This window comes from Actinoplanes sp. NPDC049599, assembly GCF_044465625.1.
GTDB lineage: Bacteria > Actinomycetota > Actinomycetes > Mycobacteriales > Micromonosporaceae > Actinoplanes.
The window spans coordinates 57,672-172,146 of the sequence record NZ_JBITLX010000018.1; the positions used below are offsets into that span (position 1 = coordinate 57,672).

General features: G+C 71.2%; 97 protein-coding genes and 1 pseudogene (2 of these 98 only partly in view). 38 read left to right on the plus strand and 60 right to left on the minus strand.

What is annotated here, in order from left to right; genetic code table 11:
* The 6 genes and pseudogenes from ACIBQZ_RS27670 to ACIBQZ_RS27695 form a co-directional block, all read left to right on the plus strand.
* Positions 1–412, plus strand: partial view of a VIT family protein gene (locus ACIBQZ_RS27670; RefSeq protein ID WP_396091711.1) — the 3' portion only. The gene continues 293 nt to the left of window position 1, outside the view; 412 of the gene's 705 nt are visible here — the last part of the coding sequence; its start codon lies beyond the left edge, outside the window; the stop codon is at positions 410–412.
* A gap of 91 nt (positions 413–503) precedes the next feature.
* A pseudogene (locus ACIBQZ_RS27675) lies at positions 504–986 on the plus strand (phosphoribosyltransferase family protein); the annotation flags it as partial.
* Positions 987–1,187: 201 nt separating this feature from the next.
* Positions 1,188–1,847 carry a dienelactone hydrolase family protein gene (locus ACIBQZ_RS27680; RefSeq protein ID WP_396091823.1) on the plus strand — a complete coding sequence of 220 codons (660 nt, stop codon included), beginning with the start codon at positions 1,188–1,190 and terminating at the stop codon, positions 1,845–1,847.
* A 94-nt stretch (positions 1,848–1,941) separates the two neighbouring features.
* A complete protein-coding gene (locus ACIBQZ_RS27685) occupies positions 1,942–3,084 on the plus strand; it encodes a glutamate--cysteine ligase (RefSeq protein WP_396091712.1) in 1,143 nt (380 codons plus the stop codon).
* A 145-nt stretch (positions 3,085–3,229) separates the two neighbouring features.
* The gene (locus ACIBQZ_RS27690; protein WP_396091713.1) at positions 3,230–4,393 is read left to right on the plus strand and encodes a site-2 protease family protein; all 1,164 of its coding nucleotides are present in this window, start codon (positions 3,230–3,232) and stop codon (positions 4,391–4,393) included.
* 53 nt (positions 4,394–4,446) lie between these two features.
* Positions 4,447–4,914 carry a nitroreductase family deazaflavin-dependent oxidoreductase gene (locus ACIBQZ_RS27695; protein WP_396091714.1) on the plus strand — a complete coding sequence of 156 codons (468 nt, stop codon included), beginning with the start codon at positions 4,447–4,449 and terminating at the stop codon, positions 4,912–4,914.
* Here ACIBQZ_RS27695 and ACIBQZ_RS27700 read toward each other — a convergent pair.
* The gene (locus tag ACIBQZ_RS27700; protein ID WP_396091715.1) at positions 4,892–5,164 is read right to left on the minus strand and encodes a DUF2399 domain-containing protein; all 273 of its coding nucleotides are present in this window, start codon (positions 5,162–5,164) and stop codon (positions 4,892–4,894) included. The genes ACIBQZ_RS27695 and ACIBQZ_RS27700 overlap by 23 nt on opposite strands.
* Before the next feature lie 461 nt (positions 5,165–5,625).
* Here ACIBQZ_RS27700 and ACIBQZ_RS27705 point away from each other — a divergent pair, with 461 nt between their 5' ends.
* The gene (locus ACIBQZ_RS27705) at positions 5,626–7,029 is read left to right on the plus strand and encodes a NucA/NucB deoxyribonuclease domain-containing protein (protein WP_396091716.1); all 1,404 of its coding nucleotides are present in this window, start codon (positions 5,626–5,628) and stop codon (positions 7,027–7,029) included.
* A gap of 50 nt (positions 7,030–7,079) precedes the next feature.
* On the opposite strand, the gene ACIBQZ_RS27710 is transcribed toward ACIBQZ_RS27705, so the two are convergent.
* Positions 7,080–7,526 (minus strand): hypothetical protein, encoded by a 447-nt coding sequence (locus ACIBQZ_RS27710; protein ID WP_396091717.1) that lies wholly within the window; start codon positions 7,524–7,526, stop codon positions 7,080–7,082.
* Between the two features lie 29 nt (positions 7,527–7,555).
* Here ACIBQZ_RS27710 and ACIBQZ_RS27715 point away from each other — a divergent pair, with 29 nt between their 5' ends.
* A complete protein-coding gene (locus tag ACIBQZ_RS27715; protein ID WP_396091718.1) occupies positions 7,556–8,440 on the plus strand; it encodes a hypothetical protein in 885 nt (294 codons plus the stop codon).
* Between the two features lie 77 nt (positions 8,441–8,517).
* On the opposite strand, the gene ACIBQZ_RS27720 is transcribed toward ACIBQZ_RS27715, so the two are convergent.
* A complete protein-coding gene (locus tag ACIBQZ_RS27720; RefSeq protein ID WP_396091719.1) occupies positions 8,518–9,432 on the minus strand; it encodes a LysR family transcriptional regulator in 915 nt (304 codons plus the stop codon).
* 80 nt (positions 9,433–9,512) lie between these two features.
* Here ACIBQZ_RS27720 and ACIBQZ_RS27725 point away from each other — a divergent pair, with 80 nt between their 5' ends.
* Genes ACIBQZ_RS27725 through ACIBQZ_RS27740 form a run of 4 tightly spaced genes read left to right on the plus strand, consistent with a single transcriptional unit; the run spans position 9,513 to position 13,189 of the window.
* Positions 9,513–10,511 carry a hypothetical protein gene (locus ACIBQZ_RS27725; RefSeq protein WP_396091720.1) on the plus strand — a complete coding sequence of 333 codons (999 nt, stop codon included), beginning with the start codon at positions 9,513–9,515 and terminating at the stop codon, positions 10,509–10,511.
* 18 nt (positions 10,512–10,529) lie between these two features.
* Positions 10,530–11,402, plus strand: coding sequence for a phosphoribulokinase (locus ACIBQZ_RS27730; RefSeq protein WP_396091721.1), 873 nt, complete (start codon positions 10,530–10,532; stop codon positions 11,400–11,402).
* 22 nt (positions 11,403–11,424) lie between these two features.
* A complete protein-coding gene (locus ACIBQZ_RS27735; protein WP_396091722.1) occupies positions 11,425–12,852 on the plus strand; it encodes a form I ribulose bisphosphate carboxylase large subunit in 1,428 nt (475 codons plus the stop codon).
* Between the two features lie 10 nt (positions 12,853–12,862).
* Complete coding sequence (locus ACIBQZ_RS27740; protein WP_396091723.1) at positions 12,863–13,189, plus strand: ribulose bisphosphate carboxylase small subunit; 327 nt, start codon at positions 12,863–12,865, stop codon at positions 13,187–13,189.
* A 53-nt stretch (positions 13,190–13,242) separates the two neighbouring features.
* Here the strand turns inward: ACIBQZ_RS27740 and ACIBQZ_RS27745 are convergent, their stop codons facing one another.
* Positions 13,243–14,925, minus strand: a complete 1,683-nt coding sequence (locus tag ACIBQZ_RS27745; protein WP_396091824.1) for a sodium:solute symporter — start codon at positions 14,923–14,925, stop codon at positions 13,243–13,245.
* 27 nt (positions 14,926–14,952) lie between these two features.
* Positions 14,953–15,318 (minus strand): DUF3311 domain-containing protein, encoded by a 366-nt coding sequence (locus tag ACIBQZ_RS27750; protein WP_396091724.1) that lies wholly within the window; start codon positions 15,316–15,318, stop codon positions 14,953–14,955.
* 325 nt (positions 15,319–15,643) lie between these two features.
* Here ACIBQZ_RS27750 and ACIBQZ_RS27755 point away from each other — a divergent pair, with 325 nt between their 5' ends.
* From ACIBQZ_RS27755 to ACIBQZ_RS27765, 3 genes are all read left to right on the plus strand, one after another.
* The gene (locus ACIBQZ_RS27755; protein WP_396091725.1) at positions 15,644–16,591 is read left to right on the plus strand and encodes an alpha/beta fold hydrolase; all 948 of its coding nucleotides are present in this window, start codon (positions 15,644–15,646) and stop codon (positions 16,589–16,591) included.
* Positions 16,592–16,842: 251 nt separating this feature from the next.
* On the plus strand, positions 16,843–18,108 hold the full coding sequence (locus tag ACIBQZ_RS27760) for a PQQ-binding-like beta-propeller repeat protein (protein WP_396091726.1): 1,266 nt from the start codon (positions 16,843–16,845) through the stop codon (positions 18,106–18,108).
* A gap of 168 nt (positions 18,109–18,276) precedes the next feature.
* Complete coding sequence (locus ACIBQZ_RS27765; protein WP_396091727.1) at positions 18,277–19,644, plus strand: hypothetical protein; 1,368 nt, start codon at positions 18,277–18,279, stop codon at positions 19,642–19,644.
* 179 nt (positions 19,645–19,823) lie between these two features.
* Here the strand turns inward: ACIBQZ_RS27765 and ACIBQZ_RS27770 are convergent, their stop codons facing one another.
* The 7 genes from ACIBQZ_RS27770 to ACIBQZ_RS27800 all read right to left on the minus strand — a co-directional run bounded on the left by ACIBQZ_RS27770 (position 19,824) and on the right by ACIBQZ_RS27800 (position 29,361).
* Positions 19,824–25,079 (minus strand): fibronectin type III domain-containing protein, encoded by a 5,256-nt coding sequence (locus ACIBQZ_RS27770; RefSeq protein ID WP_396091728.1) that lies wholly within the window; start codon positions 25,077–25,079, stop codon positions 19,824–19,826.
* Between the two features lie 66 nt (positions 25,080–25,145).
* Positions 25,146–25,565, minus strand: a complete 420-nt coding sequence (locus ACIBQZ_RS27775; RefSeq protein ID WP_396091729.1) for a hypothetical protein — start codon at positions 25,563–25,565, stop codon at positions 25,146–25,148.
* A 14-nt stretch (positions 25,566–25,579) separates the two neighbouring features.
* A complete protein-coding gene (locus tag ACIBQZ_RS27780; protein ID WP_396091730.1) occupies positions 25,580–25,711 on the minus strand; it encodes a hypothetical protein in 132 nt (43 codons plus the stop codon).
* Between the two features lie 22 nt (positions 25,712–25,733).
* Positions 25,734–26,057, minus strand: a complete 324-nt coding sequence (locus ACIBQZ_RS27785; protein WP_396091731.1) for a hypothetical protein — start codon at positions 26,055–26,057, stop codon at positions 25,734–25,736.
* Between the two features lie 93 nt (positions 26,058–26,150).
* Positions 26,151–26,945, minus strand: coding sequence for an IclR family transcriptional regulator (locus tag ACIBQZ_RS27790; RefSeq protein WP_396091732.1), 795 nt, complete (start codon positions 26,943–26,945; stop codon positions 26,151–26,153).
* A gap of 41 nt (positions 26,946–26,986) precedes the next feature.
* On the minus strand, positions 26,987–28,609 hold the full coding sequence (locus ACIBQZ_RS27795; RefSeq protein WP_396091733.1) for a thiamine pyrophosphate-binding protein: 1,623 nt from the start codon (positions 28,607–28,609) through the stop codon (positions 26,987–26,989).
* Between the two features lie 11 nt (positions 28,610–28,620).
* Complete coding sequence (locus ACIBQZ_RS27800; RefSeq protein ID WP_396091734.1) at positions 28,621–29,361, minus strand: SDR family NAD(P)-dependent oxidoreductase; 741 nt, start codon at positions 29,359–29,361, stop codon at positions 28,621–28,623.
* Positions 29,362–29,542: 181 nt separating this feature from the next.
* On the opposite strand from ACIBQZ_RS27800, the gene ACIBQZ_RS27805 reads away from it, so the two are divergent.
* From ACIBQZ_RS27805 to ACIBQZ_RS27815, 3 genes are read left to right on the plus strand one after another with little or no spacing between them, the layout of a single operon-like run.
* Complete coding sequence (locus tag ACIBQZ_RS27805; protein WP_396091735.1) at positions 29,543–30,574, plus strand: ABC transporter permease; 1,032 nt, start codon at positions 29,543–29,545, stop codon at positions 30,572–30,574.
* A gap of 31 nt (positions 30,575–30,605) precedes the next feature.
* On the plus strand, positions 30,606–31,667 hold the full coding sequence (locus ACIBQZ_RS27810) for a sugar ABC transporter substrate-binding protein (protein ID WP_396091736.1): 1,062 nt from the start codon (positions 30,606–30,608) through the stop codon (positions 31,665–31,667).
* A 1-nt stretch (position 31,668) separates the two neighbouring features.
* The gene (locus ACIBQZ_RS27815; RefSeq protein ID WP_396091737.1) at positions 31,669–33,153 is read left to right on the plus strand and encodes a sugar ABC transporter ATP-binding protein; all 1,485 of its coding nucleotides are present in this window, start codon (positions 31,669–31,671) and stop codon (positions 33,151–33,153) included.
* Between the two features lie 11 nt (positions 33,154–33,164).
* Here ACIBQZ_RS27815 and ACIBQZ_RS27820 read toward each other — a convergent pair whose 3' ends face one another.
* From ACIBQZ_RS27820 to ACIBQZ_RS27845, 6 genes are all read right to left on the minus strand, one after another.
* Positions 33,165–34,778 carry a carboxylesterase/lipase family protein gene (locus tag ACIBQZ_RS27820; RefSeq protein WP_396091738.1) on the minus strand — a complete coding sequence of 538 codons (1,614 nt, stop codon included), beginning with the start codon at positions 34,776–34,778 and terminating at the stop codon, positions 33,165–33,167.
* Positions 34,779–34,792: 14 nt separating this feature from the next.
* A complete protein-coding gene (locus tag ACIBQZ_RS27825) occupies positions 34,793–37,906 on the minus strand; it encodes a family 78 glycoside hydrolase catalytic domain (protein ID WP_396091739.1) in 3,114 nt (1,037 codons plus the stop codon).
* Between the two features lie 65 nt (positions 37,907–37,971).
* Positions 37,972–39,225, minus strand: coding sequence for an ABC transporter substrate-binding protein (locus ACIBQZ_RS27830; RefSeq protein WP_396091740.1), 1,254 nt, complete (start codon positions 39,223–39,225; stop codon positions 37,972–37,974).
* A 20-nt stretch (positions 39,226–39,245) separates the two neighbouring features.
* Complete coding sequence (locus tag ACIBQZ_RS27835; protein WP_396091741.1) at positions 39,246–39,593, minus strand: alpha-L-rhamnosidase C-terminal domain-containing protein; 348 nt, start codon at positions 39,591–39,593, stop codon at positions 39,246–39,248.
* A gap of 168 nt (positions 39,594–39,761) precedes the next feature.
* Positions 39,762–40,583 (minus strand): carbohydrate ABC transporter permease, encoded by an 822-nt coding sequence (locus ACIBQZ_RS27840; protein WP_396091742.1) that lies wholly within the window; start codon positions 40,581–40,583, stop codon positions 39,762–39,764.
* A complete protein-coding gene (locus ACIBQZ_RS27845) occupies positions 40,580–41,512 on the minus strand; it encodes a carbohydrate ABC transporter permease (RefSeq protein ID WP_396091743.1) in 933 nt (310 codons plus the stop codon). The genes ACIBQZ_RS27840 and ACIBQZ_RS27845 overlap by 4 nt, the downstream gene beginning before the upstream one ends.
* Before the next feature lie 336 nt (positions 41,513–41,848).
* Between ACIBQZ_RS27845 and ACIBQZ_RS27850 the strand changes: the two genes are divergently transcribed.
* From ACIBQZ_RS27850 to ACIBQZ_RS27860, 3 genes are all read left to right on the plus strand, one after another.
* Positions 41,849–42,856, plus strand: coding sequence for a LacI family DNA-binding transcriptional regulator (locus ACIBQZ_RS27850; RefSeq protein WP_396091744.1), 1,008 nt, complete (start codon positions 41,849–41,851; stop codon positions 42,854–42,856).
* A 92-nt stretch (positions 42,857–42,948) separates the two neighbouring features.
* Complete coding sequence (locus ACIBQZ_RS27855; RefSeq protein WP_396091745.1) at positions 42,949–43,329, plus strand: BlaI/MecI/CopY family transcriptional regulator; 381 nt, start codon at positions 42,949–42,951, stop codon at positions 43,327–43,329.
* On the plus strand, positions 43,326–44,216 hold the full coding sequence (locus ACIBQZ_RS27860; protein WP_396091746.1) for a M48 family metalloprotease: 891 nt from the start codon (positions 43,326–43,328) through the stop codon (positions 44,214–44,216). Before ACIBQZ_RS27855 ends, ACIBQZ_RS27860 begins: the two co-directional genes overlap by 4 nt.
* On the opposite strand, the gene ACIBQZ_RS27865 is transcribed toward ACIBQZ_RS27860, so the two are convergent.
* From ACIBQZ_RS27865 to ACIBQZ_RS27875, 3 genes are all read right to left on the minus strand, one after another.
* On the minus strand, positions 44,167–44,934 hold the full coding sequence (locus ACIBQZ_RS27865; RefSeq protein WP_396091747.1) for an alkaline phosphatase family protein: 768 nt from the start codon (positions 44,932–44,934) through the stop codon (positions 44,167–44,169). The genes ACIBQZ_RS27860 and ACIBQZ_RS27865 overlap by 50 nt on opposite strands.
* Positions 44,935–45,138: 204 nt before the next feature.
* A complete protein-coding gene (locus tag ACIBQZ_RS27870) occupies positions 45,139–45,783 on the minus strand; it encodes a DedA family protein (RefSeq protein ID WP_396091748.1) in 645 nt (214 codons plus the stop codon).
* A gap of 93 nt (positions 45,784–45,876) precedes the next feature.
* The gene (locus tag ACIBQZ_RS27875; protein WP_396091749.1) at positions 45,877–46,491 is read right to left on the minus strand and encodes a TetR/AcrR family transcriptional regulator; all 615 of its coding nucleotides are present in this window, start codon (positions 46,489–46,491) and stop codon (positions 45,877–45,879) included.
* Between the two features lie 66 nt (positions 46,492–46,557).
* Here ACIBQZ_RS27875 and ACIBQZ_RS27880 point away from each other — a divergent pair, with 66 nt between their 5' ends.
* On the plus strand, positions 46,558–46,926 hold the full coding sequence (locus tag ACIBQZ_RS27880) for a cupin domain-containing protein (protein WP_396091750.1): 369 nt from the start codon (positions 46,558–46,560) through the stop codon (positions 46,924–46,926).
* A gap of 32 nt (positions 46,927–46,958) precedes the next feature.
* On the opposite strand, the gene ACIBQZ_RS27885 is transcribed toward ACIBQZ_RS27880, so the two are convergent.
* The 4 genes from ACIBQZ_RS27885 to ACIBQZ_RS27900 all read right to left on the minus strand — a co-directional run bounded on the left by ACIBQZ_RS27885 (position 46,959) and on the right by ACIBQZ_RS27900 (position 54,999).
* Positions 46,959–47,513 carry a Uma2 family endonuclease gene (locus ACIBQZ_RS27885; RefSeq protein ID WP_396091751.1) on the minus strand — a complete coding sequence of 185 codons (555 nt, stop codon included), beginning with the start codon at positions 47,511–47,513 and terminating at the stop codon, positions 46,959–46,961.
* A gap of 182 nt (positions 47,514–47,695) precedes the next feature.
* On the minus strand, positions 47,696–50,509 hold the full coding sequence (locus ACIBQZ_RS27890) for a hypothetical protein (RefSeq protein WP_396091752.1): 2,814 nt from the start codon (positions 50,507–50,509) through the stop codon (positions 47,696–47,698).
* An 81-nt stretch (positions 50,510–50,590) separates the two neighbouring features.
* Positions 50,591–53,587, minus strand: coding sequence for an MGH1-like glycoside hydrolase domain-containing protein (locus ACIBQZ_RS27895; RefSeq protein WP_396091753.1), 2,997 nt, complete (start codon positions 53,585–53,587; stop codon positions 50,591–50,593).
* A gap of 113 nt (positions 53,588–53,700) precedes the next feature.
* On the minus strand, positions 53,701–54,999 hold the full coding sequence (locus ACIBQZ_RS27900) for a hypothetical protein (protein WP_396091754.1): 1,299 nt from the start codon (positions 54,997–54,999) through the stop codon (positions 53,701–53,703).
* A gap of 195 nt (positions 55,000–55,194) precedes the next feature.
* Here ACIBQZ_RS27900 and ACIBQZ_RS27905 point away from each other — a divergent pair, with 195 nt between their 5' ends.
* Entirely contained in the window at positions 55,195–56,208 is a 1,014-nt protein-coding gene (locus tag ACIBQZ_RS27905) for a LacI family DNA-binding transcriptional regulator (protein WP_396091755.1), read from the plus strand.
* Between the two features lie 18 nt (positions 56,209–56,226).
* Here ACIBQZ_RS27905 and ACIBQZ_RS27910 read toward each other — a convergent pair whose 3' ends face one another.
* Positions 56,227–57,156 carry a glycoside hydrolase family 26 protein gene (locus tag ACIBQZ_RS27910; RefSeq protein ID WP_396091756.1) on the minus strand — a complete coding sequence of 310 codons (930 nt, stop codon included), beginning with the start codon at positions 57,154–57,156 and terminating at the stop codon, positions 56,227–56,229.
* Between the two features lie 470 nt (positions 57,157–57,626).
* On the opposite strand from ACIBQZ_RS27910, the gene ACIBQZ_RS27915 reads away from it, so the two are divergent.
* Both ACIBQZ_RS27915 and ACIBQZ_RS27920 read left to right on the plus strand, forming a co-directional pair.
* Positions 57,627–58,334 (plus strand): glycoside hydrolase family 16 protein, encoded by a 708-nt coding sequence (locus tag ACIBQZ_RS27915; protein ID WP_396091757.1) that lies wholly within the window; start codon positions 57,627–57,629, stop codon positions 58,332–58,334.
* Positions 58,335–58,437: 103 nt separating this feature from the next.
* Positions 58,438–59,481 carry a carboxypeptidase regulatory-like domain-containing protein gene (locus ACIBQZ_RS27920; RefSeq protein ID WP_396091758.1) on the plus strand — a complete coding sequence of 348 codons (1,044 nt, stop codon included), beginning with the start codon at positions 58,438–58,440 and terminating at the stop codon, positions 59,479–59,481.
* 17 nt (positions 59,482–59,498) lie between these two features.
* On the opposite strand, the gene ACIBQZ_RS27925 is transcribed toward ACIBQZ_RS27920, so the two are convergent.
* Positions 59,499–60,263: an SDR family NAD(P)-dependent oxidoreductase gene (locus ACIBQZ_RS27925; RefSeq protein WP_396091759.1), complete on the minus strand. Its 765-nt coding sequence runs from the start codon at positions 60,261–60,263 to the stop codon at positions 59,499–59,501.
* Between the two features lie 312 nt (positions 60,264–60,575).
* A complete protein-coding gene (locus tag ACIBQZ_RS27930; RefSeq protein WP_396091760.1) occupies positions 60,576–60,920 on the minus strand; it encodes a hypothetical protein in 345 nt (114 codons plus the stop codon).
* A gap of 204 nt (positions 60,921–61,124) precedes the next feature.
* On the opposite strand from ACIBQZ_RS27930, the gene ACIBQZ_RS27935 reads away from it, so the two are divergent.
* Together ACIBQZ_RS27935 and ACIBQZ_RS27940 are read left to right on the plus strand one after the other, a co-directional pair.
* On the plus strand, positions 61,125–61,328 hold the full coding sequence (locus ACIBQZ_RS27935) for a hypothetical protein (protein WP_396091761.1): 204 nt from the start codon (positions 61,125–61,127) through the stop codon (positions 61,326–61,328).
* A gap of 165 nt (positions 61,329–61,493) precedes the next feature.
* Positions 61,494–62,015 carry a peptidase inhibitor family I36 protein gene (locus ACIBQZ_RS27940; RefSeq protein WP_396091762.1) on the plus strand — a complete coding sequence of 174 codons (522 nt, stop codon included), beginning with the start codon at positions 61,494–61,496 and terminating at the stop codon, positions 62,013–62,015.
* A gap of 75 nt (positions 62,016–62,090) precedes the next feature.
* Here the strand turns inward: ACIBQZ_RS27940 and ACIBQZ_RS27945 are convergent, their stop codons facing one another.
* The 5 genes from ACIBQZ_RS27945 to ACIBQZ_RS27965 are packed head-to-tail and all read right to left on the minus strand — an operon-like array spanning position 62,091 to position 70,203.
* On the minus strand, positions 62,091–64,736 hold the full coding sequence (locus tag ACIBQZ_RS27945) for a hypothetical protein (RefSeq protein ID WP_396091763.1): 2,646 nt from the start codon (positions 64,734–64,736) through the stop codon (positions 62,091–62,093).
* Positions 64,733–67,198 carry a glycosyl hydrolase 2 galactose-binding domain-containing protein gene (locus tag ACIBQZ_RS27950; protein WP_396091764.1) on the minus strand — a complete coding sequence of 822 codons (2,466 nt, stop codon included), beginning with the start codon at positions 67,196–67,198 and terminating at the stop codon, positions 64,733–64,735. The genes ACIBQZ_RS27945 and ACIBQZ_RS27950 overlap by 4 nt, the downstream gene beginning before the upstream one ends.
* Before the next feature lie 7 nt (positions 67,199–67,205).
* Positions 67,206–68,027 carry a carbohydrate ABC transporter permease gene (locus ACIBQZ_RS27955; RefSeq protein ID WP_396091765.1) on the minus strand — a complete coding sequence of 274 codons (822 nt, stop codon included), beginning with the start codon at positions 68,025–68,027 and terminating at the stop codon, positions 67,206–67,208.
* Positions 68,024–68,893: a carbohydrate ABC transporter permease gene (locus tag ACIBQZ_RS27960; protein WP_396091766.1), complete on the minus strand. Its 870-nt coding sequence runs from the start codon at positions 68,891–68,893 to the stop codon at positions 68,024–68,026. Before ACIBQZ_RS27960 ends, ACIBQZ_RS27955 begins: the two co-directional genes overlap by 4 nt.
* The gene (locus ACIBQZ_RS27965; RefSeq protein ID WP_396091767.1) at positions 68,890–70,203 is read right to left on the minus strand and encodes an ABC transporter substrate-binding protein; all 1,314 of its coding nucleotides are present in this window, start codon (positions 70,201–70,203) and stop codon (positions 68,890–68,892) included. Before ACIBQZ_RS27965 ends, ACIBQZ_RS27960 begins: the two co-directional genes overlap by 4 nt.
* Positions 70,204–70,406: 203 nt before the next feature.
* Between ACIBQZ_RS27965 and ACIBQZ_RS27970 the strand changes: the two genes are divergently transcribed.
* Together ACIBQZ_RS27970 and ACIBQZ_RS27975 are read left to right on the plus strand one after the other, a co-directional pair.
* A complete protein-coding gene (locus ACIBQZ_RS27970) occupies positions 70,407–71,591 on the plus strand; it encodes an ROK family protein (protein WP_396091768.1) in 1,185 nt (394 codons plus the stop codon).
* A gap of 125 nt (positions 71,592–71,716) precedes the next feature.
* Positions 71,717–72,730 (plus strand): glycosyl hydrolase, encoded by a 1,014-nt coding sequence (locus ACIBQZ_RS27975; protein WP_396091769.1) that lies wholly within the window; start codon positions 71,717–71,719, stop codon positions 72,728–72,730.
* A gap of 158 nt (positions 72,731–72,888) precedes the next feature.
* Here the strand turns inward: ACIBQZ_RS27975 and ACIBQZ_RS27980 are convergent, their stop codons facing one another.
* Positions 72,889–73,716, minus strand: a complete 828-nt coding sequence (locus ACIBQZ_RS27980) for a LacI family DNA-binding transcriptional regulator (RefSeq protein WP_396091770.1) — start codon at positions 73,714–73,716, stop codon at positions 72,889–72,891.
* A 41-nt stretch (positions 73,717–73,757) separates the two neighbouring features.
* On the opposite strand from ACIBQZ_RS27980, the gene ACIBQZ_RS27985 reads away from it, so the two are divergent.
* Complete coding sequence (locus ACIBQZ_RS27985) at positions 73,758–74,966, plus strand: ROK family transcriptional regulator (protein ID WP_396091771.1); 1,209 nt, start codon at positions 73,758–73,760, stop codon at positions 74,964–74,966.
* A gap of 129 nt (positions 74,967–75,095) precedes the next feature.
* On the opposite strand, the gene ACIBQZ_RS27990 is transcribed toward ACIBQZ_RS27985, so the two are convergent.
* Together ACIBQZ_RS27990 and ACIBQZ_RS27995 are read right to left on the minus strand one after the other, a co-directional pair.
* Positions 75,096–77,027 carry a nitrate- and nitrite sensing domain-containing protein gene (locus ACIBQZ_RS27990; protein WP_396091772.1) on the minus strand — a complete coding sequence of 644 codons (1,932 nt, stop codon included), beginning with the start codon at positions 77,025–77,027 and terminating at the stop codon, positions 75,096–75,098.
* Positions 77,028–77,218: 191 nt separating this feature from the next.
* Positions 77,219–78,085 (minus strand): hypothetical protein, encoded by an 867-nt coding sequence (locus tag ACIBQZ_RS27995; RefSeq protein WP_396091773.1) that lies wholly within the window; start codon positions 78,083–78,085, stop codon positions 77,219–77,221.
* Positions 78,086–78,234: 149 nt separating this feature from the next.
* Here ACIBQZ_RS27995 and ACIBQZ_RS28000 point away from each other — a divergent pair, with 149 nt between their 5' ends.
* The 4 genes from ACIBQZ_RS28000 (at position 78,235) to ACIBQZ_RS28015 (ending at position 80,520) form a co-directional block, all read left to right on the plus strand.
* Entirely contained in the window at positions 78,235–78,852 is a 618-nt protein-coding gene (locus ACIBQZ_RS28000; protein ID WP_396091774.1) for a YdeI family protein, read from the plus strand.
* Between the two features lie 12 nt (positions 78,853–78,864).
* The gene (locus tag ACIBQZ_RS28005) at positions 78,865–79,476 is read left to right on the plus strand and encodes a YdeI family protein (RefSeq protein ID WP_396091775.1); all 612 of its coding nucleotides are present in this window, start codon (positions 78,865–78,867) and stop codon (positions 79,474–79,476) included.
* 364 nt (positions 79,477–79,840) lie between these two features.
* On the plus strand, positions 79,841–80,299 hold the full coding sequence (locus ACIBQZ_RS28010; RefSeq protein ID WP_396091776.1) for a DUF2975 domain-containing protein: 459 nt from the start codon (positions 79,841–79,843) through the stop codon (positions 80,297–80,299).
* Entirely contained in the window at positions 80,299–80,520 is a 222-nt protein-coding gene (locus ACIBQZ_RS28015; protein WP_396091777.1) for a helix-turn-helix domain-containing protein, read from the plus strand. Before ACIBQZ_RS28010 ends, ACIBQZ_RS28015 begins: the two co-directional genes overlap by 1 nt.
* A 50-nt stretch (positions 80,521–80,570) precedes the next feature.
* Here ACIBQZ_RS28015 and ACIBQZ_RS28020 read toward each other — a convergent pair whose 3' ends face one another.
* The 9 genes from ACIBQZ_RS28020 to ACIBQZ_RS28060 all read right to left on the minus strand — a co-directional run bounded on the left by ACIBQZ_RS28020 (position 80,571) and on the right by ACIBQZ_RS28060 (position 92,140).
* Positions 80,571–80,939, minus strand: a complete 369-nt coding sequence (locus ACIBQZ_RS28020; RefSeq protein ID WP_396091778.1) for a YciI family protein — start codon at positions 80,937–80,939, stop codon at positions 80,571–80,573.
* Positions 80,940–81,224: 285 nt separating this feature from the next.
* Positions 81,225–83,774: an ABC transporter permease gene (locus ACIBQZ_RS28025; protein WP_396091779.1), complete on the minus strand. Its 2,550-nt coding sequence runs from the start codon at positions 83,772–83,774 to the stop codon at positions 81,225–81,227.
* Positions 83,774–84,580, minus strand: a complete 807-nt coding sequence (locus tag ACIBQZ_RS28030; RefSeq protein WP_396091780.1) for an ABC transporter ATP-binding protein — start codon at positions 84,578–84,580, stop codon at positions 83,774–83,776. The genes ACIBQZ_RS28025 and ACIBQZ_RS28030 overlap by 1 nt, the downstream gene beginning before the upstream one ends.
* Before the next feature lie 140 nt (positions 84,581–84,720).
* The gene (locus ACIBQZ_RS28035) at positions 84,721–86,139 is read right to left on the minus strand and encodes an acyl-CoA carboxylase subunit beta (RefSeq protein ID WP_396091781.1); all 1,419 of its coding nucleotides are present in this window, start codon (positions 86,137–86,139) and stop codon (positions 84,721–84,723) included.
* Positions 86,140–86,271: 132 nt separating this feature from the next.
* The gene (locus ACIBQZ_RS28040; RefSeq protein ID WP_396091782.1) at positions 86,272–87,666 is read right to left on the minus strand and encodes an FAD-dependent oxidoreductase; all 1,395 of its coding nucleotides are present in this window, start codon (positions 87,664–87,666) and stop codon (positions 86,272–86,274) included.
* A gap of 110 nt (positions 87,667–87,776) precedes the next feature.
* A complete protein-coding gene (locus ACIBQZ_RS28045; RefSeq protein WP_396091783.1) occupies positions 87,777–88,556 on the minus strand; it encodes a YaaA family protein in 780 nt (259 codons plus the stop codon).
* Positions 88,553–88,936: a DUF1801 domain-containing protein gene (locus ACIBQZ_RS28050; protein WP_396091784.1), complete on the minus strand. Its 384-nt coding sequence runs from the start codon at positions 88,934–88,936 to the stop codon at positions 88,553–88,555. The genes ACIBQZ_RS28045 and ACIBQZ_RS28050 overlap by 4 nt, the downstream gene beginning before the upstream one ends.
* Before the next feature lie 166 nt (positions 88,937–89,102).
* Positions 89,103–90,734, minus strand: coding sequence for an MFS transporter (locus ACIBQZ_RS28055; protein ID WP_396091825.1), 1,632 nt, complete (start codon positions 90,732–90,734; stop codon positions 89,103–89,105).
* A gap of 218 nt (positions 90,735–90,952) precedes the next feature.
* The gene (locus ACIBQZ_RS28060) at positions 90,953–92,140 is read right to left on the minus strand and encodes an epoxide hydrolase family protein (RefSeq protein WP_396091785.1); all 1,188 of its coding nucleotides are present in this window, start codon (positions 92,138–92,140) and stop codon (positions 90,953–90,955) included.
* 182 nt (positions 92,141–92,322) lie between these two features.
* On the opposite strand from ACIBQZ_RS28060, the gene ACIBQZ_RS28065 reads away from it, so the two are divergent.
* From ACIBQZ_RS28065 to ACIBQZ_RS28075, 3 genes are all read left to right on the plus strand, one after another.
* Positions 92,323–92,613: an ArsR/SmtB family transcription factor gene (locus ACIBQZ_RS28065; RefSeq protein WP_396091786.1), complete on the plus strand. Its 291-nt coding sequence runs from the start codon at positions 92,323–92,325 to the stop codon at positions 92,611–92,613.
* 169 nt (positions 92,614–92,782) lie between these two features.
* The gene (locus tag ACIBQZ_RS28070) at positions 92,783–94,135 is read left to right on the plus strand and encodes an FAD-dependent oxidoreductase (protein WP_396091787.1); all 1,353 of its coding nucleotides are present in this window, start codon (positions 92,783–92,785) and stop codon (positions 94,133–94,135) included.
* 131 nt (positions 94,136–94,266) lie between these two features.
* Entirely contained in the window at positions 94,267–95,490 is a 1,224-nt protein-coding gene (locus ACIBQZ_RS28075) for an acyltransferase family protein (RefSeq protein ID WP_396091788.1), read from the plus strand.
* A gap of 45 nt (positions 95,491–95,535) precedes the next feature.
* On the opposite strand, the gene ACIBQZ_RS28080 is transcribed toward ACIBQZ_RS28075, so the two are convergent.
* From ACIBQZ_RS28080 to ACIBQZ_RS28130, 11 genes are all read right to left on the minus strand, one after another.
* Positions 95,536–96,597 (minus strand): glucose-1-phosphate thymidylyltransferase, encoded by a 1,062-nt coding sequence (locus ACIBQZ_RS28080; RefSeq protein WP_396091789.1) that lies wholly within the window; start codon positions 96,595–96,597, stop codon positions 95,536–95,538.
* A gap of 72 nt (positions 96,598–96,669) precedes the next feature.
* Positions 96,670–97,641 carry a quinone oxidoreductase family protein gene (locus ACIBQZ_RS28085; protein WP_396091790.1) on the minus strand — a complete coding sequence of 324 codons (972 nt, stop codon included), beginning with the start codon at positions 97,639–97,641 and terminating at the stop codon, positions 96,670–96,672.
* The gene (locus tag ACIBQZ_RS28090; RefSeq protein ID WP_396091791.1) at positions 97,641–97,904 is read right to left on the minus strand and encodes a MoaD/ThiS family protein; all 264 of its coding nucleotides are present in this window, start codon (positions 97,902–97,904) and stop codon (positions 97,641–97,643) included. The genes ACIBQZ_RS28085 and ACIBQZ_RS28090 overlap by 1 nt, the downstream gene beginning before the upstream one ends.
* A 19-nt stretch (positions 97,905–97,923) precedes the next feature.
* The gene (locus tag ACIBQZ_RS28095) at positions 97,924–98,784 is read right to left on the minus strand and encodes a formylglycine-generating enzyme family protein (protein WP_396091792.1); all 861 of its coding nucleotides are present in this window, start codon (positions 98,782–98,784) and stop codon (positions 97,924–97,926) included.
* Positions 98,785–98,805: 21 nt separating this feature from the next.
* On the minus strand, positions 98,806–100,104 hold the full coding sequence (locus ACIBQZ_RS28100; protein WP_396091793.1) for an aminotransferase class V-fold PLP-dependent enzyme: 1,299 nt from the start codon (positions 100,102–100,104) through the stop codon (positions 98,806–98,808).
* Between the two features lie 254 nt (positions 100,105–100,358).
* The gene (locus ACIBQZ_RS28105; protein WP_396091794.1) at positions 100,359–100,763 is read right to left on the minus strand and encodes an SgcJ/EcaC family oxidoreductase; all 405 of its coding nucleotides are present in this window, start codon (positions 100,761–100,763) and stop codon (positions 100,359–100,361) included.
* Positions 100,764–100,812: 49 nt separating this feature from the next.
* The gene (locus tag ACIBQZ_RS28110; RefSeq protein ID WP_396091795.1) at positions 100,813–101,988 is read right to left on the minus strand and encodes an acyl-CoA dehydrogenase family protein; all 1,176 of its coding nucleotides are present in this window, start codon (positions 101,986–101,988) and stop codon (positions 100,813–100,815) included.
* 73 nt (positions 101,989–102,061) lie between these two features.
* A complete protein-coding gene (locus ACIBQZ_RS28115) occupies positions 102,062–102,862 on the minus strand; it encodes a helix-turn-helix domain-containing protein (RefSeq protein WP_396091796.1) in 801 nt (266 codons plus the stop codon).
* 288 nt (positions 102,863–103,150) lie between these two features.
* On the minus strand, positions 103,151–104,173 hold the full coding sequence (locus tag ACIBQZ_RS28120; RefSeq protein WP_396091797.1) for an enediyne biosynthesis protein: 1,023 nt from the start codon (positions 104,171–104,173) through the stop codon (positions 103,151–103,153).
* A complete protein-coding gene (locus ACIBQZ_RS28125) occupies positions 104,170–106,131 on the minus strand; it encodes a CRTAC1 family protein (RefSeq protein WP_396091798.1) in 1,962 nt (653 codons plus the stop codon). Before ACIBQZ_RS28125 ends, ACIBQZ_RS28120 begins: the two co-directional genes overlap by 4 nt.
* 415 nt (positions 106,132–106,546) lie before the next feature.
* Positions 106,547–107,212 carry a MerR family transcriptional regulator gene (locus tag ACIBQZ_RS28130; RefSeq protein WP_396091799.1) on the minus strand — a complete coding sequence of 222 codons (666 nt, stop codon included), beginning with the start codon at positions 107,210–107,212 and terminating at the stop codon, positions 106,547–106,549.
* A gap of 429 nt (positions 107,213–107,641) precedes the next feature.
* On the opposite strand from ACIBQZ_RS28130, the gene ACIBQZ_RS28135 reads away from it, so the two are divergent.
* Positions 107,642–108,373 carry a helix-turn-helix domain-containing protein gene (locus ACIBQZ_RS28135; RefSeq protein ID WP_396091800.1) on the plus strand — a complete coding sequence of 244 codons (732 nt, stop codon included), beginning with the start codon at positions 107,642–107,644 and terminating at the stop codon, positions 108,371–108,373.
* Between the two features lie 55 nt (positions 108,374–108,428).
* On the opposite strand, the gene ACIBQZ_RS28140 is transcribed toward ACIBQZ_RS28135, so the two are convergent.
* The 4 genes in view from ACIBQZ_RS28140 to ACIBQZ_RS28155 are tightly spaced (each overlapping or abutting the next) and all read right to left on the minus strand, a layout consistent with a single transcriptional unit that may run on beyond the window.
* Positions 108,429–109,769, minus strand: coding sequence for a cytochrome P450 (locus ACIBQZ_RS28140; RefSeq protein WP_396091801.1), 1,341 nt, complete (start codon positions 109,767–109,769; stop codon positions 108,429–108,431).
* Entirely contained in the window at positions 109,766–110,281 is a 516-nt protein-coding gene (locus ACIBQZ_RS28145) for a flavin reductase family protein (protein ID WP_396091802.1), read from the minus strand. Before ACIBQZ_RS28145 ends, ACIBQZ_RS28140 begins: the two co-directional genes overlap by 4 nt.
* Entirely contained in the window at positions 110,281–110,715 is a 435-nt protein-coding gene (locus ACIBQZ_RS28150) for an acyl-CoA thioesterase (RefSeq protein WP_396091803.1), read from the minus strand. The genes ACIBQZ_RS28145 and ACIBQZ_RS28150 overlap by 1 nt, the downstream gene beginning before the upstream one ends.
* On the minus strand, positions 110,712–114,475 hold the 3' portion of the coding sequence (locus ACIBQZ_RS28155) for an SDR family NAD(P)-dependent oxidoreductase (RefSeq protein ID WP_396091804.1). It continues 2,065 nt past the right edge of the window; only the last 3,764 of its 5,829 coding nucleotides appear in the window; the start codon falls outside the window, past its right edge; its stop codon occupies positions 110,712–110,714. Before ACIBQZ_RS28155 ends, ACIBQZ_RS28150 begins: the two co-directional genes overlap by 4 nt.

Below are 114,475 nucleotides of genomic sequence, written 5' to 3' on the forward strand. Positions count from 1 at the left end.
ACTCGACGAGCTGACCTCGATCTACCAGGCCAAGGGCCTGACCCGGGCCACCGCACGTCAGGTCGCCGAGGAGCTCACCGCCGACGACGCCTTCGCCGCGCACGCCGACGCCGAGCTGCGGATCGACCCGGACGCCCTGACCAACCCCTGGCACGCGGCGGGAGCCTCGGCGCTCGCCTTCACCATCGGGTCGCTGCTCCCGCTGGTCGCGATCCTGCTGCCGCCGCCGAACATCCGGGTCGCGGTCACCTTCGTCGTGGTCGTCCTCGCCCTCGCCGTCACCGGTGCGGTCAGCGCCAAGCTCGGCTCGGCCGGCCTCACCCGCGCGGTTGGGCGGCTGGTCGGCGGTGGCGCCCTGGCCATGGCTGTCACCTTCGGCGTCGGGCAACTGGTCGGTGCCACCGTGGGCTGACGCCAGGCGGCCGGCATATCGGGCCGGTAGCACAACCTCCTCGGGTCCTCAGCCTCTGACCGCGGCGGTCCGGGGCGTGCACCGTGGAAGCATGACCGAACTGTCGTTCCGGGACCGGACGGTCGCCGGCCGGGCGCTGGGCCGCCGGCTGACCCGGTGGCGGGACGCCGACGCGGTGGTGCTCGGTCTTCCGCGAGGCGGGGTGCCGGTGGCGTTCGAGGTCGCCACGGCGCTGCGGCTGCCGCTGGACGTCATCATCGTGCGCAAGGTCGGTGTGCCGGGTGATCCCGAGCTGGCGATGGGCGCCGTCGGGGAGGACGACGCGACGATCGTCAACACCGGCGTCGTCACGGCGTGCCGGGTGAGCGACGCCGACCTGGCCGACGCCCAGCAGGCCGCCCGGGCCGAGGTGGCGCGGCGGGCCAGGCAACTGCGCGGGGACCAGCCACGGATGCCGGTCCAGGACCGGACCGCGATCATCGTCGACGACGGGGCGGCGACCGGGGCCACGGCCCGCGCGGCATGCCAGGTGGCACGGAAGTGGGGAGCGGCACGGGTGGTGGTGGCGATCCCGGTCGGCGCCCCCGACACGGTTTCCGGTCTCGGGACCGCCGCCGACGAAGTGGTGTGCCTGGGGATGCCGGACCCGTTCCTGGCGGTAGGCCGACACTACGACGACTTCACCCCGGCCACGGACGCCGCGGTGGCCGCTCTGCTCGACCGCGCCGGCCGGCGGACGCCCGGCGTGCACGTCGCCGCCCGGCCGCCGCTCGAGGTGCGGACGACGGTACGCGCCGGTGCGGTGACGCTGGAGGCCGAGCTCGACGTGCCGCCACGGCCGCGCGGTGTGGTCGTGTTCGCCCACGGCAGCGGCAGCAGCCGGCACAGCCCGCGCAACCGGGCGGTGGCCCGCCAGCTGCGCGCGGCCGGGCTCGCGACCGTACTGCTGGACCTGCTGGCAGCCGACGAGGAACAGGACCGCCGCAACGTCTTTGATGTCGCGCTGCTGGCCGACCGGCTGGCCGACACCGTCCGCCGGGTTCAGCAGTGGCCGGCCACGGCCCACCTGCCGGTGGGGCTGTTCGGCGCCAGCACCGGTGCCGCGGCGGCGCTGCGGGCGGCGAGCGATCCCGACCTGCGCATCGCGGCGGTGGTGTCCCGCGGCGGCCGACCGGACCTGGCACAGGACCGCCTCGCCCAGGTCACCGTGCCTACCCTGCTCATCGTCGGCGGAGCCGACCCGCTGGTGCTCGAGCTGAACCGGCGCGCCGAGGCCCAGCTTCGGGGCCCGAAGCGCCTCGTTGTGCTGCCCGGCGCGGGTCACCTGTTCGAGGAGCCCGGCGCGCTGCCGGCCGTGGCCGGACTCGCCGCCTCCTGGTACGTGCATTACCTCAGCGATGGATCCGCCGCCGAGCACCCGCGCCGGGCCGGGTAACCCGGCATCGCCTCCCGGTCATCCGGCCCTGGCCGCGCGCCGGCAGTTGCGATGCGGTGAGGAGGGGAAGGGCACTTCGGAGGAGGCGATCGGGATGCGACCCGTGACGTTCGGCGTCGAAGAGGAGTTCCTCCTGCTGGACCCGGTCCACGGGCGGCCGGTGCCGGCCGCGCCGAAGATGCTCCGCCTCCTGCACGGGCAACCCTGGCCGCACGCCGAGCTGATGCGCTTCCAGTTCGAGACGGTGACCCGGGTCTGCGACTCGGCCGGCGAGCTGCGCGGCGAGCTGACCCGGCTGCGCCGGCTCAGCGCCGAGGCCGCCCGGTCCTGTGGCTGCCGGCTGGTCGCCAGCGGTGTCTCACCGTACGGGGTGCCCGGCCTGGCCGCCCTCACCGACGTGCCGCGCTATCGCGAGCTGGCCCGGCGCAATCCGGCGCTCACGGCGCTGTCGGGCACCTGCGGCTGCCACGTCCACGTCGGCATGCCCTCCCGCGATCTCGGGGTGCGGGTTCTCGCCCGGCTGCGCCCGTGGCTGGCGACGCTGCTCGCCCTGAGCGCCAACTCGCCGCTGGAGAACGCGCACGACACGGGATGGGCGAGCCGCCGCTACTCCGTCGTGACCCTCTGGCCGACCGCCCGGCCGCCGTCGGTCTGGGACGCGGCAGCGGCCTACGACCGTGCGATCCACGGCCTGCTCGCCCGCGGTGCCGCGCTCGACGAGCGGAGCGTGTACCTGCTCGCGCGGCTGTCGCCGCGGTTCCCGACCGTCGAGATCCGAGTGCCCGACGTCTGCCCCGACGTCGACACGGCCGTCCTGGTGGCCGTGCTCATCCGGGCGCTCGTAGCGACCGAGGCCAGGGCCGCGTCAGCCGGGAGCCCGGTGTGCCACCCCTCCCGGCAGGCGATCCGCCGCGGCCTCGAGGCGGCCGCCCGGCACGGCCTCGCCGGGCCCGCGATCGACCCGTTCACCGGCGACCCCGTCGATCCGTGGACGATGGTGAGCCGCCTGGTGACGCACTCCGGCAACGCCCTCGACGCGTTCGGCGACGGCGGGACGGTGGCCCAGCTGCTCGAACTGCTCGCGGCCCGGGGCACCGGCGCCCAGCGGCAGCGGGCGGCCTGGGGCCGGGCGCAGTCACCGGCCGCCTTGATCGCCGAGCTCGCCGCAACCACCGCCGGCCGGCCGGCCGGCGCCGAGACGGAGCAGACCTCCACACCGGCCCACGCCGACCGATGACCCGGGTCCGGCGACCGGCCGCACGCGCGGGCCGGCGCGATCAGGCACGCCCCGGATGGAGGTCAGCGACGGGACCACCGGCCCTGGCAGTGCGCGCCGGCCGGGCGAAGGGTGGAGACACCTCCCAGGCGAGGTGGTGAAGGCGATGCGCCAGACGGTACGGCTGGGCCGGTTCGCAGGCATCCCGATCGGGGTGCACTGGTCCGTTCTGGTGATCATGCTGCTGTTGGTGCAGGGTCTGGCGATGGTCGTGCTGCCCGGCGGGTCGGCGGGGTATCCGGCGGCCGGCTACTGGAGCGTGGCGGTGATCGTCGCGGTGGTCTTCCTGGCCGCGCTGCTGGCCCACGAGCTGGCGCACGCGCTGGTCGCCCGCCACTACGGCATCCGGGTGCGCGCGATCACCCTGTGGCTGCTCGGCGGGGTCGCGGAACTGGACGGCGAGGCGCCGCACGCTCGCGGTGACCTGCTGATCGCCGTGGTGGGACCGCTGGTCAGCCTCGCCGGGGCCGGAGTGTTCGCCGCCGGCGCCGCCGCCGCGCACGCCTGGGGCGCCGGCTCGCTGATCGTCACCGCGCTGTCCTGGCTGGCGGTGGTCAACGCGACCATCGGGGTGTTCAACCTGCTGCCCGGCACGCCGCTGGACGGTGGGCGGGTGCTCGCCGCCGCGCTGTGGTGGCGGAGCGGCGACCGGGCCGCCGCCCGGCGCACCGCCGGCCGGGCCGGGGTGCTGCTGGGTGGGCTGCTGATCGGCTTCGGCCTGCTGGAGGTCTTCTTCATCGCGAACGTAGGCGGGTTGTGGCTGGTGCTGCTGGGCTGGTTCCTGCGTTCGGCCGCCCGGGCCGAGGCCACCGAGGCGGGGCTGCGAACCGCGCTGGCGGGCGTCCGGACCGGCGACGTGATGACCACACCCGCGGTGTGCGGTTACACCCACCAGACGATCAACAACTTCGTCATCGACGTGGCGTGCCGCTACCCGTACCGGATCTTTCCGGTCCTCGATCTGGACGGCCGGTTGACCGGGCTGGTCAGCCTCACCCGGCTGGGCCGCGTCCCCGTCGGCGACCGCGACCGGCGCAGGCTCGGCGATGTCCAGGCGCCGATCGACCCGGGCAGCGTGCTCGACCCCGGCACGCCGCTGGTGGACGCGGCCCCGGCCCTGCTGGCCGGCGATCACCGGTGGGCGCCGGTCGCTGTCGACGGCCGGCTGTCCGGGGTCATCACGGCCGGCGACGTGGCCCGCGCCGTCGAACTGGCCACGCTGGGCAGCACACCGCGACGCAGCGATCACGGTGTCATCGCATCCCCATGAGATGGTTGATCGGGCGGCCGACAGTATGGATGGGCGTCTCCGGAGGGAAGGTCATGGACAGCACAGGGAACGGCGACCGGGACCGGACAGCGTTCCGGATGACCCGCGCACGTCGCATCGGCGACGCGACCATCAGCGTGTTGATCCGCGCCGGCGTCGTGCCGCACTCCTACATGTTGACCACGACGGGCCGGAAGACCGGCCGCTCGCGCACCACCCCGGTCACGCTCGTCGAGCACGGTGAGCGCCGCTGGCTGGTCGCCCCGTACGGTCCGGTCTCCTGGGTCCTCAACGCCCGCGCGGCGGGCCGGGTCGTGCTGCGCCGGCGCGGACAGCACCTCGACTGCACGGTGCGGGAGGTCTCCGCGGAGGAGGCCGGCCCGGTCCTCAAGGAGTACATCGCGTTGGCCAGGCCGACCCGCCGGTACTTCCACGCCACGCTCGACGCCCCCGTCGAGGAATTCATCGCCGAGGCCGCCCGTCATCCCGTCTTCGAGCTCACCCGGGAAGCCCGCGGGTGATGGCCGCCCCGCTGGGCGGCTTCCGGGTCGGTTCGACAGCGTGGCCGTCCGCGGCCATCCGCCACGGCAGGGCGCCCTGCTGGATCACTCGACCGGCGATGGCCACCCCGGGCCAGTCGAAGTCACCGTGGTACCGGACCGGAACGCCTGCCGTGACCAGGTGGCGCAACAACTGACTACCCACGCTCGCCGGGTTGCCGGACAGGCACAGCAGGGGCGCACCGCTGCCTGCTCGTACGGCGGCCTGCATGACCTGGGGTTCTCGCAGACGGACACGACCTGCCCAGGCGGCGACCACGATGCCGGGGCCGCGACGGCCAGTTCGTGCAGGGTGAGGTGGGTGACCAGCCCCAGCCCGGGTCTCGCGGACCGATTGCACCAGGTTGCCCCAGATGCTCCGTTTGTCATCGGCGACGTGGGCTCGGTGGCCCGCCGCAACGCCTCCTGCAGGGTCGGGCCGCTGCGCGGCGAGGACCGCGCAACCCCGTAGCGTGACTCATTTTATCGATCAAAATCTATGTCTGATCATCCGATGCCATTGACAAATATCCATGATGGCATGGTTTCCGCCGCGGTTGACATCAGCGGCGGACGGGGGAATTGAGATGTCGCGCACGGGGCTGACGAGCCCCCGATCGCCCCTGTCCCCGCACCCGGCGGACGTACGAGCCGCCGGAAGCCATGCGATGCGGACACAGAACGGGGATCCACATGCGCAAGAGAAGACTGCTACTGACGGCCGTCTCGGCCCTGATCCTGGTGCCGGCGCTCGGGGCGCCGGCCCGGGCCGCGGTGCCGCAGCAGGCGCCTACCGAGACACTTGTCACGAGCTCGTACCTGCTCACCGGCCCCGAATACCTCGACAAGCACGGCAACCCGACCCAGGACCTCACCGATCCCGCCGTCCAGCAGAAGCTGGCGGCTGTCAAGTCCGCCACCCGGAAGGCACCGCCGCCCGGGCCGGCGGAGAGCCACCGGCGCGCCCTCGCCGACGGCGCCACCTACGGCACGCGCAGCGAGCGGTTCGCCGGGGACACCGACGCGCTGGTCGCGGACGACATCACGCCCGCCGAGTGCCGGGAGAACTCGGAGCTCTCGGGCCGCGACCAGGGATGGATCAAGAACCATTTCTCGTACTGCTGGCTGGGCGTCTACGGCGCGGTGCAGGCCCGGTGCGTGGGCTTCGTGTGCATCCCCGTCGGCGGTTTCTCGGCCCGGATCACGCTGATCGGGGTGGCCTACAACGGGCTGCGCAACGTCGAGATGATGCCCATCCTGGACCAGGTCGGCTCCTGGGGCACAGCCGACGCCGGCTTCTTCACCTTCGAGGCGGAGTGCAACGGCAACCCGGCGGGGTCGTGCGTGACATCGTCCGACGAGGTCACCCGCACGCCCCAGCAGTGGGAGAACGACGGTGAGTCCACGTTGTACTACTTCTCACCGGCGAACGAGCCGTCCGAGGCCGCCGGCGAGCAGATCGCCTACGGCACCTTCGACACCGAGGCCCGGTTCCGCTTCCCGCAACGCACACTCTCCGACGACGGACCGTCGACGCAGGTGCGCTTCGACTCGGCGTGGTACCTGGCACAAAAGAACGGCTCCATCTTCAACCTGACCGATCCGTGGCTGTCCTACGACGTCAACGACCAGGACGTGAAGTACTCGGCCTGGAACATCTACAACGCGCAGAACTTCCCGGCGCAGACCGAGCCCATCATCGCCGGCAAGGACCTGCCGGGCGGGTCGGCGGCCGAGCCGCTGCACCGCATGTTCAAGAACAAGACGCAACGCAAGCTGAACCGCACGACCGCCGTGCGGTACTGCAACCAGCGCTGGCCCGGCTACGCGGACCTGGGCCAGGACTGTGACGAGTACCCGTTCGCGTGCACCGCCGAGGGCGCGGCGACCGGCCAGTACGCCGTCCGGCCGATCCCGGCGCCGGACAACCAGGAGGCGGGCCGGCGGCTCGGCTCGTGGTTCAGCGCCGACCGGATCATCGACGGCGACGCCTTCTACGTCCGGATCTTCGGCGCCGAGGGCTCGGCACCGGAACCACCGGGTGGCGTCCCGGTCATCCCGGACGACACGATCGATTGTGGTGACGGCGCGGAGTGATCCGCACCGGCCGCGGGCGGCTCCGGCCGCTCGCGGCGCCCCACTGCGGCTCAGGCAGGCCGGAAACGAAGCAGGTACTGCTCGGTGCCGTCGGGGATCTCGGTTCCCTCAAGCTGCGCGATCAGCACCTCGTCGGTGCCCCGGACAAAAACCCGCAGACGGTACGCCCCGGAGCGCCCCACGGTGAACGTCCGACTCGACGGCCCGTCGGTCAGCGCCCACAGCTGAACGCTCCCAGAACTGAGCACCACGGTCACCTCATCCAGCTCGGTCCACTCTGCATCCGGCTCACCCGGCTCGCCATCCCAGGACTCGAACCGCACGGCGACGACGTGATCCTCACCCACACTCCGGAAGTCCACTCTGCCGGGCAACACCCACACCGCCTCGTCCGGCGGCACCACCCCACCCGGCCACGGCGGATCGCTGCCATCGACGTCCACCACCGCGAACAGGTGACGTTCGACCAGCACGGAATCCTCAAGACTGCCGGGCATGGCACCTCCCGATTGAGAGTATGTCGCCCATGACCTTGCCCCGCGACCTCCTCACCGCCGGCTGCTGCATCACGTACGTCCGGGGCGGTGACCTGACCGCGATCGCGCTGCTCATGACCGAGGAAGCCCCCGTCGACTTCCCGGCTGCCGCGGCCACCGGCCTGGCGCTGCTCGACCACTCCGGTTCCTGGACTGTGCTGCTGGAGCCCAACGGCTACCAGGGCGCCCGCCTCGACATCCTGCCGGGGCTCAGCACCGGAGGCGAGGCGGTCAGCGCGGTCTGGGACTCCACCGGCCGCGCCCGCCTGCGCAAGGCAGCGAACGGCAGACTCACCTCCTCGGTCACCACCGATCCCGCGGCGGCGCTGACGTCGGCGGAGCAGATCACCGGCGTACACCTGATGCTCGACGGGCCGCTCCCCGCCGTACGGCTGGATCCGAAGGTCTCGCCGCTCGTGCCCGGAACCTTCGCGAACCACCCCGCGTTGGCGGGTCTAGGTGTGCTCCTCGCCGGTCCGGAGGCGGCGGACCTGCCACTGCTGGCCGCACTCACCGCGGGGTTGGTCGCCCGGCACACGGCCATCACCGACGAACCGGCTGTGGCCGAGGCCCTGACCGCCCGCGCCGATGCCGACGGTTTGCGCCCCCGCCTCGGCGAGCTCGCTGATCGGTACGCCGCGGTGCGGGACGACCCCGCGACGCCGCCGGACGAGATGCAGGCTGCGTTCTATCGATTCCACGGTGTGCAGGCTGTCCTGGCCGCGCTCGCCGAAGATCCGGGCGAGGCGGCTTGGCTGGCGTGCTATCGGGCAACGTCGGCTGTGGGCGGCTCCTTCGACGATCAGCTCCGCCTGGAGGTCCTCCGCCGCCTCGTGGAAGCGGCCCGCCGAGACCCGCACTCCGGAGGTAGCTGACGCGCTGCGTTGACCTGGCAGACGCCCGCCGAGCCGGTCTCCGGGCACGCCGGTGAGCATGGCGGCGAAGGCCCGCCTCAGCCCTCCAACGTGGGCAGGTAGTCGGCGCCGGTCAGGGAGACGAAGTTCCACAGCGCCCGGGTGGTCGGGCCGATCGTCCGGCTGGCCATCCGCACCAGCAGCCAGTGCCGGCGGATCGGCAGGCCGTCCACGTCCAGCACGGTCAGGCGGCCGTCGTGCACCTCGGCGGCGATGGTGTGCGCCGAGATCAGGGCGAGGCCCAACCCGGCCATGACCGCTTGTTTGATGGTCTCGTTGGAGTCCAGCACCATGCCGATCGTCGGCTCGTGGCCGGCCAGGTCGAACAGCGCGTCGAAGTGCAGCCGGGTGCCGGCGCCCGGCTCGCGGACCAGGAACGTCTCCTCGGCCACCCGCGCGAACGGAAGTCGTCCGGGCACGGCCAGGCCGTGCCGCGGCGAAGCGATGATCACGTACGTGTGGTCGCCGAAGACCTGGTGCTCCACCTCGAGCCCGTGCGGCGGGCGCCCCATGATCGCCAGGTCGACCGTGTAGTCGTCCAGGCGCGCCACGATCTCCTCCCGGTTGCCGATCACCAGGCCGACCCGCACCCCCGGGTGCGCGAGACCGAACGCGGCGAGCAGGAACGGCGCGAAGTACTGGGCGGTGCTGACCACACCCGCCGTGACCCGGCCCGCCTCGGCCGAACGCAGGGCCCGCAGCCCGTCGTCGCAGGCGGACAGTTCGGCACGCACCCGCCGGTGGGTCTCGATGAGCAGCCGCCCCGCGTCGGTGGGGCGCTGCCCGCTCGGACCGCGTTCCAGCAGGGGCTGCCCGACCGCTCGCTCGAGCCGGCGCAGCTGCTGGGCGATCGCCGGGCCGGTCAGATGCAGCCGGGCGGCGGCCCCGGCGAGCGACCCGGCCTCCACCGTCTCGGCCAGGAATTCCAGCTGACGGAGCGTTACGTCCTTCATGACCGAAGCATAGTTTTGCTTTCCTCCTTCGCAGAAAAGCGTGCCTTGGCTTTACCGACGGGCTGCGCACACACTCGGTCATGGCCGTCCCCCACGTTCCGCTGGCACCGACGCTGATCGGAGATCTCGCCGCGCACGGCAGGTGCAGCGGGCCCGCCGCGGCCGCCGCCGATGTCGTCGCCCGGCTGGCCGCGGCGAGCGCCGAGCTGGCCCGCAAGATCGCGACCCGGACCACCGAGCCGTGCGTTCTGGAGCCGTGGGCCCGCGCCCTCTACCGGGATGCGGTCACCGGAGCCGACGTCGCCGCCGTCGGCATGGCGGGCGAGGCCGCGCCGGTGCCCGTCACCCGCGGCGGCAGCGTCGTCGTGACCCTGGTCGCGGTGGACGAGCCGGCCAACCTCGGCATGGACGCGCCGGTCGGCACCATCTTCTCGGTGCTGCCGGTCACCGACGCGGTCGGCGGCGGGCTGCTCCAGCCGGGCCGGCGGCACCTGGCCGCCGGCATCATCCTGTTCGGCCCGGCCACCGTGCTGGCGCTCACCTTCGGGCACGGCACCGACGGGTACGTGCTGGGCCCGGCCGGCTTCACGAGCACCCGACGCGGGCTGCAGCTCCCGCCCGAGTCAGCCGTGTACGCGATCAACGCCGCCAACGCCCGGCACTGGCACCGCGGCATCCGGTCCTACGTCGCCGACCTGGTCAGCGGCAGCAGCGGCCCCCGGCAGCGCGACTTCAGCATGCGCTGGTTCGCCTCGCTGGCGGCCGAGACGTACGCCATCCTGTCCCGCGGCGGCATCTACCTCTACCCCGCGGAGAGCCGCGCGCCGTACGGGCACGGCCGGATGCGCCTGGTGTACGAGGCGAACCCGGTCGCCCAGCTGTGCGAGCAGGCGGGCGGCGCCGCCACCGACGGGCACACGCCGATCCTCGACCTGGTGCCGGGCGCCCTGCACCAGCGCACGCCGCTGGTGTTCGGCTCCCGCACCAAGGTCGAACGGGTGCACCGCTACCTGGCCGGGGCGCCGGCCCGGCACGAGGACTCCCCGCTGTTCTCCCATCGTGGCCTGTTCCGGTCCTGACCTCGACAGGAGAAACCCGTGTCCATCCGCCATCCGATCATCGTGGTCACCGGCTCCTCGGGGGCCGGCACGACCACCGTGAAGAACACCTTCGTGCAGATCTTCCGGCGGGAGGGTGTGCACGCCGCGTACATCGAGGGCGACGCCTTCCACCGCTACGACCGGGACGGCATGCAGGTGGCCATCGCCGAGGCGGAGGCCCGCGGCAACCCCCACTTCAGCCATTTCAGCCCGGACGCGAACCTGCTGGACGAGCTCGGCGGCACGTTCGAGGAGTTCGCCGCCAAGGGCACCGGTCGCACCCGGCACTACGTGCACGACGAGATCGAGGCACGCGCCTACGGCTGCCCGTCCGGCACGTTCACCCCGTGGCGGCCGTTCGATCCCGACGTCGACGTGCTGTTCTACGAGGGCCTGCACGGTGCCGTGGTCACGCCGACGGTGGACCTGGCCGCGTACGGCGATCTGAAGATCGGCGTGGTGCCGGTGATCAACCTGGAGTGGATCCAGAAGCTGCACCGTGACCGCCGGCATCGCGGGTACTCGCCGGAGGCCGTCACCGACGTGATCCTGCGCCGGATGCCGGACTACGTCCGCACCATCACGCCGCAGTTCGCCAAGACGGACATCAACTTCCAGCGGGTGCCCACCGTGGACACCTCGAACCCGTTCGTGGCCCGCACCATCCCGGCCGCGTCCGAGTCGCTCGTGGTGATCCGGTTCCGGGACGCGGGCGGCATCGACTTCCCGTACCTGCTGACGATGATCCACGACAGCTTCATGTCGCGGGCCAATTCCATCGTCATCCCCGGCGGCAAGCTCGACATCGCCATGCAACTGATCCTGACCCCGATGATCCAGCGGCTCGTGGAGAGCCGCCGGGCCGCCTGAGAAGCGCGATGAGGAGAAGCCGATGACAACGACGGCACCTGGCAAGATGTACGAGGCCGGCGTGCAGGCGTACGCCGCGACGTACTGGGATCCCGGCTACCGTCCCGCCGAGACCGACCTGCTGGCCTGTTTCAAGGTGGTGGCGCAGGCGGGTGTGCCGCGCGAGGAGGCCGCCGCGGCCATCGCCGCCGAGAGCTCCACCGGCACCTGGACGACCGTGTGGACGGACCTGCTCACCGATCTGGAGCACTACAAGGGCCGCGCGTACCGGATCGAGGACGTGCCCGGCGACCCGCAGGCCTTCTACGCGTTCGTGGCCTACCCCCTCGACCTGTTCGAGGAGGGCTCCGTGGTCAACGTGCTCACCTCGCTGGCCGGCAACGTCTTCGGCTTCAAGGCGATCCGCTCGCTGCGGCTGGAGGACGTCCGCTTCCCGCTGGCCTTCGTGCTCACCTGCGGCGGCCCGCCGAACGGCATCCGGGTCGAGCGCGACAAGCTCGACAAGTTCGGCCGGCCGTTGCTGGGCTGCACCATCAAGCCGAAGCTGGGCCTGTCGGCGCGCAACTACGGCCGTGCGGTGTACGAATGCCTGCGCGGCGGCCTCGACTTCACCAAGGACGACGAGAACATCAACTCGCAGCCGTTCATGCGGTGGCGGGACCGCTTCGAGGCGGTGGCGGGGGCGGTGCGGCAGGCCGAGCAGGAGACCGGGGAGCGCAAGGGTCACTACCTCAACGTCACCGCGGGGACGGTGGAGGACATGTTCACCCGCGCCGAGTTCGCCCGCGAGCTCGGCATGCCGATCATCATGCACGACTTCCTGACCGCCGGGTTCACCGCGCACACCTCGCTGGCGAACTGGGCCCGCCGGCACGGCATGCTGCTGCACGTGCACCGCGCGCTGCACGCCGTGCTGGACCGCAACCCGCGGCACGGCATCCACTTCCGGGTGCTCACCAAGGCGCTGCGCCTGGCCGGCGGCGACCATCTGCACTCGGGAACCGTCGTCGGCAAGCTGGAGGGCGACCGGCAGGCGACCCTGGGGTGGATCGACCTGATGCGCGAGCCGTCCGTGGCCGAGGACCGCTCCCGGGGCATCTTCTTCGACCAGGACTTCGGGCACCTGCCCGGGATGCTGCCGGTGGCCTCCGGCGGGATCCACGTCGGCCACATCCCGGCCCTGGTGTCCATCTTCGGCGACGACTCGGTGCTGCAGTTCGGCGGCGGCACGCTCGGCCACCCGTGGGGCAACGCGGCCGGCGCGACCGCGAACCGGGTCGCGGTCGAGGCGTGCGTGCTGGCCCGCAACGAGGGTCGCGACCTCGACCGCGACGGCGACGCGGTGCTCCGCGAGGCGGCCGGGCACAGCCCGGAACTCCACGCCGCCCTGCAGACCTGGGGCGACGTCCGCTTCGACTTCGACATCGTCGACAAGCTCGCCAATGCCTGAGGAGGCTGCCGTGGATGCTCCGACAACCAAGCGGTACGGCACGTTCTCGTACCTGCCGCCGCTGAGCCGGGCGCAGGTCCGCCGGCAACTGCAGCACATCGTGGCCGCCGGCTGGATTCCCGCCGTCGAACACGCCGCCCCGTCGGCGTCGCCGACCGCGTACTGGTCGATGTGGAAGCTGCCGCTGTTCGGCGTCCAGGACGCCGACGTGGTCCTCGACGAACTGGACGCCTGCCATGACGCCAATCCCGGGCACCTGGTGCGGGTACTGGGTTACGACCCGGCCCGCCAGACACAGGGCCTGGTCTTCGTGACCCACCGCGACACCGCCGCCTGACCAGCCGGGCCGGCCCCACCCGGACCCCGGCGGGGCCGGCCGCGCCGGTGCGGTCACCTGGTTCTGACCCCATCGCCCGGGGACCGGCGGGACACCGGCGTGAACAGCGAACCCGGTTGCTCGGCCCGGTCGGCGACCGGCTCGCCGTCCAGGATCTCCACCATCCGGCGTACCGTCGGGTCTCCCTCGTCCGCGACATAGTCGCGTTCCTGGGTCTCGTCGCGGCCGTCGGCCGCGCCCGCGCCGCGCAGCACCGGGGTGAGCAGCGCCGCCACCAGCAGGTTCACCGCCAGGGCGACGATTCCTACGTAGATTGAGGCGTCGCTGTCGATGCCCAGGTTGCTCAGCGGCCACGCGGACCCGCCGAGGTGCTCGCGCACCACCGTTTGGCCGTCACCGGCGTACTTGGGCACCTGGTAGAGCATCAGCAGACCCACCGCCAGGCCGGCGCCGATCCCTGCGGCCAGCGCCCAGCGGTGGAACCAGTTCGTGTAGAGGCCCAGGGCCACCGCCGGCAGGGTCTGCATGATCAGGACACCGCCGATGAGCTGCAGGTCGATGGCGAACTGGGTGTTGAGCAGCAGGATGACCAGCAGGGCGCCGAACTTGACCGTCAGCGACACCGTCTTGCTGACGTAGGTCTCCTCCCGGGCCGAGGCGTGCGGGCGGATGTACTGGCGGTAGAGGTCGCGGGTGAACAGGTTCGCCGCGGCGATGGACATGATCGCCGCCGGGACCATCGCGCCGACGCCGATGGCCGCGAAGGCCAGCCCGGCCGTCCAGGGTGGGGTGTTCTCCGCGAACCACTGGGGCACCACGGTGTTGCCGTTGCCGCCCACTGCCTTCGTACCGTCGAAGACCGCGGCGAAACCGATCAGCATGAGCACGCCGAGGGTGAGGGTGTAGAGCGGCAGAGCCGCCAGGTTGCGGCGCAGCGTGCCGCGGTTGCGGGCCGCGAGCACGCCGGTGAGCGTGTGCGGGTAGAGGAAGAGCGCGACCGCCGAGCCCAGCGCCAGGGTCACGTAGTTGAGCTGGTTCTGCGGGGCGAGCAGCAGGCCGTCGTCGGTGCGTGGGCTGGTCGCGTACTTGTCCTGGGCGATGCGGAAGACCACGTCCCACTGGCCCGGTGTCATCGACACGATGATGATCACCGCCAGCACCGTCCACAGGACCAGCGCGTCCTTGATGATCGACACCAGCGCCGGGCCGCGCAGCCCGGCGTTGAAGGTGTAGAGCGCGAGCACCGCGAAGGCCACAGTGAGCGGCCAGCCCTTGGGCAGGCCCATCACCTCGAACACCGCCTCCATGCCGATCAGCTGCAGGGCGATGTAGGGCATGGTCGCGACGATGCCGAGCACGGCGATGATGGTGCCGAGGCTGCGCGAGCCGAAGCGGGCGCGGACGAACTCGGCCGGGGTGACGAAGCCGTGCACGTGGCACACCGACCAGAAGCGCGCCAGCACCACGAACAGCATCGGGTAGACGATGACCAGGAACGGCACCGGGAAGAACCCGGCCGCGCCGACGCCGTACACCAGGGTGGGCACCGCGACGAACGTGTACGCCGTGTAGACGTCACCGCTGAGCAGGAAGAACGTCACCCAGTTGCCGAACGCACGGCCGCCGAGGCCCCACTCCTCGAGGCTGTGGATCGAGTCGGGCCGCCGCCACCGGGCCGCGGCGAAGCCCAGCATCGTCACCGCGCCGAAGACCGCCAGGAAGATCGTCAGCTGCATGATCTGCTTGTCCGTCACCGGCCCTCGTCACCGCACCTTCAGGTGCAGGAAGGTGAGGACCCCGCTGGCCAGGAAGGCGAACGACAGCTGACCCCAGTAGAAGAACGGGATCCCGAACACGGTCGGCTCGATGCGGTTGTACAGACCCGGGATCAACGGCAGCACGATCGGTACGAGCAGCAGCCAGTTCCACGGGCTGGCGTCCGCACGCCGGACGCGGGCCGGCCGGCGCGGCGCGGTGCGGTCGCGGATGGTCTGCCACTCGCCCGTGCCGTGCTGCGGAGCGGGCCGCCGGTACGCCGGCGGCGGCGTCGGACCGGGCCGATAGGTTTGCGGGGGCGGATAGGCAGAGGGAGGCGGCCAGGCCGGTGGCCGATACCGATTCGCCGTCATGGAACCCCTCCGGGGCCTGATGGAATGATCAGTGACCTACGTCACCTGCGCGAGCCACTCAATCACCCGGAGCGAACGAGATCAATACTCATCGCGAAACCCGGATTACTTCTCCGTCACCGGATGCGCGTCACGGGTCCCGTACGCCGGCGGCATGTCCCTCTCCTCCGCGGAGAGGTGCAGGGCCCGCGCGACCCGGACGGACCCGAGTCTTTGGCTCCCGTCAGGCAGGGTCCTGGGTCGTCATCTCCGCGGCCGTCCGGCCCTGGCCGCTGCCCGCGGGCCCGTGTGACGGTGAGGTGCCGCGCTTGTGCGAGGGGGAGCGATGTCCTGGACCGAACCATCCCACCGTCCTCAGACACCCGATCCGCCGGCCGTCGTCCGCACCGAGGGCCGGGCCCGCATCGGCCGGCGGTACGTCGCTTACACCACGGCGGGCCAGGGCGAGCCGCTGCTGCTGGTGCACGGGCTGGGCAGCACCCGGCAGACCTGGAACGGCATCCTGGACTCCCTGGCCACCACCCACACCGTCGTCGCACCCGACCTGCCGGGTCACGGCGAGTCGGACCCGCCGGCCGGCGACTACTCGCTGGGCGCGTACGCGGTCGGGCTCCGGAACCTGCTCATCGCGCTCGGCCTGCGGTCGACAACCCTGGTCGGGCACAGCCTCGGCGGTGGCATCGCCCTGCAGTTCGCCTTCCACTTCCCGGAACGCACCAACCGGCTCGCCCTGATCGGCAGCGGCGGCCTGGGACCCCAGCTGACCCCGATGCTGCGCTTCTCCACCCTGCCGGGCGCGAAGGCGGTGGTCGCCCTGCTGGCACGCTTCCCGGAGCCGTTCACCCGCCGCTTCCTGGAGTACGTGACCAGAGCCGTACCCGCCTTCCTGGCCCATCCCGATGCCGGCCCGGTCGCCGAGGACCTGCACCGCCTCACCAACGCCGGCCACCGCCGCACCTTCGTCCGCACCGCCCGCAACGTGATCAACTGGCGCGGTCAGACCGTCAGCGCCACCGAGACCCTCGCGTTCCTGACCGACCTGCCGGTCCTGCTGGCCTGGGGCACCGACGACCGGGTGATCCCGCCCCAGCACCACCACACGGTGGCCGGGCTGCTCACCGGTCCGCAGCTGGCGGAGGTCGCGGGCGCCGGCCACTATCCCCATCTGACCGCGTCGGAGGAGATCGCGGCGGCCGTGCTGAAGTTCCTGGCCATGACCGAGCCGTTCCGGTACACCGAGGCGCGATGGCGCGAGCTGCTGACGGCCCCGTGACCATCAGCGTCACGCCGCCGCCACCATGACAAAGCGCCCCGGCCCGGCTCATTTCGGCACACCCGGGGATCTATCGTCCACCGATGGGTGCGATGCCGCTCCGGCATCCCTGGGATACCGCCGCCCCCTGCCGATGCCCCCGCTGCGGCAGGCGCTGGAGTGGGCGGTCAGCCGGCACACCCCGGTGGTCACCATCGACGCCTGAGCCATTTCGGCACCCACAGGGTGTTGGATGAGGAGATGAGGTCGTCATGACCATCATCGAGCTGGGTGATCCCGGCTCCGCCGCGCCGGTGCCCGCACCCGCACGACGCCGCCTCCATCACCGCGTCGTCGCACGCCGGGCGGTCGCTGTGGCGGTCCTCTGTGCTGCGACGCTCGCCGGCTCGGCCGTCCCCGGGTCCACCGTGATCCGGCCCCGGTGGAGCATCGCCTTCACGTCGACCAGCCTCGTCGACGCCGACCGCGACACGGTGTTCGTCCAGTCCATCAACGCGGGTTCCCAGGTCACGGCGTACGAGCTGGGGAGCGGGGAGGTCCGGTGGTCGAAGGGGCTGCCGATGCCGCGAGGCCGGATGACGGCCCGGGTGCCCGGTGCGGTGCTGGTCCCGATTCTGCTCCAGGGGACCGCCGCGCTCGATCCGCGTACCGGGGCGGAGATGTGGCGGCTGCCCGGTGACGTCGTGTCCGCGACGCCCGGGACCGCGTTGCTCACGCAGCCGGACCGGACGCTGAGCATGGTACGGATGGCCGACGGCGGCCGGATCTGGTCGCGGGCGATCGAGGGTGACGAGTCCTGGGCGGTCGTCGGCCCGGAACGGCAGCGGATCGTGGCCGCCACCCCGGACGGCCGGCTCCAGATGCTGCGCCTGAGCGACGGTGCTCTGCTGTCCCAGGGCCACGTGGACAACAACAGCGGTGTGCCCGTCCGCAACGGCCTCGTGGTCGAGTCCGGCCTGCTGTTCGTCAACCGGCTGGAGACGGACCGGGCGGTGGTGACCGCGTACGACCTGGACACGCTGCGACAGCGCTGGCGGTACGCGCAGTCAGCAACCGACAAGATCGTGACCGGGCCGGCGGCCCGCGCGTGCGGCGTCGTGCTGTGCTTCACCGACGGCAGCGCGACCGTCGGACTTGATCCGGGCACCGGCACCGTCCGCTGGCGTGCGGCGGGCTTCGTCGACGCCGTACCGGTCACCGGGCAGAACAGGGCGCTGGTCGACAGCGCCGACCACGGAAGGTATGCGCTGATCGACACTGTCACGGGCACCGTCATGGTGTCCCTCGGCGCGGGCACCGCCGTACGGGACGCCATCCGCTCCGTCCCGGCGTACTACCTGCGCCCGATCCCCCCGGACGGAAGCCGCGTCACGGCCGGCCGGATCGACCTGGCGACCGGCGGGTTGCAGTGGCGCGGCATCGTCGACGCCGTCGGCCCACAGGGCTGCACAGCCGTCGCGGAGACGCTGATCTGCGGCACGGAGGACGGCCGGCTGACCGTCACCGACGTCGGCTGAGCAGCCGACGGTCCGGGCCGGACCCTCTCGGCTGTGACCTCCATCAACCACGGGTCGCGGCGGCGCGTTACGCACGGTTTCGGTGTCTCGGCGACCGTACTTCACCGGTGGTGCGATCCTGTGACGGTGAGTGCTGACGCACGTCCGGGCGAGAGTCCGATCAGATCATTGCTACCACCGGTCCGCTACCTGGGTCCGCTCAGCGCCGGCGCGCTGGCCGTGGGGTTCGCGGTGCTCTGGATCGTCGTCGGTCCGCCGGACGGGGGCTGGGCGTCGTTCGCCGGTCAGCTCGCCGGGGCCGAGGCCGTGCTGCTCATGTCGCTGGCGATGGCGCTGATCTCGCTGCTGCCGGTCGTCGAGACATGGTTCGACGGGATCGACCGGGCCGCCATCTGGCACCGCCGGCTCTCCGTCACCGGCCTGGTGCTGCTGGCGCCGCACGTGATGTTCTCCTCCGGGCACCGTGCACCCGCACCGGGCGGCGGTGGGCAGCAGGTCGGCGGCCTGCTGGCCCAGGCCGGGGTGTGGGGCCTGCTCGCGCTGGCGGCATGGGCGATCGCGCCGCGCTGGCGCACGATGCTGCCCTGGATCGGCCCGCACCTGGCCCGCACCGCCGAGCGCGTGACGGCGGTCCCCGTGGCACGGCGGGTGCTCGCCGTGTGCCGCTGGATCTTCGGTGGGTACGAGCGCTGGCGGGCGCTGCACCGGCTGACCGGCCTGTTCCTGGCCGCGGCGTTCGTGCACGGCCTGCTCGACGGCACCATGTTCGGCTCCGTGGTGCTGCACTGGAGCTACCTGATCACCGGCGGTACCGGCCTGGCTTTCTACCTCTATCGGGAGATCGTCGCCCGGCATCTGACGGCGCTGCACGACTATCAGGTCGCCGCGGTGACCACGGTCGGACCGGGCCTGACCGAGATCTCCCTGACCGCGCTGGGCCGGCCGATCGTGTTCACACCGGGCCAGTTCGCCATGCTGTTCCTGGAAACCGGCGCCGGGTGGCGGCGCCATCCGTTCACCATTTCCAGCGCACCCCACGACCGGTTCCTGCGGTTCACCATCAAGGCGCTCGGCGACGACACCACCCGCATGCAGACCCTCGTCCGGCCGGGCATGCCGGCAGTGGTCGGCGGGCCGCACGGCCGTTTCGACCGGTCCCGCGGCACCGACCGGCAGATCTGGATCGCCGGGGGCATCGGCATCACCCCGTTCCTGAGCTGGCTGCGCGCCCTCGACCAGCAGAGCGGACCGGCCCAGGTAGACCTGTTCTACAGCGCCCAGGGCAAGGCCCCGTTCGCCGACGAGATCACCGCCCTCGCCGAGGCCCACCCCGGGCTCCGGGTGCATCTGCACGACACCACCACGAGCGGGTATCTCACCGCCGATGCCGTCCTCGACACCGTCGACACCGACCCCGGGCGGCTGTCGGTCTTCCTCTGCGGGCCCGCGCAGATGGTCGATTCCTTCGTACGCCGCTTCCGTCGCGCCGGCGTGCGCAGCCGCAACCTGCATCGTGAACACTTCGACTGGCGCTGAAGTGGCAGGTGGGCTGAGCAGGCGGAGGAATACTGGTCGGCCGCGCGGAGGGCGGCCGGGCAGCAGCCTCGGTGGCGTCCAAGGCGGCGCCGCCGTTCTGACGGGTCGTCTGGGCCTCGGCCGCACTGCCCGGCTCGGCCCGCCGGCCCCGGCGACGTGCCGGGGCCGGCGGGCGGCGGTCACATGCAGTTCGTCGACGGCACCAGCTTCCGGATGCCGGTCGGTGGGTGCCAGCCGGCGAACTTGCTGTCGACACCGAGCGTGCCGGCCGGCCCGAACTGGATGCTGCCGTCACCGGTGGCGTACGCCCGGTAGTAGTGGCTCGGGTCCACGTAGTAGCTGAACTCCCGGGTGCCACTGGTGGCGCCGCGGTCGTAGGTGAAGTAGTTGTCGTGCTTGACCTCCTGACCGGTGGTGCAGTCGACCAGGAAGTACCAGAAGAACCCCTCGTTGAGCTCGTAGTTGCTGGTGTTCCAGCTGATCTTCACGGTGACCTTGCGGGTGTTCCCGGTCGGGCCGTAGATCAGGCAGGCCCGCAGCAGCATGTCGGAGCGCTGCTCGTAGCGGACCCGCCCGCCGAGCACCGGGATCGGGGCGGGGAGCAGGCCCTCGGGCCTGGTCAGGTAGTTGCTGTACACGTTGTCGCAGGTTGATGCCCCGTCCGGCGGCTGGAGCGTGACCCGCACCGTGTTGGAGCCGTCGCTCTCCCCGTCACCGCGGATCGACGCCACGTAGAACTCGTACGTGTGGCCGTGGTGCAGGTACTGCGCGGTGAACGCGGTGGTCGACGACGGGTACTCGAGCCGGGTGAAGCCCTGCCCGGTGGTCACGTCCCGCTTGTAGATCCAGTACCAGACCCCGCCCGGGCTGGGCGCCGTCCACTTCAGGTCGACGGAGGTGCCGCCGACGTTCGACAGGGTGAGACCCGTCGGCCGGCCGGGCATCGGGGTGCCGCTCACCGTGGCGGACTTGGCACTTTCCCCGGCCACGTTCACCGCGGTCACGTAGTAGTCGTAGCGGTGCCCGTCGGTCAGCGGGGTGACCGTGAAGGTGGTCTTGTCGGTCGGATACTTCGAACGGGTGAAGTCGGACTGGCCCGCCGTCACGTCCCGTGAATAGATCCAGTAGAGCAGCCCGGAGGCGGGCGCGGTCCAGTCCAGGACGATGGTCATGTCGCTGGTCTTCGCGGTCATCCCGCCCGGCGCGGCCGGCCGCGGCGGCAACGGGGTGCCGGACACCGCGTTGGACCACGCGCCCTCGCCGTGGCTGTTCACCGCGGACACCCGGTACTGGTAGGCGTAGCCGTTCACCACGGCGGTGTCGACGAAGCTCGTGGTGCCGCTGACCGGATAGGCCATCGGGACCAGCCTGGTCTCGCCGCACCCGACGCAGCGCTTGTAGATCCAGTACATGGCGCCGGCCTCGGGCGCGGTCCAGGACAGGGTGAACTTGCCGTTGCCGGCCGTGCCGCTCAACGTCGGTGCCGCCGGCGCGCCTCCTTGGACGGTGACCCGCACGGGCGTGGAGGCGCTGCCCTCGCCGCCGGCCCCGATCGCGGAGACCTTGAACTCGTACGTGTGCCCGCTCACCGTGGCCGACCAGGTGAACGTGGTGTCGGTGATCGGGTAGCCGGCCTTCTGGAAGGTCTGGCCGGTGGTCACGTCGCGGTAGTACAGCCAGTACCAGGTGTCGGCACTCGGGCCGCTCCAGGACAGCTGGGCCGATCCGTCGCCGGTGGCGACCCCGGTGAGGTCGGTCGGCGCGTCCAGCTTGCTCGTCGCCGAGGCGGTCGCGGAGCGCGGGCCCTCCCCGCCCGAGTTGATGCCGGAGACCTGGAACTGGTACTGGTGCCCGTATTTCAGCGAGCCGGCGGTGAACGACGTGCCGGTGGTCAGCGGATAGGCCAGCGGGGCGAAGGCCTCCCCCGCCGTCACATCACGCTGATAGATCCAGTACCACAGGTCGGGCGACGCCCCGGTCCAGCTCAGCTTGATCGTGCCGTCCCCACGGGCGGCCGCGGTCAGGGCGGTCGGCGCCGCCGGGAGCGGTTCGGTCGGGGTGACGGTGACCCGGTTCGACGCGGCGCCCTCCCCGCCGCCGTTGATCGCGGTGACGGAGAACGTGTAGGCGTGCCCGTTGGTCAGGTAACCGGCGGTGAAGCTGGTGCCGGTGCTGACCGGGTAGGCGGCCCGGGTCGGCTGCGCGTCGCCCGCGGTGGTGTCCTGGTAGTACACCCAGTACCACAGGCCGGGTGCGGGGGCGGTCCAGGACAGGGCGACCTCACCGTTGCCGGGGACCGCCTTCAGGTTGGTCGGGGCCGCCGGCACGGCGATCTTCGCCACCGCGGACACCGTGACCGAGGCCGGCCCCTCACCGCCGGCGTTGATCGCGGTGATCTTGTACTCGTACGTGTGCCCGCTGGTCAGGTAGCCGGCGGTCAGCGTGTTCGTGACGGCCGGGTATTCGCCGTGGTCGAAGCTCTCGCCGGCGGTGACGTCCCGGCGATAGACCCAGAACCAGATGTACGGGCCCTGCGAGGTCCACGAGAGCGAGATGGTGCCGTCGGCGTTGGGCCGGGCGGTGAGCCCGGTCGGCGCGGGCGGCGGCGCCAGCTGGGCGGTCACCGAGGCCGGCGCCGAGGGCGGACCCTCACCACCGGTGTTCACGGCGACCACCTGGAACTGGTACACGTGCCCCGAGGACAGTCCGCGCATCGTCGCCGTGGTCGCGAAGACCTGATCGGGCAGCAGGGTGAAACCGGTCTCCTCGTTGGTGGTGTCCTTGCGGTAGACGCGATACCAGCCGGCGCCGGCCGCACCGGTCCAGGAGAGCACGGCCGAGCCGTCCGGCTTGGCCACGGCGGTCAGCCCGGTGGGTGCGGCGGTCGGCGCGGCGACCTGCGGGGTGGCGGTGACCAGGTTGGAACCCGGTGACTCACCCCCGGAATTGACCGCGGTCACGAAGAACTCGTACCGGTGGCCGTTGGTCAGCAGACCCGGTGCGGTGGTCGTGCCGGTGATCGGCGGGCCGGTGCGTACCGGTTGGGTCTGCTCGGTGGTGAGGTCGCGCTGATACACCCGGTAGGTGACCCCGGCCGTGCTCGACGCCGTCCAGGACAGCCGGACGCCCTGGCCGTCGGAGACCGCGGTGAGCCGGGTCGGCGGCTTCGGCAGGGCCGCGGGATCGGGCGGTGCGGGCAGGGTGACGACGATGAACCGGGGCCGGTAGATGCGCGCGTCGTCGGTGTTGCCCTGCGGCAGGAGCGTGTTGACGTTGTAGCTCACCACCAGCTTGCCCGGTGCGCCGAGTTCCGGGTGCAGGTGCGCGCCGTAGATGATGTTGCCGGACACCGCGGTCTCCGGCGCCGTGTAGAGCGACGCCTTGTCGGAGAACGGACCGGTCGGCTTCTCGCCGAAGTACGCCACGATGTCGGAGCTGAAGAACCCGTCGGCGTCCTGGCTGATCAGCACGTAACTACCGTTGATCTTGTCGACGCTCAGTCCGTCGACGCCGCTCATCACCCGCGCCGAGGCCGCCTCGCTGGTCGACCAGCTGCTGCCGGTCCAGTAGGTCCAGCCGCCGGAGACGGTCCCGGTGGCCGCCCGGGCGATGTGCAGGTACTTGACGCCGGCGCCGCCCTCCACGCCGTACATGTAGGTGTATCCGCCGTCCTCCAGGATCCCGGCGCCCCAGGCCACGGTCGCACCGACGTGCAGGTCGACCAGGCTGTCCAGGGTGAGGTCGGGCAACGAGAAGGTGCCGAGCCAGGTGCCGGTCTGTCGATAGGCCAGGGCGCCGGAGCCGCTGGAGGTGAAGTGGTTGTACAGGACGCGGAGCTTGTTGCCCTCGACTGTGCCGTCGTAGGCCCAGTAGCCCAGGTCGCCGGCGGGTGCGTCGGCCAGCGCCGGGCCCACCAGCGACTCGGGGTGCGCGGCGGTGCCGCCGGTCAGCGTCTTGAGCGTGTTGCCCTGCTGCACCACGATCGAGTTGTGGATCATCGGGGTGTCGGCCGGCCGGGAGTGGTCGGCGTTGACCGTGCCCAGGAACGTGTCGGAGAAGAGCCAGGCGATCCGCCCGTCCGGAAGTGCCACCGACACCGTGGTGTCGCCGCCGGTCCAGTGGCCGCCCTGGTCGCCGTAGGTGTTCCACATGGTGTTGAGGTCGCCGTCGGGCAGCGCGCCGCCGTCGGCGCCGGCCAGCGGTCCGACGTTGAGCAGCCGGTTGGGGGTGCCGGCCGGCACCCCGGTGATGACGTCCGGCGTGGCCCGGGCGATCAGGGACGCGGAGACCTGCGCGGGGGTCCACCGCGGATGCATGGCGAGCAGCATCGCGGCGGCCCCGGCCACGTGCGGCGCGGCCTGGGAAGTGCCGCTCGCGGTGACCGGTCCGACCTTGGTCTTGTGGCCGGCGGAGGCGATCAACTCGCCGGGCGCGAGCAGGTCGACGCAGGAGCCGTAGTTGCTCTGCGTCGTGGACGAGGAGGCGAACTGGTCGGTGCTCGTGGTCGCGGCGACCGTGATGACCCCGGGTACCCGGGCCGGGGAGCGGTTGCAGGCGTCGCCCGAGTTGTTGCCGGCCGACGCCACCACGGTGATGCCCTTGTTCACCACGGCGAGGGCCGCCGTGTCCACCGGGGACTGTGCCGACCCGGTGTAGTCGACGCTGAAGCTGAGGTTGACCACCGAGTGCGGATCGCCGTGCTCCGCCACCCAGTTCAGCCCCGCCACGATGTCGGCGGCGGTGTACACGCGGAAGCAGTCGGCGATCCGGACAGCGACGATTTCCGCCTGCTTCGCCATGCCGTAGGTGGCGCCGGCGGCGATACCGGCGACATGGGTACCGTGGCCCACGCAGTCCTCACCGCTGGCTCCGTCGTCGGCATGGACGTCGTAGCCGAGGCTCGCCCTGCCGCCGAAGTCCGCGTGGTCCAGCCATACCCCGGTGTCCAGGACGTAGATCTTCGTGGTGGCGGCGCCGACGGGTGCGGTGTAGGACTTGTCCAGGGGCAGCGCACGCTGGTCGATCCGGTCCAGTCCCCACGACGGCGGATTCGGCTGGACGCTGTCGAGGGTGGCCTTCCGGTCCTGCTGGACCAGCTTCACGTCGGGATCGGCGGCCAGCGCCGCCGCGTCGTCGGGGTCCAGGTGGGCCAGGAAGCCGAAGTACGCCGCACCGAAGACCCGCCGCACCGTGCCGTGGTGGGCCGCGGCGAGGCGGGTCGCGGTGGCGGACAGGCCGGCCGCGTCGACCGCGGCACCGTGCCGGACCTCCACGATGTACTCGCCCGCGACGGCGAGGCCGGCGCTCGGGACGACCACCTGGCCCCGGGCCTGCGCCGCTCCCGGGGGCAGCACCACGAGCGCCGCGCCGACCAGCACGGGAACCAGCAGGCGCACCATCGTGGCGCGAAGGCCACCGGCCTTCGATCGAGACATCGCCATCCCCAGGGGTATCCGTTCTCTCACGCCACGACGGGCGGTGCTGGTGTGCCGGGAAAGCGGTCAACTGCGGAAGCGCGCGTACGCCTCGTCGAAGCAGCGGTCCAGCACGGCATTGGCCGGCTCGCTCTGATCACGCAGGTCGATGCCCTTGCCCGGCGTATGGGAGGCCGGCACGCCGTGGCGGGTCAGGCAGTCCGCCACGGCCCGGTCCACCTCGTCGAACTGCGCGCGGAAGTCCTCGTCCATCCGGTCGGCGAGGAACTCCCGGCACCCGGAGTCCAGCGCCACCTGCATGCTGTTCACCTCTCCGGAGAGCCGGTAGCGACCGTTGTCCACGGTGGCCGAGATGCCGTGCGGACTGAGACAGGCGTTCATGATCTGCAGGTCGGTCGACCCGGTGGGCGGGTCCGAACAGGACGTCAGCAACAGGACGGCCCCGATCGTCCACGTCCACGTCAGCGCCGGGCGGAGGGAGATCACGGCGAGGCGCCGGATCAGCTGGTGCGACGGCTGCCGATGGCCGAGATGTCGCCGCAGTAGGCCGATGTGATCTTCAGGGACGAGATGCGGTCGTCGAACTCCGGGGTCTCGCCGTTGAGGTCCCGGCTGGCGTACTGGCGGGGCATGACATCTCCCATCCGTTCGTTGTCAGCAGTTCTTGACACCGCGGGCCCGGGCGTGGCCGGCCGGGTGATATCCGTGGTACGAGAAGGTCGCCGTCTCGCTCACGTTCTTGCAGCCGGTGTCCGGTCCGCCCGCGACGTCGATCTTCACCCGGACGACCGTCCGCTCGCAGGTGGCCACCACGCTGGCCCGGCCGCCGTCGCCGGAGTGCCACTCGACGTCGTTGTAGATCCTGGCGGTGCAGGCCGCGGCCTGGGCGGTGCCGGGAGTAGTGAGGGTCAGGCCGGCGGCGGCCAGCCCGGCGGCCATCAGCGCGGCGTTCACTTTCCGCATCGTCGTACGTGCCATCTGAAGTGCTCCTTTGCCCGAGACCGACGCTGTCCGGTCAAGCTAGCGGCACGTGATTACCGGTCGCTTACTGCACGGCGGGCGGGCGGAGGGTCAGGTCGTGCTGCCTGGACCGGGCAGGCGGAGGGTGCCGTTGGCGCTGTCGCGGGCCAGCTCCCGGGACAACGCGAGTGCCGCCGTCCGGACCGCGGGCGCGAGGCGCTCCAGATCCAGGCGCTGCGCCCACCCGGTGATCGAGATCGCGGCTATCACGCGGCGGCGGTGGTCGAAGACCGGGGCGGCCACCGCCGAGACGCCGATCTCCGCCTCCTCGCGGTTGATCCCGTAGCCCTGCCGGACCACGCGTTCCAGCTCCTCGCGCAGCAGGCCGGGCATCACGATGCTGCGCGGGGTCAGCCGGGCCAGCCCCGCCTCGCACACCGTGCGCAGGCCGTCCGGCACGCCGAAGGCAAGGAACACCTTGCCGGTCGCCGTGCAGTGCGCCGGCAGCCGGCCGCCCACCCGCGAGACGATGGGGGTGGACCGGCGGCCGCTCACCTTCTCCAGGAACAGGGTGTCGGTGCCGGAGGGCACGGCCAGGTGGACGTTCTCGTGGGTGGTCTCGTAGAGGTCCTCCAGATAGGGCAGTGCCGCGTCACGCAGCTCCCGCTGGCGGGGCACCCGCTGGCCCAGCACGAACAGGCTCATGCCCAGCCGGTAGCCACGGCCGCTGCGTTCCAGCCCGCCCCAGGCGACCAGCTCGGCCAGGAGACGGTGCGCGGTGGCCTTCGGCAGGCCGGCCCGTTCGGCCAGCACCCGCAGCGGCAGGTCCACGTCGTCGGCTCGGAAGGCGTCGAGCAGGCGGAGTCCCCGGGCGAGCACCGACCTGGGAATCTCCGTCGAAGGCACCCGCTGATCGTCGCCCGCGCCGTGCTCGCGGGCAAGTGCCGTCACGGGCCGGTGGCGTGCGGCGTGGTCGGCACTTCGACCAGGAGCGGCTCCGTGCGCGGGGCGCCGACCACCACCCGCAACTCGTCGGCGTGGTCGACCCGGACGTGCGCCAGACCGAACAGGCGCGCGGCGGCCGGCCAGTGCAGTCCCGGGATGTCCAGGCCCACGTACCGGCCGGCGCGCCCCGACCGGCCGGGCGTCCCGTCCAGGGTGTCCTTGAGCGTGCGGTATTCGCCGTTGTTCACGACCACGAACGTCGCCGGCACCCGGTAGCGGACCGCGCTCCAGAGGCCCTGCAGCCCGAACATCGCGCTGCCGTCGCCGAGGACGGCCACCACCGGGCGGCTGGGATCGCCGAGCCCGGTGCCGACCGCCGCGCCGATGCCCCAGCCCAGGCCGCCGCCGACGGTGTGCACGTAGGACTTCGGCCGGTCCAGCCGGAGCACCGAGCGCAACGCGATGCCCGCGGTGATCGCCTCCTCCACCACCACGGCGTCGGCGGGCAGCCCGGCGGCCAGCGCGTGCATCGCGGCGAGCGGGTCGAGCGGCGCCGGCCCGTACCGCTGGACGGCCTCGGCGTCGCGCTCGGCCCGCGCCGAGGCGATCCGGCCGGCCGCCGCCGCCAGCCGGTCGGGCAGCTCCGGCACCAGCTCGGTCAGCGCGGCCAGGGTCGGGGCGAGGGCGCCGCAGAGTCCCGCGGCGACCGGGAAGTTGCGGCCCGGCTCGGCCGGATCGACGTCCAGCTGGACCACGACCGCGCCGTCCGGGATCGGTGCACCGGGCGTGTAGTGGTGGGGCATGAAGGCGTGACACCCGACGATCAGGACCAGGTCGAAGGGCCGCAGCGCCTGCCGGATCGCGTCGTGCCGAGGCGGCAGCATGCCCAGGTGCAGCGGATGGTTGCCGGGGAAGTCGACGCCGTCGTGCATCGGCTGGTGATAGACCGGCGCGCCCAGCCGCTCGGCGAGCGCGACCAGCTCCGGCACCGCGCCGTCGCGGCCGACGCCGTCGCCCGCCACGATCACCGGTGCGGCCGCCGCGGCGAGCAGCGACGCGGCCCGGTCGAGGCCGTCCGCCGCGCCCGGACCGGCCAGCGCCGACCGGTCCGGCACCGCGACCGGGCCCTCCTCGGCGAGCAGGTCCATCGGCACCGACACGAACACCGGCCCGGCCGGGGCGCGCACCGCCTCGGCGAACGCCCGGCGCAGCACCACCGGCAGGTCGTAGGCCTGCTGCACCTCGATCGCGGACTTGACCACCGGCCGGGCGAGCCCGACCAGATCGCCGGACAGCATCGGGTCCTGCAGCAGGTGCCGGCGGTCCTGCTGACCGGCCACCACGACCAGCGGGGTACGCGAACGACCGGCGTTCAGCAGTCCGATCAGCCCGTTCGCCAGCCCCGCCGCCACGTGCAGGTTGACAAACGCGGGGCGGCCGGTGGCCCGGGCGTACCCGTCGGCCATCGCCACCACGGAGGCCTCCTGCAGACCCAGCACGTATCGCAGGTCGGGGGCGGCGGCGAGCGCGTCGAGCAGCGGCAGTTCGGTGGTGCCCGGGTTGCCGAACACGTGCCGGACGCCCTCGTCGCGCAGGATCGCCAGCATGGCGTCCACCGGCTTCATGGTTCGACTCATCAGTGCCGGGCCGAGCCGCCGTCGACGTTGATCGTCTGCCCGGTGAGAAACCCGCTGCCCTCGCCGCAGACGTAGAGCAGCGTCGACACCAGGTCGTCCGGTCGGCCGGTGCGGGGCACGGCCTGCAGCGCCCGGACCCGCTCGAAGCCGCCCTCCGCGCCGGTCGTGGCCGTCGCCGTGGCGGTCGCGGTCAGCCCCGGCGCGATCGCGTTGACCGTGATGCCGTCGGCGCCGACGGCGGTGGCCAGCGCCCGGGTGAAGCCGATCAGGCCGGCCTTGGACGTGGTGTACGCGACCAGGTCCGGGGGTCCGAGGAAGACCACCGCGGAGGCGATGTTGACGATCCGGCCCCACCCGGCCGCCCGCAGGAAGGGCAACGCGGCGCGGCTGACCAGGAACGGCCCGTCCAGGTTGAGCCGCATGATCCGCTGCCATTCGGCGAGCGTGGTCTTCTCGAACTCGATCGGCGGGTAGATGCCCGCGTTGTTCACCACGATGTGCAGGCCGCCGAACGCCTCCGCGGCGGCGGCGACGGCCTGGTTCACGGCCTCCTCGTCGGTGACGTCGGCGGAGAACCCCCGGAACCGGCCGCCGGCCGCCGCCACCCGGGACCTGGTCTCGGACATGTCCGCGATGTCCAGCCCGGCCACCGGATGACCGGCGGCCGCCAACGCGACGGCGAATTCCTGGCCGAGCCCTCGGGCCGGGCCGGTGACGAGGGCGACGCGTTCGGAGAGCATGGCCCGCAGCGTCCGCCCGATCCGGGCCCGGGGACAAGCCCCGCATTCCGTTGGGCGGAACATTCCACTCACCGGAACGCCGCCCTTGTGGCGGCGACCTTTGCGGACGACCCTGCTGGCACCGCACCGTGGAGTCCGTCCGGCGAGCGGATGCCCGACGGGTCTGGAGGCGATGATGGCGATGACCGGCCCGCAGACCGAGATCGCCGGAGAACCGTCCCCGCCGGGCCCGCCGGGCCGCCGGCGCGGCGCCCGGCTGCCCGACGAGGCCGGTGTGCTCGCCGTGCTGGTGGTCCTGGTCGCGCTGGTCGGCGGCTTCCGCAGCGACTTCCTCGACTCGGGCAACCTGCTGGAGATCGCGCGGCAGTCCTCGTACATCGGCATCCTCGCGATCGGGATGGTCTTCGCCCTGGCGATGCGCGAGGTGGACCTCTCGGTCGGCGGGACCTACGCGCTCACCATCGTCGTCGGGGCGCTGCTGATCCGCGACGGCCTGAGCCCGTGGCTCGCCGCCGCGCTGGCCGTCGGGCTCGGCGGCGTGCTCGGCTTCGCCAACGGAGTGTTCACCACGTACGTCAGGGTGCCGTCCTTCATCGCCACGCTCGGCACCCTGTCGCTGTACAAGGGCCTGGCGCTGGCCCTCAGCCAGGGCCAGCAGGTCGGCGGCCTCGATCAGGACCACCCGCTGTTCCAGGTGGTCGGCGGGACCGTGCTGGGACTGCCGGGCGCGGTCTGGGCGCTGGTGCTGTCGGCCGCGCTGATGACGGTGGTGTTCACCAGGACCCGGTTCGGCGCGCAGATCCGGGCGGTGGGCTCCAACCCCGAGGCCGCCGCGTTCACCGGGATTCCGGTCCATCGCGTACGGATCAAGGCCCTGACCGTGACCGGCCTGCTGGCCGGCGTCTCCGGCGTGCTGGCGCTCTCGTTCTTCGTGGCCGGCGACCCCACCGTCGGACAGGGCTACGAGCTGATGGCCATCGCCGCCGCGATCATCGGTGGCACCCCGCTGCGCGGCGGCACCGGCTCCGTGCCGGGCGCGGCGCTCGGCTCGCTGATCCTCAGCGTGGTCGCCGCCAGCCTGGTGTTCTTCAGCGTCCCGATCAACTGGACGACGTTCGCGACCGGCGCGGTGATCCTGCTCGCCGTCGCTCTCGACAGCGGCCTGCGCCAGGCGAGAGCCGTCCGGCGACGCGGTTCCACCGACCGCACCTGACCCCGCCACCCCTGCCCGGAAGGATCCCCGGATGCTCCGCTCAAGACCCCTGTTCGCCGTCCTGCTCGCCGGCTGGCTCGGCCTGACCGCCTGCGACGGCGGCTCCTCCGGCAGCACGGCCGGCGGCGGACCCAAGAAGATGTCGTTCGTGGTCGCCAACGTCAGCCTCAACTTCGCCCTGGAGATGGCCAACGGCGGCAAGTACGCCGCCGAGGAAGCCGGCGGCGTCGACCTCAAGGTGATCGGCCCGGCGACCACCGACGGACCGCAAGAGGTCCAGATGTTCCAGAACGCCGTCACCACCAACCGCGACGGCGCGGTGGTCGAGAATCTCGCCCCGGACCTGTTCACCCGGCCGTTCTCCCAGGCCGTGGCCCGCGGCATCCCGATCGTCGCGCTGGACACCGTGCCGCTGCCGGGCAGCAACGTGGACCTCTACGTCGGCAACGACAACTACGAACTCGGCACGCAGCTCGCCGACGAGGCGATCAAGCGCCTTCCGCCCGGCGCCCAGGGCACCGTCGTGCTCGGCGTGCCCAACCCGGGCGTACCGGTCCTCGACATGCGGGCCAGGGCCATCAAGGACACCTTCGCCAAGAAGCTCCCCGGCATCGTCGTCAAAGGACCGTTCCAGACCTTCAGCGACCCCGGCCAGAGCTACAACGCCTGGTCCTCCCAGGTACGGGCGAACAGCCGCGCACTCGCCTTCCTGGGCGTCGGCGACGCGGACAGCTATTCGCTGGCGAGGCTCAAGAGGGAGACCAAGGGCACCTGGCTGTCGGGCGGGTTCGACCTGGACGCCAAGACGCTGGAGGCGGTCAAGGACGGCACCAACTTCGCGACCATCTCCCCGGAGCACTACCTCAAGGGGTACGTGGCGATGCGGCTGCTGGCCGAGGCCGTGAAGAAGGGAGAGGACCTGCCCAAGGGCTGGTTCTACACGCCCGGGCTGATCGTCGACAGCGCGAACATCACCGCGATCCAGTCCCGGCAGCAGTCCGACGCCAGCCGCCGCGCCGGCATCACCGAGCAGGCCGGGACGCTCTTCGCCGACCCGGCGGGCCGGCTCCGGCCGCTCACGGACGCCCGCTGACATGCTCGCCGCGGCCGAGCTGACCAAGCGGTACGGCGGCGTCACCGCGCTGGCCGGGGCGAACCTGCGCCTGCGGCGCGGTGAGGTACACGCGCTGCTGGGCGAGAACGGCGCCGGCAAGTCCACCCTGGTGAAGATCCTGGCCGGGGTGGTCACGCCGGACAGCGGCCGGCTCGCCCTGGACGACGCCGACCTGCGGCTCACCGGCCCCGCCGACGCGCGCCGGCACGGCATCGCCGTCGTCTCCCAGGAACTGAGTCTCTTCGGCGATCTGGACGTGCTGGCCAACCTCTTCGTGACCGCCGAGCCGACCCGGCTCGGCCTGCTCGACCGCGCCGAGATGGCGCGGCGGGCGGGCCCGGTGCTGACCGAACTGGGTCTGGGCGACGTGCCGCCGGACACCCGGGTGGGCGAGCTGGACCTGGCCCGGCGCCAACTCCTGGAGATCTGCCGGGCGCTGCTCGGCAACCCGCACATGGTGATCCTGGACGAGCCCAGCTCGGCGCTGCCGGCCGCGGCCGTCGACCGTCTGCACGCGGTGGTCCGCGGGATCACCGCGCGCGGGGTCGCGGTGCTCTACGTCTCGCACGTCCTGGAGGAGGTGACCGCGATCGCCGATCGGATCACCATCCTGCGCGACGGCCGCAACGTGCGCGACGGCGTGCCGACCGCCGAGATGTCGGTGGCCGACATGGTCACCGCGATGCTCGGCTCGGCGCCGGCGCCCGCCCATCGCCGCGCCGCCGGCCCGGCGGGTGCCGACGCCGTGGCCCTGCACCACATCTCCGTGGCCGGGCGCCTCGACGACGTCTCCCTGACCGCGAGCGCCGGCGAGGTGGTCGGGCTGGCCGGGCTGCAGGGCGCCGGCCACCACGCCGTCCTGGATCTGCTCTGGGGCCGGGTGGCCCCGGCCGCGGGCACGGTCCGGATGGCGGACGGCCGGGGTCGGCCGCAGACCACGGCCGAGGCCGTACGCCGGAGGATCGCGTTCGTGCCCGGGGACCGCAAGGGGCTGGGCCTGATGCTCGACGCCACGGTCGCCGCGAACATCACCAGCGTCGGCTGGCTGGCCCGCCGCGACGGCGGTTTCCTGCTGCGCCCGGCGCGGGCCACCGCAATCGCCCGCCGGCACATCACGGACCTGCGCATCCGGGCCGAACCCGACGACATCGTCGGCACGCTCTCCGGCGGCAACCAGCAGAAGGTGGTCTTCGCCAAGTGGCTGCAGGCCGAACCCACGGTGATCCTGCTGGACGACCCGACCCGGGGCGTCGACGTCGGCGCCAAGACCGAGATGCACCAGATCATCAGGGGGCTGGCCGCCGCGGGAAAGATCGTGCTGATGTGCTCGACGGACCCGGCGGAGCTGACCGAGGTCAGCGACCGCGTGGTCGTCTTCCGCCGGGGCCGGGTCTGCACCGAGCTCACCGGCGACGCCCTCACCGAACACACCCTGCTGCATGCCATGAACGCCACCACCCGCTGACACCGCCCGCCTCAGGCGCGGTTCTTCCAGAACAGCCTCTCGTCCCGGTCCGGGTCGTTGACGATCTTGCACTCGGCGTCGATCCACATCGTGACTCGCTCCCTCGGCGTGTAGGCGGGCCAGCGCGGCACCTGGGTCGCGCTGGGACGGCCGGTGTGGGCGAAGCCGGCCCACAAGGCGCTCATGTGCCTCGCGGTCGCCCGCAGCCCCGGCAGTTCGTCCCGTCCGGTGGTGGCGAACTTGAGCGGGATGTCGGACGCGTGCGGTGAGCCGACGGGGAAGTCGGTGCCGGGCACCGGCGTCGGGTTCGGGTAGGCGAGCTGGTACATGAACACCGGCGCGGCGCGCTGGGCCGCCTTGGCTTCCGCGATCGTGATCGCGTCGCGCCAGATGGGTGAGGTGGTGATGGCGAAGTAGAGCTGGGCCGGGGTCGCGCCGGGACGGGACCTGCGGAAGGTGGTGATGACGCGGTCGAGTTCGGCGCCCTGGTAGGTGCCGCTCAGCCTGCTGCGCAGGCCGGCCTCGTCGATGCGGAAGATGTCGGGCGGCCCGAACAGGCTGAAGAACACCGTCTCGTCGCGGCAGGTGCCGACCATCAGCGGCTTGCCGGCCGAGAACGGCGGAGCGCCGTCGGCGAAGGGGTGCCGCGGAATGACGCGGCCGTCGACGAAGGCGCCGAAGCCGGGAAGCGGGGCCGGGTCACCCCAGGGTGCGACGCCGTTGGCAGCCTCGGACTGCTGGATCTCGAGCAGCCGGGCCGCCGGGATGTCGTCCAGCTTCGGAATGTCGGCCCTGGTCAGGCCCAGGAGATCGAGGGTACGCGAAGCGCGGGCGGTGGCGCCGTCACGGGTCGGGAAGCGAAGCGGCGCCGCGCTCTCGATCGAGGCCTTGTGGAACAACCGCGCGGCGGCCGGCATCGTGTGGACGGCCGCGGTCTTGGCGCCGCCGCCGCTCTCCCCCCAGACCATGATGTTGTCCGGGTCGCCGCCGAAGTTGTCGATGTTGTCGCTGGTCCAGCGCAGTGCCGCGAGGATGTCCAGCATCCCCTGGTTCGCGGCGTAGTCGCCATCGGCAAGATCGCCGAGGAACAGGTAGCCGAGCAGGCCGAGGCGGTGGTTGGACTCGACCACCACCACGTCGTAGAGCTGCGCCAGCCGGGTGCCGTCCTGCCCGGTGGCGGAGCCGGAGCCGATCATGTAGCCGCCGCCGTGGTTGTAGAACATCACCGGTCGCCGCCGGCGGTCGGCGGCGGGGGTCCAGATGTTGAGGTACAAGCAGTCCTCGGAGGGTGCCGGCATCCGGCCGTTGCCGGTGGGGCCCATCTCGCCGCCCGCCGCCTGGAAGGCCGGGTTGGGGAAGGTCACGGCGTCCCGTACGCCGGCCCACCGCTGCGGCGGCCGGGGAGCCCGGAACCGGAGCCTGCCGAGCGGCGGCGTCGCGTACGGCACGCCGAGGAACTTGACGATGCCGTCCTCGCGTCGTCCGCGCACCTTGCCGTAGCGGGTCGCGGCCTCGTTGATCGTCCGGCCGCCGTGGGCCTGTGCCGGGAGCGGCACGCTGATCCCGGCGACGGCGGCCAGCGACCCGCCGATCAGCGTCCTGCGGGTCATCCGCGAGGTTCTCATGAGATCTCCTTGGGTCACGGCGTGGCCGGTGCGGTGAAGGTGTGCGATCCGGAGGGCACGGCGTAGACGGCGTACGCGCCGTCGATGCGCTCGAACGTGGCCCGGCCGGAGGGCTTGCTGGTGGCCGGAACCCAGACCTCGGCCCGGGTGTTGGCCGGGACGGTGACCGACAGGGTGAAGCGGCCGTCCTTCCTGACCCAGCTGCTGCGGGCGGTTCCGGCCCTGGTCTCGTACGAGCCGGCCGCCCTGGTCAGGTCACCGACGGGCTTGGGCTTGACGATCAGGCGATCACCCGAGAAGGCAAGGCCGGCGACGCCCGCGTGGAACCACTCCTCGATCTGGGCGAGGATCATGTGGTTCTTGGAGTCACCGCGGTTCCAGCGTTCGCCGACGGTGGTCATGCCGCCGGGGTTGGCGGGCGTGGCGGCCATGAAGTAGCCGTAGCTGGGCTGGTCGTTCTGCTGCAGCGTCTCCCAGAGGACGTCGTCGCGGTCGCCGTTCATCAGCGCGCGGACGATCGGGCCCATGCCGATGGTGCCGCCGCTCAGGTGCGGGCCGGTGCCGTTCGGGTGGTAGGCGTAGACCAGCTCGACGAGCGCGTTGAGCACCTTGCCGCGGCTGTCCTCCGGCACCAGGCCGGCGTCGAGCGCGAGCGCCTGCGCGGTCTGCGTGGCGCCGTCCGCGCCGGCGTTGCCGGCGGCCGTGTAGCGGCCGAGCGCCTCGTTGAAGAAGGCCCGGTTGAACGCGGTCCTGATGTTCCCGGCCAGCGACGTGTAGGTGGCGGCGTCGGCGGTGTGGCCGGTCAGCGTGGCGGCGCGGGCCATGGCCTGGGCCGTCCGGTAGTAGCCCCAGGTGCCGGTGATGCGCCCGGAGGTCGGTTGGTCGCCGACCCAGTCGCCCAGTGCCGCGTCGACGATGAAGTCCCGGGCCTTCTCCCGCTGGAGGTAGTCCATGAACCGCACCATGCGGTCGTAGTGGGCGTCCATCATCGTGGTGTCGCCGTACAGCTCGTTGAGGATGGCCGGGACGAGCACGATGGCGTTGCCCCAGTTGATCTCGTCGCCGAAACGGCCGGAGTAGCCCCAGTCGTACACCGGGGTCTTGAGGGCGACGTTGCCGTTCATCGGCGTGTCCGCCAGCGACTGCCCCTCGACGAGGTGCCGCATGGTGGTCCGCAGGAAGGCGTTCAGCGCGAAGTTCCGGTGGATGGCGCCCATCGGCATCGTGTAGTCCGCGGGATACGACAGCTTCTCGCGGCCGGGACAGTCGGTGAGGACCGACATGATGTTGCTCGCGAACGAGTAGCGCGCCATCGTGTGGATGCGGTTGACGCGGGCGTTCGACGACGTGAAGGTGCCCGCTACGGGCGTGTCCCCCTGCAGGCGTACCCCGGTGATCAGGGCGCGGGTCGGCACGAAGCCGGCCGGCAGGCCGGTGACCTGGACCCACTGCATGCCGAAGTAGGTGAAGTTCGGATGCCACCGTTCACCGTCGCGCAGGCCCGCCGCGGTGTAGGTGTTGAACAGATCCACACCGCGGGACCCGCCGCCGCCCATGAGCGACGCCTGGTTGACGGTGCCGTCCGGGTTGAGGGACTCGGCGGGCGCCATCTTCACGGTGGTGCCGGCCGGGACGCGCGACAGGTTGAGCCGGGGCCGGCCGACGATGTTCTGGCCGAGGTCGAACACCCACGTGCCGGGCACCGGGTTGGTGACCGAGACCGGCGTGAACTCCTCCTGCACGGTGACCGGCTCGGCGGCGCGCGCGACGAGCCTGGTGGCCAGGTTCGGCGGCGGGGCGAGGCCGGCGCTGATCCACCCGGTGGGGGTGCCGTCGCGACGGGTGGCGGTGGCGGTCAGGTTCGCGCCCGGGGTGTTCCAGCCGGGCTGTTCGCGGCGGGCGTCGTAGTCGGAGCCGGAGTACCAGGCGTCGGTGACCAGCGGGCCCAGCGCGGTGCGCCAGGACCGGTCGGTGACGATCGTGTCCCTGCTGCCGTCGCGGTAGGTGATGTCGAGGCGGGCGATGAACCTCGGCGTGACGGCCGCTCCCGCGCTGGCGTCGCTGGCGGCGATGTTGTTGCCCGAGCCGGTCACCTTGGCGCCGGCCTCGTGGGCGGCGCTCAGCGCCGGGGTGAAGGTGATGGTTCCCGTGCCGATCGCGGTGATGACCCGCGATTCGAGGCGGTCCCCTCCCCCGCCGGTGTCGACGTTGACCGTGCCGCCGACGTGGTAACCGGCGGAGTCGCTGACCGTGATGCTGGTGGCGCCGGCCGGGGCCGCGGCGGTCAGCGTGCCGTTGCCCTTGAGCTGGCTCTGCCACCACGAGTACGGGGCGACGCGCCCGACCGCCGGGTTGGTGACGCTGCGGCGCACGTAGGCGGGGCCGTTGCCCAGCTCGACGCCGAGGGTGTTCACGCCGGAGCGCACGGCCTCGGTGAGGTCGTAGGTGCGGTACTCGCTGGAGAGCTGGTAGTTGGAGTTGCCCGGGGCCAGCACCTCATCGGTGATCTCGCGCCCGTTGAGCGTGGCGTGGTGCAGCCCCACGCCGGAGAGGTAGAGCCGCGCGTCGGCGACCCGCTTCGCGGTGGCGAACCGGCGGGCGAAGATCGGCATCGGCTGGTTCTCGGCGCGGTCGGGGTAGTCGATCCAGCGGGCGTCGCCCCAGTCGCTCTGCTCCAGCAGGCCCATCGACCACGTCGACGGCGGGGACCAGGCGGAGGCCTTGCGGTTGGCGTCCCAGACGCGTACCCGCCACGCGACCGTGTCCCGGGCGCGCAGGTCCCGGCCGAACCGGGCCTGCTGCTGGTTGCCGGCGACGCGGCCGGTGCGCCACAGCAGGCGGCCCGCCGCCAGCTCGGCGACGGTGGCGGCTGCCTGGATCTCGTACGCGGTCTGGCGATCGCCGGGGCAGACCCGCGCGCCGGGGCGGCAGCGGATCTCGTCCATCTGCCAGGCGAGGGTCGGGCGGGTGTTGTCGAGGCCGAGCGGGGAGTCGTAACGGCCGTCGACGCTGAGCTTGACGACTCGCACGTCGCCGGCGGAGGAGCGGGTGGCGCTCGCCGGCGCGGCCACGCCGAGAGTCATCAGGACGGCGGTGGTCAGGATCGCCGGCTTGCTGATCGGTGACATCGGACTCCTTCGTCTATCGGGTGGTGCGGTCTCCGCGCCGGTCGGAGCGGAGACCGCCCGGTGGCCTACTCGCCCTTGGCGTATTCGGTGTCCATGTCCTTGAGGACCTCGTCGGCGGTGGCCTGGTTGCTGAAGACCTCCTGCAGACCGCTGAGCATGGTCTGCTGCACCTTGGCGTTGGGCCACAGCTGGTCCATGAACGGCACTGTGCGGTTGTCCTTGACGAACGTGGTCAGTTCAGCCAGTCCTGGGTCCACAGTGGTCCCGGCGTCGGGCAGCGTCGGCAGGCTCCCCTGCTTCTCGTTGAACACCTTCATGCCCGCCGGGGACATGATGTAGGTGATGAACTTCAGCGCGAGGTCCTTGTTCTTGGCCTTGGCGTTGACGCCGTAGCCGGCGCCGGCGGCGGCGGGCATGAGGAACGTGGCCGGGTCGTCGGTGGCCGGCAGTGCCTTCATGGTGAACGTGCCCGCCGGGTTCTTGCCCTTGAGCAGCCCGATGATCCAGTTGCCCTGGATGATGCCGAGCGTCCTGCCGGTGGCGGCCAGCGTCTGGCTGGCCTCGTAGCTGGTGCCCAGCGGGTTCTTCTGGAAGCAGCCGGCCTTGGCCATCTCCTGGTACTTGGCCATCGCGGTGGTCCACTCCGAGCCGGCGAACGTGGTCTGGCCGGCGACGAGCTTGGCGTTGAAGTCCTTGTCGGCGCCGAAGACGGTGGTGGCGGCCAGCGCGTACAGCACGAGCTGGGTGACCCAGTTGTCCTGGATGCCCAGGGCGTAGGCGGGTGTGCCCTTGCCCGCGGCGTCGCGGCAGAAGGCGAGCAGCTGGGTCCAGGTGGTCGGCGCGGTCAGGCCGGATTTCTGCAGGGCCGCGTCGTTGTAGACCGCGCCGATGCCGTTGAGCCCGAACAGCGCGTTGTAGGTCTTGCCGTCGTACTGGGCGACGGTCCTGAACGCCTCCGGCAGTTTCCCGGCCCAGGGCTGGTCGGACAGGTCGAGCAGGTAGCCGGGCTTGGCCAGCACGTAGGTGGCGCCGGGGTTGCCGTTGCCGGGCCAGACGGTCATCACGTCCGGCGCGGTGCCGGAGGACAGCTGGGTGCGGATCTGCTGCTGGTACTGGTCGGCGCCGCTGGTGGTGAAGGTGACCTTCACCCCGGGGTTGGCGGCCTCGAAAGCCTTGACGACGTCCTCGATGGAGCCCTGGTCGACCGAGGCGAGGGTCAGGGTCTTGTTGTCACCGTCGCCGGAGGTGGCGTTGGTGCCGCTGCTGCACGCCGCGGTGAGCAGCACGGCGGTGAGCGCGACGGTAAGGCTTTTCTTCATGGGTTCTCCCGCGTTGGAGATCAATAGGAGGTGGCGGTGAAGGTGTAGCGGCCGGAGGTCAGCCGGACGGTGGCTCCGCCGGCTGACGGCTCGGCGGCGACGGGAGCGCCGGTGTCCCGCACGCTGCCCGGGTCGGGGGTCGGAATTTCCAGGACCGCGGTGCTGCCGGGCGGCACCGCGACGGTGACGGTGAGCTGGTCGCCGGTCAGCGACCAGCCGCAGGCGACGAGCCCGCGGGCGGTCTCCTGCTCGGCGCGGGCCCAGGTGAGCCTCCCGCCGGGGGTGGGCCGCAGCAGCAGCTCGCGGTAGGCGACCGAGGACGGCGTCCGGCCGATGCCGCCGACCCGGCCGTCGAGCACGTCCGTCATCCAGCGTGCGAAGAAGGCGGACGATCCGGCCCAGCACCTCGGCGGTGATCCGGTACGCGGACTGCGCGGCACCCCGGCGGTCGCTGCGCAGTTTCCACGACAGCCGCGGCCGGGTCTCGCCGAGACCGAGCGGCTCGGTGCGCTGTTCGGTGGTCAGGCCGTAGGGCGTCATCCCTTCAGCCCTCCGGCGAAGCCGTTGATGATGCTGCGTTGCAGGGCGAGGTAGACCGCCAGCACCGGCACGATGCTGATCAGCAGGGCGGCGAAGATGAGGTTCCAGTCGGAGACGAACTGCCCGACGAAGCCGGCGACCGCGACGGGCATGGTCTGCTGGTCGCTGCCGCTGAGGTAGAGCAGCGGGGTGAAGAAGTCGTTCCAGATGCTGACCGCGTTGAGCACCAGCGCGGTGACGGTGATCGGCTTGAGCATGGGAAACACGACGTAGCGGAACGTCGCCAGCTGACTGGCGCCGTCGATCGAGGCCGCGTCCTCGAAGTCGCGCGGCAGCGCCCGCAGGAAGCCGGCGTAGAGAAAGGTGGTGAAGGGGACCTGCAGCCCGGCGTAGAACAGGATCAGCGACCACACCGAGCCGAGCAGGCCCAGGTCCCGCACGGTCTGGTAGAGCGGCAGCGCCGCCAGCTGGAACGGCAGGATCAACCCCAGCATGATCAGCAGGAACGTGCCGCGGGACCAGCGTGCCGTGCTGCGCGCGAGGGGGTACGCCGCGAGCGCGGAGACCGCCAGCACGATGGCCACGCTGGCGACGGTCACCAGCATGCTGTTGATGAGCGCGCCGCCGAGACCGGCCTCCCGCCACGCCTCGGTGAAGTTGCCGAGCGTGGGTGAGGTGGTCGGGGTGATCGGCGACGAGGTGTCGGAGGTGGGCCGGATGGCGAGGTTGACCAGCACGTACACCGGGAAGGCGAAGAGGACGCCGACGGCGATCATGACCGTCTCGAGGGCAAGCGTGCGCCCGGTGTAGCGGTTCATGACGCCGCCCGCTCGTTGCGGGAGAGCACGCTGTACTGCCCGGCGGAGATGACCGCGACGATGACCGTCAGCACGACGGCCAGGGCGATGCTGTAGCCGAACTCGCCGAGGGTGAACGCGTCCTTGTAGATCAGGGTGGAGATGGTGTCGGTGGCGTGCCCGGGTCCGCCGCCGGTGAGCGCGTACACCTGGTCGAAGAGCTTGATCCCGCCGATGATCGACAGCATCAGGTTGATGGTGATGGCCGGGGCCAGCAGCGGCCGGACGATCGACCAGAACCGGCGCACCGGGCCGCTGCCGTCGATCGCGGCGGCCTCGTAGATCTCCCGCGGGATGGACTGCAGCCCGGCCAGGAAGATGACCATCGAGTAGCCGGCGAACTGCCAGACCACGACCAGCACGATCATCCACAGCGCCAGCTGGGGATCACCGAGCCAGTCCTGCCGCCAGGAGCCGAGACCGACCGCGCCGAGCAGGCTGTTGACCGCGCCGTCCGGGCCGAGCAGGTTGCGCCACAGGTACGCGGTCACGATCGGCGTGACGACCGCCGGGGCGAACAACAGCACCCGCAGCACGTTGCGGGTCTTGATCAGGCTGTTGACGCCCAGCGCGAGCAGCAGGCCGAGGCCGTTCTGGATCACCGTGATGGCGACCGCGATCAGCAGGGTGTGCCACACCGCCTGCAGCGCGTCGGCGTCGCTCGCCATGGTGGCGAAGTTGTCCAGCCCGATGAACGCAAAGTCCGGATCCAGGCCGTCCCAGTCGGTGAAGGCGTAGTAGACGCCGCGGGCGCTGGGGATCAGCACCACGAAGGCGAAAACCAGCAGCGCCGGCACGACGAACCACCACGGCGGGGCGTTCCGCCGCCGGGACGTCCGCGGTGTCGAGGCCGTCCGGCCGGGCGGCCGGATCTTGAGATCTGCTGTCACAGGGGCCCACTTAGCTTGAATCGTTTCATTGATCTCTGGCAGATCGGGGTGTGCGGAAAGCGGGAAGTCGTCGAGCTGCCGCGGGGCGGGTGCGACCGGAGTGTTGTGGGTAACGTTCTCCAAATGTTTCGCCGACACTACGAGCCGGTACCGGGCGCGTCAAGAGGGTCCCCGAGCGCGTTCACCGGGGCTTCGGCGCGGAGACTTGACCTGCGAAGGGTCCGGGGCGGAGGATCCCCACGGACGCCCATGATCCGAGGCGGGCAACGTTTCCCTAGTCGAGGAGCCTGAGTGCCCAGACAGCCGAATCCCGTGCGACGCGTCACGATCATCGACGTGGCTCGGCATGCCGGCGTGTCCACGACGGCGGTGTCCAAGGTGCTTCGCAACGCCTACGGCGCCAGCCCGCAGATGCAGACGAAGGTCCGTGCGGCGATCGAGGAGCTCGGCTACCGCCCGTCGGCGGCCGCCCGGGGCCTGCGCGGCCAGACGTACACCATCGGCGTGATGCTGCCCGAGATCCGCAACCCGTTCTTCGCCGACGTCCTGGACGGCGTGACGGAACACCTGAACGGCACCGACTATCAGCTCCTGATGGCCCAGTGCTGCAACGACGTGGCCGGCGAGGCGCGCCTCACCGACGCCATGATCGATCGGAGCATGGACGGCCTGATCCTGATCGCGCCGATCTCCTCACGCCGGCACCTGCAGGCCGTCGCCCGCACCGTGCCGACAGTCGTGGTCGGCCGCCACGGCCACTCCGCCGACTACGACACGGTCACCGACGACGACTTCGCCGGGGCCGGCCTGGTCGTCGCCCACCTCGCCGAGCTCGGCCACCGCCACATCGCGCACATCGAACACCTCGAGAAAGATCCGGTACGGCTGGTCGAGATGCCCAACGCCCAGCGCGCCGACGGCTACCGCCACGCCATGAACGCCCATGGGCTCGCCGACGGCATCAACGTCGTGTCCACCACCTACACCCAGGAGGGCGGCTACCTCGGCGCCCGGCAGCTGCTGTCCCGAGACGTCCGGCCCACGGCCATCTTCGCCGGCGCCGACATCGTCGCCATGGGAGTGTTCGACGCCCTCAGCGAGGCCGGCCTGTCCGCGCCGGCGGACATCTCCCTGGCCGGCTACGACAACACCACCTTCGCCGCCTTCGGACCCATCTCGCTGACCACGGTCGACCAGGCCGGGCACCAGATGGGCGGCAACGCCGCCCGGCTGCTGCTGGACCGCATCGCCGACCGCGCCAGGCCCACCGCCCAGGTGAAACTCTCACCCACCCTCGTCGCCCGGCGCACGACCGCACCCCCGTCCTCCCAGGGCAGGAGCTGACCGCCAGCCGGAATGGCACGCCTCGGAGGCCGCGCCCGGCACTGCGGCTCGGACCGCCAACGCCGCTATTCTGACGGCGGAGGTCAGCGACTGTGACGACGAAGGACGGGCGGCGGCCGCCGGGGAGTCTGGAGGCCGAGGTCATGGGCGTGCTGTGGGCCAGGGCCGAGCCGATGACCGCGACCGAGGTGCAGACCGCGGTCGGCGGCGAGCTCGCCTACAACACCGTGCAGACGATTCTGATCCGGTTGCACGACAAGGGTCAGGTCGAACGCCGGCGGGCCGGCCGCGGGCACCTCTACTGGCCCGTGCAGGACGCCGCCACCGCCGCCGCGTCGCAGATGCGCGCCGCGCTGGCCGGGCGCCCCGACCGCCGGGCCGTCCTCCAGCAGTTCGCCGCATCGCTGGACGAGTCCGACGCCGCGGACCTGCGCCGGCTGCTGACAGCGGCCGAACGCGGACGACATCCGTGACCATCGCCGTCTACCTGCCGTTGCTGCTGGCACTGCCGCTGGCCTGCTCGGCGCGGTGGATCGCCGGGCGCGGGGCTCCCGGGTTCGCCGCCCGCGGCCTGACCGCGGTCGCGGTCGTCGCCGCCGCCTCGTCCACCTGGTCGCTCGTTCTGCTGGCCCTGACCCTGCTGGACGACCTGCCGCCGCTGTCGGCCCTGGACAACCACCCCGGCCTGGAGCTACCGGAGCCCGTGCCCGGGCCGGTCGCGCTGGTCGCAGGCCTCGCGCTGCTGACCGGCGGCATCCGGCTGCTGATCGGCCTGCGCCGCCGGGTGGGGACCCACCGGCGGTTGCGTACGGCGGGCCTGCCGCACCACGGCATGGTCGTCGCCGACTGGTCCGCACCCCTGGCCGTCGCCGTGCCGGGGCGGCCCGGTCACCACGGACACCTGCTGGTCACCACTGGCATCCTTCGGGTGCTCGACGCGGACGAGCGGCGGGTTGTCTTCGCCCACGAACGGGCGCACCTCGTCCATCACCATCACCGGCTGGTGGCCGCCGCCGCGGCCGCCGCGGTCGTCAACCCGCTGCTGATCCCGGTCCGCGAGGCAGTCACGTACCTGGTCGAACGCTGGGCCGATGAGGAAGCCGCGGCAGCCGTCGGCGACCGGGCGCTGACCGGCCAGGCGATTGCACGGGCGGCCTTGGCCATGGTCGACTCGGGCCCGGCAGCCGCGCTCGGCATCAACGGCGGCACCGCGGTGCACCGGGTCAGGGCCCTCGCCCAGCCCGTTCCGGCACCGCGGCGGCGGCTGCTGCTCGGCCCGGCCCTGGTCGGCCTCGGCTGCCTCGCCACGATCAGCGTCGCGACAACGGAGTTCGTGACGCTGGCGCGAGCCTGGACCTGACCCACATCGCGGGCAATCCCTTGCGCCGCGCCGCCGCACCGGTCAGCGGGAGCCCATACATGAGTTGCAGCGTGCGCAGCAGGTCGTAGTGGTTCAGATGGGCGCCGTACCGGCCACGCACGACCCCGGCACCCGCGATGATCGTCGGGATGTGGTTGTGGTCGGTCTTGTCGTCCTCGTCGAAGGTGAGAATGAACAGGCTGTTGTGCTTCCTGGCCCAGGCCACGTACGGCGCGAACTCCTTCTTCAGCCAGGCATCGGCCACAGCCTTGGGACAGTCGTGCATGTCGTGGCACAGGTCCGGGATCACGAACGAGACCGTGGGCAGCTTCCGGTAATCCCTCGGGAATGCCGTGAAGGGCCGGTTCGCCGACGCCGGCACATTGCTGAAGTTGACCCAGGGGTTGTGCCGCCGGACGTACCTCGCATGCGCGCATCCACGCCAGCCGACGCTCGGCAGGCCCTCGGCGTAGCCGGCGAAGCTGTGCCCGCCATCGAGCAGCTCGCGGCCGAGGTTGGGCCTGTCACCCAGGTTGTGCGGGCACTCGTTGTCGGTGACGCCCTGCGGGGAACCGGAGAACAGGGCCAGGTAGTTCGGCTGGCTGGGGTGGGTCTCGCCATAGAAGTTCAGCATGTTCGCCGACCTGCGGGCCAGCGACGACACCCAAGGCGTGCGCTTGTGGCCGACGACGGCGTCGTACCGCTTGTTCTCCAGCATGACGACCACCACGTGGTCCGGTTTCGGCAACCTGCTCCCCGTACCGGGTAAGGCAGCGGCCGGCGCCGGCAGGCCGGCGGCGAGGAGACCGACGGCGAGTGCCGCTCGCCCGAATCTGTGCACTGCTTCTCCTGATATGGGCCGTATGCCGCTTTCTCCCACATTTTGTAGGGGCAAGCGACGTTGGCCCAGTGGACACGCCGGTCAGCGCACCTCGGCACGATGCCGGGCACGCAGCAGTTCGATGCCGATCGGGACGACCGAGACCACCACGATGCCGATGAGGATGTACTCGATGTTGTTCCTGACGAACGCGATCTGGCCCAGGAAGTAACCGAGGATCGTGATTCCGCAGCCCCACAGAGTGCCGCCGATGAGGTTGCAGGTCAGGAAGGTGCGGTAACGCATGTGACTGGCACCGGCGACGATCGGGGTGAAGGTCCGCACGATCGGCACGAACCGGGCCAGCACGATGGACCGTGCGCCGTATTTGGCGAAGAAGGCCCGGGCCTTGGTCAGGCTCTCCTGCTTGAACAGCCGGGAGTCAGGCCGCTTGAACAGCGACGGACCGAAGCGCCGGCCGAACAAATAGCCGAACTGGTCACCCGCGACGGCGGCAATCGACACCAGCAGGCACATCAGCCACAGCGGCTGGTGCAGATAGGTCCCGTCGGCAATCAGCAGACCCGCGGTGAACAACAGCGAGTCGCCCGGCAGGAAGAACCCGAACAGCAGGCCGGACTCGGCGAAGACAACGGCAAGGATGCCGATCAGGCCGAAGGTGGAGATCAGCCACTCCGGATCCAGGAACGACGGGCCCAGGGCGAGCGTGCTCGGTGCAGCCAGCATCTGCGGACCTTCTTCTCGGCGACGAGCCTTAAACCTACATGTCGTAGGTTTCCGGTGCCGGCTTCGATAAACGCGGTCGTAGCGCCGGGTCGGCTACCGGCGATCGACCTCGGCAGCGAGCGGGCTGCGGATCGCCGCCGCCAGCAGGGCCTGGGCGGTGGCCCGGACGGTGTCGGCGGCCTCGTCGCGGCTGTAGCCCGCCACGTCGATCAGCCAGATCAGCGTCTCGATGCCGGTCGCCGACCGGATCGCGACGGCGAGCCGCCGGATGTCGAGGTGGGGGTGGGTCTCCCGCAGCGGCGTCAGCGCCTCCGCCAGCCAGCCGACCGCCCGCCCCTGACGCAGCACCGGCCGGTCGGCCGCCGGCTCCAGCGACAGCCGCAGGGACGTGCGCAGCTGCGGCTCCCAGGTGAAGTTGTACCGGGCGAACTCCGTCATGACGACGTCGAGGCGACCCTTGGCGTCGGCCGGAGCATCGGCCGGCAGCAGCGTGTCGGGGGCGATGGTCGGGTGCGCGGCCAGCAACAGACTGCGCTGGCTGGGGAAATAGCGGTAGGCGGTGGTGCGCGAGACCCCCGCCCGCTCGGCGGCATCCTCAACCTTCGGGGTGAGCCCGGCGGCGAGCAGCTCCCGCGCGGCCGCGAGCAGCGCCACCCGCGTACGGGATTTCTGCGCGGTCCGGCCACTCGACTCGTAGGGCGTCGTCACCCCTTCATGGTACCGTAGGCCCATCATGGGATTGGAGTCCCATGAACGTCCGCCCAGGAGGACACGATGAGCCACCGCGATCCGACCGTCACCGACCCCGCCCTCTACCAGGTCCTCTTCGAGAACGAACGGGTGCGGGTCCTGCAGTACCGCGACGAACCGGGCGACCGCACCCACGCCCACGCCCACCCGGACAGCGTGATGGTGACGCTCAACGCCTTCCGGCGCCGCGTCAGCGCCGGGGACCGCAGCGCGGAGGTCGAGCTGCGCGCCGGCGAGGCCCGGTGGCTGGACGAGCAGGAGCACACCGGGGAGAACATCGGCGACACCGCGTCGCACAGCATCTTCGTCGAGCTCAAGGAACCCCGGCCGGCGTCCGCGCCCCACGCGGTCGCGCCACTCGGCCCCAGCGGCGCCGGGCCGCGCATGAACTGATCACAACCGGCCGAGCCCGCTCCGGGACGGAATCAGCTCCGGCCGAGATCGATCTCGACGACGAACGGCGCGGTCAGCTTCACGACGCCGGTGAAGATCTCGCCGTCGCGGTAGCGGCCACTCGCCGGGTCCAGCACATACGTGTAGACGAGCGGCGCACCGGTGGCGGCCTGCTCCACACGCCAATAGAACTGGATGCCGGCCCTCGCGTACTGATCAGCCTTGACGATCCGGTCGGTCGTCTCCGACCCGGGCGAGACCACCTCGACCACAAGAAGCACATGCTCGGGTCGTGTCGGAGTGACGTCGATGGTGTCCGCCCGGTACACCGTCACGTCGGGGCGACGGTTGTTCAGCGGCACGTCCTGGAGCCGGACATCGAAGTCGGTGTCAGCGTTCCAGCCCGGCCCCGCGGCACCGTCCAAGACATTCGCCAGCAGCCGGGCCAGGCGGTTGTGCCGCTTGGACGCGCTCGGACCCACCAGGATCATCCCATCCACGATCTCGATGCCCGCACACTGCTCTTCGGTCCACGACGCGTACTGCTCGGCCGTGACCTGCTCATGCATCCAGGCCGGCGCGACCATCTCGACAGTCATACCCACCTCCCGGAACGCGATCGGCTACCAGACTCAAGATACCTTGGCTCCGGCGACAAGCAGCCTCGTCCATACGTCTGCCCTGCGGAGATTGCAGGCCGCGGTTCGTGGTCGACGACGTCGGCGGATCGGCCGACGCCGCCGAGATGCGGGGGCACGTGCCGTGCGCTTCAGCCTTTGGGGCAGCCGTTGCTGTCCTGGGGCGTGACCCCCTCTTTGCCGTACAGCTCGCCGATCAGGAACAGACAACGCGGCGTGGTGTTCGCCGCCTCCTGCGCGCCGGCCGGTGTCGGCAACCGCAGGATCGCGGTGTTCCGGGTCGCGCCCACCCTCGAGTCCGCGAACGTGATGCGCCCGCTCGCGCCCACGTGGGCGAACTCGCGGTCGCGGAACAGCTGGGCCAGCCAGGCCCGGTTCCACCGGTCCGGGCCGGCCTGCCGGGCCGCGGTGACCACCATGTCGGCCGCGTCGAAGGCGATGCCCACCCGCTCGCCCGGGTATGACGGCACCGCCCACGCCTGGCCGTACAACTCGGACGCGTTGTCGTGGATCAGGTCGTAGTAGCCGGCGCAGAACTCCACCAGCGGCCCTTTGTCGGACAGCGGCGGCGCGGGGGTCCGGTTCTCGGCGCAACTGCGTCCGGCGAGGACGACCAGGCTGCCGAGCGCGACGTAGTCCAGGTTCATCTCGGCCACGAAGCTCTGCTGCCGGAAGGAGGGCTGCGCGACTATCCGCTCGATCGCGTCGTCGGCGACGATCCGCGGTGGAGCCTGCACCGCGCAGTCCTCCTTGACGTTCTGCAGGAAGCTCGAATAACCCGTCTCCCGGCCGGCGTAGAAGTACATCCGGCGCTCGCCGGGCGCCCGGGGATCGGGCTTGGTGCAGGGTTTCAGGGCGTCCCCGCCGGGCAGGGTGACGACCTCGACCGCAACCGCGGTGCGGCTCCCGACGGCCTTGCTGACCTCGGTCACCAGGGTTTCGACGTAGTCGTCGGGCTGGTCGGCGGGCTCGGGGCGGACGATGGTGAACAGGTCGACCGGCGGGTCCTTGAGACTGGTGAGGTAGGCGGCCAGCAGCTGGGCCTGTTGCGGGTTCCCGGACACCATCTGGAAGTAGAACTTCGAGGTCGCGGCCAGCCCGGAGCCGGTCAGCGTGGTGCCGATCGTCGGCACGGCCGCCCGTCCCAGGGCGGCGATGGCCTGCCTGGTCTGCTGGACCGTACGGTCCAGACCGACCACGGCCTTGATGCTCGGGTCCCGCTCGGCCAGCGGGATCAGCAGGTCCCGGGTGACCCGGTCGGCCGCGGCCATCTCGCGGCCGCCGTTCGCGATGATCACGCGGAGCAGCGGATCGTGCTCGCCGGTCACCGAGAGGTTCTGCTGCCGCTGCACGATCGCGAGCCCGATCAGCTCCTCGGCGACCGCGTTGTCGGTTTCGAGGTCGGCCCCGGCGTGGGTGAGGCCGCCGAAGTAGATGATGCTGATCAGCGGCCGGTTGCCGTGCGTGCCGTGGATCCTGGCCGCCTCGGCGTTGAGCCGGAAGATCTCCCGCTGGGCGGCCTCGAGCTGGTCGTTGGTGCCGAAGATCTGGCTGTCGTTGTCGCTGTAGCCGACGCACTGCTCGTCGCCGGGCGCGATCTCGGCCAGCCGCACGTCGATTCCGGCATCGGGTTTCGCCTTCAGGTACGAGCAGCCGGCCTGCCAGTAGTCCTGCAACCGGGCGGCGGGCAGCGCGGCGACCGCGACCAGGCAGGCCACCAGGATCACCTCCAGCACGCCGCGCCGGGCCAGCAGGGAGGGCTTGCCCGGGTCGAGGTCCAGGTCGGCCCAGGCGTCGGGGTCCTCGCCGGAGGTGCGGGCGATCGCCTCCGGCGACAGTGGCTCGGGCAGGTGGATGGTCAGGAACCGGGCGTCGGCCGCGAGCTTCTGCCGCTGGACGGGAAGCTCGCGCTTCCAGGTGCTGTAGGCGGTGGCGCTGGCCGGGGCGAACAGCGGCACCTCGCCGGGGGCAGGCGCGGGTTCGTCGCGGCACCCGGCGATGACCAGCAGGGGGTCCACTTTGCCGGTCTCGTTGCGGACGTCGTTGATCAGGCGCAGCAGCGGGAGGCCGCCGTTCTCCTCGCTCGCGTGGTCGAGCAGCACCGGCACGTACGCCGTGCGCCGCCACCCCCGGCGCCGGGGCAGCACCGACAACCGCCGCCGCCGGTACGCCTGCCGCAGATCCTCCAGGAACGCGTGCACAAGCAGCTTGTGGAGCTGCCCGGCGTTCTGTTCGTCGAGCCGGTCGGCGGTGAGGCGTTCCGCGAAGCCGAAGAAGTCGGAGGAGTGCTCCGGCACCATGAACGTCTGGCGGCGCATGAACCACCGGGCCTCCGGCACGATGCCGTACGAGCGGCGGCCGAGCCACTTGAGGATCATGAGCCGGACGAACCAGAGCGCCCCGCTGAGCCCGAAGGTGCTGGGCCCGCTGTCACCCTGGGCGGACACCTGGGTCTGCGCGGCCTCCTGGACGTACGGCGATTGGCCACGCCATTTCCGGAGCAGCGCGACGATCTCCGCCTGGGGGTCGCGGTTGCGCGACGGGGTGAGCTTCTGGCGGGTGAGGAACGTGGCGAGACGGTACCGGCGGAAGCTGTTGGGCCGGGCGGAGAACCGGTCCTCCTGGAGCTGCTGACACAGCTGTTCCAGCAGCGCCAGCTTGGGCGGCTCGGCTGTGGCCGGCGACGCGAGGACGGCGGTCTCGGCGTCCAGGAGCACATAGGTCGTCCGCGGCTCCGCCTTCTCCAGCAGATCACGGAACCCGCGGAGGAATCCGTGCACCGATTCCTCCGGCCCGACCAGGCGGATGAGCGGCAGCGGGATGTCGCCGTGCACCGCCATGTCCGACACCCGGGGCAGGAACCGAGGCCGTTTCCGCAGCGTGAGCACCAGCTTCAGCAGCTCATGGACCCCCGGGAAGACAGGTGGCTTGAACTCCGCTGCCATGCGCGCCCCGATCCCGGTGCCTGGTCCACCTCGAAACGACGATGATATCCATGCGTGGCTACGGAACGGGGCCTCGCGACATCAGCGAGTAGGCACGGATGCCACGGTGAGGCGGTCGACGGCCAGCACGCCCGCGTCGAGGCGCAGCCCCAGCGCGGGGGCCCAGGTCGCCAGCGTCGCGTCGTCCACGGCGGCGGAGATCGGGGCGTCGTGGATCTGCGTCCAGGCGCCGTCGTGTTCGTGCCAGGTGCTCAGGTGGCCCCAGCGGGCCAGCACGGCGAAGCGGTCCCCGGCCGACCAGGTGACCGCGGCGCAGCAACCGCCGGTCGCCTCCGGCCGGTCGACCCCGCCGCGGCGTACGTCGGCGCCCGAGCTCCGGTGGTAGTTGTTGTACCAGGCGAGGGCGTTGTCGCCGGCGCCCGCCGACAGACCCAGGAACAGGCTGTCCTCGGGCACGGATCCGGCGAAGGCGCGCGGGGTGACGATCACGGCCGTGCCGCTCGCGGCGGCCCGGACCGGGGCGGCGAGGACGGCGAACGCCCGGGAGGTGGCGGTGGCCGTCAGGGCGCCGTCCGCGACCGCCAGCGCCGGGGTGGGCTCGGCCACCGGACGGTCGACCCGGTACGCGGCGAGCCGGTCGGTGCCGAAGTCGTCGTCCCACACGGTCACCGGGTAGTCGGCCGGGTCGAACCGGTAGACCGTCGGCGCGACCGCGGCGCTGACCTCGGGCGAAGCGCCGGACCTGGCGAGGGCGCGCAGTGGCAGCCGGTCGGTGAGACGGGCGTCGGCGGGAACGCGTACCTGCCAGGTGGTCGTCAGGGTGGCACCGGCACGCAGGACGCCGGCCCGGTCGGCGGTGACGGCGCGCGCGGACCAGCCACGGGGCACCTGCAAGCTCACTCGCAGGTCGGCCACGGTCGCGGCGGCGGCCACCTTACTGCGTACCGTGATCTCCTGATCCGCACCGACCGGGACCGTGTCGGGAAGGGTGACCCGCAGCCGGGCATCGGGCCGGCGCCAGAGCTGCACGGCGGTGATGCCCGACGGGCTCGGGGTGACCAGCCGCAGCCGGTCCGTGGTCACGGGCGGGTCGACGAGAATCCGGTTGATCGCCCGCTCCCCCGGCGTCGCCGGGTCCCGGCGCTGGCCGGGCACCTCGACCCAGTCGCCGTCGGGCAGCTGATGCTGCACCGCGAAGGTCGCGGGGGTACGCACACCGCCGCCGTCGTCGTAGAAGTCGACGCGGATGTCCGAGACGACCGCGGGAGCGCCGAGGTCGACCTCCAGCCAGTCGGTCGCGTTCGGCGAGCCGTAGGAGGTCCAGCGGGTCGACGGCACGTCGAGGTGGAAGTTCTGCCCGTCGATCGCGTCGGCCGGGCTGTCGGCGTGCCAGGTGTGTGACGCCCGGGCGACCGGATAGCCGGTGCCGGTCACGTTCACCGCGTCGTCCACAAGGGCCGGTTGGCCCGCCGGCGGCCGGCTGTCGAGGCGGAGCGTGACGTCGTCCAGAGTGGACCGGTGCAGGACCGGGACGCCGTCGAGCCACACCCGCAGACCCGGACCCTTCCCGTACGCGGTGCCGTCGCGATCCCACAGCACGCTCAGATTGCGCCCGTGGTAGGACAAGTTCTCCACCGCGAAATGGTCCCAGCCGGCCGGCACGAGCGGGGCGATCCGCACCCGGTCACCACCGCTGGGCCGGATGCCGAGCAGCCCGGAGAGCACCACGTCGGTGAACGTGGAGTGGTTGTAGTCCTCACTGTGCCCGCGCCCGTCGTAGATCCAGCGGTCCTCGTCCGGATGGTGCGCCTCCGCCACGTACGGCGCACCGTTCTTGCGCTGCGTCAGGGCATAGCCGCGCAGTAGGTCGGTGAAGTCGTCACGGTCCACATAAGACTGGGACGGGTAGTCGAGCAGCTGGTTGGCCAGCGCGGTCAGGGTCTGGCTGGTGGCGTACGGCCAGCTCGGGCCGTCCCAGCGGCAGCAACCGTCCTGAGCCTGGTGCATGAACCAGGGGCTGCGGCGCTCGGTGGTGGTGGGCCCGAACGGCGCCGCGAAGCCCTGCGCGTCGGTGAGCTGCGACCACGCCCGGGCGTTGCCCGCCGGGGCCATGTGGAAGTACCACGGGACGTAGCCCATCAGTTCCCGGTCGGCGATGGGAGTGGTGGCGTCACGCTGGACGTGCTTGTAGAAGTCCCCGTCCCACAGCTTCGTCAGGTTGGTGCGCAGCGCTGCCGCTTCCCGCTCGTACCGTTGCGCGGACCGCACGTCACCCGCCCGGCGCAGGATCGTGGCCAGCGCGCGGGCGTCGCCGTACTGGTACGCGTTGAGCGTCGGCCGGAATCCGTCACCGCCGTGGTAGGGATCGGCGGTCTGGTACGACCCGGCGGTGTACTCCATCGCGTCCCAGACCGGGGTCTGCCAGTACAGTCCCCGCGCCGGGTCGTAGTTGCTCTTCTTCCACCCCTCGTACTGCCGGCGCAGCTGCGGCAGCCGCTCGGTGAGCAAGCGCCAGTCCCCGGTCACCTCGGCACGGGCCACCGCGGCGTCCACGAGCCAGAACGAGTACTGATGCGCCCAGTCGGTGGTGTTCTTGTTGAGCGCCTCGGTGGCGGGCTTGGCCTCGGCGCCGGAGCCGGTCAGCCAGTAGTCCAGGTAGTCGTCGAGGTAGCGGCGGTCCCGCAGCCAGCGTCCCTCGTAGAGGTGGTGGCCGGCCGCGGCGTTGATGCCCCCGAACGGCGCCGAGTAACCGACCGGGCCGAGGAACTCGGTGACGATCCAGCCGTCCTTGCCGCCGGTGTACTTGAGCGCCTCCTTGAAGGTGCGCCAGCGGTAGTAGTAGGTGTCCTGGATGGACCGGTCGGGCAGGTCGACGAAGGGGATGTTGGCCTCGTACCAGGCGGGCTCGGGCACGTCGCCGAGCAGCGCGCGATGGTCCAGGAAGGACGTTCCGGGCCCGGTCGGCGGGTAGAGCGCCGGCGGGCCGCCGGCGGCCCGCGCCGGGGTCACCACCGCGGCGGAGCCCGCCAGCACCAGCACTGCCGCCAGCATCGCACCGATTCGCACACGCAGGGCCATGACCGCTCACCACAATCGCGTTGACATCGATGGATGCCGACACAGTTAAACAAGCTGAAACACAGATGGTCAAGGAGAGAGCCGCCGCCGGGACGGGTCCAGCGTGGCGGGCCTCACGATGCCGGCCGGGTGAGCAGGTCGTCGCCGGACGAACAGGTCAGGATGGCGCGGCGGACGGCGCCGACCCGGGCGGCGGCTTCCTGCTCGTCGAGCCCGCGCAGGGTCAGCAACAGGTCCCCGGCTCGGGCGGTATGGGCCGCGGTGCCGAGCAGCCAGGATGTCGCAGCGTCCACCACCGCCGCGTCGGGCCCGGTCGCCTCGTCGGGGCAGACGAACGGGAGAACACCCACGTTGTCCAGCATGATGCTCTCGAGTCTGTCGCGGTGATTGACGTGGCCGTCGTCGCCGATGGTCAGGGGCACGAGCATGCTGTCCGGATACTCACCGACCTGCCGCATGGGGCTGAGGTCCTCTTCGGCCCTGCTCGGGGCGCCGGGCAGCCGGGCCAGCTTCGCGAGCGCCGCACGGGCGGGTGGCGTCACTTCGTCCAGCACGCCGCTGTGCACCCGGGCCACGCAGACGTGCGGAGCGTCGCCGGTGCAGACCAGCTCGCGGGCGGCCGGGTCGACCGGGTCCCTGACGAAGGCCGCACCGCCCTGGAGGATCAGCACCGCCGCGGCGGCCCCGAGCAGCGCGGGCGCCAGGGCCACGATCCGGGCGCGGTGCTGGGCTGCGGCGAACAGCAGCGCGGCGCCGGCGGCCAGGCCGGTCAGATAGAGCATCTGGGCGATGCTGAACCGCCCGGGGACGGTCGCGAAATCGGTGGAGTCGCCGCCCAGGCCGTACCCCGGGAACAGCAGGGTGCTCAACCATTCCCGGCGCCCGGTGATCCCCCGCGCCACCAGCGGGGTGGCGAAGGTCGCGACCGCCAGGGCCGGGGCGGTGAGGACGGACGGCAGCATCCGGCCGACCACCAGGCCGAACCAGGCCGCGGCGACCACCGCCACCGCGCCGGCCACGACCACCCCCGCCACGGCCCCGGCTGGCAGGTATTCCGCCGTGCCGACGATGCGAAGCGCGGCCAGACTCCAGGCGCCGACATACGCCACGAACGCGACGACGCCGTACACCAGAAGCATCGGGACGACCTGGTGGGCGCGCGGACGGGGCACGCTGGCGAACAGCTCCGTCACCCGGGAGGCGTGCTCCCGGCGGGCCTGCCAGGCTCCGGCCGCCACCGCGAGCCCGGTCAGCAACGAGAGGTACCACCGCTGGTCCATGGCCAGGATCATGTAGCCGGCGGTCCACCGCTCGCGGGCGGAGTACAGCAGCCCGGCACTGGCCGTCAGCACCATCAAGCCCGCCCAGCGGGCAGCGGATCGGCGCAGCTCGATGCGGAAGATACGGATCATCGACCCGCCCCGCCGCCGGGCCCCACGTGACTCCTTTTCACATCCCGCTAGACGATGACCATCATCCCCGGCGGTTCCCCGGAATCTATGTCCTGCGTCACATCCGATCATCGGCCCAGCGCGGCGGCGACGGAAGCCCGTCCGGGCACCCGCTGCCGTAGGATCGCCAGAACCAGGTCGAGCGGAGGGGACCACATGTCGGCACCGGCCTCCCCCCGCCCGCCGACGCTCGACGAGGTCGCCGAGCGCGCGCAGGTGTCCCGGACGGTGGCCTCCCGGGTGATCAACAACGGCCCGCACGTGAGCCGCGCGAAGCGGGACGCGGTGGAGAAGGCGATCCGCGAGCTCGGGTTCACGCCGAACCGGGCCGCGCGGGCGCTCGCGACCCGCCAGACCGGCGTGGTGGTGCTGGCGGTCTCCGGCGACGGGCCGGGCGTGTTCGCCGACCCGTTCTTCGGGCAGATCATCGTCGGCGCGTGCACCGCGCTGGAGAAGACCGACCTGCACCTGATGCTGAGCCTCGCCTCGACCGGCCACGGCCAGCGGCGGCTGGAGAGCTTCCTGCAGACCCGGGGAGCCGACGGGGTGATGCTGGTGGCGCTGCGCGGTGACGACGCGCTGATCGACATCGCGGCCCAGTCCGGCCTGCCCACCGTCTTCATCGGGCTGCCGCTGCGGGGGACGCCGCCCTTCTACGTCGAGGTCGACAACGCGGGCGGGGCCCGGGCGGCCACCGAGCACCTGCTGCACGGCGGCCGCCGCCGCATCGCCATGATCACCGGACCCGACGACACCACGGTCGGCCGGGAGCGCCGTCGCGGCTACGCCGAGGCGCTGACGCTGGCGGGGCTCGCGCCGTACGCCACCGAGCCCGGGGACTTCACGGAGGCCGGTGGCGCCGCGGCGATGCGCACGCTGCTGAACGCGCACCCGGACCTGGACGCCGTGGTCGCCGCGAACGACAACATGGCGGCCGGGGCGTTGCGGATGTTGCGCGACGCCGGCCGGTCGGTGCCCGGCGACGTGGCCGTGACGGGTTTTGACGACCTGCCCATCGCGATGCACACCGATCCGAAGCTCACCACGATTCATCAACCGGTGGAGGCGCTGGGCCGCGAGGCCGCCCGCATGCTGGTCGACCTGCTCGACGGCGGGCGGCCGGAACCGTTCATCCTGCCCACGAACATGGTCGTGCGGGAGTCGGCCTGACGCCGGGCGCGCGGGCGCCTACGACGACGATCGCGAACGGGCGCACTCGGCGGCGACGCGGGCCAGTTCGTGACCGCGCCCGCGCAGGTACCTCCGCTGCACCCAGGAGGTGAAGGCGGCGAGCGCGGCCGGCGACGAGCTCGGCGACCACGCCTCTTCCTTGGTCAGGTCGAAGTAGGTGAGCAGCTTGAGGTCGGGGTAAGCGCCCGAGCGCAGCGTCGCGTCCATGTCCTTGAGCCACTGGGCCTTGTCGCCGCCGTCCTCGGTGGACGCGAACTCGCCGAGCATCACCGGCCGGTGCGGCGCGACGGCGCGGGCTTTTGCGTACGCGGCGGCGAAGGTCGCGTCGAAGCTCGCCCAGTGGTCGCCGGCCGGGTCCCACGACGGGCCGAAGCCCCAGTTGTAGCCGTCGATGCCGACCCAGTCGACATACCTGTCACCGGGATAGGCGCCGGCCGGGTCGTTGTAGGCCTCGTCCGGTGCCGAGCCGTTGTTGTAGGCCCACACCCATTGCACGTTGCGCGCGCCGGCGGCCACGGTCAGGTCGTGGACATGACGGTACGCCCGCACGTACAGCGAAGGGTCGGCGTTGTTGTTCGCGATGCCCCACGGGTACCAGTTGCCGTTGAACTCGTGACCCCAGCGGACCAGGATCGGCCGCCGTACGGCCGCGAACTCGCCGGCCCGGGCCCTGATGTAGCCGTCCCACGTGCCGTCGAGGATGTCCTGCAGGTGGATCTGCCCGGGGTCGTTCGGGCCGAGAGCGGTGTTCCACGGCTCCCAGGTGTAGTGCGGCATGATGCCGCTCCGCCACAGCGCCTTGGCCTCCTTCACCGGGAAGGCCAGGCCGCTCGCCCAGCTGTCGAACCACATCACGCTGGCGGGGGTGACGTCGTACAGGCTCTCGACGGCAGCGGCGACAGCCGTGGGGTCCCCTTCCCTGAACACACCCAGGTATCGGGTCGGTGACGCGCCCACGACCGCTCCCGCGGCGCCGGCATCGGAGATCGCCAGCGTAACCGCGGCAGCCGCCGTGCCCAGTAGTGTCCGCCTCCGCATACTGTCCCCCAGACCATCTGAGAGCGCTCTCCATCTGTTGGAAGCGCTTCCGGTCACAAGGTACGACTCGCGCTCATCGATGTAAAGAACAGGTTTCGGGGTGCACAGTGGAAGCCCCGCCCCGGACGATGGATGGCGGCGGCATCACAGCCATATGTGCTGCTGGAACGTCCTCGTGGTCGCGGCCGAGCCTTGACAGGTCAACCAGGACGTCACAAACTCGTCATAGATAGCGCTGGATCTGGAAACTTGGAAGCGCTTCCAAATCATTCCGCACAGAGCTGGAGACGTCAGTGCTCACTACTCGATCTCGCTCCCGGACAGCGCTGGCCGCCGTCATCGTCGGTATCGTCGCCGCCGTGACAGCGACCGGCCCCACACCGGCCCAGGCCGCCATCGGCGCCGGCTTCGTCGACAACTTCGACACGTTCGCCACGAGCCGCTGGTACAAGGCCGACGGTTACAGCAACGGCGGCATGTTCAACGCCGGCTGGCGCGCCGACCACGTCTCTGTCGCCGGCGGAGTCATGGGCATCCACCTGGACAACCAACCCTGCCCCGGCGGCTGCTCCGGTAAGCCGTACGCCTCCGGCGAGTACCGCACCGTCGACCTGTACTCCTACGGCCGCTTCGAAGCACGCCTGAAGGCCGTCAGGAATCCCGGCACCGTGACCTCGTTCTTCACCTACACCGGGCCCAGCGACGGCCAGCCCTGGGACGAGATCGACGTGGAGATCCTCGGCAAGAACACCACCCAGGTGCAGCTCAACTACTTCACCAACGGCGTCGGCGGCCACGAAACCGTCATCAACCTGGGCTTCGACGCCTCGACCGGCTACCACAACTACGCCTTCGAGTGGTGGAACGGCGGCACCATCAACTGGTTCGTCGACGGAGCGCTCGTCCACCAGGAGAACGGCTCGCGCGGGCCGCTGCCCACTCACCCGCAACGCATCATGATGAACCTCTGGCCCGGCATCGGCGTCGACAGCTGGCTCCGGCCCTTCACCTACCCGGGCACCAGGCTGACCGCCGGGTACGACTGGGCCAGATACACCAGGTACTGACGCCGGAACGGCCCCCTGGGCTCGCGCAACCCACCCGCGACAGGGCATAGTGGCCCGCGATGTCACCGACCGGTGTCGCCTGCCGTGAAGAAGGTGGTTCTCCGTGACAACGCGCTCACGTGCCCGGCGGGTACCAGCCGCCGCATCAATCGCGCTGGCCGGGGCGATGCTCGCGGTGTCCGCGGCACCCGTCGCGGCCGCCGCTCCGACCATCCGCATCCAGAGTGTGTCGTCGGAGAGCGTGCAGTCCGGCGAGTCGGTGCGCGTGCGCTTCCAGGCCACGAACAACAACCAGCGTACGGAGAAGGTCTTCGTGGCCGTCTCCGGCGGGCTCCGCTGCACCGCCGGATGCTCCACGGCCCGGGACATCAGGCCCGGCCGGAGCCAGAGCTTCGATGCCACGGTCGTCGCCCCCGAGGTGCGCCCCGGCGAGCAGAGCGGCCTCAACCTCGCGGTCAGCGTACGGATCGGCACGCAGACCGCGTTCGACCACAAGATGATCCTCGTCAGCGGCGCGGACAAGCCGTCGTCCGCGGTGAGCCGGGTCTCCGGCCGGGTCCGCGACGCCGACGGGAAGCCGATCGGCGGCGTGTCCTTGACCGTCCGGGACAGCGCCGGGCATGACTACCGGGCGACCAGCACCAGAAGCGGCAAGTTCTCGATCAGGTCGAGCGGCAGCAGGCCGATCGCCGCCGGCCCCATCACGGTCGTCGCGGCCAAGGACGGCTACCGCACCGCCCGCTCGACCGTGCAGGGCACCGCCGGCGCCGCCGCGACCGTACGGCTGACCCTGGCGGCCGTGGCCGCCCCGTCCACCACGCCGCCGTCGCCGGCCGCGACGAGCGCTCCCCCGGTCACCGAGGAGCCGGCGACGGAGGAAGCCCTCGCCGCGGTGTCGCCGCCGGCCACCGCCAGGACCTCCGGCGACGACGGCAGTGGTCTGCTGCTGTACACCATCCTGGGCGGGCTCCTGATCGCCGCGGGTCTGGGCACGCTCGCCCTGATGCTGATCCGCCGGAGAAGCAACCCGGACACGCCGATGGCTGCTCCGTACGGTGCGGGCGGTGGCGGCATGGCCGACGCCCCGACCGCGGTGCTGCGCACCGTGCCCACCCAGGACGACTACCAGCAGCGTGGCTACCGCTAGCGTGCGACAGGGCGTGCTCAGATGGCCGACCAGCCGCCGTCACACGGCACGATGGCGCCGTTCATGTTCGTGGCGTCGTCGCTGAGCAGGTAGGTGATCGTGGCGGCGAGTTCCTCGGAGGTGGCAGCGGCGGGAACCGTCGTCTGCATCATCGGCCCGAGAACCGCGGCGGCGTGCCCGGACCTGAACGGCGCTTCGATGTTGGTCGCCACCGCGCCGGGAGCCACCGCGTTGGCCCGAATCCCGCTGCCCTTGTAGAAGACGGCGACGCTCTTGGTGAAGCCGTTCACCGCGTGCTTGGAAGCCGTGTACGCGGCACCCGACGCCGACGCGCGCAGGCTGGCCTCGGACGACACGTTCACGATCGAGCCCTTCCCGGCCGCGATCATCAACGGCAGCACGGCGCGGGTGAGCCGCATGACGGCGGTGACGTTCACCGCGAAAACCCGCTCCCACACGGCGTCGTCCATCTCCGCGGGAGGCAGGAAGCCATCCATGATGCCGGCGTTGTTGACGAGACCGTCAACCCGTCCGGCCGCGGCGGCCACGATCTGCCGCACGACGTCCTCGTCGGCGATATCCCCCGCGACGGTCACGAGGCGCAGGTCAGGAAACTCGGCGGCCAGCTCCTTGAGGGAGGCGTCGTTGATGTCCGCGGCCACCACCGTGGCGCCTTCGCGGGCCAGCCGGACGGCCGTCGCACGGCCGATCCCCGAGGCGGCACCGGTCACGACGGCCGTCTGTCCCGCGAAGCGTCCCGGCGTGAATCCTGGAGTCGGCATGAGACGTCCTTCCGTGTCGTTCCCGTCCTGTACCAGCAGTGTCGATCACCACTGAAAGCGCAGGCAGGGCCCTACGACCCCGGACCGGCAGCCACGCGCCCCTTTCCCGCGAGCCCGGGGCCTGGTGCGTGTCAGCGGTCCGGATGTTTGTGCGGGAGGTCGACGACGATGCGGGTCTGCGCCGGGGGCGGAGGTGGAGGTGGCGTAGGTGCGCCACCGGCGGCGACCGCCGCCGGCCGGCTCGCCCACGGGTCCCGCGTCCAGCACGGCCGGCGCCGGGCGGGCGCCGAAGGTCCAGTCGGCTTCGGGGCGTCAGCACCGGCGGCTCTCACACAGATACACAAAGCTCAGCACGCCGGCGGCCGCCAGCGCCGAGCGGATCGCCGGCGCGGCCCGGGACACCACCAGGGACGACGAGCGGGCCATCCGGCTGTGGGTCACCGCCAGGAAGCTGATGAGCTCCGGCCCGGCGCAGGTGACGGCGGCCAGGTCAACGAAGACACTGCGGGGAGACCACTCGCAGAGCCGGCGAACGGCGTCGGCCAGCAGCGGCGCCGCGCCCTCGTCGACGACACCGGCGACGCGGACGTCGGCCCGCTGGCTGCCCGGGAACGCCGTCACGGTGATGGCGCAGTGGTTGGTGATGGTCTGTCTCATGCTGCCGCCTTCAGCGCGGGGAGGTAAGCGCCAGGGTCCGGGGCTGCAGGCACAGCGGAGCACAGGGCTCCGGCTCGTGCGGATAAAGACCCGCCGTGTTTGCCCGGCATCGGCATGCGCCAAACGTTCGCTGCGCCATCGGCCTCGACGGCGGCGCCGCGATTACCAGTTGCGTACCGGTAGTCGCTCCGCCACCTTGGCCACGTGACCGCACTGGACGAGGAACTGATCGAGCTCCGCCGGGAGATCCACCGCCGCCCCGAACTCGCCGGCGACGAGCGGGCGATCGGCCACGGCGTACGCGCCATGGCCGGTCTGCTGACCGACCGGCTGGCAGCCGGGTCTACCGCGGGCAACGGCCGCGGCGACGGGCGTGGCCGTCGAAGTGGCGTCAACCGAGAGCGGTAGGCGACGTGCCGCAGGGTGGTGCTGTCATCCGACCGACGTGGTATTTCGGCGGTGATTCGTCGTCTCGAGGTGCAGGCGAGAATCAATTTCCGGCGGTATGGAGACTACAAAATCCGCCGTCTAGCGTCGCCCTCATCATCAGTCAGTGGATGGGGGGAAATTCACATGTCCCAACGATTCATCGGCCTGCTCGCCATGGTCGCGGGCGCCATTCTCGCGACCGCGCTCATGGCCGCACCGGCCGACGCCGCAGCGCCGGGCATCCAGGCGCAAATCGACGCGATCATCGCCGAGCACGGCGGGCAGCAGACCGGCGCCACCCAGGTGACCTGGCGGGGCGGCGCGGTGGTGCTCGATCTCGCCACGCCGTCGGACCGGACGCTGGTCGCCGTCGAGGGGTGCCCGACCAACGCGTACTGCTTCTACGAGCACGAGAAGTTCAACAACGACAACGACGGGCGGAGGTTGACCTTCCGCGACTGCACGGCTGCCGGCCTGCGACAGAACCTCTACGACTACGGGTTCCACGACAAGACGACGTCGTGGGTGGTGAACAAGTCGCTGCGCCTCGTCGACGTGTTCACCGGCACCAACACGCGGCTGTGGCAGGAACGCGCCCACAGCAAGTCGTCCAACGTCGGCGCCGCCGACAACGACAAGGCCGACTGGTTCAGGTGCTACCTGTAGTGGCACCGCGGCGCCGGCCCTCGGCGGGCCGGCGCCACCCGGTGTCGTACCCTCTCGGCAGCTTGCAGCGATGAGTCATGAAGAATTGCAGTGGCAGTCGGTGGAAAGGAGGCCGGTGTGGATGCCGATCTCCTCGCCCGGCCGGCCGCTGCCAGCGTCCGCGGTGAACGGATACGCCCGCACGTCGTCGACGATCAGGTGTCCGGCGTGCGCTCCTCCGAGATAGATCGACAGTTGGGTGACGTTCTGGAGATCCAGGGCGCCGCTGGGCGCCCATGACGGTTGAGCGAACGCGGTGAACGGCACCCGGACCACTCCGGACGTCGTCCCGGCCGCAAAGGTGTGCTCCCAGTAGACCCCGTTCGCGACGAACTGGATCGAGACCGTCGCCTGCGTTCCGGATCTGTCCAGCGTGAGCTCGAGGCCCTGCTGACCCCACAGATCGATCGGGGCGAAGGTCCGGGTGACACCCGCGTAGGCCGCGGCGCCCGCCGTCACGTCGAGTCGCATGGCCTGGCCGGTGCCCGCGGGTGACGCGACCAGCGCAGGCGTGACCACGTCGCCGCCGGCGTTCCGCACGTATGCCTCGCCGAGGGCGGCGCTGGTGCCGTACTGATCGTAGTCGTCGATCGTCGTCGGCGCCGTCGGGAGAGCTCGCGTCGTGAAGGTGCCGAGCGGGGCGGACGTCCGGCCGGCCGCGTTCGTCGCCCGGACGCTCCAGTACCACGTCGTGGCCGGGTCGAGCCCCTGCGCCGGCGAGTAGGAGGTGGCCGCCAGCCCGGTCGCGCTGATCACCGGGTCACCGAGGTCCGCCCGGCGGGAAACCGTGAGGGTGTAGTAACCCGCACCGGCCGCGGGCGCCCACGAGAACGACCGGGGCCCGATGACCTCCGTCGCCCCCGCGGCGGGCGCCACCAGCGCGAAGGAGGCGGGCGAGCCGGTCACCGGTGCGGGATCCGCGGCCCACAAGGTGGCCCGGTGCACGCCGGTGCGACCCCGCTCCGCGGCCGGCCCGGTCCAGACCACGCGCACATCGTCGACGCCCGGCACGGTCGCCGTGATCGTGAACCGGGTGCCGTCGGCGACCCGTTCTCCTCGCTGGACCCGCGTGCGCACCGTACGCCAGGTCGCCCCGTCGTCCGAGACCTGCACCGCGAGGTCCGGGCGCTGCGCCGCGACCGCCTCGAACCGGACCCGGCGCAGCCCGGTGCGGTGCCAGCTGATCGAGGACCCGGCCGGGCCCGTCGGGCGGGCGACCGCGTGGCCCGCCCCGCTCGGCCGGATCTCCACCCCGGCGTGGCTGTCGGTGAGCGCGAACGTCTCCATCGGGTCGGTCAGCACGGTTTCGGTGGCGCCCGCGTCCTGCGGCTCCGATCGGGGCCCGGTCCGGCCCGCGTTGACCGCCACGACGCGGTACCAGGCGTCGCCGGGAGCGGTGAGGTCGGTCCACGGTGTGTTGTTGTCCGAGAGCAACCCGCTGTGCGCCGGCCGCCAGGGGCCGTGTGCCGACCGCGAGCGTTCGACGCGGTAGCCACCGGCGCCGGCGGCGCCCCGCCACCGCAGGACGTTGAGCCCGCCGCGCTTGTCGATCGCGGTGATCAGCGGAGTGCCAACCGGTTCTGTCGCCACCGAGCCGCCCAGGGCCCTGGCGAACGCGAGCTGCGCCTGGTTCGCCGCGACCATCCGCTCGTCGTCACCGGGGTAGTGGAAGGTGAAACCGTCGTCGTGCGGCACGAAGCCCGAGCGGTCGTGGTGCCCGAACAGCGACCAGGACAGCATGCCGGTGACGGTGCGGTCCGCCACCAGCGGGTCGAGGAGCGCGCTGCTCGCGGCTGTCGAGGCGTACTCCCCCGCGATGTAGACCTTTCCGGCCGCGGCGACCGTGGCGGCGTCCGCCCGCACCTTTGCCGCCGTCGGCGGGTAGTAGTGCACGTCGACGATGTCGACGTCGGCGGCGGCCAGGGTGTCGGGGTCGATGTCGAACCGGCGGCCCGCGGCGATGAGCTGGCGCGGCGCCCACGCGGCGAAGGTCGCGGCGTTGGCGTTGATCCACTCGGGCGTCATGCCCTCGAGCTCGTTGCCGAGTTCCCACGCCATGATGGTGGGATCGTCCAGGTACCGCTTGCCGGTGAGCGCGTTGACCCGGTGCATGGCGTGCGAGGCGTACGCCTGATAGTCGGCGATGACCCGCGGATCGGTGTAGAAGGCGGAGTCCGGGAGCCCGTACGGCTGCGTGAAGTCCGCGTGCCCGCCGTGGTAGTACGCCCAGTTGTCGGTCAGCGGGAGGATGAGCCGGACGCCGATCCGGCCGGCGTACGCGATCGCGTAGTCGATGGTCCGGAACGCCTCGTCGTTGAAGCCGGCGTCCTTGCCGGGCAGCAGCGTCTTCGGATGTCCCGTCGAGGCCAGCAGGTGCGAGCGGACGACGGTCATCCCCATCGCCTTGGCGGTGTCGAGCGCGTCCCGGATCCGGAAGTAGGTGGGATAGTCCACCCCGCCGACGTTCTCGTCGAGCCCGAGCCAGTAGATGTTGGTGCCGGCGAAGCGGAACTGCCGGTCGCCCACCCGCAGCTCGGCGCCGTCCCGGGTCACGAAACGGTGGTTGAGCGACGTCCATGATCCGGACGTACCGTGACCGGCGGCAGCGCCGGGACCGACAACCGCGGTCGTCACCATCGTGAGGGCGATCGTGGCGACTCGCAGGAGGCGCACGTAGTTCATCGCCCACCCCCGTGCCCGCGCAGCACCGTTGCCAGGTCGGTGAGCACCCACGGCGCCTTGATCAGTCCGGCGTCCAGGTCGATCGGTGCGCGCACGCGGAACACGGTGGACTCGCCGGGGAGCAGGTCGACGAAGCCCCGGTCGACCACGGCGAGGGGGTGCACACGATCGGGTTGCAGCAGGACGTCGCGGGCCAGGCCGACCGAGTGCACGTGCACGTCGAGCCCGCCGGGGACGGTGTCCACGTCCACGGTGAGTCCCGCATCGTCGTACGCGAAGTCCCGGTCCGCCGTCGCGAACCACAGCGCGCGGGCGTCCCCCAGCCGTGCGACCAGCAGTTCCGATGCCGGATCGGCGCACCGGGCCACGTCGGGCGGCACCGGCACCAGCGCCACGGACCGCGCGGCGACCGACACCGGCATGACCGAGGTGGCCTGCACCGCGCCGCCGGTGTCGCGGCGCTCGATGAGCACAATGCCGGTCCACTCCTCCGGGTGGTCGTTTCCGACGGCCACCACGAGGCCGCCCTCGCGGGGCTGGATGGTCAAGGCGCGATCGGCGTGCAGCTCGCGCAGGGCGAAGTAGAGCGGCTTGTAGCGCCCCGCTCCGTCGATCGCCGCCCAGGAGGTCACCGGCCACAGGTCGTTGAGCTGCCACAGGATGGTCCCGGCGGTGTGTGGCCAGTGCGACCGCCAGTGCTCGATGCCGGTGCGGATGGCCCGTACCTGGTTGAGCTGGGTCAGGTAGTGCCAGGCCTCGGTGCTGCGGGGCGCCGGGAAGTGCGGTGCCAGGCCACGGGCCAGCTTGCCGTTGCCGTCGTCGGCCTTCTGGTGGTGCAGCACGCCGGGCGAGTCGGGCAGCATCGGCTCGTCGGAGACCGCGTCGCGCAGCGTGGTCCAGGCCGGTGGCGCCTGCCAGCCGAACTCGGCCACGAAGCGAGGCGTCGAGGCGCGGTAGTTGCCGTAGTCCTCGCGGTTCCACACCTCCCACGAGTGGAACGTCTGGTGGTCCGTGTCGTTGGGTTCGTGCTCCCACGAGCCCGACCAGGGGCTGCCCGCCTGGTAGGGCCGGGACGGGTCAAGCTCGGCGACGATCGCCGGCAGCGTCTCCAGGTAGTACCGCTCGCCCCAGGTCAGCTCCCCGCCGGGCGCGTCGGCCCAGTCCATGGCCTCGTGCAGCCACAGGTTCTCGTTGTTGCCGTTCCAGGTGATCAGGCTGGGGTGCGGGGCGAGCCGGCTGACGTTGTCGCGGGCCTCGGCCACCACCTCGGAGGACAACGGCTCCTCCTCGGGGTAGCAGGCGCAGGCGAACAGGAAGTCCTGCCACACCATCAGCCCGAGTTCGTCGCACACCTCGTAGAAGTCGCGGCTCTCGTACAGGCCGCCGCCCCAGACCCGGATCAGGTTGACGCCCGCGTCGGCCGCCTCGCGCAGCCGTCGCTCGTAGCGGGCGCGGGTCATCCGGGCCGGGAAGATGTCGTCGGGGATCCAGTTGACACCCTTGACCAGCACCGGCGATCCGTTGAGGCGGAACACGAACGCGCCGTCGGCCCGGTCGATCTCCACGGTGCGGAAGCCGGTCCGCCGCTGCCAGCTGTCCAGGTCGGTGCCGCGGTCGTCGGTGAGTTCGACGGTCAGGTCGTACAGCGCCGGGTCGCCGTGGCCGCGCGGTGCCCACGGCGTCACCGCGGCAACCGGCAGCACCACCCGTACGGCGGTGTCGTTCGCCGGGATCTCCACGGTCGCGATCGTCCGGCCGTCGAGCAGCACCTCGGCGCTCAGCGGCCGCGCCCCGGTGCGTTCCACCTCGATGGTCAGGTCGAGCCGGCCGGCGCCGGCCGCGTACGTCGCCAGGGGGCGCACGGTGGCCAGTCGCGCGGTGCTCCAGGCTTCCAGCCGTACCGGCCGCCAGATGCCGGCGGTGACCAGCGTCGGTCCCCAGTCCCAGCCGAAGCTGCAGGCCATCTTGCGGATGAACTGGAACGGCTCGGGGTAGGCGTTGGGCCGCGGCCCGAGGGCGTCGCGGACGCGTTCCGCCTCGGTGTACGCGGAGGTGAAGCGCACCTGGAGCGGTCGTGGGGTGGCGTCCACGAGCGAGGTGACGTCGTAGCGGTAGGTGCGGTGCATGTTGCGGGTCGAGTCGAGGGCGACACCATCGACCTCGATGGCCGCGACCGTGTCGAGCCCCTCGAAGACCAGATCGACGCGCTCATGCTCGGGCCCGGTCCACGAGATGTCGCGGCCGTAGACCCAGTCGGTCCGGCCCACCCAGGCGACCGCGGTCTCGTTGTCGTTCAGGAACGGATCGGCGAGCCGATCGTCGTTCATCAGGTCGGTGTGCACGCATCCGGGTACGGCCGCCGGCACCGTGACGCCGATGAGCGCTCGCGCCTGGTCGGAAGGCGCGCCCTGAACGTCGACCCGCAGGTTCCAGGCGCCGCCGAGGTCTTCGGCAAAGGTCATCGGATTCTCATTTCGTCGCTCCGGCGGTGATGCCGTGGTAGATGAAGCGCTGGAGCATCAGGAAGATCACCACGGTGGGCAGGATGACGATCATGGTGCAGGCGGCGATCGTCTCCCACTGCGCTCCGTAGGGGCCCTTGAAGCGGAACAGCGCGGTCGAGATGACGTTGAGGTCGGGCGAGCGCAGGTAGAGGAACGGGATGTAGAACTCGTTGTAGACCGCGATGCCCTTGATGATCACCACGGTGGCGATGGCCGGCTTCATCAGCGGCAAAATGATCTTGCGGTAGATGGTGAACCGGGACGCGCCGTCGATCATCGCGGCCTGGTCCACGCTCTGCGGGATCGACTGCATGAACTGGATGAAGATGTAGATCGACACGATGTCCGTGCCCATGAACAGGACGATGGCCGACCACGAGGTGTTGACCAGGCCCATCGACTTGACGATCTGGTAGGTCGCCACCTGGGTGGTGACGCCGGGCACGAGCGCGGCGACCAGGAACAGGCCGAGGACCAGGCGCTTGAACGGGAAGGCGAAACGGCTGATCGCGTACGCGGCCAGGGTGCCCACGAACACGGTGCCGGTCAGCGAGACCGCCAGGATGATCGAGGTGTTCCAGAAGCCGCGCAGCATGTTGCCGTCGGTCCAGGCGGTGGCGAAGTTGTCGAGGTTGAACCAGTTCCGCGGCGGGGTGAGCGGACCGGTCGTGCTGTATTCGGTGTGCGTCTTGAAGGAGGCGAACAGGACGACCACGAGCGGCACGACGACGATGATCGACGCCAGCACCAGCGAGGCGTACTTGGCGGAGCTCGCGACGATCCTCATGACAGGTTCACCTCGTCGTCGGGCAGCACTTTGCGTTGGATCCAGGTGAGCGTCAGGACCACGGCGAGCAGCACGACCGCCATCGCGGAGGCGAGCCCGATCTGCCGGAACTGGAAGGCCGTCTGGTACGCCTGCACGACGAAGGTGCGGGTCCCGTTCGCACCGCCGGTCATGATGAACGGGATCTCGAAGACCGCCAGGCTGCCGGAGATCGCCAGGATGAAGGAGAGGCTGATGATCCGCCGGATGCCCGGCGCGATGATGTAGCGGAACTGGTGCCAGCGGTTGGCGCCGTCGATGTCGGCCGCCTCGTAGATGTCCCCGGGGATCGACTGGATCGCCCCGAGGAAGAGCACGAAGTTGAGCCCGGTGAACCGCCACACCGACGTGCCGGCCAGCGAGAGGTTGGCGATGTCCGGGTCTCCCAGCCAGAGCTGGGTGTGCCCGCCCAGCCCGATCAGCCGCAGCACCGTGTCGAGCGTGCCGTCGGGCTGGAACAGGTAGAGGAAGACGAAGCCGACCGCGACGCCGTTGAGCAGGTACGGGAAGAACAGGATGCCCTTGAACAGGTTGCGGAACCGCACCTCGAACGACAGCACGACGGCGAAGTAGAGCGCGATGGCGATCTGCGCGAACGACGCCACGAAGTAGTAGAGGCTGACCAGGAAGACCCGCCAGTACCGCTCGTCGGTGAACACCCGCACGTAGTTGTCGAGACCGACCGGGTCCATGGTGACGTCCAGGCCGTCCCACTTGTGGAAGCTGTACCAGATCATGTTCCCGACCGGCACATAGGTGAACACGATCAGCAACGCCAGCGCGGGGACGAGATAGAGCCAGGGCGACTGCCGACGCCAGACGGTCACTTCATGACCTGGGACTGGGCGGCACCCCAGCGCTTGTTCAGCTCGGCGAAGTACGACTCCTTGTCACCCTTGGCGGCGCCCCGGGCGATGTCCACCAGCTTCTGCCGGTAGATGTTGCCCTTCAGGTCGATCTCCGACTCCTTGATGATCTCGTCTTCCTTGCCGGCGTTGGTCGTCGCCGCCGGGACCTCCACCAGCTCGACACCGGTGGCGGTGAAGGCCTGCAGGCCCGCGGGCAGCGCCTGGTCCACGGCCGGCGGGATGGCCTGCTGGTCGGTGGCGAAGCCGGACTCGTTGACGAACCAGTCGAGCCAGGCCCTGGCGGTCGCCTTGTTCTTGGAGTTCTTGCTGACCGCGGCCAGCTTGTCGCCGTCGACGGCGGCGTGGAACGTGCCGCCGGCCTGGTACGGGAACGGCCAGAAGCCGATGTCGTCGGGGTTCGCCTTGGACGTCTCGGCAGCTTCCTGCATCTGCGGAACGGCCCAGGAGCCGAGCAGCATGGTGCCGATCTTCCCGGTGGCGATCAGCGGCTTGGCCGCCTCCCAGTTGGTGGTCAGCGGGTCCTTCTCACTGAGCTTCTGCTGGACCACGTCGAAGAGCAGGCTGTCGGTGAGGTACTGGATCTTGCCCGGCTGCCAGGGGCTGGGGTCCGTCGGGAAGGTGTCGTTGATCTTCGGATCGGCGAGCACGGCCCGGTGGTTGTTCCACTCGCTCAGCGGCCAGCCGTCCTTGTAGTTCGTGTAGTACGGCACGGCGTCGGTCTTGTCGGCGATGGCCTTGAGTCCCGCGAGGAACTCCTCCGGCGTCTTCGGCGGCGTGGTGATGCCGGCCTGGGCCCAGATCCGCTTGTTGATGACAAACCCCTTGGCGATGCCGCCCAGCGACAGCCCGTACGCCTTGCCCTCGTACGCACCCTGGTCGACGAACCGGTACTTCGCCTTGAGCTCCTCGACGGTGCCGAGCGGGGAGAAGAACTGGCCGTACTGGTCGAGGGCGACCGTGCTCGGAATCAGCAGCACGTCGCCGTACTCGCCTCCGCTGAGCTGGGTGGTGACGTCGTCCTCGTAGTTCGTCACGCCCTCGAACGTGACCTTCGTGCCGGGGTACTTGGCCTCGAACTTCTCGGCGTACCCGGGCAGCGTCGTGTTCACCAGGTCGGTCCGGTTCGTCAGGACCGTGATGGCGCCCTTGACCTCGCCGGAGAAATCGCCGGCTTCCCCCGGGTCGTCGCTCGCCCCGCCGGTGCACCCGGCGACCAGGGCGAGGGTGGCGGCGGCGCCGAAACCGATGAACTGCCTTCTATTGATCATGCCGATATCCGTCCTGCTGACTCCGTGAAGGCGGGTGTGGCACCGCCCGGTGAGGGGCCAGCATGAGACGGGCGTTACGGCGATGTCAAGGTTAGATTACTAATTTATCTGACCGTAAGAGGGGCGGCACCCGCCGGCCGGGTACGGTATCGGCTGAGCGGGCCCTCCCGCCCACGGCACGAGACCGGAGAACATCACCCGCCATGGCCCGTCGAGAATCGCCCGCGGCAGGACCGGGCAGCCGCGCCCTGATCGTCGACGTCATCCGTTCCGCGGTGACCATCAGCCGGGGCGAGCTGACCGACCGCACCGGCCTCACCCAGCCGTCGATCTCCAACATCGTGCGGGACCTCATCGCCGACGGCATCATCCACGAGATCGGCTCGACCGACTCGGCCCAGGGCAGACCCCGCAAGCTCATCGCCATCAACCCGGCCAACCGGTTCGGCATCGGATTCCACTTCGGACCGGACACGGTCACCTGCGTCGCGATCGACCTCACCGGCGGGGTGATCGGCCGCGAGGCCCTCCCCCGGCTGCCGGACGAGATCTGGCCGGCCGATCGGCTCGCCGAGCGGTTCGACGACTTCACGGCGAGCCTGGACCTGCCGCAGGACCGCATCGAGGGCCTGGCGCTCGTCGCGCCGACCGCCGTGCCCGGCCTGCCCGACACCACTGCCGAGCTGACCGGGCTGCGGGCCGACCTGATGACCCGGATCGGCGTGCCGGTGCTGGTGGAGAACGACTCGGCAGCCGCGGCCCTCGGCGAGTTCTGGAGCCGCCGGGTGCCGCGCGAGCAGGCCTTCGGATGCGTCTACCTCGCCACCGGGATCGGCGCGGGTTTTGTCTTCGGCGGCGCGCTGTTCCGCGGTGCGAGCTTCGGCGCGGGCGAACTGGGCCACGTGTCCATCCACTACGACGGCCGACCGTGCCCATGCGGAAATCGGGGCTGCGTGCAGCAGTACGCGTCCACCCACGCCACCGTGCGCGCCGCCCGCGAGCACCCCGGGCTGCGGACCCGGCTCGCCCTGCAGGGCAACGACTCCAGCGCCTACGATGCCGTCGCCCGGGCCGCGGTCAGCGGCGACCCGGACGCCCACGAGGTGCTGGACCAGGCCGCCGAATACCTGAGCGTGGCGGTCACCTCCATGGTCAACCTCCTCGACCTCGGCCGGCTGGTGCTCACCGGGCCCGGCGTGGCCGTGGCCGGATCGATCTATGCCCGCCGTCTGCGCACCCACCTCGCCCGGACCGCACACAACCGGCACCGGCACCGGGTGTCCGTCGAACTCTCCGCCCAGCCGCGCGACGCCGCCGGCATCGGCGCCGCGGTCCTGATGGTGCAGGCCTCCATCGCCCCTGGCCACACCCCCGAACTGGCCGGCTAGCGCCGGCGCGGCCCGGTGCCCGCGTTTTCCTTAAATTAGTAATTTACTGTTGACACGCCTGCAACGAGGGTTCCATGCTGGCCCACGTCAGTCCCCCTTCCCATCTCGTGAGGAGACCATCTCCAATGAGAGCCACCCGATCCCCTCGGGCCGTCACCGCGGCCTGCACGGCCCTGGCGATGCTGCTGCTGACCGCCGCCGCGGTGCAGTCGGCCGGCCCCGCCCAGGCGTTCCCCGCCGCCGGTAAGTCGGCCGTCCTCAATCGCCTGCGCTCGATCACCGGGACGAGCATCATCTCCGGGCAGCACAACAAGGAACCCGCCAGTTCGCCCCGGCAGTACACCCAGCAGGCGTACAGCGTCACCGGTCAGTGGCCGGGGCTGTGGGGCGGCGACATGATGTTCCGCTCGGCGGACGTCGCCAACCGGCAAGCCGTGATCAACGAGGCCAAGGCCCAGTGGGCCGCCGGCTCCCTGGTCGCCCTCACCTGGCACGCCTGCTCGCCGACCGTCGGCGCCACCTGCGAATTCGACGGCGGCGTCAAAACCAGCATCACGAACGCGCAGTTCCAGCAGATCGTCACCGGCGGCACCGCGCTGAACAACACCTGGCGCAGCCGGATGGCGGCCGTCGTGCCGTACCTGAAGCAGCTCAAGGACGCCGGCGTCCCGGTGCTCTGGCGGCCCTTCCACGAGATGAACGAGAGCTGGAACTGGTGGGGCGCGCGCCCCGGCACCAACGGCGGCGCGAAGATCTACCAGCAGATGCGGGACTACTTCGACAGCCAGGGCCTGGACAACCTGATCTGGGTCTGGAACGTGCAGGACAACCCGGCCGGCGGCTGGTCGAACTACTACCCCGGCAGCAACTACGTCGACGTGGTGTCGCTCGACGTCTGGTACAAGAACTACCCCTCGTCGTCGGACTACTCGCAGATGCAGTCGATCGCGGCCGGTAAGCCGATCGCGATCGCCGAGATGGGCAAGGTGCCGAACGCGGCGCTGCTGACCGGTCAGACGAGGTGGGCCTACTTCATGATCTGGTCCGAACAGCTGCGCGGGAACAACTCCAACGCCGAGATCCAGGCCGGCTACTTCCACCCGCGCGTCCTCAACCGGGGCGAGTTCAGCATTCCCTGACCACGGCACCACCGGAACGCCGTCCGCGCGCACGCCCGGACGGCGTTCTGCCGGAACCGCTGGCCGGGCACGCCGATCGACAACGGCACCGGCACCGTCACTCAGGAGATCGGCGCGAACGAGCTCATGTGGCGGTTCTTCCGGCGATTCAGCCTTCCTCAGCGGGTGCTGTCGCGCACGACGATGTGAGCGGCCGGCGCCTGGTACACGGCGGGAGGGGCCCCGCCCATCGCGTCGAGCATGGCGCCCGCCGCGAGCTCGCCGATGCGGCCCACGTCGTGGCTCATCGCCGACAGGGCCGGCACGGCCAACTGGCACTGTGCGGAATCGTCCCAGGCCACCACCGAGATGTCGGCCGGCACGGCCAGTCCCTTCTCGCGCAGCGCGTCCAGCACGGCGAGCGCCATCACGTCGTTGTCGCAGACGATCGCCGTCGGCCCCGCCCCGAGGATCTCCCCGATCGCGGCGCGGCCGGACTCGTACGAGTAGTCACCCTCCGCGTGCAGCAGCCGCACGCCTCGCGCCTCGGCCTCCGCCTGCGCGCCCTCCCGGCGCAGCTGGGTGTGCACGAACGTCAGCGGACCGCTGACGTGCCCGATCGCCACATGTCCCCGCTCGGCCAGAAACCGGATCGCCTCCCGGGCGAAGCCGGCGTCGTCGGTCCAGACCGTCGGCAGGCCCGAGGCCGTCGACGGCGCGCCGATCACCACCGCGGGCAGCCCGAGCCGGTTCACCAGCGCGACCCGGTCGTCGTCCGGGGCCAGATCAACGAGCACGATGCCGTCCACCCGGCCCCGCTCGGCCCATCGCTCGTAAGTCTCGGTCTCCGCCTGCCGGTCGATGACGACCTTGACCAGCACGGAGACCCCGGCCGGGGTGAGCACGCGCTCCAGCCCTTCGACGAACTCGTGGTAGTAGGGCTCCTCGCCGAGCACCTTGGAGGCACGTGCCAGCACCAGGCCGACCCTCCGCTGCGCCTGCGTCACCGAGCCTCCAGTTCCCTTCGTCCAGGGGATACCGTACCGCCATGGCACGTCGTGAAACGCCAGCAGCCGGTCCGGGCAGCCGTGCGTTGATCGTGGATGTGATCCGCTCCGCCCAGGTGGTCAGCCGGGTGGAGCTGGCCGAGCTGACCGGCCTGACCCAGCCGTTGATCTCGACCATCGTCCGGGACCTCATCGCCGACGGCGTCATCGACGAGACCGGCCTGGCCAGCTCGGTGCGCGGCAAGCCCCGCAAGCTGCTCGCCATCAAGCCCGCGCACCGCTTCGGCATCGGGTTCGAGCTCGGGCCGGAGTCGATGACCTGCGTGGCCGTCGACCTCACCGGCGGGGTGGTCGGCCGTGAGGTGGTGCCGCTCGACGGCTCGGACTGGCCCGATCTGCTGGCAGCGCGCTTCCGTGACTTCACGGCCGACCTCGAGCTGCCCGGCGACCGCATCGAGGGGCTGGCCATCGTGGCCCCGACCGCGCAGCCGGGGACCGGGCCGGCCTATCCGGAGTGGGGCGCGGTCCGGGCCGACCTGGCGGAGCGCCTGAAGGTCACGGTCCTGGTCGAGAACGACGCGGCGGCCGCCGCGCTGGGTGAGTTCTGGAGCCGGCGGGTGTCCCGGGAGCAGACGTTCGGCAGCGTCTACCTGTCCACCGGGATCGGCGCCGGCCTGGTCGTCGGTGGCGCGCTGTTCCGCGGCGCCAGCTTCGACGCGGGCGAGCTCGGACACCTCTCCATCCGGTACGACGGCCACCCGTGCCCGTGCGGCAACCGGGGGTGTGTGGAGCGGTACGCCTCGACGACCGCCACCGTCGAGGCGGCCCGGGCGGATCCGGGCCTGGCCGGTCGCCTGCGCCTGGACGGGCCGGTCCTGTCGGCGTACGACGCGCTCGCTCGGGCCGCGGTCGGCGGCGACGCGGAGGCCTTCGCCATCATCGACCGGGCAGCCGGACACCTCAGCGTGGCGGTGACGTCGATGATGAATCTGCTCGACCTCGGCCGGATCGTCCTCACCGGCCCGGGTATGGCGGTCGCCGGCTCCATCTACACCCGTCGGCTGCGCGTCCACCTGGCCCGGACAGCACACTCCCGGAACCGCCACGAGATCGCGGTCGAGTTGTCCGCGCGGCCACGCGACGCCGCGAGCATCGGCGCCGCGGCCCTTGTCGTGCAGGCCTCGATCGCACCGGGCCATACCGCCGGGGTGGTCGGGTTTCATGCTGGCTCCACGTCGGCGCCAAACTGATCACCAGGTCAACCGTCGGTGAGGTCATCGGCGAGGGCTTCGTCGGCCGCAACGCGGTCTGCACGCCGGAATTCGAGCGGCTCTGCACAAGAAACGGCATTCAGCCGAGCACCGTCCCGGGTCGGCGGCTCACGGGACCCGGCCGGCCCGCGTGACCATTCCCACCAGCTTGGCCGCGTCGGAGCGGCGGGCGCCCGCGGCCGACGGCGGCGCGGGCGCGGACGTGGGGACGGCCAGCGCGGCCGGAATCGTCACCGTCGCGGTGATTCCCCGCAGCCGCGAGGGCCGCAGCACGACCCGGATCCCCCGCTGAGCGGCCAGGAACGCGACCACGTAGAGGCCGAGCCGGGCGCTCCTGGCGGGGTCGAACTCCTGCGGAACGGCCAGCCTGCGGTTGGTCTCGTCCAGCACCGACGCGGACATACCCAGGCCCTGGTCCTCGATCTCGACCATGACCCCGTCCGGAACAAGCTCCGCCGTGACACGCACCAGGGTCCCCGGCGGGGAGAAGGTGGTGCCGTTCTCCAACAGCTCGGCGAGCAGATGGCCGATGTCGGCGACGGCCGGCTCGGGCACCTCCACGGCCGCCACCGCACCGATCTCGATGCGCTCCGCGTGCTCCACCTCACCCGCCGCCCGGGTGATGATCGTGGCCAGCGGCTCCGGGCCGAGTCCGCGCCGGCTGCGCGCGGAGCCGGCGAGAATCACGAGGTGTTCGGCATGCCGGCGCATCTGGACGGCCAGCTGCTCGACCCGTTCGGTCGCCCGGTTGTCGGCGCCGCCCCCGCCGGGCGTGCGGGCGAGTGCCTCGAGCTGCCGGGCAATCAGCGTCTGGTTGCGGCGTGCGATGTTCACGAGGGCCTTGTTCATGTCGTAGCGCAGGGCGGCCTCGTTCGCGGCCGAGTCGATCGCACTCTGCTGCACCTCGCTCAGCGCGGCACCGACTTCCGCGATCTCATCGTCACCCAGGGACCGGCGCAAGGTGGTGTCACCCGGTTCGACCGGCTCGCCCGCGCGCAGCCGCAGCACCATCTCGGGCAGCCGCCGGTGGGCGAGGTCCGTTGCCGCCGTGCGCAGCAGGGACAGCCGCCGCACGGCGGAACCGCCGATGCGGATCGACAGCACCAGCGAGGTCAGGATGGCGAGCAGGCCCAGGACGCCGGAGAGGGCGAACCGGAACACGATCCGGTTGCGCTCCGCGTTTGCGAACGCGACGACCTTGTCGTAGCCGTTGCCGAGGAAGTCGTACAGCTGACGGACCGCCGGGCTGAAGGTCGCCTTCCACACCGCGAGGGAGGTCGACACCCGCCCACCGGGCCCGCCGCCGGCGAGGATGCGATCCTCGGCAGCGCGCAGGGCCGCGAAGTTGGGGCCGCTGAGCATGCTCTTGAAGGCGGCCTGGTCCGGCCCCGGCAGGGTGGAGCCGGCGACCGGGATCTGGAACCGCAACGCCCCGACGATCTCGATCAGCTGCTGGTACTCCCCCGCGTCGAACCGGCCCGCGGTCAGCACGCCGGTCAGCAGGGCGTCCTGCTGGTGGAGCAGCTCGCCGGTCCGGCGCAGGGCGACCGAGGTACGCATCACCCGTTCCACCAGCGGATCGCTGGAGGCGGCAGCCGCCGTGGACACGCTGAAGGCATAGCTGATGATGCTGGTGTACCCGCTCAGGGCCGCTGCCCGCGGGGCGCCCCGGGCGTCGACCTGGGTCCGCAACAGGACCAGGGAGTCGCGGGTCGCGAGCAGGTCACCGATCCGGGCTCGGGTGATGTCGGCGGAGATGCCGCTGCCCCGGTAGCGCCGGGAGAGGTCGCGGAACTCGGTGAACGCCGCGTCGGTGGTCGCCCGTTGAGCACGGAGCGCGGTCGCCCCGTCGCCTGCCGCCAATGTCTCGACGGACAGACTGCGCTCGGCCTGCAGAGCCGCCACCACCTTGTCACACGGCAGGCTGACGTTGTCCCGCGTGCGGTGGGTGTTCCTCAGCGCCGCCGCGTCAGAGATCGACGCGTACACGGTCACGGTCCACAGTGCGGTCAGCGCCGTCACGGGCACCAGCAGAACCATGATGATCTTCGAACGGATAGACCTCGGTTTTCTCCGCATAGGACCTCATTCGGGGCAGGACGGTGTCCACCATGGATTTCTCCCCTGGATACTCCCGCCGGCGGCTATCGGTTCAGAACCCGCCCGAGGTGTGCCCGGATGACACCGGATCCTGCCCGTGCGACACGTTTCCCGGCCAGGTCCCCTTTGCGTCAGTCAGCCTCGTGTTCGGCGCCGCCGTCGGGATACGAGGCCAGCTCGCTCGCATCCACCTTGCGGAGCCGCACGGACGGCAACAGGCCCTCGATGCTCGTCGGCGGGTATCCCGGCATCATGACCAGCGCACCACCCTCCGGGAGGCAGAAGGACAAACGACCGGGCGTGCCGGCGGTGCGCAGCACCCACCGCTCATCGCTGCCCGGTCGGCAGCGAATCTTGTCCGCCGCCGATCGGCTGATCCACACGTTGATGCGCTCAGGACCCGAGCCGGGCGCGGCGTCAGCCTCCAACAGCAGGCTCACCGCGCTCCTCCCGGCGTAGGCGCCGGTGAGCCGGTACCCCGGAACGTCTGGCACGTACGTCGGCACGCCGACGCGGGTGAACTGCTGAGTGCGCCAGCGGTGTTGCCCGGCCACCGTCACCCCGGCCGCAGCCCCGCACACCGCGACCAGCACGAGAGCCGCGAGGGCACGCCGCCCGGCCGAGCCGGCGACGGCCACCGAAGCGACGAGCAGATGCGCGAGGAACGCCGTCACCGCCCACAGCACGCCGGTCTCCCCGTTGTTGCGCTCACCGCCCGCACCGGCGATACCGAGCAGGGCCGACAACCAGATCCCGAACGGCACCACGGTGTGCCCGACCCGCGCCGGCAGATCGGACAAGGGCCGGCTCCGGCACATCATGGCGATGACAAGCGCTGCCCCGCCGGCCACCAGCGGGGCGCCGAAGACCCCGATCGTCGCGTCCCCGCCGTCGTACGGACCCTCGACCTGATCCTCACTCAGCATCGCGAACACGGCCAGGCAGGCGCCGCCGCTGACGACGCCGCACGCGGCCGCACCCGCCAGAACGCTCCGCACAGACGGTTTGCTCGGTGACGGCGGCGCAGACATCCGCCGATACTGACATCCGGCGTCCAGCCGGCTCCGGAGCTCGCTCGCTCTCCGGCGGGTCCGGGCGGCCGACGGGCAGGGGCCGCGGCCGGGGTCGCGTCGGTTAACCTGCCGTCATGGCGAGCGCCGAGCTGGAGGAGTTGATCGTCGCGGACGCCGAGGCGCTGCGCGCGTGGTTGTCGGCCCACCACGCCACGTCGCCCGGCGTCTGGCTGGCCCTGACCAGGAAGGGCGGCACGGTCACCACGCTGACCTGGCAGCAGGCGGTCGACGAGGCCCTGTGCTTCGGCTGGATCGACGGGCAGACCCGGAAACGGGATCAGGAGACCTCGTGGATCCGGTTCACCCCGCGCAGAACCCGCAGCGCCTGGTCACAACGCAACATCGCCAACGTGGCCCGGCTGGAAGCACAGGGGCGAATGCTGCCCCCGGGCCGCGCCGTGGTGGACGCCGCGAAAGCGGACGGGCGGTGGGCGACGGCCTACGCTCCGCCGTCGGAAGCCGAGGCGCCGGCCGACCTCCTCGCCGCCATCGCCGCGGTCCCGGCCGCCCAGGCCATGTTCGACGTGCTCACCAAGACCAACCGGTTCGCGCTCATCTACCGCGTCAATGCCGTCAAACGGGCGCAGACCCGCGAGCGAAAGATCGGCGAGTTCGTCGCCATGCTGGCCCGCCACGAGACGATCTACCCGCAGAAGGCCAAGCCTGCGGGTCACGACACCGGGTCGCAGTAATAGCCTGCGGTGGTGGCAGGAACCGAACTGGACGAGTTGATCGTGGCCGACGGCGCGGCGCTGCGCGCGTGGCTGCTGGACAACCACACCGCCTCCCCTGGCGTGTGGCTCGCCCTGACCAGGAAGGGCGGCTCCGTCACCACGCTGACCTGGCAGCAGGCGGTCGACGAGGCCCTGTGTTTCGGCTGGATCGACGGGCAGGCCCGCAAGCGCGACGAGGGGAGTTCCTGGAGACGGCTCACCCCGCGCCGGCCCCGCAGCGTCTGGTCCCAACGCAACGTCGCCAACGTGGCCCGGCTGGAGGCGGCCGGCCTGATGCTGCCCGCCGGCCGCGCCGCGGTGGACGCCGCGAAGGCCGACGGGCGGTGGACGGCCGCCTACGCGCCGACCTCGGAAGCGGAGGTGCCGGCCGACCTGCGCGCCGCGATCGCCGCCGACCCGGCGGCGCAGGCGATGTTCGACGTGCTCACCAGGACCAACCGCTTCGCCCTGATCAACCGGGTCAATGCCGTCAAGCGGGCCGAGACGCGCACCCGGAAGATCGCCGAGTGCGTGGCGATGCTGGCCCGGCACGAGACGATCCTCCCGCAGCGAGCCCGGCCGGCGGACCCGCCGACGTCGTGACGGGGGTGTCTGCCGGAACGGACGACCCGCCACGCCGCGCACCCTGCGACGTCCACGTCGGACTTCCTCCGATCCTGGCAGGCCCAGCAGCAGCCGCACGGCAGGACCGCCCAGCGGCGCCGCCGTTTCGTCACCACCGGGCCGTTCCCTCGTGACCAGCATCAACAGATGCTCCCGACCAACACCGGGCAGCGGCACTTGGCGTGATCGGTGTGCCCCGGTTGGCCGTCGGCGCGGCCGGCCGCCTCGAAGGCCAGGAAACCCCGCACCCCTTGCTTCGAGCTATCGAATTTCGATAGATTCACATCGTCACTCGATAGAAAGATGAGCCATGGGAAAGCTGACAGTGCATGCGCTCCGCGCCGTGCTCGTGATCGTGTTTGCCGGCACCGTGTTCGTCCAGGTCTTGATGCTGTGGATGTTGATCAGCGGTAACGATCCCGAGGACGGGTCGCTCCCGCTGACTCCCCTGCGGGTGATCACGGTCCTGGGCCTGGTGTCGGTCCAGGTCGCCCTGCTCTGCGTATGGCGGCTGGTGACGATGGTGCAACGCGACACCGTGTTCTCGCCCGCCGCCTTCCGGTACGTGGACGTCATGACCGGCGCGATCGTGGCGGCTGCCCTCGTCTGGTTCACGGTCACAGCCGTCAACGCACCGGACCAGCGGGACGATCCGGGCGTCACCCTCATCATGGGCGGGGTCGGCGTTGCCATCCTCGGGGTCGCGCTCATCGTGCGCGTGTTGCGGATCCTGCTCGCCAAGGCCGTCACGCGCGAGGTCGAAGCGGCGCGGCTGCGGGCCGACCTGGACGAGGTCATCTGATGCCGATCGCCGTTGACATCGACGTGATGCTTGCCAGGCGGAAGATGTCGGTGGGTGAGCTCGCCGACCGCATCGGGATCACGCCCGCCAACCTGGCGGTGCTCAAGAACCGCCGCGCCAAGGCGGTGCGCTTCACGACGCTCGACGCCCTCTGCCAGGTCCTCGAGTGCCAGCCGGGCGACCTGCTGCGCTGGGAGCCCGAGGACGCCCCGGGCGAATGACGTACTCCCGGCGGGCGTGCCGACACCCAGCCACCGAACCGGATCTCGGGCTACGTGCCGGTCACCAGGTCTGTGCCGAAATGCATGACCGGTCGGATCTCCACGGCGCACGAGGTCGCCTCGGACAGCCGGGCCGCGATGGTTTCGGCCCGGTGGAGGTCCTCGCAGTCGACGACGTCGTAGCCGGCCAGGTATGCCTCGGCCTCGAGGTACGGTCCGTCCGTCGCTGTGCGAGCGTTCTCCACCCGCACCGTGCGGGATCGGTCCAGGGACGCCAGCAGGTTGCCGTCGATGTATTCGCCCGAGTCGAAAAGCTCGTCCACCAGAGCCGCGCGACCCTTCGACCGCTGATTCTGCTCGAGCCACGCCGTGGCATCCCCGGCTCCGGTCGAACTGTAGATCAGCAGCATGAACTTCATCGTGTGCCTTCCTCACGGGTGGTATCGGGTTTGCCGGCGGGGCCCCAGGTCGCGGCGCTCACCTTCAGCCGCGTCCGGCTCGGGCCTGCGGATTGAGCCGCTGACGCCGGTCGGCCCGGGGCGAATTCGCTGTCGCAGGACCGCACAGAGGGACCGCGAATCGCGGCACAGCAATTCGCGGTATCCACCGTGCGTCCTCCCGTTTGTCGCCGTGGGCGCCGCCCGCGGATTCGCCGGCGGGACTGCGGCCGGGCGGGGGTCCCGGCCACAGTCCCTGCGCGCCGATCAATCGTGGGAGATGGCCCCCAGGACGTTCAGGCGCGCGGTCCGGATCGCCGGCAGGACGGCGGCGACAACACCGACAAGCCCGGCGACCAGCAGGTACGTGATCATCTGGCCCCAGGGCAGGACCAGCTCGGTGATGCCCTCGCCGTCGAGAGCCTGCACCACCGCGGTGCCGAGCAGTGCCCCGACCACCACGCCGAGCAGCGCGCCGAACACGCTGATGACCACCGCTTCCACGGTCACCATCCGCATCGTCTGCGCCCGGCTCAGGCCCACGGCCCGCAGCAGCCCGAGCTCCCGGGTGCGTTCCAGCATCGACAACGCCAGGGTGTTGACCACGCCCAGCACCGCGATCAGGATGGCCAGCGCCAGCAGCAGCTGGATCATCATGATGATCTGGTCGAAGCCGCTGGTCTGCTGCTCGATGAAGACGCTGCGGTCGGCGGCCGAGACCTCCGGGCTGTCGGCGAGCAGCGCCTGCACCTGCGGCAGGACCTGGGCCACCGGCACGCCGTCGGTCAGCCGGATGAAGCCGTAGATCGGCTGGGGATTGCCGAAGTCGGCGCTGGCCGCGGCCGGCAGCACATAGGCGGCCGGCAGCGTGTCCTCCTCGTACGTGCCCACCAGCGTGTACTGGTGCACCGGCCCCCGGGAGAGCTGCACGCTGACGGTCTGGCCCACACTGACCCCGCGGTCTGCCGCCTCCTGCGCGCTCATCACGGCCTGGTCGGCGCCGAGAGTCGTCAGCGTGCCGGCGGCCGGGACAGCCCCGTACACGTCGGCGAGGCGGGCGAGGTCGGTCGCTGCGTTGACCGGGCGGCGTTCCCCGTTGACCTCGGCCAGGTCGTACGACAGGCCGGCCGCACCGCGCACGCCGGGGAGCGCGGCGGCCCGATCCAGCACGGAGGCGTCGAACGACGGGGGCCAGGACGGGTTCTGGTCGCCGCTGATCACCAGCTGCGCCCGAACGGTGTCCTCGGCCTTGCCGGCCAGGCTGCTCTTGGTCGACTCGATCGTCACGGTGACGCCGGTGACCAACGCGATGCCGACCATCAGCGCGGCGGCGGTGATGGCCGTGCGGCGCGGGTTCCGGCCGGCGTTGAGCCGGCCCAGGCGTCCCGGCAACGACCAGGCGAAGATCCGGCCGAGCACGGAAACCACCGGCTTGCTGATCAGCGGGGTCAGCATGGCGATCCCGATGAAGGTCACCAGCACGCCACCCATGATCGTCGGCAGCACGCTGTCGCCGGTGGCCGCCACGAGACCCATGCCGAGCAGGATCACGCCGAGCGCGGTGACCACCCCGCCGGCAATCGTGATCCTGGTGAGCGGCCGGTCCGGGTTGGCCACGTCCTGCATTGCGGCCACCGGCGGGATGCGCGAAGCGCGCAGGGCCGGGAGTACGGCCGCGATCATCGTCACCAGGACGCCCACCACCAGAGCGCTGATCACGGCGCTGGGCGGCACTCCGACGCCGGCGAGCTCGAGGCCACCGCTGAACGCGCTGAAGGCCGACGCCAGGGCCGCCCCGACACCGACGCCGAGGATCAGCCCGACCACGGCGGCGACGAAGCCGATCACCAGGGCCTCGATCAGCACCGAACCGATGAGCTGGCGCCGGTTCGCGCCCAGGGCGCGCATCAGGGCCAGCTCACGGGTGCGCTGCGCCACGATGATGGAGAAGGTGTTGAGGATGAGAAAGATGCCGACGAACAGCGCCACGGCGGCGAAGCCGAGCAGAATGCTGTTGAAGAACGCCAGCCCGGTCTGGAGGTCACCGGCGGCTTCCTCGCTGAGCTGGTCGCCGGTCAGCACGGAGTAGTCGGCTCCCACCGCGGCGGCCACGCCGTCGCGCAGCTGCGCCGGGGTGGTGCCGTCGGCGGCCGCGACCCGGATCTCGCTGTAGAGACCGGACTGACCGAGCATCAGCTTCTGCGCCACCGGCTCGGTGAACGCCACCTCCTGCACGCCGCCGAGGCTGTCCCGGTCGCCGCTGTAGCCGAAGACGCCGACCACGGTGAACTGCTGCTTCGGCGACAGGGTCAGCACGCCGACCTGGTCACCGACGTTGAGCTTGGCGGCCTTGGCCACCGCGGCGTTGACGGCGACCTCCCCGTCCGCGTTCGGCCCGCGCCCGGCGGTGAGCTTGACCAGGTCGTCCTCGCCGACCCAGTTGATGCCCAGCCGCGGCGTGCCGACGCTGGCGAGCACCTTGCCGTCGGCGCCGATCACCCGGGCGCCGTCGCCGGCGACCCGGCCGGTCGCGGTGGCCACGCCCGGCACCGAACGCACCTTGTCGAGGATCGCGGCGGGGATGGTGCCGGGGACCTCCACGCCGTCGACCGTGGCGACGGAGACCTTCGGCTTGGCGAGCACACCGACGTCGGTCGTGGAGTAGACGTCGGAGAACAGGGCGTCGAAGGAGCGGCTGAGGGTGTCGGTGAGCACGAAGGAGCCCGACACGGACATCACGCCCAGGACCACCGCGATCCCGGACAGGACCAGCCGCAGCTTGCGGGCCAGCAGGCTCTTGAGTGTGGAGCGCAGCATCAGCGGACCGCCGCGGGTGCAGTCACGTTCTCGTCGCTCTGCCGCGGTGCGGCGACCAGCGCGTCGAGGCGCTTCATGGTGTCCAGCACCGCGTCGGCGGTCGGGTTGTCCAGCTCGGAGACGATCTGGCCGTCGGCGAGGAAGACCACCCGGTCGGCGTAGCTCGCCGCGACCGCGTCGTGGGTGACCATGACGATGGTCTGGCCGTGCTCGCGGACGCTGAGCTGGAGGAAGGTGAGCAGCTCGGCGCCGGAGCGGGAGTCCAGGTTGCCGGTCGGCTCGTCGGCGAAGATGACCTCCGGGCGGGTGATGAGGGCGCGGGCGCACGCCACCCGCTGCTGCTGACCGCCGGAGAGCTGGCTCGGCCGGTGGGACAGCCGGTCGCGCAGGCCGACCGTGTCGATCACCGTGTCCCACCATTGCGGGTCCGGCTTGGTGCCCGCGATGTCGAGGGGCAGGCGGATGTTCTCCGCCGCGCTCAGCGTCGGCAACAGATTGAACTGCTGGAAGATGAACCCGATCTTGTCACGGCGCAGCCGGGTCAGCGCCTTGTCGCTCTGGCCGCTGAGCTCGGTGTCGCCGATGTGCACCGTGCCCTTGGTGGCGACGTCGAGGCCCGCCAGGCAGTGCATGAGCGTCGACTTCCCGCTGCCTGACGGGCCCATGATGGCCGTGAACTGCTGGCGCCCGAACTCAGCGGTCACGCCGCGCAGGGCGGTCACCTCCGCCGCGCCGCTGCCGTACACCTTCCAGATGTCACCAGCCCGCGCCGCTACTGCCACGTCGTTCTTCTCGATCACCGTCACCGGTCCACCTCATCGATATGGAATCCCGCCGGCCGCGAACCCCGGCCGGCCTCAGCCGTCTACCTGTAAGGACGACGGCCCGCGGGGAAAGTCATCGGTGATCCGGACACCAATGTCGAAACATGGGTCCCGCCTCCTGGTCACAAGGGGATGTTGGTGTGGCTTCCCCGACGCGCCGGCGCCGTGGCCAGGGTCCGCGCCAGGCACCCGCGGGTCAGCGCGGGGTCGATGACCTCGTCCACCACTCCGAGCGCGACGGCGCGCTGCACGCCGCCCGCGGTGGCCCGGTGCTGCTCGACCAGTTCGGCCCGCAGCGCCTCGCGATCGTCGGCCGGGGCGGCGCTCAACCGGCGACGATGCAGCACACCCACGGCCGCGTCCGCGCCCATCACCGCCACCTCCGCGTCCGGCCAGGCCAGCACCGCCGTGGCGCCCAACGCGCGGGAGTTCATCGCGATGAACGCGCCGCCGTACGCCTTGCGGGTGATCAAGCTGACCCGGGGCACCCTCGCCTCGGCGAAGGCATGCAGCAGCTTCGCGCCCCGGCGGATCACGCCGGCCCACTCCTGCTCCACGCCGGGCAGGTAGCCGGGCACGTCGACGAGCACCAGCAACGGCACGCCGAGCGAGTCGCACAGGCGCACGAAGCGGGCCGCCTTCTCGGCGCCCAGCGCGTCGAGACAGCCGCCCTTGCGCAGCGGGTTGTTCCCCACCACCCCGACGGTGTGCCCGGCGAGCCGGCCGAAGCCGATGACCACGTTCGGCGCCCATCGCGGCTGCAGTTCCTCGAACCCGGTCGGATCCAGCACCGCGCCGATCAGGTCTTTCACGTTGTACGCGCTGCGGCTGCTGGCCGGCAGGACCTCGCGCAGGTCGCCGTGCCGAGGCACGGTGTCCAGGTCGAACACCCCCGGATCGCCGAGCAGGGTGATGATGGCGCGGGTACGGACGTACGCCTCGGCCTCGGTGCCGGCGTGCACATGGGCGACGCCGGACTTGCGGTCGTGCACCTGGGGGCCGCCCAGCGCCTCCATCTCGATGTCCTCGCCGGTGACCTGGCGGATCACCTCCGGGCCGGTGACGAACATCCGGGCCTCGGCGGTGGTGACGATGATGTCGGTGAGCGCCGGTCCGTAGGCCGCCGCCCCGGCCGCCGGACCCAGCACCACGGACAGCTGCGGGATCTGTCCCGATGCTGCCGTCATCGCGGCGAAGATCCGGCCGACACCGTCCAGGGACGCCACCCCGTCGGCGAGGCGGGCGCCGCCGGACTGCCACAGCCCGACCACCGGGACCCGCCGCGCGACCGCTTCGGTGATGGCACCGACGATGTGCCGGCACCCGGCCGCCCCCAGCGCACCGCCCTTGACCGTCGGGTCGGTGGCGTACGCGACGACCGGCCGGCCGGCCACGGTGCCGGTCACCGCGAGCGCTCCGCTGTCGTCGGGGGCGTGCAACGCCAGCACGGAGTCACGATCGAGCAGGCGGCGAAGCCGGGACAGGGGTGAGCGGGGATCCAAGGGTGCCGGATGGAGTCGTGGTTCCTGAGTGAGGGACATGGCGTCCTTTCCTGTCCAGGCCTCGGCCCGCCCGGGGGTCCGACGGGCAGGGCCGGGCCGGAGGTGTCAGGACGGGTGCGAGGTGCGGGACCTGGCTGGAGGTGCGGAGCGGATGCGACCGGCCGCGGCGGGTCAGGCAGTGGGCCGTGCGGCCACGGGGTCGGGTCGGTCGCCGTCGGCCAGCCACGACGTTCCCGGGCTGGGGCGGCGCAGGGCGTGGCGGAGCACCCGCCACATCATCGCCGGTCGCATCAGGGCCTCCGGCGGGTCGATGAGCCCGGCCACCCGCATGAAGCCCTCGGTGACCTTCGCGTCCTTGGTGGCCGCGTACTGCAGGCGGGCCATGTAGGCGTTGCCGACCAGGACCTTCAGGGTTCGTTCGCCCTGCACGCCGGGGAAATCGAGGTCACCGCCCGCGGAGATGTCCCACGGGGTGTCCACGGCGCGGGACATGTCGGCCAGCACCCGCAGCGGGTCCGGTGTCACCCCCCGGCGCAGGTGCTCGCGCAGGGTCATCGCCTCGAGCGCCGCCACGCTCATGCCCTGGCCGTAGACCGGGTTGAAGCTGCAGAACGCGTCGCCGGTCACGAGCAGCCGGGCCGGGAAGCGCAGCAGCCGCTCGTAGCGGCGGCGTACGCTCGCCGGGAACTTGAAGGACACCGGATCGTCCAGCGGTTCCGCGTCCCGGACGGCCTCGTAGACGTCCGGCACCGGCAGCGAGCGGACGAACTCCAGGAACGCCGCCGGATCGGTGGGCGGATGGTCGCCGAGCACCCCGGTCAGCGACAGGATGCAGGTGTCCGGGCCCACCTGGCCGAAGAACGCGCCGCGTGGGTGGGCCGGAGACGCCACCGGGTTGATCGACTGCACGCCGTCGAACATCTCCGGGCGCAGCCGGTAGTGCCGGGTGGTGTAGGCGAGGCCGACCTTGACCCGTTCCTCCTCCGGGCGCTGGTAGCCCAGTTCCTCGAGCCAGGCCGGCGTGCGGGAGCCGCGGCCGGTGGCGTCCACGACCAGGTCGGCGTCGAGTGTCTCGGGCACGGCGCCCGCGGCGCGGCGCTGCACCCGTACCCCGGTGATCTGCTCGTGGTCGTCGGTGGCCTCGAGGCCGAGGACATCGCACTGCTGCAGGAAAGTCACATTGGTCAGCTGGGCAACCCGCTCACGGACGTGGTTCTCCAGCACCGGGCGGGGCGCGGTCACCGAGACGAGGCCGGTGTGCGCGGGCTGGATGCGGCGGCCGTTGAAGAACCAGCGCATCTCGCCGAGGTCGCCGGTCGGCACCCCGGCTGCGCGCAGTTCGTCGGTGAAACCGGGGAAGAGCTCCTCGAGGATGAGCTGGCCGCGGGCGTGCAGGCCGTGGGCGTGCACCGTGTGCGGTGTCCCCTTGCGAGGGACGTCGATGCCGAGGATCTCGTCGCGATCGACGATCGTCACCTGGTCGTAGGCCTCGGCGAGCACCCGGGCGGCCAGCATGCCCGCCATGCTTCCGCCCAGTACGACCGCACGCTGTCCGATGTGGCTCACGTGAGCGTTCCTCCCTGAAACGTCGGCGCCGGCGTCGACGACCGCGGCGAATACTCAGCCAGCGTCGCCGGATCACCGGTGCCACGCACCTCCGGGAATGCGCTCGGATGTCACTTCAGCCGGATGCTCAACCCTTTTCCGCCGAATTCCTTGGCGACGAAGACGGGTTGTGCGGCCGTGCTGGCCGACCGGTCCAACTCGTAGCCCACCTGGGTGAAATCGGACAGCCGATCGGGGCTGTCGATACGTTCGGTGATCAGCCACCGGGCGAACGCGCCACGGGCTATCTTGGCGTGCACGACGACGAACTTGGTTTTACCGGTGGCCGGGTCCACGGTGAGGAACTTCGGTGTGATGACCCGGTTCTTGGCCACGAACGGCGTCACCGTGCGGCTGTATTCCTGCGCTGCCAGATTGACGATCGGGACGTCGCCGGGCAACAGCGCGGCAATGGCCTCGCCCCAGAACTTGTAAAGGCTGGCGAACCGCGGGTCGGGCAGCCGGTAGCCCATCTCGAGCCGGTACGGGCGGATGCCGTCGCTGGGGCGCAGCAGGCCGTACATGCCGGAGAGGATGAACAGCTTCTCCTCCGCGTGGGCGCGCTCCGCCGCGGTGAACTCGTTGGCCTGCAGGCCGCTGTAGATGTCACCGATGAAGCAGTCCAGAGCGGGCCGCTGCGGACCGTCGGCGCTCCACTCGGCCATCTGCGCAGCCGTCTTCTCGGCGACGCCGGCGGTCACGCTCATCATCTCGGCCAGCGGCCCGACGTCCATGGCCCGCACCTGGGCGGCGAGCACCCGGGCGCGATCGAGCAGCGCCGGCACCGTCAGCCGATGCCCGGCGTCGGCGGCGAACCGCATCGCCTTGGAGGAGTGCAGCAGGATGATCACTTGTCGATCATCTTGATCAATTCTTCGATGATCCGGCGCACGTCCGCCTTCTTGGCTTTCGCGTCGGCCAGATCGGTGAAGAAGAACAGCCGGCGGTCGGGGTAGTCACCGGTGAGGTGCTCGCTGTCGATGGAGATGATGTGCGGGTTGTGAAACACCAGGAAGACATCCTTGCGGGACCACAGGTTGAACGTCGTCAGGTATTCACCGCGGTAGGAGAACGACGGCGCCTTCCATTTCACCTGCTCGGTGATCTCGTCGTTGGTCTCCTTGATGTGCGCCCTCAGCAGCTCGATGCCCTCGGCGAACGGGTGCTCGAGCTTTGCCATGAAGTCGTCGACTTCCTGGGTTTTGTTGACGGTGTTATCAACCTTGCCCATCAGCCATTCCTCACGTCGGCCGCAAAAGTAGGGCTCAGTATACCGACGCGCTGTCCTCAGTCGAGTGCGGTGGGATTGTCCGCCCCGGCGATATCGACCGGAGGCGCAGCCGGACCAGTCCTCCGGCCGCGCCACGCTGAGCGGCCGGAGGGCTGGTCCGGTGGTACTAGACGCGGTCGCGGAGATCCTCCGCACGCACCTCGGTCCCCGGAGTGTCGGCGCCGACGCCGGCTGCCGGCCCGGCGGCGGGGGTGTCCACTGGAGATTCCGGCGGAGCGCCGTGACCCATGCCGGGCGGGCCCGCCATCGGGGCGACCGACCGCAGCCCGAGCGCGAGCAGCACGGCGAGGCCGAGCAGCAGCAGCGCGGTGATCACGTTGACGCCGTGCAGCGCCTGGGTGAACGCGTCGCGGGCGGTGCCGAGCAGCTCGGCACCGAGCGGGCCGGGCAGCGTGGGTGCGATCGCGGCGGCCGCAGCGATGCTCTCCCCCGCGGGCACGGCCTGCTCCGGCGGCAGGCCCGCCGGCACCTGCACGGCCGAGCCGTACACCGCGCTGGCGACGCTGCCCAGCAGCGCGACGCCCAGGGCGACGCCGAGCTCACCACCGGTGGACGACAGCGACCCGACGGCGCCGGCCTTCTCCGGCGGGGCGTTCGACATCATGACCGCGTTGGCCAGAGTCGCGGTCGGGCTGGAACCCAGGTAGAGGATGACCAGGCCGATGATGAGTGTGCTGAGGCCGCCGGCCAGGCTGACCTGGGTCATCACCACGGCGCCCACCGAGGCGATGACCATGCCGCCGGCCAGCACGTAACCCGGTTTGAACTTGCGGGCCAGGGCGGGGCCGAGGTTGCCGCCGACAATCATGGCCACCGAGGGGATCAACATCCACACGGCCACCTTGACCGGCGTCATACCCTCCACCAGCTGCAGGTAGAGCGTCGTGATGAGCCCCGTGCCGCCCATGATGAAGCCGAACACGAGGCCGAGCACCACGGTGGTGCCGACCACGGGCATCGCGAACAGGCGCAGGTCCAGCATCGGGACGGTGAGGTGACGCTGGCGCCGTACGAACATCACCGCGAAGGCGAGGCCGACCACCATGGCGCCCACCGGCTGGGCTGCCCAGCCGGCGCGGGCGACCTCCTTGAGCCCGTACACGAACGGCAGCAGCGCGGCCAGCGACATGACGGCGCTGAGCACATCGAGGCCACCGGCCTCGGGATTCGCGGTGTCGGGCAGCAGGCGTGGGCCGACCACCACGACCAGGGCCATGATGGGCACCCCCATCAGGAAGATCGAGCCCCACCAGAACGCGCCGAGCAGCAGCCCGCCGATCACCGGGCCGAGGATGACACCCAGCATGATGGAGCTGCCCCAGATGCCCATCGCCGCGCCCATCTGGGCGGGATTGGGGAACATCCGGCCGATCAGGGCGAGGACCGACGGCATCACGGTCGCCGCCGCGATGCCCATCACCCCGCGCGCGCCGAGCAGGATCCAGGTGGAGCTCGCATACGCGGCGACCAGGGAGGCGACGATGAACGCCCCGGCACCGGTCACCAGCACCCGGCGGTGCCCGATCCGGTCGCCGAGCGTACCCATCAGCACGATGAAGCCGGCGAGCATGAAGCCGTAGATGTCGGTGGCCCAGAGCTGCTGGGTGGCGCCCATGCCGAGGTCGGCGCTGAGCCGCGGCAGTGCCAAGACAAGGACACTGATGTCGACGGTGGTCAGCAGCGTGGGTAGGCAGAGCACGGCGAGGGCTATCCACTCCCGCCGTCCCGCCATGGGCATCGAGGGTTCTGTGGTCACGTTCTATGTCCTCTCGTCGTGAGGCCGCCACGATCCGGCACGGCACCGGGGGTATGTCGTTGTGTTCTTGCGCGCGAGGGCGGGAGCCGGCCACGCGCTGCCCGGCGGATCCGCTGATCCGCCGGGCATCTGTTGAGACGGCGTCCGCGCGCGAAACTCATCGGTCCGCGGCCAGAAATGGTCGGCGGGCCGCTACGGGATCAGGCCGCGGCGCGACGCACCTGGGCGAAGAACGTCCGGACGTCCTTGACCAGCAGGTCAGGCACCTCCAGGGCGGGGAAGTGCCCGCCGCGCTCGAACTCGGTCCAGTGCGTGATGGTGTCGAAGTCACGGTCGGCGAAGGCCCGCACCGGGTTGAAGCAGTCGTGGGGGAACACCGCCACGCCCAGCGGCACCGTCAGGGGCTGCTCGCGGTAGCCGTCGAGCATGTCGCCGTTCGCATCGGACGTCAGCCGGCGCTGACTCTCGGTGATCTCGTAGTACAGCTGCGCCGAGGAGCCCGCGGTGTTGGTCAGCCAGTAGATCATCACGTTGGTGATCAGCTGGTCACGGTCGATCACCTCGTCGGGCACCGCGCCGCCGGTCCACTCCTTGAACCGTTCCACGATCCAGGCGAGCTGGCCGGCCGGGGAGTCGTTGAGGGCGTACGCGACCGTCTGCGGCCGGGTCGAGAGCAGTTTGCGGTAGCCGGAGCCGTCGGCGTCGAAGCGGGCCAGCCCGCCCAGCCGGGCCAGATCCGCCTCGGTCAGCCCGGCGAGCTCCGCCTCGTCGCCGGAGGGGAAGACGGTGAGCATGTTGCAGTGCACGCCGACGACCCGTTTGGGATCGAGGCGGCCCACCGCGAGCGAGATCGGCGAGCCGAAGTCGCCGCCCTGGGCGCCGTAGCTGTCGTATCCCAGCCGCGCCATCAGCTCGACCCAGGCGGCGGCGATGCGGTTGATGTCCCAGCCGGGCTCGGTCAGCGGCCCGGAGAAGCCGAATCCCGGGATCGACGGGATCACCAGATGGAACGCGTCCTCGGCCCGGCCGCCGTGCGCGACGGGGTCGGTCAGCGGGCCGATGACGTCGAGGAACTCGGCGATCGAGCCGGGCCAGCCGTGGGTCAGCACCAGCGGCAGGGCATCGGGCTCGGGCGAGCGAACGTGCATGAAGTGCACGTTGGCCCCGTCGATGGTCGTGGTGAACTGTGGGTAGCGGTTGAGCTGCGCCTCCGCGGTCCGCCAGTCGTAGCTGGTCAGCCAGTGCTGCACCAGCTGCCGCAGATAGTCGGCCGGCACCCCGCGGGTCCAGCCGACGCCGGGCACGTCGGGGGCGTACCGGGTGTGCGCCAGGCGACGGCGCAAGTCGTCGAGCTCGGTCTGCCGGATGGTGACGCGGAACGGCTGCATGCGGTTCTCCGTCTGTCGTTTCTGGTGGACGTCGCCCACGACGGTGGCACCCGGGCCGCGAGCCGCGCATCTCCACGAATGCGCTGCTCGCACCGGCGTGGGCAGCGCACAGCCGGAGGTGCCCGGGGCCGCGGCCGCGGCCGAATCTGGTACGGGATCGGCAGACCGGGAGGTACCGCAGCGTGGCCGACGACGCACTCGACCGCATCTTCGCCGCCCTGGCGGATCCGACCCGCCGGGAGATCCTGCGGCGCGTGGTCGCCGGGGACACGACACTCACGGATCTCACGGCGTCGTTCGCCATCAGCACCCAGGCGTTGTGGCGGCACCTGCGGGTCCTGGAGCGGGCCGGCCTGATCAGCCGGTACCGCAACGCCCAGCGTCGCCCCTGCCGGCTGGAGAGCGTCATCCTCGACGACACCGCGGAGTGGCTGCTGGCGCTCTCCGCCTCCGGCCGGACCCGCTGGGGCTGACCTCAGGTGTGGGCAGTTCAGAAGATGCCCGGCCGGTCGTGCCACTGACACGATCCACTCGTGCCCGATCGCCGGACCGCCAGGCCGGACCGCCGCAGCACCCGCCGGATCGGCCCGCTGCACGCGCCGCTGCCGGAATCGTCCTTCACCGCTAAGGGAGTCAATCGTCATGGGTAAACCAGTCGGAGACCGCGTCGTGGTGCTGGGAGGCAGCATCACGGGGCTGTTCGCCGCCAGCGCCTTGTCGGAGGCCTACCGCGAGGTCATCATCGTGGACCGCGACGAGATCGTCGGCGTCCGGGAACCACGTCGCGGGGCACCGCAGGCGCGGCACATCAACGGTCTGCTGGCTCGGGGCGCCCGGGCCATGGAGGAGCTCTTCCCGGAGATCACCTCTCAGATGATCACCGCGGGATGCCCGCAGACGGACCTGTCGGGCACGGTGCGCTGGTACTTCAACGGCATGCCGCTCAAGCAGGTCCGCGCCGGACTGACCAATGTGGGCTGTCGCCGGCCGATCCTCGAGCACCACGTCCGCGAACGGGTGCAGGCGCTGGGCAACGTCACCTTCTACCAGCGCTACGACCTGACCGGTCTGGTGTTCGACGCCGCCGGCACCCGGGTCGTGGGTGCCCGGGTCCAGCGCCGGGACGGCGGCACCGAGGAGACCCTGGAGGCCGATCTGGTCGTGGACGCCACGGGTCGTGGTTCCCGCACGCCGGTCTGGCTGGAGAACAAGGGATTCGGCCGGGTCGCCGAGGAAGGCTCCAAGATCGGGCTGGGCTACGTCACGCGGCACTACAAGCTGCGTACCGACCCGTTCGGCAAGGACCACTCCATCATCTGCGTGGCCAACCCGGAGCTGCCGCGCGGCGCCATCTTCACCAAGACCGACAGCGGGCTGGTGGAGCTGACCACGTACGGGCTGCTCGGTGACCACCCGCCGACGGATCCGGAGGGCTTCAACGCGTTCGTCAAGACGCTCGCCGCTCCGGAGATCTACGAGGCCATCATCGAGGCCGAGCCGATCGACGATCCGGTGCTGTTCCGCTTCCCGACGACGCTGCGCCGCCGCTACGACAAGATGGCCAGGATGCCGGAACGGCTGCTCGTGCTCGGCGACGCGGTCTGCACCCCGAACCCGGTCTTCGCCCAGGCGCAGAGCCTGGCCGCGCTGCAGGCGCTGGCGCTGCGTGACGAGCTGCGGGCCGGGCGGGTTCCGGACGCGCTGGAGTTCACCCGCACGGTCGGGCGGATCATCGACCCGGCCTGGGGGCTGACCGAGGGCATCAATCTGAGCTTCCCGGGCGTCGAGGGCAAGCGCACCCGGGTCTGGAAGATCATGCAGGCGTACATGCACCGGGTGCAGATCGCCGCGACCCGCGACTCCGGCGTGACCGAGGCGTTCATGCGCTCGGCCGGTCTGGTCGACCCGGTCGAGGCGCTGATGCGCCCGAGCATGGTGCTGCGCGTGCTGCGCAACTCCGGCGCGGCCCGGCAGTCCGAGTCCGTTCAGCGCTGAACCCCACGGCACCACCACAACCTGGACCCTCGCCGTTCCGGGCGGCCCCGTGCCGCCCGGAACGGCTTTCCGTGGCCGCATCCGGCCGTGATCCACCCACCCACGGCACTCGCTTCTGGAGGCAGACAACCATGACCGCTGCACCAACCACAGCCACCGACCGGCGCGGCGCGCCGATCGGTCGCCCGGGAGAGCGACTGCCGTCGCTGACCGGGATGCGCGTTCTCGCCGGCTTCGGCGTCTTCAGCACCCACATCATCGCGCTGGGCCTGTTCGCCGACCCGATGGCGATGATGAGCTACATCCACTACGCCGCGAACAGCGGTGTCTTCGGGGTGGGCTTCTTCTTCGTGCTCACCGGCTTCGTGGTGACCTGGACGGCCGCCGCCGGCGACACGGCGGGCAAGTTCTGGCGGCGCCGGTTCTTCAAGCTCATCCCCAACCACATCGTGGTCTACCTCATCATCCTGGCGCTGTGGCTGCCGACCGAGGTGCCGATCAACACCCTCGCGGCGATTGCCGGGTTCTTCCTCGTGACCGCGTGGTCGCCGTCGCAGGACATCCTGTTCGGCAACCTCAACGGTCCGATGTGGTCGGCGAACATCGACGTGCTGGCGTACGCGGTCTTCCCGCTGCTGTACTTCCTGATCAAGAAGATCCGGCCGAACCGGCTCTGGGCCTGGGCCGTGGGAATGGTCGCGCTGGCGGCGCTGGTGCCGCTGGTGGCGCACAACTTCCTGCCCGACGGGCCGCCCTCGCTGACCGCACCCGACATCTCCTGGCCGCAGCACTGGTTCGGCTTCTACTTCCCGCTCACCCGGGCGATCGAGTTCGTGCTCGGCATCCTGATGGCGCGCATCCTGCTCACCGGCCGCTGGATCGGCATCACGGCGCTGCCCGCGGCGCTGGTGACCGCCGGCGTCTATCTGGCCACGTTGGACGTGCCGATCTTCCACGGCTACACGGTGATCCCGCTGATCCCGATCGCCATCCTCATCCCGGCCATGGCGTACTCCGACATGCTCGGGCACCGCACCCTGGTCAACAGCAGGTTCATGGTGTGGCTCGGCGACCGCATGTACGCGTTCTTCGTCACCCACATCACCGTGCTGTTCATGGCCCACGCCGCGCTCAACGGCGAGAACGGCGTGGTCGGCATGTACACCCAGAAGCAGTTCAGCACCGGCGCCGTGGTGCTGGTCGTCGCGGCCCTCTACGTGCTGTGCGTGCTGGTCGCGCAACTGCTCTACGTGGCCGTCGAGCGCCCGGCGATGCGCCGCTGGTCGCGCTCGGCCAAGGACCGCGCCGAGGCCCGGGCCCAGCGCGAACGGCAGCAGGCGGTGCTGCAGAGCTGAGCGCACGGCGAGGATGGGGCGCCCGGTGGGCGCCCCATCGTCGTGTCACGGATCGAGGGTGACCGCGCCGTGGTCGCCGAGGACCAGCTTGTGGCCGGTCGACCCGCCACCTGTCACGACCGCGCCCCGGCCGAGAACCGACTCGGCGAGCCGCGGCACCGCGGTGACGCTCGCGCCTTCGAGCAGCACGGAGTCGGCGACCCCGCTGCCCCGGACCCGGCAGCCGGCGCCGACGGCGGTGTGCGGACCGAGCAGGCTGTCCTCGACCAGGGCGCCGGCGCCGACGATGGCCGGGCCCTCGATGCGGGACCGCACGACGCGCGCCCCGGCCTCCACCACCACGCCCGGGCCGATCCGGCTGAGCGCGTCGACCTGGCCGTCGATGCGGCCCCGTTGCCCGCCCAGGACGTACCGGTTGCACTCCAGGACGTCGGCGACGGTGCCGACGTCCTTCCAGAATCCGGCGTACTCGTCGGCGCGGACGTCCGCGCCCCGGTCGACCAGCCACTGCACTGCGTCGGTGAGTTCGAGCTCGCCGCGGGCGCTGGGCGTGATGGCGTCCACCGCGGCGTGCAGAGCCGCGGTGAAGACGTAGACCCCGACGAGGGCGAGATCGCTGCGCGGCTCGGCCGGCTTCTCCACGAGCCGGCGTACCCCCGCCTGGGCGTCGAGCTCCACCACCCCGAACGCGCGGGGATCGGCGACCTTCTGCACCACCAGGTACGCGGCGGGCCGGTCCCGGCGGAACCGGGCCACCGTCTCGGCGATGCCGTCGGCGAGCATGTTGTCGCCGAGGTGGACCACGAAGTCGTCGGCGCCGAGGAAGGGCCGGGCCACCCGTACGGCGTGGGCCAGGCCGAGCGGCTCGGGCTGGGTCAGATAGGTGAGCCGCAGTCCGTGGCTCGCGCCGTCACCGAGGGCCCGGCGGATCGCCTCGGCGCCGTTGCTGACGATGATGCCGACCTCCGTCACGCCGGCGGCGCGTATGTTGCCGAGCACATAGGACAGTACTGCCCGGTTGGCCACCGGGATCAGCTGCTTGGGCAGGGAATGGCTGAAGGGCCGCAGCCGGGTGCCGGCTCCGCCCGCCAGTACGAGTGCCTTCACGACGACGTCCTCTCAAAAGGGAAAGCGGCGGCGGCCCGGTGAGCACCGGACCGCCGTCGCGGGGACGAACCCTCAGGGCACGAGCAGGATCTTGCCGATCGCGGCTCGGGACTCGAGCGCCCGGTGCGCTTCGGCGGCCTGTTCGAGGGGATAGCTGGCATGCACGCGGACCCGCAGGGTCCCGTCGGCGACCAGCGCGAACACGGCGGCAGCCCGGCGCAGCACCGCCGCACGGGTGTCGTCGTAGTGCGCCAGCGAGGGCGTGGTCAGAAACAGCGACCCGTGTGCCCTGAGCGTCTGCGGCTCCAGCGGCGCGGCGGGGCCGCCGGCCGCGCCGTAGAGCACGTACGTGCCACGCGGCCGCAGGCACGGCAGAGCGCGGGCCATCATGTCGTGGCCGATGCCGTCGTAGACCACGTCGACGGCGCCGGCCAGGTCGCGCACCTCGGCGGCGAACGCGCCGCTGCCGTAGGTGACGACGTGGTGGGCTCCCGCGTCGCGCGCGGCGTGCGCCTTGTCCGCGCTGCCCACCGCCGCGACAACCGTGGCGCCGGCCCGGGCGGCGAGCTGGCACAGCAGCCCGCCGACGCCGCCGGACGCGGCCAGCACCAGACAGGTCGAGGAATTGTCCAGCGGCACGACGTCGGTGGCGAGCAGGTGTGCGGTCATCCCCTGCACCAGCACGGCCGCCGCGTCGGCGAGGCTGACCCGGTCCGGCACCGGCAGCAGCCGGTCGGCCGGCACCAGGCAGTGGCTGGCGTAGGAGGCCGCGACCCCGAACCACGCGACCCGGTCCCCCGCGGCCACGCCGGCGACGCCCGGCCCGGCGTGGACCACCGTGCCGCTTCCCTCCATGCCGGGGACCATCGGCAGCGACACCCGGTAGGCCCCGCTGCGCTGGTGCAGGTCGACGACGTTGACCCCGGCTGCGGTCAGCCGTACCAGGACCTCGCCGGCGGCCGGCGGCTTCAGCTCGCCGGACCACGCGGTGAGGACCTCGGGCGGGCCCGGGCGCACGAAGCCCATCTGGCGGACCGCCGGCATCACCCGCCCGCCATCGGCGCGATGATGGTGACGGTCGCTCCCGCCGGCACGACGGTGTCCCGGCGCAGGTGCCGAGGGATGAGCTCGTCGCCGACGCAGACATTGACGTAGAGCAGCGGCTCGCCGGAGGCGTCGAGCAGCCGGCGGCGCATCACCGGATACGCCTCGGCGAAGCGCCGGATGACGTCGGGCAGCGGCCCCTCGTCGGCCTCAAAATCGGTGCGCCCCTCCGGGTTCCAGACCGAGGGCACTTGGATCCTCACCACGATTTCCTCCAGGTGTTCAGGCGTCCTGCGCGCAACGGAAGCCGTGCGCGAAACTTGACCAGCCGAGCGGGTCGCCGTGCATGCGCTCGCTGCAGCGCACCTGGTACCGGAGGTTCATCCACGACCCGCCGCGGATCACCCGGTAGTTGCCCATCGCCTTGCGAACGGTGGGGTCGCAGACGGTCGCCTCGTCGTAGAGGTGCGACAGCGTCGAGGTCCACTCGTAGACGTTGCCGGCCATGTCGGCACAGCCGAACGGGCTGTCACCCTGCGGGGAGAAGCTGCCGACGGCGGTGGTCTGTGGCAGCGGCCCGTCCCGGCGGCACAACGTGTGCCACCACTGCTGCCACGCCTCGAGCGTGGTGAGTCCGTTGGTGGCGTGCAGCTCGGCGGTGTTGGCGCGCTTGTCGTCCCAGTCGTCACCCCACGGCCAGAGCCGGAACTCCGCGCCGCGGGCCGCGTACTCCCACTCGGGCTCGGTCGGCAGGCGTTTGCCGGCCCACTGCGCGTAGGCGCTCGCGTCGCGCCAGGACATGTGGACGGCCGGATGGTCGTCGGCGGCGACGCCGGCCGTGCCGGGCCCGCCCGGCTCCCGCCAGTGCACCCCGGGGCGCTCGGCCCAGCCGTGCTCGTCGTAGACCAGTCCGAAGCCGCGGTCCTCCGCGTCGGTGCGGAAACCCGTGGCCCGGGCGAACTCGCGGAACTGCGCGACGGTGACGGGGTACCGGTCGATCCGGTACGGGGCGAGGACCACCGGCCGCTGCGGCGTCTCGTCGGCGAACCAGATCCGCGGCAGCGGCTGGTCCTGGCTCATCAACCAGTCCAGTGCCGCCGGCGGCGAGCCCTGGTCGAACATCGCGCCGGGAATGAGCAGCATGTCAGCCACGGGACTCCGATCTCAGCAGAGGTGCCGTCGGGCCGCGTCGACGCCTTTGACCAGGGCCTCCACGTCCGCGATCGTGGTGTACAGGTGAACCGAGGCGCGCACCATGGCCGGCACCCCGAAGCGGGCGCAGACCGGCCCGGCGCAGTGCCGGCCGACGCGTACCTGGACTCCGGCCTGGTCGAGGTGGGCGCCGACGTCGTGGGCGTCGGCGCCCGCAACGACGAACGCGATGACCCCGGAACGGTCCGGCGGGCCGAACAGGCGCAGCCCCGGCACGTCGGCGAGCCCGTCGACGGCGTGCCCGACCAGCCGCTGCTCGTGCCGGGCGACGGCGGTCATGCCCACCCCGGTGAGGTAGCGCGCCGCCGCGCCGAGGCCGACCGCCTGCGCGATCGGCGGGGTGCCGGCCTCGAAGCGCGCCGGCGCGGACCGGAACGCGGCGCCGGTCATGGAGGTGTCGGCGACCATGCCGCCGCCGGTCAGCAACGGCGGCATCGCGGCGAGCACGTCCGCGCGTCCCCACAGCACCCCCACGCCGGTCGGGCCGCACATCTTGTGCCCGCTGAAGGCGAGCAGGTCGACGTCCAGCACGCCGACGTCGACGGCGCGATGCGGCACGGACTGGGAGGCGTCGAGCACCGTCAGCGCTCCGACGGCCCGCGCCCGCGCGACGAGGCACTGGGTCGGGTTGACGGTGCCGAGGATGTTGGAGATGTGCACCCAGGACACCACCCGGGTGCGCGGGCCGATCACGGCGTCCAGGTCGGAGAGGTCGAGCCGGCCGTCGTCGGTCAGCTTCAGCCAGCGCAGCGTGGCGCCGGTGCGCTCGCACAGCTGCTGCCACGGCAGCAGGTTGGAGTGGTGCTCCATCTCGGTCACCACGATCTCGTCGCCGGGACCGAGCAGGAAGCGCGGATCGCCACCGGTGTCCGCGCCGCGGGAGCGGAACGCCCCGGCGACCAGGTTCAGCGCCTCGGTCGCGTTCTTGGTGAAGACGACCTCGTCCGGGTCGGACGCGCCGAGGAAGGCGGCCACCTGGGCGCGGGCGTCCTCGTACGCCGCCGTCGCCGCGGTGGCCAGCGTGTGCGCGGAGCGCCCGACGTTGGCGTGGTGACCGCGCTGGTGGGCGTCCATCGCCTCGAGCACCTGGCGTGGTGTCTGTGCGGTGCTGGCCGAGTCGAGGTAGACCAGGGGCTGGCCGTGGATCGAGCGGCCGAGGATCGGGAAGTCGCCGCGGATCCGGTTGATGTCGTAACCAGTCACGATGTCCTCGATGTCTTCCGGTGGCGTCCGATGTCCCGACCTTGTCATCGCCGCGGTGGCGGCGGCACCTCCGCGGATGCGGCCTTGGCCGGCGGCCTGGCGCATTCCAGAGGTGGACCGGGTCCGGTGCCGGAGCGCCCAATGGTGGTGGGCCTCATTGCTGGTAGATGACTGGCGGCGGTGGGTGCGAAGGGGACGGAGCTGCCGGCCGTCCCCTTCTTCATGCCCCGGCGACCGCGGCCGGCGCACACGCCGGCGCGGCCCCCCACCGCCGTGGTGGGGGGCCGGTACCGGAAGGTGCGTCAGGCGGCGAACTTCGGGCTGTTCTGGTACGCGGCGAGACGCCACGTGCCGTCCTGCTTGACCACGAGCCAGGCGGCCCGGACGGCGTCGCCGTCGGCGACCTTCGGGTCGGCGCCCCTCAGCACACCGCCGTCGGTGTGCAGGATGGCGACGTCACCATCGAGGAAGCGCAACCCGATCGGATCGCCGGTCACCCTGGTGCCCTGGTACGGCCCGGCGAACGCCTCGCCCATGAACGCCCGGATCTCGTCGCGCCCGCGGAGGAACACGCCCGGCAGGATCATCGTGCCGTCGTCGGTGAACACCTCGGCGAAGGCGGCGGGATCCTGATCGGCCCACGCCTGCACGATGCGGTTGGGAAGGGTGGCGACGGCGGCGTGGTCGGCCACGCTGGGGTTGGTCATGGTCTGCTCCTTGCTCGGGGCCGGCGCGGCGCACCGGCCTGCGGGACGGTCACACGTACTGGGTGTTGGGCGGCTGGCCGCAGAGGATGCGGCCGTACAGCTCCGCGTTGGTGTCGGGGTGCATGAGCGCGTGCAGGCTCAGCGCCTGGATGTCGCGGCGGATGCGCTGGATGGGCACGTCGGAGAAGATGGAGGAGCCGCCGCTGGCGTCGGCCAGGACGTCGACGGCTTCGCGGGCGAGCCGTACGGCCGCACCCATGTCGGCGCGCGCCCGCACCCGCTCCTCGAGCGTCCAGGGGTGTGCCTGGGCGGCCTTGCTGTCCACCGTCGAGGTGAGCCGGTGCACGTGGAACTCGGCCTGGTCGATCTTCATGGCGGCCTCGGCGACCTGCAGGTGGGTCAGCGGCGCCTCCTGCTGGCTGGCGTAGTCGGTGTAGGTGATGCGCCGGCCTTCGAGCCGCTCCAGGAAGGTGGCGTACGCCGCCTTGGCCAGCCCGAGGGCGGTGCCCGCGGATGAGGCGGAGGCCACGGGCAGCAGGGGCGCGCGGTAGATGGCCCCGTCGGTGCCGCCCGCGCCGGTGCCGCCCTGCATGACCGCGCCCAGGGGCAGGATGCGCGCCTGCGGCACGAACACGTCCTGGGCGATCGTGCTGACGCTGCCGGTGCCGCGCAGCCCCGAGGTCTGCCAGTCGTCGACGATCTGCAGGTCGGACATCGGCACCAGCGCCACGATCGGCGCCGGCTCGCGGTCGGGTTCCACCAGGACCGCGATGATCTCCTGCCACTGGCTGTGCGGCGCGCCGGTGATGAAGCCCCACTTGCCGTTGACCACCACGCCGCCCGGTGCGGGCGCGGCCATCGCGGTCGGGCTGAGCGTGCCGCAGATCCGCACGTCCGGATCGGCGAAGATCTCGGCCTGGACCTCGGCGGGGAACTGCGAGGCGATCCAGGTCGGGATCCAGTGGACGGAGGCCACCCACGCCGCCGAGCCGTCGCCTCGCGCAAGCTCGGTGGCGACGGCGGCGAGGGTCCGGGTGTCACTCTCGTAGCCGCCGTAGCGGGCCGGGGTCCGCATCCGGAAGATGCCGGCGTCCGTCATCGCGTTGATGACCTCGTCGTGCGCCCGCCGGTTCTCCTCCGACCAGCCGGCGAACTTCTGGATCAGCGGCACGAGCTCGCACGCGCGCCGGACCAGTTCCGGATGCGTGGGTGGTTCCTGGGTCATCAGATGCCTCCTTGAAGCGGGATCGGCCGGTGCGCGGCACGCCGCCGCGACCGGGTGGGGCGCGAGGGCCGGCTCACGCGGCGTGGCCGACGAGCCCGGCGTGCCGGCGGTGCGGGCGGATCGGGGTCACGGTGCGCGCGTCGGGCAGGGCGAGCAGCAGCGGCGGGTCGTACACCCGGGCGGTGCGCAGCCGGACGTTGGCGTGGACCGCGTTGCCGTCGTGGATGCGGATCGGGCCGAAGTTGCCGACGCGCAGGGCGGGCGGGGTCACGCTGTCGGGGCCGGGCTCGGGTGCGTCCTTGACGACACCCTGGCAGAGCAGGTACCAGATCCCGTCCGGGACCTTGTCGAGGATGAAGCGCCCGGCGCCGCGCTGGATGGCGCAGCGGATCGGCCGGCCCTCGGGCACCCAGGTGTTGAACAGGCCGATGAAGGTGATGTCGACCTCCGCGGCGGACGGCACGGAGATGTAGCCCGACACCACGCCGGCGGCGCGTTCGGAGCTGCTCTCCTCGGGATCGCCGCTGAGCACCAGGTGGCTGACGCCGCGGCTGCGGCGGTACTCGGTCGGGGGAACCCCGACGCTGCGGGTGAAGCGGGAGCTGAAGGTGCCCACGCTGTTGTAGCCGACGTGGACACTGATGTCGGCCACGTTCATGCTCGTGGACAGCAGCAGGTCCTTGGCCTCCTGCAGGCGCATCGCGGACAGGAACCGGCCCGGGGAGATCCCGGTGACCCGCTGGAAGATCCGGGTGAAGTGAAACTTGCTGAACATCGCCGCCCGGGCCATGTCGTCCACAGTGACCGGTTCGCCCATGTTGGCGCGCATCATTTCCACGGCGCGTACGACGGCATTCTCGAAGTGACTAACCATCAATTCTCCCCCAGCGTCAGGATGCGTTGTTCACCGGCGAATCGGGCTAAAGTCGAGTTAATTCCGTTTACTGAACGCTCGTTTTAGCGATGCGTTGACTCGGGTAATCTTCTCGGTACCCGACCCGCCGGGCATCTCAGAGATTGCCCTCAATACCGCATGTTGCGAGAGGGCCGGAGGCGACGGGCCGGCCGGTCCGCGCACCCGGCCCGCGACACACTCCTGGCCGGTCCGGAGAGTTCCGGACCGGCCAGAAACGATCAATATCGTCGCAGGTGGCGTGCGGTATCAGCGGGCAGCGGCGGCCCCGGCGAGAGCCACTGCGGGCGCCTCCGCGGCGGGCGCCACGGACGCGTCACGACGCTCGCGCCACCACAGGACCCACAGGCTTATCCCGCGGATCAGACAGACGATGGTCACCGCGAAGAACAACGTGTAAACGATATTGAAGACCAACAGCAAGCCATAGACCATGGCCACGCCGGAACCGAACATGAATTGGTTCCGAGCACGCGACGGCGTGGTCCCCGGGTCAGTGATCATGTAGTTGGTGAACAAGACGAATGCGACGCCCGTCATCGGGATCAGGGCACCCCAGATCGCCACGTCCCAGATCCACCAGCGCAGCAACGCCTGAATGACGAAACCGCCGAGCCAGCCGACGATGAGCGCCACCTTCTTGGTGAGCATGGCGTTGAGCACGGTGCCCGAGGTGATGATGACCACCGGGATCAGAATGCTGATCATGGCGGGTACGTTCTCGGTGAAGTGGTACGGCGGCGCCACGTTGACCCACGGGAAGACCAGCAGGGCGGCCGAGATACCGAGGTTCGACGGGTTCATGAAGTGCCGGAGGCGACCCTTGACCGGCGCCCGGAACAGCGTCTTCTGCCCGATGCCCACGAGCACCGCGAACCCGATCGGCCAGAACCGGTCGTTGGCGTAGAGCAGCATGTTGGCGGCCAGCGCGGTGATGTGCGCCGGCAGCAGGAAGGTGAACCAGCCGCGGAAGCCGTTGCCGGCGTACGCGGGGGCCCGGTTGTGAACCTTGGCGGTGATGGCCTCGATGAGGATCTCGGCCGAATAGCCGATCGCCAGCGCGAAGAACGGCCAGGACCACGGCTGCTCGAAGCCCAGCACGGCGTAGCCCAGGATGTTGAAGACCGACATCGAGATGGCGAAGTTGCGCAGGGCCAGGTACCGCGGGTCCGGCTTGGCCTTCGGGGGTGCGGCCGGCGCCACGGCGCCGGTGCCGCCGGGCGGTGCTGCCGGGCCGAGGAGCTCGGTGCGTGCGGGCTGCACAGTGGTCATGACGTCGTCAGCTCCTCGATGTCGGCGGTCAGCATGAGGTCGTGCCAGCCGGTGCCGAGCGGGAGCGACCGGGTGTGCGGCGTGCCCTGCAGGTCACGCCAGGTGATCTCGGCGGTGACCGGCTTCGCGCCGTGGTCACCGAGCCCGAAGACCACGTCGAAGCTGCGCTTGCCGGAGTGACCGCCGCCGCCGTTGACCTGCGCCACCCGGACGCGCCCGTCGGCGGTGGTGACCCGCACCTGGGCGCCGTACGCCGGGGTGCCGATGACGTCGGCCGCGCCGCCGGCCGCCGGCCGGTAGAGTCGCAGGCCGAGGAAGTCGCCGGGCGCGGGCGTGGTGTTGCGGTAGAAGTTCGGTGCACCCCACTGACGCGCCACGGCGAAGTCCTGGGCGCCGTCGCCGTCGGTGTCGGCCACCGCGACGCCGCGGCTGGGCGTCGAGTCGGTCATGCCGAGCTCGGCGCCGATGTTGGCGAAGCGGCCGTTGCCCTCGGCGGCCCAGAACGCGAACGGCTGCGAGCCGGCGACGTCGTCGCCGGGCTCGGCCTTCGGCCACATCGCCGGGTTGCGCAGCATGAGGTCGTTGCTCATGGCCAGTTCCTGCAGCCACGCCCAGCGGTTGATGGTGCCCTTGATGAAGCCGAGCGCCTGCACCACCTCGACGTCTCCGTCGTTGTCGAAGTCGGCCATCTTGGCGTCCCAGCCCCACCCGGACCAGGCCAGGTTCATGTCCGCCGCCTTGTTGCGGAACGGCGCGTCGCCGGCCGCCAGGTTCTTCTTCGCCTCCGCCGGGCTCGCGGCGGTGTTGAGCCAGACGAAGTTGCTCTCCTCCAGCCCCCACGAGGTGGTGATGTTGCTGACGAACACGTCGTAGCGGCCGGCACCGAGCAGGTCACCGAACTCCACCGACATGCCCTTGAACGAGTCGTGTCCCAGCACCAGCGACTTCGGCGTCACCGCGTCGCGGTCGCCGTCGATGAGCTGGAAGCGGATCTGCCCGGGCCGGGAGGTGTTGTGGAACATGCGGTCGTGGCCGAAGTCGTTGGCGAGATAGAGCTCCGGCAGCAGGTCGCCGTCGAGGTCCGCGGTGTCGGAGCCGAGGGTCCAGCCGGTGGCGACGGCCGGGTCGAGTGCCTGTTGTTCGGTGAAGGTGACCGACGGGCGGTCCCCGCCCGTGGCCGCGGTCCAGCGCATCACGTGGGCGCCGCCGGCGTTGCGGGCGTGCGACATGGAGTCGTTCATCTGGACGTTGGCCAGGCCGTGCTCATCGAGCACCTGGGTGTCCGGGAAGTAGTTGAAGATGCCGAGGTCGACGTGGCCGTCGCCGTCGAAGTCCGCCGCGGTGACGGCGTTGGTGTTCCACAGCGCGCCCCGGTAGCCGGGCGTCGTGGCCTGCGGGATGAGCTCCGTCGGCTGGTACGTGGCGTTGCTCAGTGGTCCCGACCCGGGACGGTGCAGGAACATGACCGGCGTTCGTCCCCAGTAGTACACCAGCAGGTCCATCCGGCCGTCCTCGTTGAAGTCGCCCGGCAGGCAGCCCATCGGCGCCATCGCGTCGTGCACGGGCAGCGGCGCCGGGTCGAGGACAAACGGGCGGTAGGTGCCGCCGGTGCCGGGCGCCGGGGTGACGATCGTGGCGTCGCTGCGCGAGTCCACCAGGCAGAGGTCGTCGGCGCGGCCGCCGCCGTCGAGGTCGTTCACCGCGATCGCGGCGCCCACCGAGGAGATCCAGGACCGGATGTGTTCGTATTGCGGATTGACGTCGCGGACCGTGCGGGACGCCAGCCCCTCGGGCAGCGCGATCGGCAGTTCGGTGAATCCGAAATGCGATGCCAGCGATGCGCGGTCGGCGCTCGAGGCCGAGGGCAGCCGGGCCAGTCCATAGGCGCCGGTCAGCAGGAGCAGGACGGCGATCGCGGGTATGAGCCGACGCAATACGCCGACCGGTTGCGAGGACAAGAGGTCTCCCTTTTCAGCGGCGATACCTTTTCGGCCCGACGCCGTGCGGCGACGCCGCGGCTCAGCACCGCATTCGGACATGAGGTGGTTCGGGATCAGCATCCGTGGCCGGCGACCGGCAAAGGCAGAACTGTTTGCAATTCACCCGCGACGCGAATGCGGCAATTGACACTCCCGCCCAGGATGACAATCGCCGGCATACGCGCCGCGGTGGCATCACGACCCTTTTCCTAACGTGCGTCTGATAGGACGTCCGCGCAGCCGGATCGCTGACCGAGTTCGGCCTGACGGTAATCCCGCCGAGGCGCGATCCCGAACCACAGTCATCATCACGGTGCCGAGCGCCGCATGTCTTCTCACCGATTGCTCTGCCATGATCACACACCGTCATATAGCCGTTCGGGTGGTCACGGCGTCATCCGGCCGGGCGGACCACACCCCCCTGCCCCTCGTCCCAGGAGGCGATCAGGTGCTCGCGCGCCATCCGCCGCAACGAGGAGAGCGCCACCTCGTACAGGACGGCACGGGCGACGGCGCGCCCGGCCTCCTGCGAGGAGTCGACGCTGCGAGGCAGCGCACGCTTCTCGAGATCGGCGAGGCGGGCGGCCGCGAGCGCGTACGGCGCCAGCGCCTCGACGTCGGCGTGGGCGCCGTCCCCGCCGAGCCGCTCCAGGGCGGTGAAGACCTGAGAAAGGGTGACCCGGCTGGGCGAGTCGTCGTCCACCTGCCAGCCGAGCTGCGCGATGAACGCGTCGATGCGCTGCCGGACGCCTCCCCGCAGGGGCAGATCAGCCGTGCTGGCCGGCTCGCCGAAGAGCGCGTCGTTGACGACGCCGCACAGCCCGCGCACCTCGATGCCGCGCTCATCGATGGCTCGCAGCGCGTCGCGGGCGGCGGAGATGGTCATCCGCCCCATGACGGTCAGCGTCTTGATGAGATAGATGCGCGACACGTGGTCGTCGTCATACTCGGCGTGCCGGCCGTCCGTCACCCGGCCCGGAGCCAGCAGGCCCTCGCGCACGTAGAACTTGATCGTCGGAATCGAAGCACCGGTCCGGCAACTCAGCTCCGATATGCGCATTTGGGCTCCTCCAGGGTTCTTATCGGGTTATTCGGTCACCCGGATCATCCGGGTATCACTCCTCCTATAGTGCTGAAGCGATGCACCATCAACACCCGGGCACATCGCCGCGGGCGCCCCGAAACAGGGGTCGAGGCCTGCGCCGAGGGTGCAGACATTCACCGCCGACACTGAAGATTGCTTCCATTCGACGACCTGACCCATTACTCAGCCCAAGGGCAGATAGCGTAAATATCCGCGACCTCGGCGGCGTTACCAGCCGGTATTAGGCCGTGATGCAGGCGGTAACTGGGTGTTGCTCGCTCCATAACACACCGCTAGCATTGATCCGCACTCGCCGGTCGGGTCCGGTGAGCCGTTTTCTCGACCTGAGAATGGCTCGAAGACCGGTGGGCGGCAGCCGCTGACCCGATACCGAGAGGAAATAATTTGTCAACAGAGAAGGCAGTGGGTCGAGCCATTGCCATGATGCGCAGCAATTTGGGTGACGATTTATCATTGGACGACATGGCCCGCGCTGCGATGTTCAGCAAATTTCATTTCACCCGGGTATTCCATAAGGTCACCGGGATATCGCCGGGACGATTCCTCACCGCGCTGCGCATCGAGGAGGCCAAACGGCTGCTGCGCACCACCACCCGCACGGTCGCCGACATCGGCACATCCGTGGGCTACACCAGCGTGAGCACCTTCAGCGGGCGATTCACCCGCAGCGTCGGACTCACCCCGATGACCTTTCGCCGGTGCGGCGAGGCCCCCCTATCCCGCGCCTCACCCTCAACCCATCTTTCAACGATCAGTGGTTACCTGAGCACTCTATGTACGCATGACGGTGGCGCCGTCTTCGTCGGGCTATTTCCGGAGTCGATAGCGGAGGGGCTACCGGAAAGCTGGACCGTCGCATCGGCGCCCGGGCCCTATTGGCTGGACGGCGTCCGGCCCGGAACCTGGCACATGGTGGTGCATCCCGTCGACTCGGGACGCTCCACGGCACGGCACAACTGCGGGGCCCGCTCGGGGCCCCTCGTCCTGCACCATCGACCGTCACTGTGGACGATCGACGTCACCCTTCGACCCCTGCGCACCTTCGACCCGCCGGCCATGCTGTCGCTCCCGCGGTCACTCGGTCCGGTCCTGCCATCGACCCCCCAGGCCGCCTGACCCAGCAAAGACGAGGGTGTCTCGCGGATCATGGGACTGATCCGCGAGACACCGCTCACGCCGCGTGCACCGTCATCGGCAGGCCGCCGCGCATGCGCAGCGACAGCATCGGCTCCGGCTCGGGGTGGTGCCCCGCGGCGGTCACGAGCCGCAGCTCACGCGACAGCATCGCGATCACGAAGACCGCCTCCATCATGGCGAGGTTGCTGCCGACGCAGACCCTCGGCCCGGCGCCGAACGGGATGTAGGCGTAACGGGGCCGGCCGCGCGTCCGCGCCGGGTCGAACCGCTCTGGGTCGAACCGCTGCGGGTCGTCCCACAGCGCCGGGTGCCGGTGCAACGTGTACGGGCACACGAGCACGTCCGCGCCCCGGGGCACCCGGTAGCCGCCGATCTCGTCCGCCGCCAGCGCCTGCCGCGGCAGCAACCACACCGGCGGATAGAGCCGCATCGCCTCCTCCACCACCATGGTGGTGTACGGCAGCCGGCGCAGGTCCGCATGCACCGGGAGCCGGCTGCCGAGGGCCGCGACCGCCTCCTCCCGCAGCCGTTCGCGGACCTCCGGATGCTGGTCGATCATCGCAAGCGTCCAGCCGAGCGTGCTCGCGGTGGTCTCGTGGCCGGCGAGCAGCAGCGTCACCAGCTCGTCGCGCAGCCGGGTGCGCACCACCCGGGGGTCGCTCTCCTGCCCGGCCGAGACGATCAGCCGGGACAGCACGTCATCGCGGCCGGCCGCGTCGTCGCGGCGCCCGGCCACCAGGTGGTCGACGACCGCCTGCAGCTCGCTGCGGGCCCGGCGGAACCGGCGCTGGTGCGCCAGCGGCACCCACATGGGTACCGCGCTCAACGAGGTCAGCTCGAACATCGCCTGGTTCTGCACGGCGTCGAACGCGGCACCGAGTCCGTCGAACGGGGTCAGATCGGCGTCCAGCAGGGTGCGGCCGAGGATGCCGAGCGTGAGGTCGGTCATCGCCGGCACCATGTTGACGGCGTCCCCGCCGATCTGCTTGCGCAGCCGGCGGACCAGCCGGTCCGCCTCCTCGGCGACCGCGCCGGCCTGCCGGGCCAGGCGCTTGGCCTGGAACGACGGCTGGACCACCCGGCGCTGCTTGTGCCACAACTCGCCCTCGCTGGTCAGCAGCCCGTCGCCCAGGGCACGCCTGGCGTGGGTCAGGCCGATGCCCTTGCGGTAGTTCCCCGCGTTGTCGGCCAGCACGTGCCGCACGGTGTCAGGGTGGTTGAAGAAATACAGGGTCTTGTGACCGACCGGGATGCGCACCGCGTCGCCGTAGCCGGCCGCGGCGGCCGTCATCATCCCCAGCCGGTCGCGCGACATGACCACGAGCTGCCGCAGCGCCGACCACCGCGACGGGCCCGGGGCCCGGGCGCCCGTCATGAGCGCAGCTCCCCGTAGTGGAAGAGCAGTCCGGCGTCGTCGCCGTTCCGCTCCGCGGTGAGCACCCGGCCGACGAAGATGGTGTGGTCACCGCCGTGGTACTGGCGCCACACCTCACACTCGAACCAGGCGAGCGCCCCGGAGATCATCGGCACGCCGGTGCGCTGCCCCGGCTCCCAGTCCACGTCGGTGAACTGCGCGGGGCCGGTCGGGCGGTTGCCGTCGGCGAAATAGCGGGCCACCTTCTCGTGCCCGGCCGCCAGCACCGAGATGCCGAAGACCGACGACACCTCCAGCCGCGCGTGCATCACGGCCAGGCGGTCGACGCACACCAGCGCCAGCGGTGGATCCAGGGAGACCGTGGTGAACGAGTTGGCCGTCATGCCGTGCGGGTTGCCGCCACCGATGGTCACCACGGTGACCCCGGTGGCGAACGCGCCGAACGCGCGCCTCAGGTGCCGGCGGTCGTCGAGCACGGCGGTCCGGGCCGCCTCGTCGTCGGAGGACGCCATCAGGCTCGCACCGCCACATACGGCGCCAGGGCCTCGACGAGCGCGTCCGGCACGCGGCTGGGCACCGTACGGGTGTTGGGCCCGCGCATGCAGGCGATCCGCTGGGTGCCGCGGGCCACCAGGGTCTCGCCGCCGCCGGTCACGCGCACGTAGTCGAACCCGAACTCGATCTGGGTCTGCGCCAGCTCCACCAACCGCATCCTGATCGAGAGCTCGTCGAAGAGCGCCAGCTCGGCGAAGAACTCGCAGTCGACCCGCAGGGTGAACAGCTTGAGATCGTCCTGCAGGTCGGCCAGGACCTCCGGGGCCCGGTCCTTGAGGAACATCTCCCGGCAGCGGCCCTGCCAGCGCAGATAGTTGACGTAGTAGACGTTGCCGACGAGGTTGGTCTCCTCGAAACCCACCACGTGCCGGTACTCGAAGTGACGGTTCATCCTGCTCGACGTCCTTCCGACAAGATCCCGAAAACGGTCTGGTCCGGTCCGCCGCGCAGGGCGGCGACGAACGTGGCGATCTGCAGCCGGCCGGAGGCGAACACCACCCACCCCGGCTGATCCGTCGGCAGCACCGCCAGCGGCGCCGTCGGCGGTTGTCCGGCCTTCTGCAGGCACTCGAGCGCCACCCAGATCCGGGTGCCGGTGACATCGAGGCCGGGCCCGTCGGCCGGCTGGGTCAGCAGCGCGGCGTTCGTGCCGAGCAGTCCACGCCATTCGGTCAGCGACCGTGCGGTGACCGCTTCGAGGTCGGCGCCCACGGCGCCGGTGCCGAGCACGCAGAGGGTGACCCCGGCACCGTGGGCCATGGAGACCGTGCCACCGTCGATCTCGGGGCGCCCGTCCGTGCGGTGCCGCACGGGCGTCACCTGCCCGGTGAGCCGGGAGAGCGCCCGGGCCGAGCGGGTCCGTCGAGCCTCCACGTAGGTCAGCGGGTGCCCCGGGTCGGCGACCTCGTCCGGCTCCACGGACACCTGCGCGGTGCCACCGGTGAGCTGCCCGCCGACGCGTTCCAGGTACGTGCCGAGCAGCGGCGCCGCCCACCGGCCGGAGCCGTCGTTCTTGCGCACGGCCCGCAGCGTGAGTCCTTCCCAGCGCTCGACGACCTGGCCGGCGGCGTCGCGGACCGCGATGTCGTAGACGTAGGTGTCACCGTCCTGCAGCCGCTCGGTCGCGCAGTACCGCAGTTCCCCGGTGCCCGACAGCGCCGCGCCGCCCGGATACACCCGCTCGATGCCCGACGGCAGCAGGGTGGCGTGCGGCACGCAGACCTGGTTGCCGTGCATCAGCGCGTCCCGTACCCCCGGGTCACCGAGCAGCAGCTGGTCGGGCAGGTAGCCGGCGAACCAGCCGGCCGGGCTCAGCTCCACCGTCGCGTCGACGGCCCGGGCGGCGGCCCGGTGGTAGCGACGCAGCCGCTGGAACCGTCCACCCTGGAACAGGATGTCGCCGTACAGCTCGGTCTGCGGGTCGAGCGGCACCGGCGGGAGCTGCTCGGCGGTCTGCTCCGGCGGGCCCTGCGGGACCTTCTCGGCGATGAAGCACAGCCGGGCCCGGAAGTGCTCGGCGGCGTACGCGGTCTCCGCGCTGCGGATGACGACCTCGACGGTGTCGGTGTCGGTGACCACGGCGGCGATGCGGATCCGCGTGGAACCGTCCGGCGGCACCACGATCGGGCGCAGGAACTCCGCGTCCTCGATGACCGGGGCCCGGTGCTGACCGGTGACCGCGGCAGCCACCTGGGCCATGGCCTCCATGCCCATGACGGCCGGGAACAGCAGGCTGCCGTCGAGCAGGTGGTCGCCCAGGTACGGGTCGGTGCCGACGCTGATCTCGGACTCGGTCACCAGCTCCACCCCGGGGTAGCTGACCAGCGGCTGCTGCACGAAGCGCAGCATCGGCAGCTCGGGCCGGTCGTAGCGGATCGTGTTGATGCCCGAGGTGCGCCCGCTGATCACGACCACCGGCGGTGCGTCGGCGTCGCCGAGCAGCCGGCGCAGCACGTCGACACCCTGCGCCGGGGTGATCGGGGTGATGCCCTCCCGGGTCAGGTTCTCGATGACCGACAGCCGCTCGCCCATACCGACGCCCGACCACACCGACCACTCGAGGCACAGGCTGCGGCACCCGGGGTGACGCTCGCCGAACTCCCGGGTGAGCTGTGCCATCCAGTCGTTGGCGACGGCGTAGTGCGCCTCGCCGCGCAGCCCGGAGCGGCCGATGATGCTGCCCAGGCTGACCAGCAGGCGCAGCTGCTGCGAATCCACCACGTCGAGCACGTTGCGCAGGCCGTCGACCTTCGGGGCGAAGGTGCGGCGCAGTTCGTCGGTGCGCAGGCTCGGCAGCCCGGCCGGCTCGTTGCGGCCGGCGCCGTGCAGCACCGCCGTGATCGGGCCCAGCTGGGCGCTGAGCTCGGCCACCGCGCCGGCGAGCCGGGCCCGGTCGGTGACGTCGGCTCGCGCGTAGCGCACCGTTGCGCCGTGGCGGGCCATCCGGTCCAGGTTGGCGGCCAGCTCCGGATCGTGTTCCGGGTCCGAGCGGCCCAGCACCGCGATCTTCGCGCCGGTGTCCACCGCAACGGCCAGGGCGCACTCGGCGGTGATGCCCTTGCCGCCGCCGGTGACCAGGAGAACGTCGGTGGCGTCGAGCGGCGCGGCGGCCCGGGCCGCGCGATACGGCATGGCCCGCAGCGTCGGCACCCGGCGCACGCCGTCGGCACCGTACACGGCCTCGACGAAGTCCCGGGTGGCGCGCACCTCGTGCACCACCCGGGTGACCGCGTCAGCAGTCGGCGGGGTGTGCACGATCGTGACCCGCGTACCGGGGCTCTCCAGCCGCAGGGTCTTGGCCAGCCCGGCCGCACCGCGGCCGTGCTCGACCAGGACGAAGCGCTCCCCCGCACCCCCGGTCATGGCCTCCTGCGCCCCGCGCAACGCGAATTCCAGATGCTCCTCCTCGCACTCGGCCGGCAGGCAGACCAGCACGCCCGCGCCGATCCCGGCGTTCTCCAGCCGGTGCCGCAGCTCCTCGGCGAACGGGTGGTCGGGGTCGCTGTAGAGCCGCCACCGGCCGCTGACGCCGCTGTCGTCGTCGCCGCCGGTCAGGGGCCGCGGATCCAGATCGACCGTCCAGGCCCGGGCCCAGCTGCTCGCGCCCGCCACCGTGTCGGTGACGTCGAGGGTGCCCGCCGCCGCGGCGGCCCGCAGCCCGTCGAGGGTGTCGGCGAGTTCCCGCACCGACGCGGTGGCGAAGTTCAGCGGCGTGCTCGCGGGCGGGATGCCGAGCCGGGCCGCCACCTCGTTGACGATCGAGCCCACCGTGATCGAGCTCAGGTGCAGCTCGTCCAGGAGCATGCTGTCCTCGCGGACCATCTCCACGGGCAGTTCGGCGCGGACCGCGGCGAGTCGCCGCAGCAGGTCGGTGGTGGACTCGACGACCTGTGCGTCGTCGGCCGCCACCGAATCGGCCGCGGTGTCCGCCGAGCCCGGGCCGGCGGCGGCCATCGGCGCCGGCCAGGCGCCCTGACCGACACCGCCGAGCACATCCACCCGGGGGGCGCTCTCGCAGGGGTTGCCGAGCACGTCGAGCTCCTCGTCGACCTGCACCGGGCGGATCAGCCGGTCGTCGAAGAGCACGCCGGGCAGGCCGGCGGCGCCGCGGACGTACGCGGCGGCGACCACCCGCAGCAGGCTGCGCAGCGACTCGTCGTCGGTGTCCAGCGACACCGCGGGCACCCCCGTCGCGGCCTCGGCCAGCCGGGAGAGGACCTGGCCGGGGCCGACCTCGACGAACATGTCGACGTCGGCGGCGGCCGCGGTCACCGCCTGGTGGAAGAGCACCGGCTGGGTGATCTGCCGGTGGAGCAGATCGCCCAGGTCGGCGCCGGGGTGCAGGTCGGTGCCGGTGACGGAGGAGATCACCCGCCGGTCGAGGTTGCCGAACGCGATGTCGGCCAGGGCCGCGGCGAACTGCCCGGCGGCCGGGGCCATCAGCGGCGAGTGGAAGGCGTCGGAGACCGCCAGCGGCACGGCCCGCAGCTGGGCATGGGTGGCGCGGCGGCAGACCTCCTGCACGGCGTCCTCCGGGCCCGCGACCACGGTCTGCGCGGGACCGTTGTAGCCGCTGATGACCGCGGGCAGTTCCGCGATCAGCGACTCCACCACGTCCGGTGCGGCCGCGATGCCGGCCATCGTGCCGGACG

Bases quoted from the DNA above. Each gene is read 5' to 3' on its own strand.
- ACIBQZ_RS27685 (WP_396091712.1), top strand. From the start codon at position 1,942: ATGCGACCCGTGACGTTCGGCGTCGAAGAGGAGTTCCTCCTGCTGGAC.
- ACIBQZ_RS27690 (WP_396091713.1), top strand. From the start codon at position 3,230: ATGCGCCAGACGGTACGGCTGGGCCGGTTCGCAGGCATCCCGATCGGG.
- ACIBQZ_RS27695 (WP_396091714.1), top strand. From the start codon at position 4,447: ATGGACAGCACAGGGAACGGCGACCGGGACCGGACAGCGTTCCGGATG.
- ACIBQZ_RS27700 (WP_396091715.1), bottom strand. From the start codon at position 5,164: ATGCAGGCCGCCGTACGAGCAGGCAGCGGTGCGCCCCTGCTGTGCCTG.
- ACIBQZ_RS27705 (WP_396091716.1), top strand. From the start codon at position 5,626: ATGCGCAAGAGAAGACTGCTACTGACGGCCGTCTCGGCCCTGATCCTG.
- ACIBQZ_RS27710 (WP_396091717.1), bottom strand. From the start codon at position 7,526: ATGCCCGGCAGTCTTGAGGATTCCGTGCTGGTCGAACGTCACCTGTTC.
- ACIBQZ_RS27715 (WP_396091718.1), top strand. From the start codon at position 7,556: ATGACCTTGCCCCGCGACCTCCTCACCGCCGGCTGCTGCATCACGTAC.
- ACIBQZ_RS27720 (WP_396091719.1), bottom strand. From the start codon at position 9,432: ATGAAGGACGTAACGCTCCGTCAGCTGGAATTCCTGGCCGAGACGGTG.
- ACIBQZ_RS27725 (WP_396091720.1), top strand. From the start codon at position 9,513: ATGGCCGTCCCCCACGTTCCGCTGGCACCGACGCTGATCGGAGATCTC.
- ACIBQZ_RS27735 (WP_396091722.1), top strand. From the start codon at position 11,425: ATGACAACGACGGCACCTGGCAAGATGTACGAGGCCGGCGTGCAGGCG.
- ACIBQZ_RS27745 (WP_396091824.1), bottom strand. From the start codon at position 14,925: ATGCAGCTGACGATCTTCCTGGCGGTCTTCGGCGCGGTGACGATGCTG.
- ACIBQZ_RS27750 (WP_396091724.1), bottom strand. From the start codon at position 15,318: ATGACGGCGAATCGGTATCGGCCACCGGCCTGGCCGCCTCCCTCTGCC.
- ACIBQZ_RS27755 (WP_396091725.1), top strand. From the start codon at position 15,644: ATGTCCTGGACCGAACCATCCCACCGTCCTCAGACACCCGATCCGCCG.
- ACIBQZ_RS27760 (WP_396091726.1), top strand. From the start codon at position 16,843: ATGACCATCATCGAGCTGGGTGATCCCGGCTCCGCCGCGCCGGTGCCC.
- ACIBQZ_RS27770 (WP_396091728.1), bottom strand. From the start codon at position 25,079: ATGTCTCGATCGAAGGCCGGTGGCCTTCGCGCCACGATGGTGCGCCTG.
- ACIBQZ_RS27780 (WP_396091730.1), bottom strand. From the start codon at position 25,711: ATGCCCCGCCAGTACGCCAGCCGGGACCTCAACGGCGAGACCCCGGAG.
- ACIBQZ_RS27785 (WP_396091731.1), bottom strand. From the start codon at position 26,057: ATGGCACGTACGACGATGCGGAAAGTGAACGCCGCGCTGATGGCCGCC.
- ACIBQZ_RS27795 (WP_396091733.1), bottom strand. From the start codon at position 28,609: ATGAAGCCGGTGGACGCCATGCTGGCGATCCTGCGCGACGAGGGCGTC.
- ACIBQZ_RS27800 (WP_396091734.1), bottom strand. From the start codon at position 29,361: ATGCTCTCCGAACGCGTCGCCCTCGTCACCGGCCCGGCCCGAGGGCTC.
- ACIBQZ_RS27805 (WP_396091735.1), top strand. From the start codon at position 29,543: ATGACCGGCCCGCAGACCGAGATCGCCGGAGAACCGTCCCCGCCGGGC.
- ACIBQZ_RS27810 (WP_396091736.1), top strand. From the start codon at position 30,606: ATGCTCCGCTCAAGACCCCTGTTCGCCGTCCTGCTCGCCGGCTGGCTC.
- ACIBQZ_RS27815 (WP_396091737.1), top strand. From the start codon at position 31,669: ATGCTCGCCGCGGCCGAGCTGACCAAGCGGTACGGCGGCGTCACCGCG.
- ACIBQZ_RS27820 (WP_396091738.1), bottom strand. From the start codon at position 34,778: ATGAGAACCTCGCGGATGACCCGCAGGACGCTGATCGGCGGGTCGCTG.
- ACIBQZ_RS27825 (WP_396091739.1), bottom strand. From the start codon at position 37,906: ATGTCACCGATCAGCAAGCCGGCGATCCTGACCACCGCCGTCCTGATG.
- ACIBQZ_RS27830 (WP_396091740.1), bottom strand. From the start codon at position 39,225: ATGAAGAAAAGCCTTACCGTCGCGCTCACCGCCGTGCTGCTCACCGCG.
- ACIBQZ_RS27835 (WP_396091741.1), bottom strand. From the start codon at position 39,593: ATGACGGACGTGCTCGACGGCCGGGTCGGCGGCATCGGCCGGACGCCG.
- ACIBQZ_RS27840 (WP_396091742.1), bottom strand. From the start codon at position 40,583: ATGAACCGCTACACCGGGCGCACGCTTGCCCTCGAGACGGTCATGATC.
- ACIBQZ_RS27865 (WP_396091747.1), bottom strand. From the start codon at position 44,934: ATGCTGGAGAACAAGCGGTACGACGCCGTCGTCGGCCACAAGCGCACG.
- ACIBQZ_RS27870 (WP_396091748.1), bottom strand. From the start codon at position 45,783: ATGCTGGCTGCACCGAGCACGCTCGCCCTGGGCCCGTCGTTCCTGGAT.
- ACIBQZ_RS27880 (WP_396091750.1), top strand. From the start codon at position 46,558: ATGAGCCACCGCGATCCGACCGTCACCGACCCCGCCCTCTACCAGGTC.
- ACIBQZ_RS27885 (WP_396091751.1), bottom strand. From the start codon at position 47,513: ATGGTCGCGCCGGCCTGGATGCATGAGCAGGTCACGGCCGAGCAGTAC.
- ACIBQZ_RS27890 (WP_396091752.1), bottom strand. From the start codon at position 50,509: ATGGCAGCGGAGTTCAAGCCACCTGTCTTCCCGGGGGTCCATGAGCTG.
- ACIBQZ_RS27895 (WP_396091753.1), bottom strand. From the start codon at position 53,587: ATGGCCCTGCGTGTGCGAATCGGTGCGATGCTGGCGGCAGTGCTGGTG.
- ACIBQZ_RS27900 (WP_396091754.1), bottom strand. From the start codon at position 54,999: ATGATCCGTATCTTCCGCATCGAGCTGCGCCGATCCGCTGCCCGCTGG.
- ACIBQZ_RS27905 (WP_396091755.1), top strand. From the start codon at position 55,195: ATGTCGGCACCGGCCTCCCCCCGCCCGCCGACGCTCGACGAGGTCGCC.
- ACIBQZ_RS27925 (WP_396091759.1), bottom strand. From the start codon at position 60,263: ATGCCGACTCCAGGATTCACGCCGGGACGCTTCGCGGGACAGACGGCC.
- ACIBQZ_RS27930 (WP_396091760.1), bottom strand. From the start codon at position 60,920: ATGAGACAGACCATCACCAACCACTGCGCCATCACCGTGACGGCGTTC.
- ACIBQZ_RS27940 (WP_396091762.1), top strand. From the start codon at position 61,494: ATGTCCCAACGATTCATCGGCCTGCTCGCCATGGTCGCGGGCGCCATT.
- ACIBQZ_RS27945 (WP_396091763.1), bottom strand. From the start codon at position 64,736: ATGAACTACGTGCGCCTCCTGCGAGTCGCCACGATCGCCCTCACGATG.
- ACIBQZ_RS27950 (WP_396091764.1), bottom strand. From the start codon at position 67,198: ATGACCTTTGCCGAAGACCTCGGCGGCGCCTGGAACCTGCGGGTCGAC.
- ACIBQZ_RS27955 (WP_396091765.1), bottom strand. From the start codon at position 68,027: ATGAGGATCGTCGCGAGCTCCGCCAAGTACGCCTCGCTGGTGCTGGCG.
- ACIBQZ_RS27965 (WP_396091767.1), bottom strand. From the start codon at position 70,203: ATGATCAATAGAAGGCAGTTCATCGGTTTCGGCGCCGCCGCCACCCTC.
- ACIBQZ_RS27970 (WP_396091768.1), top strand. From the start codon at position 70,407: ATGGCCCGTCGAGAATCGCCCGCGGCAGGACCGGGCAGCCGCGCCCTG.
- ACIBQZ_RS27975 (WP_396091769.1), top strand. From the start codon at position 71,717: ATGAGAGCCACCCGATCCCCTCGGGCCGTCACCGCGGCCTGCACGGCC.
- ACIBQZ_RS27985 (WP_396091771.1), top strand. From the start codon at position 73,758: ATGGCACGTCGTGAAACGCCAGCAGCCGGTCCGGGCAGCCGTGCGTTG.
- ACIBQZ_RS27990 (WP_396091772.1), bottom strand. From the start codon at position 77,027: ATGGTTCTGCTGGTGCCCGTGACGGCGCTGACCGCACTGTGGACCGTG.
- ACIBQZ_RS28000 (WP_396091774.1), top strand. From the start codon at position 78,235: ATGGCGAGCGCCGAGCTGGAGGAGTTGATCGTCGCGGACGCCGAGGCG.
- ACIBQZ_RS28015 (WP_396091777.1), top strand. From the start codon at position 80,299: ATGCCGATCGCCGTTGACATCGACGTGATGCTTGCCAGGCGGAAGATG.
- ACIBQZ_RS28020 (WP_396091778.1), bottom strand. From the start codon at position 80,939: ATGAAGTTCATGCTGCTGATCTACAGTTCGACCGGAGCCGGGGATGCC.
- ACIBQZ_RS28025 (WP_396091779.1), bottom strand. From the start codon at position 83,774: ATGCTGCGCTCCACACTCAAGAGCCTGCTGGCCCGCAAGCTGCGGCTG.
- ACIBQZ_RS28035 (WP_396091781.1), bottom strand. From the start codon at position 86,139: ATGTCCCTCACTCAGGAACCACGACTCCATCCGGCACCCTTGGATCCC.
- ACIBQZ_RS28050 (WP_396091784.1), bottom strand. From the start codon at position 88,936: ATGGGCAAGGTTGATAACACCGTCAACAAAACCCAGGAAGTCGACGAC.
- ACIBQZ_RS28055 (WP_396091825.1), bottom strand. From the start codon at position 90,734: ATGCCCATGGCGGGACGGCGGGAGTGGATAGCCCTCGCCGTGCTCTGC.
- ACIBQZ_RS28060 (WP_396091785.1), bottom strand. From the start codon at position 92,140: ATGCAGCCGTTCCGCGTCACCATCCGGCAGACCGAGCTCGACGACTTG.
- ACIBQZ_RS28070 (WP_396091787.1), top strand. From the start codon at position 92,783: ATGGGTAAACCAGTCGGAGACCGCGTCGTGGTGCTGGGAGGCAGCATC.
- ACIBQZ_RS28075 (WP_396091788.1), top strand. From the start codon at position 94,267: ATGACCGCTGCACCAACCACAGCCACCGACCGGCGCGGCGCGCCGATC.
- ACIBQZ_RS28085 (WP_396091790.1), bottom strand. From the start codon at position 97,641: ATGCCGGCGGTCCGCCAGATGGGCTTCGTGCGCCCGGGCCCGCCCGAG.
- ACIBQZ_RS28095 (WP_396091792.1), bottom strand. From the start codon at position 98,784: ATGCTGCTCATTCCCGGCGCGATGTTCGACCAGGGCTCGCCGCCGGCG.
- ACIBQZ_RS28100 (WP_396091793.1), bottom strand. From the start codon at position 100,104: ATGACAAGGTCGGGACATCGGACGCCACCGGAAGACATCGAGGACATC.
- ACIBQZ_RS28105 (WP_396091794.1), bottom strand. From the start codon at position 100,763: ATGACCAACCCCAGCGTGGCCGACCACGCCGCCGTCGCCACCCTTCCC.
- ACIBQZ_RS28110 (WP_396091795.1), bottom strand. From the start codon at position 101,988: ATGACCCAGGAACCACCCACGCATCCGGAACTGGTCCGGCGCGCGTGC.
- ACIBQZ_RS28115 (WP_396091796.1), bottom strand. From the start codon at position 102,862: ATGGTTAGTCACTTCGAGAATGCCGTCGTACGCGCCGTGGAAATGATG.
- ACIBQZ_RS28120 (WP_396091797.1), bottom strand. From the start codon at position 104,173: ATGACCACTGTGCAGCCCGCACGCACCGAGCTCCTCGGCCCGGCAGCA.
- ACIBQZ_RS28130 (WP_396091799.1), bottom strand. From the start codon at position 107,212: ATGCGCATATCGGAGCTGAGTTGCCGGACCGGTGCTTCGATTCCGACG.
- ACIBQZ_RS28140 (WP_396091801.1), bottom strand. From the start codon at position 109,769: ATGACGGGCGCCCGGGCCCCGGGCCCGTCGCGGTGGTCGGCGCTGCGG.
- ACIBQZ_RS28145 (WP_396091802.1), bottom strand. From the start codon at position 110,281: ATGGCGTCCTCCGACGACGAGGCGGCCCGGACCGCCGTGCTCGACGAC.
- ACIBQZ_RS28150 (WP_396091803.1), bottom strand. From the start codon at position 110,715: ATGAACCGTCACTTCGAGTACCGGCACGTGGTGGGTTTCGAGGAGACC.